98 protein-coding genes, 3 tRNA genes, 3 rRNA genes and 3 pseudogenes (1 of these 107 only partly in view) are annotated in these 115,343 nt (G+C 50.5%); 42 read left to right on the forward strand and 65 right to left on the reverse strand.

Annotated features, from left to right (window positions below; translation table 11 throughout):
• Positions 1-418 precede the first annotated feature (418 nt).
• Positions 419-1,156 carry a peptidoglycan meso-diaminopimelic acid protein amidase gene (gene dpaA / locus OH773_RS17320; protein WP_270140394.1) on the forward strand — a complete coding sequence of 246 codons (738 nt, stop codon included), beginning with the start codon at positions 419-421 and terminating at the stop codon, positions 1,154-1,156.
• Here the strand turns inward: dpaA and OH773_RS17325 are convergent.
• Positions 1,127-1,894 (reverse strand): class II glutamine amidotransferase, encoded by a 768-nt coding sequence (locus OH773_RS17325; RefSeq protein ID WP_270140396.1) that lies wholly within the window; start codon positions 1,892-1,894, stop codon positions 1,127-1,129. The genes dpaA and OH773_RS17325 overlap by 30 nt on opposite strands.
• A 125-nt stretch (positions 1,895-2,019) precedes the next feature.
• Positions 2,020-2,601 carry a D-sedoheptulose 7-phosphate isomerase gene (gene lpcA / locus OH773_RS17330; protein WP_064553165.1) on the reverse strand — a complete coding sequence of 194 codons (582 nt, stop codon included), beginning with the start codon at positions 2,599-2,601 and terminating at the stop codon, positions 2,020-2,022.
• Between the two features lie 213 nt (positions 2,602-2,814).
• Between lpcA and fadE the strand changes: the two genes are divergently transcribed.
• Positions 2,815-5,259, forward strand: a complete 2,445-nt coding sequence (gene fadE / locus OH773_RS17335) for an acyl-CoA dehydrogenase FadE (protein ID WP_270140400.1) — start codon at positions 2,815-2,817, stop codon at positions 5,257-5,259.
• 123 nt (positions 5,260-5,382) lie between these two features.
• Positions 5,383-6,150, forward strand: coding sequence for an amidohydrolase (locus OH773_RS17340; protein ID WP_183271409.1), 768 nt, complete (start codon positions 5,383-5,385; stop codon positions 6,148-6,150).
• A 5-nt stretch (positions 6,151-6,155) separates the two neighbouring features.
• On the opposite strand, the gene uraH is transcribed toward OH773_RS17340, so the two are convergent.
• From uraH to OH773_RS17365, 5 genes and pseudogenes are all read right to left on the reverse strand, one after another.
• Positions 6,156-6,491: a hydroxyisourate hydrolase gene (gene uraH, locus OH773_RS17345; protein WP_270140403.1), complete on the reverse strand. Its 336-nt coding sequence runs from the start codon at positions 6,489-6,491 to the stop codon at positions 6,156-6,158.
• Positions 6,488-7,006, reverse strand: a complete 519-nt coding sequence (uraD, locus tag OH773_RS17350; protein WP_270145935.1) for a 2-oxo-4-hydroxy-4-carboxy-5-ureidoimidazoline decarboxylase — start codon at positions 7,004-7,006, stop codon at positions 6,488-6,490. The genes uraH and uraD overlap by 4 nt, the downstream gene beginning before the upstream one ends.
• Positions 6,992-8,242 (reverse strand): annotated as a pseudogene (gene hpxK / locus OH773_RS17355) (allantoate amidohydrolase); the annotation flags it as partial. The pseudogene hpxK and the gene uraD, both read right to left, overlap by 15 nt.
• Positions 8,242-9,483 (reverse strand): pyridoxal-phosphate-dependent aminotransferase family protein, encoded by a 1,242-nt coding sequence (locus OH773_RS17360; protein WP_270140405.1) that lies wholly within the window; start codon positions 9,481-9,483, stop codon positions 8,242-8,244. The gene OH773_RS17360 and the pseudogene hpxK, both read right to left, overlap by 1 nt.
• A gap of 191 nt (positions 9,484-9,674) precedes the next feature.
• Complete coding sequence (locus OH773_RS17365) at positions 9,675-10,514, reverse strand: MurR/RpiR family transcriptional regulator (protein ID WP_270140407.1); 840 nt, start codon at positions 10,512-10,514, stop codon at positions 9,675-9,677.
• 116 nt (positions 10,515-10,630) lie between these two features.
• Between OH773_RS17365 and OH773_RS17370 the strand changes: the two genes are divergently transcribed.
• Genes OH773_RS17370 through hpxZ form a run of 4 tightly spaced genes read left to right on the forward strand, consistent with a single transcriptional unit; the run spans position 10,631 to position 14,193 of the window.
• Entirely contained in the window at positions 10,631-12,217 is a 1,587-nt protein-coding gene (locus tag OH773_RS17370; RefSeq protein ID WP_270140409.1) for a gamma-glutamyltransferase family protein, read from the forward strand.
• Between the two features lie 10 nt (positions 12,218-12,227).
• Positions 12,228-12,416, forward strand: coding sequence for an oxalurate catabolism protein HpxX (gene hpxX, locus OH773_RS17375; protein WP_183271415.1), 189 nt, complete (start codon positions 12,228-12,230; stop codon positions 12,414-12,416).
• Entirely contained in the window at positions 12,413-13,804 is a 1,392-nt protein-coding gene (locus OH773_RS17380) for an AtzE family amidohydrolase (protein WP_270140412.1), read from the forward strand. The genes hpxX and OH773_RS17380 overlap by 4 nt, the downstream gene beginning before the upstream one ends.
• A 5-nt stretch (positions 13,805-13,809) precedes the next feature.
• Entirely contained in the window at positions 13,810-14,193 is a 384-nt protein-coding gene (gene hpxZ / locus OH773_RS17385) for an oxalurate catabolism protein HpxZ (RefSeq protein ID WP_183271417.1), read from the forward strand.
• Between the two features lie 40 nt (positions 14,194-14,233).
• Here the strand turns inward: hpxZ and puuE are convergent, their stop codons facing one another.
• Positions 14,234-15,190: an allantoinase PuuE gene (gene puuE / locus OH773_RS17390; RefSeq protein WP_270140415.1), complete on the reverse strand. Its 957-nt coding sequence runs from the start codon at positions 15,188-15,190 to the stop codon at positions 14,234-14,236.
• A gap of 32 nt (positions 15,191-15,222) precedes the next feature.
• Positions 15,223-15,960 carry an aspartate/glutamate racemase family protein gene (locus tag OH773_RS17395; RefSeq protein WP_270140417.1) on the reverse strand — a complete coding sequence of 246 codons (738 nt, stop codon included), beginning with the start codon at positions 15,958-15,960 and terminating at the stop codon, positions 15,223-15,225.
• Positions 15,961-16,184: 224 nt separating this feature from the next.
• Between OH773_RS17395 and OH773_RS17400 the strand changes: the two genes are divergently transcribed.
• Complete coding sequence (locus OH773_RS17400; RefSeq protein WP_270140419.1) at positions 16,185-17,678, forward strand: NCS1 family nucleobase:cation symporter-1; 1,494 nt, start codon at positions 16,185-16,187, stop codon at positions 17,676-17,678.
• A gap of 59 nt (positions 17,679-17,737) precedes the next feature.
• On the opposite strand, the gene OH773_RS17405 is transcribed toward OH773_RS17400, so the two are convergent.
• Both OH773_RS17405 and dnaQ read right to left on the reverse strand, forming a co-directional pair.
• Positions 17,738-17,814: transfer RNA gene (locus tag OH773_RS17405), tRNA-Asp, on the reverse strand.
• A 133-nt stretch (positions 17,815-17,947) separates the two neighbouring features.
• Positions 17,948-18,679 carry a DNA polymerase III subunit epsilon gene (dnaQ, locus tag OH773_RS17410; RefSeq protein WP_270140421.1) on the reverse strand — a complete coding sequence of 244 codons (732 nt, stop codon included), beginning with the start codon at positions 18,677-18,679 and terminating at the stop codon, positions 17,948-17,950.
• Here dnaQ and rnhA point away from each other — a divergent pair.
• Entirely contained in the window at positions 18,633-19,208 is a 576-nt protein-coding gene (gene rnhA, locus OH773_RS17415) for a ribonuclease HI (protein ID WP_270140423.1), read from the forward strand. The genes dnaQ and rnhA overlap by 47 nt on opposite strands.
• Here the strand turns inward: rnhA and OH773_RS17420 are convergent.
• The gene (locus OH773_RS17420; RefSeq protein WP_270140425.1) at positions 19,156-19,923 is read right to left on the reverse strand and encodes a class I SAM-dependent methyltransferase; all 768 of its coding nucleotides are present in this window, start codon (positions 19,921-19,923) and stop codon (positions 19,156-19,158) included. The two genes, rnhA and OH773_RS17420, sit on opposite strands and share 53 nt — an antisense overlap.
• A 36-nt stretch (positions 19,924-19,959) precedes the next feature.
• On the opposite strand from OH773_RS17420, the gene gloB reads away from it, so the two are divergent.
• Both gloB and mltD read left to right on the forward strand, forming a co-directional pair.
• Positions 19,960-20,715: a hydroxyacylglutathione hydrolase gene (gene gloB / locus OH773_RS17425; protein ID WP_270140427.1), complete on the forward strand. Its 756-nt coding sequence runs from the start codon at positions 19,960-19,962 to the stop codon at positions 20,713-20,715.
• A 70-nt stretch (positions 20,716-20,785) separates the two neighbouring features.
• A complete protein-coding gene (gene mltD / locus OH773_RS17430; protein WP_270140429.1) occupies positions 20,786-22,144 on the forward strand; it encodes a murein transglycosylase D in 1,359 nt (452 codons plus the stop codon).
• A gap of 51 nt (positions 22,145-22,195) precedes the next feature.
• Here the strand turns inward: mltD and OH773_RS17435 are convergent, their stop codons facing one another.
• The 3 genes from OH773_RS17435 to OH773_RS17445 form a co-directional block, all read right to left on the reverse strand.
• A complete protein-coding gene (locus OH773_RS17435; protein ID WP_270140431.1) occupies positions 22,196-22,963 on the reverse strand; it encodes a class I SAM-dependent methyltransferase in 768 nt (255 codons plus the stop codon).
• Between the two features lie 71 nt (positions 22,964-23,034).
• Entirely contained in the window at positions 23,035-23,838 is an 804-nt protein-coding gene (locus tag OH773_RS17440; protein WP_183273297.1) for an endonuclease/exonuclease/phosphatase family protein, read from the reverse strand.
• A gap of 150 nt (positions 23,839-23,988) precedes the next feature.
• Positions 23,989-25,164, reverse strand: coding sequence for an MFS transporter (locus OH773_RS17445; RefSeq protein WP_270140435.1), 1,176 nt, complete (start codon positions 25,162-25,164; stop codon positions 23,989-23,991).
• A gap of 104 nt (positions 25,165-25,268) precedes the next feature.
• Between OH773_RS17445 and yafC the strand changes: the two are divergent.
• Positions 25,269-26,182 (forward strand): annotated as a pseudogene (gene yafC, locus OH773_RS17450) (DNA-binding transcriptional regulator YafC).
• On the opposite strand, the gene dkgB reads toward yafC, so the two are convergent.
• The 7 genes from dkgB to gmhB all read right to left on the reverse strand — a co-directional run bounded on the left by dkgB (position 26,179) and on the right by gmhB (position 33,317).
• Entirely contained in the window at positions 26,179-26,982 is an 804-nt protein-coding gene (dkgB, locus tag OH773_RS17455; protein ID WP_270140437.1) for a 2,5-didehydrogluconate reductase DkgB, read from the reverse strand. The pseudogene yafC and the gene dkgB sit on opposite strands and share 4 nt — an antisense overlap.
• Before the next feature lie 177 nt (positions 26,983-27,159).
• Positions 27,160-27,236, reverse strand: a tRNA-Asp gene (locus OH773_RS17460).
• 54 nt (positions 27,237-27,290) lie between these two features.
• Positions 27,291-27,406 (reverse strand): 5S ribosomal RNA (rrf, locus tag OH773_RS17465).
• Positions 27,407-27,522: 116 nt separating this feature from the next.
• A 23S ribosomal RNA gene (locus tag OH773_RS17470) occupies positions 27,523-30,432 on the reverse strand.
• Between the two features lie 219 nt (positions 30,433-30,651).
• Positions 30,652-30,727, reverse strand: a tRNA-Glu gene (locus tag OH773_RS17475).
• An 86-nt stretch (positions 30,728-30,813) separates the two neighbouring features.
• Positions 30,814-32,353: ribosomal RNA gene (locus tag OH773_RS17480) — 16S ribosomal RNA — on the reverse strand.
• The 16S, 23S and 5S rRNA genes sit together here with 2 tRNA genes alongside, the layout of an rRNA operon.
• 397 nt (positions 32,354-32,750) lie before the next feature.
• Positions 32,751-33,317, reverse strand: coding sequence for a D-glycero-beta-D-manno-heptose 1,7-bisphosphate 7-phosphatase (gmhB, locus tag OH773_RS17485; RefSeq protein WP_270140439.1), 567 nt, complete (start codon positions 33,315-33,317; stop codon positions 32,751-32,753).
• 188 nt (positions 33,318-33,505) lie between these two features.
• Between gmhB and metN the strand changes: the two genes are divergently transcribed.
• The 6 genes from metN (at position 33,506) to proS (ending at position 39,100) form a co-directional block, all read left to right on the forward strand.
• A complete protein-coding gene (gene metN, locus OH773_RS17490) occupies positions 33,506-34,537 on the forward strand; it encodes a methionine ABC transporter ATP-binding protein MetN (RefSeq protein WP_183272857.1) in 1,032 nt (343 codons plus the stop codon).
• The gene (locus tag OH773_RS17495; RefSeq protein WP_183272856.1) at positions 34,530-35,183 is read left to right on the forward strand and encodes a methionine ABC transporter permease MetI; all 654 of its coding nucleotides are present in this window, start codon (positions 34,530-34,532) and stop codon (positions 35,181-35,183) included. The genes metN and OH773_RS17495 overlap by 8 nt, the downstream gene beginning before the upstream one ends.
• Before the next feature lie 45 nt (positions 35,184-35,228).
• Entirely contained in the window at positions 35,229-36,044 is an 816-nt protein-coding gene (metQ, locus tag OH773_RS17500; protein ID WP_183272855.1) for a methionine ABC transporter substrate-binding lipoprotein MetQ, read from the forward strand.
• A 115-nt stretch (positions 36,045-36,159) separates the two neighbouring features.
• The gene (rcsF, locus tag OH773_RS17505; protein WP_270140445.1) at positions 36,160-36,564 is read left to right on the forward strand and encodes an Rcs stress response system protein RcsF; all 405 of its coding nucleotides are present in this window, start codon (positions 36,160-36,162) and stop codon (positions 36,562-36,564) included.
• On the forward strand, positions 36,561-37,268 hold the full coding sequence (gene tsaA, locus OH773_RS17510) for a tRNA (N6-threonylcarbamoyladenosine(37)-N6)-methyltransferase TrmO (protein ID WP_270140447.1): 708 nt from the start codon (positions 36,561-36,563) through the stop codon (positions 37,266-37,268). The genes rcsF and tsaA overlap by 4 nt, the downstream gene beginning before the upstream one ends.
• 113 nt (positions 37,269-37,381) lie before the next feature.
• The gene (gene proS, locus OH773_RS17515; protein WP_270140449.1) at positions 37,382-39,100 is read left to right on the forward strand and encodes a proline--tRNA ligase; all 1,719 of its coding nucleotides are present in this window, start codon (positions 37,382-37,384) and stop codon (positions 39,098-39,100) included.
• Between the two features lie 63 nt (positions 39,101-39,163).
• On the opposite strand, the gene nlpE is transcribed toward proS, so the two are convergent.
• Genes nlpE through OH773_RS17530 form a run of 3 tightly spaced genes read right to left on the reverse strand, consistent with a single transcriptional unit; the run spans position 39,164 to position 40,859 of the window.
• Entirely contained in the window at positions 39,164-39,859 is a 696-nt protein-coding gene (gene nlpE / locus OH773_RS17520) for an envelope stress response activation lipoprotein NlpE (protein WP_270140451.1), read from the reverse strand.
• Positions 39,860-39,897: 38 nt separating this feature from the next.
• The gene (gene arfB / locus OH773_RS17525) at positions 39,898-40,317 is read right to left on the reverse strand and encodes an alternative ribosome rescue aminoacyl-tRNA hydrolase ArfB (protein WP_270140453.1); all 420 of its coding nucleotides are present in this window, start codon (positions 40,315-40,317) and stop codon (positions 39,898-39,900) included.
• Positions 40,317-40,859 (reverse strand): YaeQ family protein, encoded by a 543-nt coding sequence (locus OH773_RS17530; protein ID WP_270140455.1) that lies wholly within the window; start codon positions 40,857-40,859, stop codon positions 40,317-40,319. The genes arfB and OH773_RS17530 overlap by 1 nt, the downstream gene beginning before the upstream one ends.
• A 204-nt stretch (positions 40,860-41,063) precedes the next feature.
• On the opposite strand from OH773_RS17530, the gene OH773_RS17535 reads away from it, so the two are divergent.
• Positions 41,064-41,264 (forward strand): YaeP family protein, encoded by a 201-nt coding sequence (locus tag OH773_RS17535; protein ID WP_183272849.1) that lies wholly within the window; start codon positions 41,064-41,066, stop codon positions 41,262-41,264.
• Positions 41,251-41,511: a Rho-binding antiterminator gene (rof, locus tag OH773_RS17540; RefSeq protein WP_183272848.1), complete on the forward strand. Its 261-nt coding sequence runs from the start codon at positions 41,251-41,253 to the stop codon at positions 41,509-41,511. Before OH773_RS17535 ends, rof begins: the two co-directional genes overlap by 14 nt.
• 51 nt (positions 41,512-41,562) lie before the next feature.
• Here the strand turns inward: rof and OH773_RS17545 are convergent, their stop codons facing one another.
• The 21 genes from OH773_RS17545 to rpsB form a co-directional block, all read right to left on the reverse strand.
• Positions 41,563-41,874, reverse strand: a complete 312-nt coding sequence (locus OH773_RS17545) for a c-type cytochrome (RefSeq protein ID WP_270140458.1) — start codon at positions 41,872-41,874, stop codon at positions 41,563-41,565.
• Positions 41,871-43,181 carry a tRNA lysidine(34) synthetase TilS gene (tilS, locus tag OH773_RS17550; RefSeq protein ID WP_270140460.1) on the reverse strand — a complete coding sequence of 437 codons (1,311 nt, stop codon included), beginning with the start codon at positions 43,179-43,181 and terminating at the stop codon, positions 41,871-41,873. The genes OH773_RS17545 and tilS overlap by 4 nt, the downstream gene beginning before the upstream one ends.
• Before the next feature lie 78 nt (positions 43,182-43,259).
• A complete protein-coding gene (locus OH773_RS17555; RefSeq protein WP_270140462.1) occupies positions 43,260-43,649 on the reverse strand; it encodes a VOC family protein in 390 nt (129 codons plus the stop codon).
• An 8-nt stretch (positions 43,650-43,657) separates the two neighbouring features.
• Positions 43,658-45,799 (reverse strand): lysine decarboxylase LdcC, encoded by a 2,142-nt coding sequence (locus OH773_RS17560; RefSeq protein ID WP_270145937.1) that lies wholly within the window; start codon positions 45,797-45,799, stop codon positions 43,658-43,660.
• 155 nt (positions 45,800-45,954) lie between these two features.
• On the reverse strand, positions 45,955-46,914 hold the full coding sequence (accA, locus tag OH773_RS17565) for an acetyl-CoA carboxylase carboxyl transferase subunit alpha (protein ID WP_183272844.1): 960 nt from the start codon (positions 46,912-46,914) through the stop codon (positions 45,955-45,957).
• 12 nt (positions 46,915-46,926) lie between these two features.
• Complete coding sequence (gene dnaE / locus OH773_RS17570; protein WP_270140465.1) at positions 46,927-50,409, reverse strand: DNA polymerase III subunit alpha; 3,483 nt, start codon at positions 50,407-50,409, stop codon at positions 46,927-46,929.
• A 38-nt stretch (positions 50,410-50,447) separates the two neighbouring features.
• Positions 50,448-51,044 carry a ribonuclease HII gene (gene rnhB, locus OH773_RS17575; protein ID WP_270140467.1) on the reverse strand — a complete coding sequence of 199 codons (597 nt, stop codon included), beginning with the start codon at positions 51,042-51,044 and terminating at the stop codon, positions 50,448-50,450.
• Positions 51,041-52,180, reverse strand: coding sequence for a lipid-A-disaccharide synthase (gene lpxB / locus OH773_RS17580; RefSeq protein WP_270140469.1), 1,140 nt, complete (start codon positions 52,178-52,180; stop codon positions 51,041-51,043). Before lpxB ends, rnhB begins: the two co-directional genes overlap by 4 nt.
• Positions 52,181-52,969 (reverse strand): acyl-ACP--UDP-N-acetylglucosamine O-acyltransferase, encoded by a 789-nt coding sequence (gene lpxA / locus OH773_RS17585; protein ID WP_183272840.1) that lies wholly within the window; start codon positions 52,967-52,969, stop codon positions 52,181-52,183. It abuts the gene before it with no gap.
• 3 nt (positions 52,970-52,972) lie between these two features.
• Positions 52,973-53,428 (reverse strand): 3-hydroxyacyl-ACP dehydratase FabZ, encoded by a 456-nt coding sequence (gene fabZ / locus OH773_RS17590; protein WP_121264562.1) that lies wholly within the window; start codon positions 53,426-53,428, stop codon positions 52,973-52,975.
• A 116-nt stretch (positions 53,429-53,544) separates the two neighbouring features.
• Positions 53,545-54,570 (reverse strand): UDP-3-O-(3-hydroxymyristoyl)glucosamine N-acyltransferase, encoded by a 1,026-nt coding sequence (lpxD, locus tag OH773_RS17595; RefSeq protein ID WP_270140474.1) that lies wholly within the window; start codon positions 54,568-54,570, stop codon positions 53,545-53,547.
• A 3-nt stretch (positions 54,571-54,573) separates the two neighbouring features.
• Positions 54,574-55,074, reverse strand: coding sequence for a molecular chaperone Skp (skp, locus tag OH773_RS17600; RefSeq protein WP_270140476.1), 501 nt, complete (start codon positions 55,072-55,074; stop codon positions 54,574-54,576).
• A gap of 120 nt (positions 55,075-55,194) precedes the next feature.
• Entirely contained in the window at positions 55,195-57,603 is a 2,409-nt protein-coding gene (gene bamA, locus OH773_RS17605; RefSeq protein WP_183272837.1) for an outer membrane protein assembly factor BamA, read from the reverse strand.
• Positions 57,604-57,633: 30 nt separating this feature from the next.
• A complete protein-coding gene (gene rseP, locus OH773_RS17610) occupies positions 57,634-58,986 on the reverse strand; it encodes a sigma E protease regulator RseP (protein ID WP_270140479.1) in 1,353 nt (450 codons plus the stop codon).
• A gap of 11 nt (positions 58,987-58,997) precedes the next feature.
• Positions 58,998-59,855, reverse strand: a complete 858-nt coding sequence (cdsA, locus tag OH773_RS17615) for a phosphatidate cytidylyltransferase (protein ID WP_270140481.1) — start codon at positions 59,853-59,855, stop codon at positions 58,998-59,000.
• Positions 59,856-59,873: 18 nt separating this feature from the next.
• Positions 59,874-60,626 carry a (2E,6E)-farnesyl-diphosphate-specific ditrans,polycis-undecaprenyl-diphosphate synthase gene (ispU, locus tag OH773_RS17620; protein ID WP_183272834.1) on the reverse strand — a complete coding sequence of 251 codons (753 nt, stop codon included), beginning with the start codon at positions 60,624-60,626 and terminating at the stop codon, positions 59,874-59,876.
• Between the two features lie 186 nt (positions 60,627-60,812).
• Positions 60,813-62,012: a 1-deoxy-D-xylulose-5-phosphate reductoisomerase gene (ispC, locus tag OH773_RS17625; RefSeq protein WP_270140485.1), complete on the reverse strand. Its 1,200-nt coding sequence runs from the start codon at positions 62,010-62,012 to the stop codon at positions 60,813-60,815.
• Positions 62,013-62,143: 131 nt separating this feature from the next.
• Positions 62,144-62,701: a ribosome recycling factor gene (gene frr / locus OH773_RS17630; protein WP_183272832.1), complete on the reverse strand. Its 558-nt coding sequence runs from the start codon at positions 62,699-62,701 to the stop codon at positions 62,144-62,146.
• A 172-nt stretch (positions 62,702-62,873) separates the two neighbouring features.
• The gene (gene pyrH / locus OH773_RS17635; RefSeq protein ID WP_183272831.1) at positions 62,874-63,599 is read right to left on the reverse strand and encodes a UMP kinase; all 726 of its coding nucleotides are present in this window, start codon (positions 63,597-63,599) and stop codon (positions 62,874-62,876) included.
• A gap of 143 nt (positions 63,600-63,742) precedes the next feature.
• Positions 63,743-64,594: a translation elongation factor Ts gene (tsf, locus tag OH773_RS17640; protein WP_183272830.1), complete on the reverse strand. Its 852-nt coding sequence runs from the start codon at positions 64,592-64,594 to the stop codon at positions 63,743-63,745.
• A gap of 143 nt (positions 64,595-64,737) precedes the next feature.
• Positions 64,738-65,463: a 30S ribosomal protein S2 gene (gene rpsB / locus OH773_RS17645; RefSeq protein ID WP_183272829.1), complete on the reverse strand. Its 726-nt coding sequence runs from the start codon at positions 65,461-65,463 to the stop codon at positions 64,738-64,740.
• Positions 65,464-65,774: 311 nt separating this feature from the next.
• Here rpsB and map point away from each other — a divergent pair, with 311 nt between their 5' ends.
• The 4 genes from map to OH773_RS17665 all read left to right on the forward strand — a co-directional run bounded on the left by map (position 65,775) and on the right by OH773_RS17665 (position 70,663).
• Positions 65,775-66,569 carry a type I methionyl aminopeptidase gene (map, locus tag OH773_RS17650; protein WP_270140490.1) on the forward strand — a complete coding sequence of 265 codons (795 nt, stop codon included), beginning with the start codon at positions 65,775-65,777 and terminating at the stop codon, positions 66,567-66,569.
• Between the two features lie 62 nt (positions 66,570-66,631).
• A complete protein-coding gene (gene glnD / locus OH773_RS17655; RefSeq protein ID WP_270140492.1) occupies positions 66,632-69,304 on the forward strand; it encodes a bifunctional uridylyltransferase/uridylyl-removing protein GlnD in 2,673 nt (890 codons plus the stop codon).
• A gap of 37 nt (positions 69,305-69,341) precedes the next feature.
• Complete coding sequence (gene dapD / locus OH773_RS17660) at positions 69,342-70,166, forward strand: 2,3,4,5-tetrahydropyridine-2,6-dicarboxylate N-succinyltransferase (protein ID WP_034461055.1); 825 nt, start codon at positions 69,342-69,344, stop codon at positions 70,164-70,166.
• Between the two features lie 107 nt (positions 70,167-70,273).
• Complete coding sequence (locus OH773_RS17665; protein WP_034493480.1) at positions 70,274-70,663, forward strand: DUF3461 family protein; 390 nt, start codon at positions 70,274-70,276, stop codon at positions 70,661-70,663.
• Positions 70,664-70,799: 136 nt separating this feature from the next.
• Here the strand turns inward: OH773_RS17665 and cdaR are convergent, their stop codons facing one another.
• The 3 genes from cdaR to dgt all read right to left on the reverse strand — a co-directional run bounded on the left by cdaR (position 70,800) and on the right by dgt (position 75,222).
• Complete coding sequence (gene cdaR / locus OH773_RS17670) at positions 70,800-71,957, reverse strand: DNA-binding transcriptional regulator CdaR (RefSeq protein ID WP_270140510.1); 1,158 nt, start codon at positions 71,955-71,957, stop codon at positions 70,800-70,802.
• A gap of 164 nt (positions 71,958-72,121) precedes the next feature.
• A complete protein-coding gene (gene degP, locus OH773_RS17675) occupies positions 72,122-73,564 on the reverse strand; it encodes a serine endoprotease DegP (protein WP_270140512.1) in 1,443 nt (480 codons plus the stop codon).
• 143 nt (positions 73,565-73,707) lie between these two features.
• Positions 73,708-75,222, reverse strand: coding sequence for a dGTPase (gene dgt, locus OH773_RS17680; protein WP_270140514.1), 1,515 nt, complete (start codon positions 75,220-75,222; stop codon positions 73,708-73,710).
• A gap of 94 nt (positions 75,223-75,316) precedes the next feature.
• Here dgt and mtnN point away from each other — a divergent pair, with 94 nt between their 5' ends.
• Genes mtnN through OH773_RS17695 form a run of 3 tightly spaced genes read left to right on the forward strand, consistent with a single transcriptional unit; the run spans position 75,317 to position 77,450 of the window.
• Entirely contained in the window at positions 75,317-76,015 is a 699-nt protein-coding gene (gene mtnN, locus OH773_RS17685) for a 5'-methylthioadenosine/S-adenosylhomocysteine nucleosidase (protein WP_270145939.1), read from the forward strand.
• On the forward strand, positions 76,008-76,808 hold the full coding sequence (gene btuF / locus OH773_RS17690) for a vitamin B12 ABC transporter substrate-binding protein BtuF (RefSeq protein ID WP_270140516.1): 801 nt from the start codon (positions 76,008-76,010) through the stop codon (positions 76,806-76,808). Before mtnN ends, btuF begins: the two co-directional genes overlap by 8 nt.
• 21 nt (positions 76,809-76,829) lie before the next feature.
• On the forward strand, positions 76,830-77,450 hold the full coding sequence (locus OH773_RS17695; protein WP_183272822.1) for a TRIC cation channel family protein: 621 nt from the start codon (positions 76,830-76,832) through the stop codon (positions 77,448-77,450).
• A gap of 52 nt (positions 77,451-77,502) precedes the next feature.
• Here the strand turns inward: OH773_RS17695 and erpA are convergent, their stop codons facing one another.
• Together erpA and clcA are read right to left on the reverse strand one after the other, a co-directional pair.
• On the reverse strand, positions 77,503-77,850 hold the full coding sequence (erpA, locus tag OH773_RS17700; RefSeq protein ID WP_270140519.1) for an iron-sulfur cluster insertion protein ErpA: 348 nt from the start codon (positions 77,848-77,850) through the stop codon (positions 77,503-77,505).
• 81 nt (positions 77,851-77,931) lie between these two features.
• Complete coding sequence (gene clcA / locus OH773_RS17705) at positions 77,932-79,353, reverse strand: H(+)/Cl(-) exchange transporter ClcA (protein ID WP_270140521.1); 1,422 nt, start codon at positions 79,351-79,353, stop codon at positions 77,932-77,934.
• Between the two features lie 147 nt (positions 79,354-79,500).
• Between clcA and hemL the strand changes: the two genes are divergently transcribed.
• On the forward strand, positions 79,501-80,781 hold the full coding sequence (gene hemL / locus OH773_RS17710; protein ID WP_270140523.1) for a glutamate-1-semialdehyde 2,1-aminomutase: 1,281 nt from the start codon (positions 79,501-79,503) through the stop codon (positions 80,779-80,781).
• Positions 80,782-80,881: 100 nt separating this feature from the next.
• Here hemL and fhuB read toward each other — a convergent pair whose 3' ends face one another.
• The 6 genes from fhuB to hrpB form a co-directional block, all read right to left on the reverse strand.
• A complete protein-coding gene (fhuB, locus tag OH773_RS17715) occupies positions 80,882-82,867 on the reverse strand; it encodes a Fe(3+)-hydroxamate ABC transporter permease FhuB (RefSeq protein WP_270140525.1) in 1,986 nt (661 codons plus the stop codon).
• Positions 82,864-83,763, reverse strand: a complete 900-nt coding sequence (fhuD, locus tag OH773_RS17720) for a Fe(3+)-hydroxamate ABC transporter substrate-binding protein FhuD (protein WP_270140527.1) — start codon at positions 83,761-83,763, stop codon at positions 82,864-82,866. Before fhuD ends, fhuB begins: the two co-directional genes overlap by 4 nt.
• Positions 83,763-84,560: a Fe3+-hydroxamate ABC transporter ATP-binding protein FhuC gene (gene fhuC / locus OH773_RS17725; RefSeq protein ID WP_270140529.1), complete on the reverse strand. Its 798-nt coding sequence runs from the start codon at positions 84,558-84,560 to the stop codon at positions 83,763-83,765. The genes fhuD and fhuC overlap by 1 nt, the downstream gene beginning before the upstream one ends.
• 62 nt (positions 84,561-84,622) lie before the next feature.
• Complete coding sequence (fhuA, locus tag OH773_RS17730) at positions 84,623-86,794, reverse strand: ferrichrome porin FhuA (protein WP_270140531.1); 2,172 nt, start codon at positions 86,792-86,794, stop codon at positions 84,623-84,625.
• A gap of 211 nt (positions 86,795-87,005) precedes the next feature.
• Positions 87,006-89,546 carry a bifunctional glycosyl transferase/transpeptidase gene (mrcB, locus tag OH773_RS17735; protein ID WP_270140533.1) on the reverse strand — a complete coding sequence of 847 codons (2,541 nt, stop codon included), beginning with the start codon at positions 89,544-89,546 and terminating at the stop codon, positions 87,006-87,008.
• A 79-nt stretch (positions 89,547-89,625) separates the two neighbouring features.
• Positions 89,626-92,058 (reverse strand): ATP-dependent helicase HrpB, encoded by a 2,433-nt coding sequence (hrpB, locus tag OH773_RS17740; RefSeq protein ID WP_270140535.1) that lies wholly within the window; start codon positions 92,056-92,058, stop codon positions 89,626-89,628.
• Between the two features lie 79 nt (positions 92,059-92,137).
• Here hrpB and thpR point away from each other — a divergent pair, with 79 nt between their 5' ends.
• The 9 genes and pseudogenes from thpR (at position 92,138) to panD (ending at position 99,107) form a co-directional block, all read left to right on the forward strand.
• The gene (thpR, locus tag OH773_RS17745) at positions 92,138-92,677 is read left to right on the forward strand and encodes an RNA 2',3'-cyclic phosphodiesterase (RefSeq protein WP_183272812.1); all 540 of its coding nucleotides are present in this window, start codon (positions 92,138-92,140) and stop codon (positions 92,675-92,677) included.
• Positions 92,678-93,382, forward strand: coding sequence for a DNA/RNA nuclease SfsA (sfsA, locus tag OH773_RS17750; protein ID WP_270140538.1), 705 nt, complete (start codon positions 92,678-92,680; stop codon positions 93,380-93,382).
• Between the two features lie 191 nt (positions 93,383-93,573).
• The gene (dksA, locus tag OH773_RS17755) at positions 93,574-94,029 is read left to right on the forward strand and encodes an RNA polymerase-binding protein DksA (RefSeq protein WP_183272810.1); all 456 of its coding nucleotides are present in this window, start codon (positions 93,574-93,576) and stop codon (positions 94,027-94,029) included.
• Positions 94,030-94,092: 63 nt separating this feature from the next.
• Positions 94,093-94,988, forward strand: a pseudogene (gene gluQRS, locus OH773_RS17760) (tRNA glutamyl-Q(34) synthetase GluQRS).
• A gap of 56 nt (positions 94,989-95,044) precedes the next feature.
• Entirely contained in the window at positions 95,045-96,442 is a 1,398-nt protein-coding gene (gene pcnB, locus OH773_RS17765) for a polynucleotide adenylyltransferase PcnB (protein ID WP_270145941.1), read from the forward strand.
• Positions 96,439-96,918, forward strand: a complete 480-nt coding sequence (gene folK / locus OH773_RS17770; protein WP_270140540.1) for a 2-amino-4-hydroxy-6-hydroxymethyldihydropteridine diphosphokinase — start codon at positions 96,439-96,441, stop codon at positions 96,916-96,918. The genes pcnB and folK overlap by 4 nt, the downstream gene beginning before the upstream one ends.
• A gap of 47 nt (positions 96,919-96,965) precedes the next feature.
• Positions 96,966-97,760: a 3-methyl-2-oxobutanoate hydroxymethyltransferase gene (gene panB, locus OH773_RS17775; RefSeq protein ID WP_270140542.1), complete on the forward strand. Its 795-nt coding sequence runs from the start codon at positions 96,966-96,968 to the stop codon at positions 97,758-97,760.
• A gap of 13 nt (positions 97,761-97,773) precedes the next feature.
• Positions 97,774-98,628, forward strand: coding sequence for a pantoate--beta-alanine ligase (gene panC / locus OH773_RS17780; RefSeq protein ID WP_270140545.1), 855 nt, complete (start codon positions 97,774-97,776; stop codon positions 98,626-98,628).
• 98 nt (positions 98,629-98,726) lie between these two features.
• Positions 98,727-99,107, forward strand: coding sequence for an aspartate 1-decarboxylase (gene panD / locus OH773_RS17785; protein WP_034493438.1), 381 nt, complete (start codon positions 98,727-98,729; stop codon positions 99,105-99,107).
• A gap of 54 nt (positions 99,108-99,161) precedes the next feature.
• On the opposite strand, the gene OH773_RS17790 is transcribed toward panD, so the two are convergent.
• From OH773_RS17790 to OH773_RS17805, 4 genes are all read right to left on the reverse strand, one after another.
• Positions 99,162-100,412: a polysaccharide deacetylase family protein gene (locus OH773_RS17790; RefSeq protein ID WP_270140548.1), complete on the reverse strand. Its 1,251-nt coding sequence runs from the start codon at positions 100,410-100,412 to the stop codon at positions 99,162-99,164.
• Positions 100,413-100,496: 84 nt separating this feature from the next.
• Positions 100,497-100,928 carry a PTS sugar transporter subunit IIA gene (locus OH773_RS17795; RefSeq protein WP_183272803.1) on the reverse strand — a complete coding sequence of 144 codons (432 nt, stop codon included), beginning with the start codon at positions 100,926-100,928 and terminating at the stop codon, positions 100,497-100,499.
• 792 nt (positions 100,929-101,720) lie between these two features.
• Complete coding sequence (locus OH773_RS17800; RefSeq protein WP_270140550.1) at positions 101,721-102,491, reverse strand: ABC transporter permease; 771 nt, start codon at positions 102,489-102,491, stop codon at positions 101,721-101,723.
• Entirely contained in the window at positions 102,488-103,414 is a 927-nt protein-coding gene (locus OH773_RS17805; RefSeq protein WP_270140552.1) for an ABC transporter ATP-binding protein, read from the reverse strand. The genes OH773_RS17800 and OH773_RS17805 overlap by 4 nt, the downstream gene beginning before the upstream one ends.
• Before the next feature lie 118 nt (positions 103,415-103,532).
• Between OH773_RS17805 and can the strand changes: the two genes are divergently transcribed.
• Positions 103,533-104,213, forward strand: coding sequence for a carbonate dehydratase (gene can, locus OH773_RS17810; RefSeq protein ID WP_034493430.1), 681 nt, complete (start codon positions 103,533-103,535; stop codon positions 104,211-104,213).
• Positions 104,214-104,278: 65 nt separating this feature from the next.
• On the opposite strand, the gene hpt is transcribed toward can, so the two are convergent.
• Positions 104,279-104,815, reverse strand: a complete 537-nt coding sequence (hpt, locus tag OH773_RS17815; RefSeq protein ID WP_183272800.1) for a hypoxanthine phosphoribosyltransferase — start codon at positions 104,813-104,815, stop codon at positions 104,279-104,281.
• Positions 104,816-104,975: 160 nt separating this feature from the next.
• Between hpt and OH773_RS17820 the strand changes: the two genes are divergently transcribed.
• Positions 104,976-107,390: a glucose/quinate/shikimate family membrane-bound PQQ-dependent dehydrogenase gene (locus OH773_RS17820; protein WP_442865618.1), complete on the forward strand. Its 2,415-nt coding sequence runs from the start codon at positions 104,976-104,978 to the stop codon at positions 107,388-107,390.
• A 119-nt stretch (positions 107,391-107,509) separates the two neighbouring features.
• Here OH773_RS17820 and cueO read toward each other — a convergent pair whose 3' ends face one another.
• The gene (gene cueO / locus OH773_RS17825) at positions 107,510-109,093 is read right to left on the reverse strand and encodes a multicopper oxidase CueO (protein ID WP_270140556.1); all 1,584 of its coding nucleotides are present in this window, start codon (positions 109,091-109,093) and stop codon (positions 107,510-107,512) included.
• Between the two features lie 156 nt (positions 109,094-109,249).
• Here cueO and OH773_RS17830 point away from each other — a divergent pair, with 156 nt between their 5' ends.
• Positions 109,250-109,597 carry a YacC family pilotin-like protein gene (locus OH773_RS17830; RefSeq protein ID WP_064539870.1) on the forward strand — a complete coding sequence of 116 codons (348 nt, stop codon included), beginning with the start codon at positions 109,250-109,252 and terminating at the stop codon, positions 109,595-109,597.
• A 62-nt stretch (positions 109,598-109,659) separates the two neighbouring features.
• Here OH773_RS17830 and yacL read toward each other — a convergent pair whose 3' ends face one another.
• Complete coding sequence (gene yacL / locus OH773_RS17835; RefSeq protein WP_270140561.1) at positions 109,660-110,025, reverse strand: protein YacL; 366 nt, start codon at positions 110,023-110,025, stop codon at positions 109,660-109,662.
• 231 nt (positions 110,026-110,256) lie between these two features.
• Positions 110,257-112,854 (reverse strand): bifunctional aconitate hydratase 2/2-methylisocitrate dehydratase, encoded by a 2,598-nt coding sequence (gene acnB, locus OH773_RS17840; protein ID WP_270140563.1) that lies wholly within the window; start codon positions 112,852-112,854, stop codon positions 110,257-110,259.
• 405 nt (positions 112,855-113,259) lie between these two features.
• Here acnB and OH773_RS17845 point away from each other — a divergent pair, with 405 nt between their 5' ends.
• Both OH773_RS17845 and OH773_RS17850 read left to right on the forward strand, forming a co-directional pair.
• Positions 113,260-114,873, forward strand: coding sequence for a DUF3300 domain-containing protein (locus tag OH773_RS17845; protein ID WP_270140565.1), 1,614 nt, complete (start codon positions 113,260-113,262; stop codon positions 114,871-114,873).
• Positions 114,874-114,884: 11 nt separating this feature from the next.
• Positions 114,885-115,343, forward strand: the 5' portion of a protein-coding gene (locus tag OH773_RS17850; RefSeq protein WP_270140567.1) for a DUF2950 domain-containing protein. 390 nt of this gene lie beyond the right edge of the window; 459 of the gene's 849 nt are visible here — the first part of the coding sequence; the start codon lies at positions 114,885-114,887; its stop codon lies beyond the right edge, outside the window.

Raw genomic sequence — 115,343 nt, forward strand, 5'->3', positions numbered from 1 at the left:
AACAGGGTTCAACCAATGCGACACATAAGGCAGATTAAAAATGGAAACGCATCCGTTCACTATTACGAGAGGGAGTGATAAGTCGCCCAAACAACCAGGACAACCGACTTATGGATAGTTTCCGTTCTTATCCGCAGGTCAACATTCGCGGGGAATTTTAGCATCAATAGGGTCTGGAATGGGGAGAAATCGACACTCTGATATGCAGCAATGCGAGCTATTACGCAAAAACCTAACTCTTATCCTTTGCATAGGTATATCTTAACGACCAGTTATGTGTGTAAACGTGTCTTTTCAGGCTTGCGAAAAATCATAACGATGCTAATGTGAGCGTTCCTAATCCAGAGCATTCTGATTTCGGGTTTCTTATTTTGCCGTCCTGGCATTTGGTATAAGTTCTATCAAGGAATAAAGCAGTATGCGTAAGATCGCACTCGTTATTGCGATGCTTCTGATGCCGTGCGTGTCATTTGCCAGCTTATTAAGCAGCAATTCGTCAGCCACACCTGTCAGCAAAGAATTCAAGCAACAACTTATGGGCTCTCCTGTTTATATTCAGATATTTAAGGAAGAGCGCACATTAGAGTTATATGTGAAGATGGGCGAACAGTTTCAGTTGCTCGACAGCTATAGCATCTGTAACTACTCCGGTGGGTTAGGTCCAAAACAACGTCAGGGGGATTTTAAGAGCCCTGAAGGTTTTTATAACGTGACCCGTAACCAGCTCAAACCTGATAGCCGCTTCTATAAAGCCATTAATATCGGCTTCCCGAATGAGTTTGATCGCTCACATGGTTATCAAGGTCAGTATCTGATGATTCACGGTGCTTGCGTGTCTGTTGGCTGCTATGCCATGACTGACACCAACATTGATGAGATTTTCCAGTTTGTCACTGGAGCATTGGTATTCGGCCAACCGAACGTGCAAGTAAGCATTTACCCGTTCCGCATGACTGACGCCAATATGGAACGCCACAAGTATTCGTACTACATCAACTTCTGGAAACAACTGAAGCCGGGTTATGACTACTTTATGGCAAATCACCAGCCGCCAGGCGTTTCTGTTATTAGCGGTAACTATGTGATCAGTAAGCCGGTTGTGCCTACGACACAACCGCAGTTGGCATCAAACTACGCGTTCTCCGAGACAAAATAATTCCGACTCACCTGGTGCAATCTTGTGCCAGGTTTCGTTTCCCGTCAGGGGTTGAGTCGCGATGACAGTGACCACATCGTTGAGTGTGGTCTCTTCCTGAAAATCAATTTCCACATCTTGATCCAACAGCTTTGCCACACCAAAGGGTGCTCGTCGGGTAATCCAGTACAAGTTTGTGGAGCAAAACGCCATCACATAACGACCATCCGACAACAACATATTAAACACGCCTTTCTCACGCAATTGCCCAGCAAGTTCGGTGATGTAGCGGAACACTGCCTGCATATTGCTGGGTGTTCGTGGGTAGCGTTGTGTCAATTTATGGAGTAACCAGCAAAATGCTTGCTCACTGTCAGTTTCACCAATCGGGCGGAACGGGCCAGTTTCAAGAGAGCGATGGCCTTTGAGTTGGCCATTGTGGGCATAGGTCCAGTTGCGACCCCATAGCTCACGCGTAAAAGGGTGGGTATTTTCGAGCGCGACTTTACCGCGATTTGCCTGACGGATATGTGCGACCACAGAACAGGACTTGATCGGATAATCCTGCACAAGTTTAGCAATGGGTGAATTAAAACTAGGTTGCGGATCTTTGAATGTACGGCAACCCTTACCTTCATAAAAGGTAATTCCCCAGCCATCTTTATGCGGCCCCGTTCCTCCGCCACGCTGCACCAACCCGGTAAAACTAAAGCAAATATCTGTTGGTACGTTGGCGCTCATCCCGAGCAGTTCGCACATATTAACCTCCAGGCTTAAACCACCCTCACCCTAACCCTCTCCCTGAGGGAGAGGGGATTGGATTTGTTTTCTCCCTCTCCTGGGGGAGAGGGCCGGGGTGAGGGCGTAAACCCTCTACCCTCAAACTAAGCTTTGACCATCTCTTTTTCGATAAGCTGGATCAGAATATGAATCACTTTGATGTGAATCTCCTGAATACGGTCAGCGTAACCGAAGTGTGGAACGCGAATTTCAACATCCGCAGTCCCATCCATTTTGCCACCGTCTTTCCCGGTCAGGGTGATGACTTTCATGCCTTTCGCACGCGCCGCTTCAATCGCTTTGATAACGTTACCAGAGTTTCCAGAAGTAGAGATCCCCAACAACACATCGCCTTCACGACCTACAGCTTCAACGTAACGAGAAAAGATATGGTCGTAGCCAAAATCGTTGCCAACACAGGAGATGTGGCTGACATCAGAAATGGCAATTGCCGGGTAACCCGGACGGTTTTCACGGTAGCGCCCTGTCAGTTCTTCAGCAAAGTGCATTGCATCGCAATGCGAGCCACCGTTACCGCAAGATAAAACTTTGCCACCCGCTTTGAAGCTATCAGCAAGCAAAACCGCCGCACGCTGGATGGCATGAATGTTAGCGTCATCTTTCAGGAAGTTAGCCAGCGTTTCTGCCGCTTCATTCAATTCGTTACGAATAAGATCCTGGTACATGAGGATGTCCTTCAGTATTTTTCGATTGATTAACCCATGCAGTTTACCGAATAGCGCGAGAAGCGCCATATCCACCTGCTTTTGCGGTTCTGTGCGATAACAATGTGAGCAAGGTTGTAATTATTTTGTGAAGATATTGCTAAAAAAAACCACATGAACTAAAACCAATACATCCAAGTGGTCAGACCTCCTACAAGCAAGGGAGTTTCCTTTATGTTAATTTTGAGTATTGTTGCAACGGTTGTTCTCCTCGGTGTGCTTTTCTATCACCAGGTCAATTTACTGCTCAGTAGCGCAATTTTGCTGGTGTGGACGGCAGCGCTTGGTTTCGCCGGTATCTGGTCAATCTGGTTACTCGTCCCGCTGGCGATAATTCTGGTGCCGTTTGTCTTCACCCCAATGCGTAAATCTTTAATTTCCGCTCCGGTGTTCCGCAGCTTCCGTAAAGTCATGCCGCCGATGTCTCGTACTGAAAAAGAGGCTATCGACGCAGGTACGACCTGGTGGGAAGGCGATCTTTTCCGCGGCAAGCCTGACTGGGAAAAACTGCATAACTACCCGCAACCTAAGCTGACTGAAGAAGAACAAGCCTTTATTGACGGACCGGTTGAAGAAGCCTGCCGCATGGCGAATGACTTCCAAATCACACACGAAATGGCAGATTTACCGCCAGAGTTGTGGGCTTATTTAAAGGAACATCGCTTCTTCGCGATGATCATCAAGAAAGAGTACGGTGGCCTGGAGTTTTCCGCTTACGCTCAGTCACGCGTACTGCAAAAACTGTCTGGTGTTTCAGGCATCCTGGCGATAACCGTGGGTGTACCTAACTCATTAGGCCCGGGTGAACTGCTGCAACATTACGGCACCGAAGAACAGAAAAATCATTACCTGCCACGCCTGGCTCGCGGGCAAGAGATCCCTTGCTTTGCATTGACTAGCCCAGAAGCAGGTTCCGATGCAGGCGCCATTCCTGACACCGGCGTGGTCTGTATGGGCGAGTGGCAAGGTCAACAAGTTCTGGGTATGCGTCTGACCTGGAACAAGCGCTACATTACGCTGGCTCCTATCGCCACCGTTCTGGGGCTGGCGTTCAAACTGTCGGATCCGGATAATTTACTCGGTGATGGCGAAGATTTAGGTATTACCTGTGCGTTAATTCCAACTCACACCCCTGGTGTGGAAATCGGTAAACGCCACTTCCCGCTCAACGTGCCATTCCAGAACGGTCCAACTCGCGGTAAAGACATTTTCGTCCCGATTGATTACATCATCGGTGGTCCAAAAATGGCCGGTCAGGGCTGGCGTATGCTGGTTGAATGCCTGTCCGTTGGCCGTGGTATTACACTGCCGTCCAACTCTACCGGTGGTTTGAAATCTGTGGCGATGGCAACGGGCGCTTATGCTCATATCCGCCGTCAGTTCAGAATCTCTATCGGTAAAATGGAAGGGATTGAAGAGCCTTTGGCACGTATTGCGGGTAACGCATATGTGATGGATGCAGCGGCCTCACTGGTGACTTACGGCATTATGCTTGGTGAAAAACCTGCGGTTCTGTCGGCTATCGTGAAATATCACTGCACCCACCGTGGCCAACGCGCGATTCTGGATGCTATGGATATTGTTGGCGGTAAAGGCATTATGCTCGGCAACTCCAACTTTGTGGCTCGAGCTTACCAGGGCGCACCTATCGCGATTACCGTGGAAGGCGCGAATATCCTGACGCGTAGCATGATTATCTTCGGCCAGGGAGCAATCCGTTGCCATCCTTATGTCCTCGAAGAGATGACGGCGGCGCAAAACAATGACGTCAATGCATTCGATAAGCTGCTGTTCAAGCATATCGGCCACGTTGGCAGCAACAAAATGCGCAGTCTGTGGCTTGGCCTGACTAACGGTTTGACCAGCGCCACGCCGACCAAAGACTCGACCAAACGTTACTACCAGTATATGAACCGCCTGAGTGCTAACCTGGCATTGCTGTCTGATGTTTCGATGGCCGTATTGGGCGGCAGCCTGAAGCGTCGTGAGCGTATCTCCGCTCGTCTGGGCGATATTCTCAGCCAGCTTTACCTCGCATCTTCAGTGCTCAAGCGCTATGACGATGAAGGCCGTAACGAAGCGGATCTGCCACTGGTTCACTGGGGCGTTCAGGATGCGCTTTATCAGGCAGAACAAGCGATTGACGATCTGCTGCGTAACTTCCCGAATGCATTTGTCGCTGGCATGTTACGTGTCGTTATCTTCCCACTTGGCCGCCGTTACGATGCACCATCGGACAAGCTGGATCATAAACTGGCGAAGATCATGCAGATCCCGTCCGCTACCCGTTCACGCATTGGTCGCGGTCAGTATCTGACGCCAAGCGAGTTCAACCCGGCAGGTTTACTGGAAGAAGCATTGATGGACGTCATGGCCGCCGAGCCAATCCATCTGCGCATCTGTAAAGAAACTGGGCATAATCTGCCGTTCACACGCCTGGACGAGCAAGCTAAACAATGGCTGGCTGAAGGGAAAATCAACGCGGACGAAGCGGCGATCCTCACCAAAGCAGAAGTCAGTCGCTTGCGCAGTATCAACGTCGATGAGTTCGAGCCGGAGGAACTGGCAACCATGCCAGTAAAGGTGCCGGAAAAGCATCGCAAAATTGAAGCAGCATAACGACGCTGACTCAAATTATGACGAGTAAAAAAACCCCGTTCGCGGGGTTTTTTATTACCCAACATAAGCCAGTTAAGTCATGCTAAAGTGAATGAATCACTGTTTATCATGAGGCTTCCGATTGTGTCTGGTTTGAAAATCACCGTTCTGCAACAACCGCTGGTCTGGATGGATGGCGCGGCAAACTTACGTCATTTCGATGTGCTGTTAGATGGTATTCATGGCCGTGACCTGATTATCCTGCCAGAAATGTTCACCACCGGTTTTGCGATGGAAGCAGCCAAACAGTCGCTCGCTGAAGAGGAAGTGATTGACTGGATGCAGTTTAAAGCCCAGCAAACTCAGGCGATGATCGGCGGGAGTGCTGCACTGCAAACCGAGCGCGGGCCTGTGAACCGTTTTCTATTGGTTCAGCCTGACGGCAAAGTCCATTTCTACGATAAACGTCACTTATTCCGCATGGCAGATGAGCATCATCATTATCAGGCGGGCGAAGAACGCGTGGTGGTGGAATGGCGCGGCTGGCGTATTTTGCCGCAGGTCTGTTATGACTTGCGCTTCCCGGTATGGTCCCGCAATCGAAACGACTATGACTTAGCTTTGTATGTTGCGAATTGGCCCGCACCTCGCTCACTGCACTGGCAAAGTTTGCTGGTTGCCCGCGCTATTGAAAACCAGGCGTACGTTGCAGGTTGCAACCGTGTCGGCACCGATGGCAATGGGCATCATTATCGTGGCGACAGCAAGATAATCAATCCACAGGGCGAAATTCTGGCGAATGGTGAACCGCATCAGGCGATGCGCCTCGATGCCGATTTGTCATTGATTGCGTTGCAGGAATATCGTGAGAAGTTCCCTGCCTGGCAGGATGCAGATCCGTTTACGCTCTAAATACTCTACGACCCCCGGTACGTTGACCACGACCAGGGGGATATAAGAAACGGCAGGTGATAATGCCCGCCGCTTTGCGCGATAACGAAATCAATTTGCGCCATGGGGTACAGCGTTTCCCGCTGCGTTGCAGCGAAATAGTGCCCGATTTCTGCCGTCAGGCGATAACGCCCCGCTGCTAAGGGTTCTTCACCGAAATATTTCAAACGCCCATCAATATCAGTGACACCCAGGGCTTTGATTTCCCAGATTTCAGCGACCAGTTGTTCCAGCCGAATCACAACACCACCTGCCGGTTTCCCCAGGGCGGTATCCAGAACATGAGTACTCAATTGGCTCATTGTGCAAATACTCCTTCCAGACGTAACAAGGTGATTTGGCGTAGTTGTTCCAGCGCTTCAACCTCTTCGTCAAGGGCCGAATAATTCAGACGACGGCGGAGCTCACCCAGAATTTCATCACCGCTACGCCCTTTAGCGCGAATCAAAAAGACGCGCCCAAACCGTGCTTCGTAATCGGCATTACCTTGCGCCAGTGCAACCGTTAATGCCGCGTTTTGCCCATCTACCGCAGATTGTTCATCTTTAGAAAGTGCCGCTTCTTTGCTGCTGCCTTGCGCCTTTTCGCCAATTCGCGGATGCGCACTCAGCGCCTGATTCAGCTCTGCACTTCCCCACTGGTGGGTGAGTTGTGAAGCATAATGCTGCAACACGTCAATATTAGAATAGGGACGCGCAATGACTAAACTTTCAGCCCAAGCAGGTAACGCAACGCATGGCGCGATAAGGTTCAGCGCGTCGTTCACCGACGCTTCGTTAAATTCTGCCAACGTATTTTTCGCAGCCAGCGCGATCACTGTTTGCGTATAAGCCTGCACGGCTTGCATCACATCAGCTTCAATAACCGACTCCGCCGGATGATGACTTATCCCGCGTTCGCAGCGAACAAACAGCATGCCGACCGGCCATTTTTCGGCAATAGCAATGGCATCATGCCCTGCCCCACTTGGCAGAGACATCGTTCTTCCCTGCACCGCGCGAATTGCACGGCTTAATTGTTGCTGCAAATGGGTATCACACGGCGTTGCGGGAATTGAATAGTAGGTTTCAGCGTGGAACGTGACATCACGCTGTGCAGCAATTTTTTGTGCTTCACTAAGCAGGTTTTCCAGCAACGATTCCAGGTCAGCGTCCCTTGGGCTTCGAATATCCAGCGTCAACTGAACTTCGCCAGGGATCACATTTGCAGCACCCGGCTGACATTGCAGTGTGCCAACGGTTGCAACAATGTCCGGGCTAAATGCGCGAGTCGCGCTTTCGATGTACGTCATCCAGCAAGCGGCTGCTGCGAGCGCATCTTTGCGAATCGCCATCGGCACCGTGCCCGCATGGCCCGCTTCACCGATAAAGCTGCATTTCAAACGACGTGCGCCGTTAATAGCTGTCACCACACCAAGGGCTAGATTTGCCTGTTCCAGAACCGGGCCTTGCTCAATGTGCAGCTCAAGATAGGCACTGAACTCCTCAAGATTACGCGCAGCACTGTGAATTCGAGATGGATCAAAACCGGCATTCACTAACGCCTGGGCGACGCTGGTTCCCGTGGAATCTTCACACGCCAGCCAGCTCTGCGGCCATGTCCCGGTGATCCCACGGCTACCCAGCAGGGTGATACCAAAACGCGTGCCTTCTTCATCACCAAAGCCCACGATTTCAATTGCTTGTTCCAATTGAATATCGTGTTGATATAAGAAAGCGACCACTTCCAGTGCGCTCAACACGCCTAACATACCGTCGTAACGACCGGCATTGCGTACCGTATCCAGATGTGACCCCAACAAAATCGCCTGCGCCCCTTCCCTGGCACCTTCATAACGCCCGCAAATATTCCCTACCGCATCCTGCCAGGTCGTCATCCCCACTTGCTCCATCCAGCCAGCCACCAGATGGTTGGCATGTAGATGTTCGTGGGAAAGATAAACGCGCGTCAGATGGTCAGCCGATTCGCTAATGCGCGCCAGCTCTTCTGTCCGCAACATGACACGCCTTGCGGCAATACGAGCCTCATCCGGGTTCATCACATGTTTTATCATCAGCGATTTTCCTGAGCATAGACATCCCACGCCGACTGCATTGCAGCTCCTTGCGTCGTTTTAAAACCGAGGCGATTAAGCACCGCTTCAAGCGCGGTGAGTGTTTGCAGCACGCAATCTTTACGGGCGTTGTAACCCATTGTGCCGATGCGCCAGATTTTGCCTTGCAGCGGGCCAAATGAGGTGCCGATTTCGATATGGAAATCCTCCAGCAGCATTTTGCGCACCTCTTCACCATGAACCACTGACGGGATGACGACGCCCAGCACGTTATTCATTTTATGTTGCAGATTGCCGAAGGTTTCCAGCCCCATCCCCTGAATCCCGGCCACCAATGCACGCCCATGCAATTCATGACGTGCAATCCCAGCATCCAGGCCTTCTTCGAGAATAATGCGTGCACATTCACGAGCGGCGAATAACATACTGGTCGCTTCGGTGTGATGATTCAGACGTTCTGGTCCCCAATAATCCATCACCATGCCGAGATCGAAATAATTCGAATAGATCATCTCGTCATCGCCATCCTGATGCGCAGCTGTTCGGATCCCTTCCTCCACACATTTACGGCGGCGTATAACTTCTTCCATTTCATCGCTTAGGGTAATGGGTGAACTGCCTGATGGACCTCCGAGGCATTTTTGTAAACCCGCAGAAACGGCATCAATTCCCCAACGATCGGTTTCCAGTGCGTTGCCACCAAACGAAGCAGTGGCATCGGTATAAAACAGCACACCGTGACGGCGGCAGATCTCACCGAGTTCATCCAGTGGCTGGAGCATCGTGGTGGAGGTGTCACCTTGAACGGTTAGCAACAAGCGTGGTTTAACGGCTTTGATGGCATCTTCAATTTGGTCTGGTGTAAATACTTCGCCCCAGGGAACCTCAATGGTGTGAACATCGGCCCGACAGCGGCGCGCAATTTCACACAGTAAATGGCCAAAGCGCCCAAACACCGGCACCAGCACTTTGTCTCCGGGGCGAATTGCCGAGAGCAAAATGGCCTCAATGCCCGAGCGGGAAGTCCCGTCCACCAACATCGTCCAGCGGTTTTGGGTGCGGAAAAGCTCGCGATACAGCACCATCACTTCATTCATATAGCCCGTCATTACCGGATCATATTGTCCGATCAACTGGCTTGCCATGGCCCGCAACACACGCGGATCGGCATTGATTGGCCCTGGCCCCATTAACAAACGATGCGGCGGGTTAATTTGCGTGAAGTGCTGAATATCGAACATGGCATTTCCTTTTATTCGTCATGAAACAAAAGATTCCTTATGAAAATATTCTGCAACTAATGTGCCACTCACTTTCATTGATGCCAAGGAAAGGAAGATGCCGCATTCCGATTTAATGCTGATACTTACCTGCCAAGGTGAATGAACCAGAATGGTTCCCATGGCATGTGCAAACGCACTAACAAAGTGCGTTAACGTTGTTCAAGCTCATCAAGCTCGGAATACAACTCTGCAATGTGATGAATGCGCTGGCGGCCCGTGGTTAACGCTTCATGCAATACTGCGTTGGAAAGTAAATTCACCAGACTCATCGCACTGCTGTAACTGTCAAACGCAGATACGCTATCGAGCGGCGCTGCAAAGTGCCAGCGACAATATGGCGTCAGCCCAGAGCCTTGCGCTTCACTCATTACCAGAAGCGGCACCTGGCGTTTATGCAGATTTGCCAGCAACGGCTTGATGATGCGCGGACGCCTGCGAAACGCGATAGCAACGACACAATCGTGTTCGTTAATATCCACGACCTCTTCCGCCAGCGTCTGCCCCGGTTGAGGTAATAAATAAACATCGCTACGAATTTGCAATAACTGCTGGCGTAAGTGCATGGCAACGGGCCATGAATTTCTTAACCCTATAATAAAAATGCGTTTTGCAGCATTCAGCGCGGTGACAACATCAGCAAACTGTTGCGTTTCAAGCAGGCTTACCCATTGCGTCAGGTTGGCCATTTCCTGTTTGTAATGCCGCGCCAGTAATGTATTTCCTTGCACCGCGTCGCGGTTTTCAGTCAATGGCATCCCGCTCTGGCGCAGGGTACGCAGCTCCTCGCGCATGTCTTTGTAACGTTCATAGCCAAGGCGTTTGAATAAGCGGCTGACGGTGGCTTTTGATACGCCAGAAAGACGTGCCAGTTCTGCACTGTTGTAACTGATCAGGTCATCAAAATGATCGACGATAAACGCTGCAACCCGCTGTTCTTGCGGAGAAAGCTGTTCGTACGTCGCTCTCAATCGTTCATCTAATTGTTTCATTATGGCCTCTGTAACTTTTGTTTCACCCGAGACTGGCACAGTGAAACTCATCGCGTCAACCTGGAACATCTTTTGCTTAACTATAACTTCAGCTTACGTTCATAGAGATAAAGACGATGATGCAAAGCAATATGGCACCTTCAGGTATGGCGGTCACACCGCACCATTTGGCGAGTGAAACCGCATTATCCGTACTGCGCCATGGCGGTGACGCCATCGAGGCGATGGTCGCAGCGGCAGCCACCATCGCTGTGGTTTATCCTCATATGAATGGAATTGGCGGTGATGGCTTTTGGCTAATTGTTCAGCCAGAAGGCGAACCTATTGCGATTGATGCCAGCGGTGCCGCGGGCTCCCTTGCTTCCATCGAGCTTTACAGCAGCGAAAAAAATATCCCCCATCGAGGCCCAAAAGCGGCGTTGACCGTTCCCGGCACGCTTAGCGGGTGGAATGAGGCGTTAAAAGTTGCGGTAGAACTGGGTGGCGGACAGTTGCCGCTCTCGCGTTTATTGGCCGATGCCATTCGCTATGCGGCAGATGGCATTCCGGTGACAACATCTCAAACCCTGGCGACGCACAGTAAATATGACGAACTGGTCAACATTGCAGGCTTCGCCGAGACTTTTTTGCACAGGAGTGAGATTCCTCGGGTCGGCAGCCGCTTTACCCAACCCAGGCTTGCCGAAACGCTGGCACGTCTGACCGTTGAAGGTCTTGATAGCTTTTATCGCGGGCCACTCTCGGTTCTCATCGCCGAAGAACTTGCTGATTTAGGGGTGCCGATAACACGGCAAGATCTCGCAGCCCAGCGAGCAAAACGCAGGATACCTCTGCGACTTAGCCACCAGCACGGTGAGATTTTTAATATGACTCCACCGACCCAGGGCCTGGTTTCACTGGCGATTTTGGGCATAACCGATCATTTAGACATGGCACAAGCCGACGAAACCCAAACCGTTCACCGCATCGTAGAAGCCACCAAAAAAGCGTTTGCGTTGCGCGATAAATACATCACCGACCCGCGCCATATCACCACCTCCATCCAAAGTTTGTTAGACCCTCAACCGCTCGCCCGCCTTGCCGCAGAAATTGACGACAACAACGCGGCTAGCTGGGGAACAGGAAAAGGCCCGGGTGACACGGTCTGGATGGGCGTCATTGACAGCAGTGGACTGGCCGTTTCATTTATTCAAAGTATTTATCATGAGTTCGGCAGCGGCGTTGTGCTGCCAAAGAGCGGGGTTCTGTGGCAAAACCGTGGCGCGGCGTTCAATCTCGATCCCGAAAGCCTGTTAAGCCTGGCTCCGGGAAAACAACCGTTCCATACCTTGAATCCGGCGGCTGCGCGTCTTGCCGATGGAAGAATCATGGTTTACGGCTCAATGGGTGGCGACGGGCAACCTCAAACTCAGGCAGCCATTTTTACTCGTCATGTCATTCAGGGTATGCCGCTCCAGGAAGCGGTTACCGCACCACGTTGGTTACTAGGCAGAACATGGGGGCAAGCCTCTGACAACCTGAAATTAGAAGCCAGATTTAGCCCTGAAACCTTCGAAACCCTGCGTGAGTTAGGGCATGAAGTTGAGGCACTACCCGATTTTAGCGAGGCAGTGGGCCACGCGGGTGCCATTGTGCGCCATACCAACGGCATGCTCGAAGGAGCTTACGACCCGCGAAGCAACGGCAGTGCCGCTGGATTTTAAGGAATCAAAAATGACATCTACATTTATCGACTGGCCCACTTATATCCAGTTAATGGAACAACTTCTTAACGTTCCTCTTGACGATGCACGTCGTAGAGAGCTGGAAGTTCAGCTGGTACGCATGGCTGCGCTGGCCGAACCGTTGATGGAATTTCCGTTGCCGCAACGCCAGGAAGTGGCTGGGATTTATAAACTATGAACGGGCTGTCCATTCGCGAAATTCAGCAAGGATTAGTCCAGGGTAAGTTTTCAGCTGGCGAGTTGGCTCAATGTACGCTTGCAAAAATAGAGCAATGTAATCCTGGGATTAATGCATTTACCGAAGTGACTGCGCAGCGTTTACGACAAGAAGCCGAAGCCGTTGACCGACAGCGCTCACATGGGGCCCCCCTACCTCCGCTGGCTGGCGTCCCCTATGCGGTAAAGAATCTCTTTGATATTCAAGGCACGACAACACTTGCTGGCGCTGAGCTGTTTAGTTCACAACCTCCTGCAAGTACGGATGCGTTCGCTATCAAACAGTTGAGTGCAGCCGGAGCCATGCTTTCCGGTGCACTCAATATGGATGCGTACGCCTACGGCTTTACCACAGAAAATAATTGTTACGGCGCGACCCGAAATCCTCATGATACCGACCGCATTGCGGGCGGTTCATCGGGTGGTTCTGCGGCTGCCGTCGCCGCCGGAATGGTGAATTTTTCCCTTGGCACCGACACCAACGGATCTATTCGCGTTCCGGCTTCGCTGTGTGGTGTCTTAGGGTTGAAACCTACCTTTGGCCGCCTCTCACGCAGCGGTAGCCAGCCGTTTGTTGCCAGTCTTGATCATATTGGCCCATTTGCTCGCAATGTTGATGACCTGGCGCGCGTTTATGATGCTCTTCAGGGTCCCGATACCGCCGACCATTTCCAGTCAATACGCAGCATTGAATCTGTTACCGATAAACTGGAATGGGCTGGAAGTTTGCGATGCGCTGTTTTGGGTGGTTTTTTCGAGAGCTGGTGTGACGCTGAAGCAAAAGCCGCTGTAGCCCAGGTCGCTCACGCCCTTGAAGCCCTTGAAGCCCTTGAATCTATTTCACTGCCTGAAGCCGAATTAGCACGCGCGGCGGCCTTTTTGCTTTCCGCAGCCGAAGGGGGAAATCATTACTTACCTGCATTACGTGAACAAGCTGAACGCTTTGAGTTGAACTCTCGTGATCGCCTTTTGGCCGGAGCCATGACACCTTCAGCCTGGTACACACAAGCGCAACGGTTTCGGGGGTGGTTCCGTGATAAAACGCTGCCACTTTTCGAGCATTACGACCTGCTTATTGCTCCCGCAACCCCGTGCAGCGCCACATTACTTGGCCAACAAACCATGCATATCAACGGAACTGATCTTCCCGTCAAAGCCAGTATGGGAATGCTGACACAACCGATTTCTTTTCTTGGCTTGCCTGTTGTCACGGTGCCATTGATGACCGCAAATAGCATGCCCATTGGCGTGCAACTTATCGGGGCACCATGGCGTGAAGATATCTGCCTGAGAGCCGCCCATCAGCTTGAAATACAGGGTATGCTGGTAGGAAACCACCAGGTAAGGTAAATCCTATGATGCGAGACAATATTGATCGCCCGGCAATCGTCAACGAAGTCAGTGACGCTTTTTACCGCTACGAACAGGCGTTGATTACCAACGATATTGCAGTGTTAGATGAATTATTTTGGTCTGACCCCCGCACCGTTCGTTACGGCGCCAGTGAAAATCTGTATGGGATCGACGAGATCAGGGCGTTCAGAAATACCCGTTCATCTCAAGGTTTAGACCGACTTTTGCAAAACACGACCATCACCACTTACGGTGACGATATGGCGGTTGCCAGCACTGAATTTACTCGTGAAGGCAGCGATAAAATCGGCCGCCAGATGCAAACATGGGTCAAGTTCCCTTATGGCTGGCGTATCGTTGCAGCCCACGTCAGCATAATGAGTTAAACGGCGCGGCGGGTAATTTCAGTTTCACCCGCCACGCACATCATCCTTTAAACGGATGCGTTTTGACCCAGTGCTCGGCAATATCCTGGCGACGGCAAATCCACACATCATCATGCTGTTGCACATAATCCAGAAAACGCTGTAACGCTCTGAATCGGCCTGGACGTCCCAATAAGCGGCAATGCATACCAATCGACATCATTTTAGGTTCCGTTTCCCCTTCTGCATACAGCACATCAAAACTGTCCTTCAGATACGCATAAAACTGCTCGGCGGTATTAAAACCTTGCGCAGTGGCAAAGCGCATATCATTAGCATCAAGCGTGTAAGGCACAACCAGATGCGGTTTGATGGAGCCGTCGCTGCAGGTGACTTCACTCCAGAATGGCAGGTCGTCGCCATAATAATCACTGTCGTACAGGAAACTGCCGTTCTCCACCACCAGCCGACGAGTGTTCGGGCTGTCGCGGCCTGTATACCAGCCAAGCGGTTTGCTGCCGAATAAATCTTCCAGAATCTCGATAGCCTGATGCATATGCTGACGTTCTGTGGCTTCATCCAGATTTTGATAGTGGATCCAGCGCCAGCCATGGCTTACGACGTCATAATCCGCCGCTTTTATTGCTGCAACGATTTCAGGGTTGCGCGCCAGTGCCATCGCGACCCCGAAAATACTCATGGTCAGGCCGCGCTTCTGAAACTCATTGTGAATGCGCCAGAATCCGGCGCGCGATCCATATTCATACAGTGAATCCATCGACATATGGCGGTCAGGGAAACTGGCGGCACCGATAATATCAGAGAGGAATTGTTCAGAACCGGCGTCGCCATGCAGCACGTGGTTCTCTCCACCCTCTTCGAAATTGAGGACGAACTGCACGGCAACCCGGGAGTTTTTCGGCCACTGAGGATGTGGTGGCTTACCGGCGTAACCTTTCATGTCACGCGGGTAATTGCCGGTAAAGTGATAGCTCTTACTTTTCGGTTCTTCAGTCATGGTTCGGTTCCTTATGAGCCGAGCCATGAACATCAACTCAGCATGTCAAAACAGCCTGATAGCGGCTTGTTATTCGGATACGCAAGGTCACCGTGTTTACTCGTCCCGACGCCAAGAGCAATGAGGGATTCCACCATTTTCACTGCGGCGGTAACGCCATCAATAACGGGAATACCCAGTTCACTCGTTAGCTCTCGTGCAAGATTGGCCATTCCTCCACAACCCAGCACAATCGCTCCGCTGTTATCTTCTTTCATGGCTTGTATACAACGCTCACGTACCTTCAACTGAGCAAGACCCGTGCCATCTTCTAAAGCCAGCACCGGTAAATCGATCGCATGAACGGCGGCGCAGTGATGTTCGAATCCATACTGGCGCAGCAAGTGACGCGCAATAATCACGGTACGTGGCAGCGTAGTGACAATAGAAAAGCGTGTAGCAACGAGCGTGGCGACATGCATCGCCGCTTCAGCGATGCCGATCACTGGCCCGATGGCGAGTTCGCGTGCCGCCAACAACCCCGGATCGCCAAAACAGGCAATGACATGGCCACTAACGCCCTGTTCTTTGCCAAGTTTGATCTGCTCAAGGACCCCGATGGCAGCAATCGCCTCATCAAAATGTCCTTCTATAGACTCCACGCCTTGTGATGAACAAACGGCGATGATTTCACTGGAAGGAGCGGCCACGCTGCGTGCTGCTTCAGCAATAGTGTGCGTCATCGCCACGTTGGTGTTGGGATTGATAACCTGAATCAAATGTTGCGTCATATGAGTTCCTTGATGTTTTTTACCCCTGTGGATTAGCACCACCGCTGGGCATTCTTGTTTAATTTTGCACTATGATAAGGCGTAACTGATATCCGCATGGCTCTTTTTACGCGCCTTTCGCTCCAAAATCCCCGTTTATTCCTCGAAGAATGAAACCTGGCCTGGTTCATGCAACGAAAGTTTCAGACAACCCGTTAACCCCTGTTTTACCAGGAGCAGATATCATGCCAAACATTGAACCCAACACGACTGCCATGACCGATAGCCCCAACGCTGGGTATAGCCCGCGTCTGTGTAACGATGACCTGGCACCAACGCGTAACCAGACATGGTCCTGGTACAATATTTTTTCTTTCTGGATGTCCGATGTACACAGCATGGGTGGCTATGTTGTCGCCGCGAGCTTTTTCACATTAGGGCTGGCGAGTTGGCAGGTATTACTTTGCCTGTTGGTGGGAATTTGTATTGTGCAGCTGTGTGCGAATCTGGTCGCAAAACCAAGCCAGATGGCGGGCGTGCCTTATGCCGTGATTTGTCGTCAGGCCTTTGGCGTTTTTGGTGCCAATATTCCAGCGGTGATCCGCGGGCTCATAGCCTTTGCCTGGTACGGTATACAAACATATTTAGCCGCGAACGCGTTAATGTTGGTGTTACTCAAATTCTGGCCATCACTTGCCCCAATGACCACCGGGCACTTCCTGGGTCTTTCGCACCTCGGATGGGTATGCTTTGGCATTATGTGGGCATTACAGGCGGCAGTGTTCTGGCATGGCATGAACGCCATTAAACGATTCATTGATATCGCAGGTCCTGCTGTTTATATCGTAATGATGGCTCTGGCGGGTTGGATTTTGTATCAGACAGGATTTGACGGAATTTCGTTTACGCTTGCCAGCAAACAGCTCACTTCCGGTGAACAAGCGTGGCAGATGCTTACCGCTATCGCGCTGGTCGTTTCTTACTTCTCCGGCCCACTATTGAACTTCGGTGATTTCTCGCGCTACGGCAAAAGTATGAAAGAGATCCGCCGTGGCAATCGCTGGGGGCTACCGTTCAACTTCTTGCTGTTCTCTATCGTGACCGTTGTGATTGTCTCCGGTACTCAATCTCTGTTTGGCAAAATGATTACCGATCCAATTGAAACCGTCAGTCACGTGGGCAATAGCCTGGCGATGGCGATTGGTTTGCTGACTATGATCACCGCCACCATCGGTATTAATATCGTGGCGAATTTTGTTTCCCCCGCTTTCGACTTTTCTAACTGTTCACCGCAAAAAATCAGTTTCCGTACCGGTGGGATGATCGCTGCTGTTGGTTCCGTGTTGCTGACACCGTGGAACTTGTTCCAGTCCCCTGAGCTGATTCACTACACGCTTGATGTGTTGGGATCGTTCATTGGGCCGCTGTTCGGCATCCTGCTGACCGATTTCTACATCATTAAGCGCAGTAAAATTTATATCGATGATTTGTTCGATGACACTTCCAAAGGCCGCTATTGGTACAAAAGTGGGTTCAATCCGAAAGCGATTATGGCACTCGTGCCGTCTGTCGCGGTTTGCCTGACAATCAGCTTTATCCCATCACTGCATGAAGTCGCAAACTTTAGCTGGTTTATCGGGGCGTTTCTAAGCGCTGGCTGTTACCGCTGGCTGGCTCGAGCTGAAAAAGTGAGTGATGTAGCGGGATACAATGGGCAGGTTGTCGTTTCGAAGGATTAAGTTTTTAAAAGCTAAAACGACGAAAGCCTGAATCATTTCTGATTCAGGCTTTCTAATTGTGGCGGAACGGACGGGACTCGAACCCGCGACCCCCTGCGTGACAGGCAGGTATTCTAACCGACTGAACTACCGCTCCGCGTTTGTTCCCCGTCGGGAACGAGGCAGATATTACGTATTGCGCTCATGGGCGTCAACGGTTTTTCTTATAAAAATAATCGTTTGCCGTAAATTTCACCCAAACGGTGATTTTTAAGCCATTGCGGCTGCTTTTATAGTCGCCAAAGACAACTTCCGCCTTTCTTTTCCACCAGATCAAGCCGTGACTCATGCGCTTCGAGCTCAGCATCAGTGGCTCGAATGATGCGTACACCCGAACTACTGCGTATAACACGCTGAATTCCGTTATCTCCATTGCGCTGTTGAACATCCCCTTCCATGGCAAACTTCAGCGAAGTTTGCCCGCCCGTCATCATCAAATAGACATCGGACAAGATTTGGGCATCGAGCAATGCGCCGTGCAGCGTTCGCTTACTGTTGTCTATTTCGTAACGTGAGCAAAGCGCATCGAGACTGTTTCGCTTGCCCGGAAACATCTTTCGCGCGAGCGCAAGGCTGTCGGTGATTTTGCAGAAAGTATTGGTTTTCGGGATATCACGCTTGAGCTTACTGAACTCATAGTCCATGAACCCGATATCAAACGACGCGTTATGGATGACAAGCTCGGCACCGCGAATGTAATCCAGGAATGAATCTGCAACCTGCTCAAAGGTAGGTTTGTCCGCCAGAAACTCGTCGGCAATTCCATGCACGCCAAATGCTTCCGGGTCCACCAGCCGGTCTGGCTTTAAGTAGACATGGAAGTTATTGCCCGTCAGACGGCGGTTAATCACTTCAACCGCACCGATTTCAATAATGCGGTGCCCTTCGTAGTGAGCACCGATTTGGTTCATACCGGTGGTTTCAGTATCGAGAACGATCTGTCGTGTAATTGGTGTGCTCATGGCGCTCGTTTATGTCAGACTTGGTTTTTTAATCACAGGAAGTCTACCAGAGATGCGTAAACAGGTAGAAATTTTCACCGATGGCTCTTGCCTCGGTAATCCGGGCCCTGGTGGTTACGGTGCCATTCTACGGTACAAACAACACGAAAAAATTTTTAGCGTCGGCTATCGATTAACAACGAATAATCGCATGGAAATGATGGCGGCAATTGTCGCTCTTGAGGCGCTAATCGAACCTTGTGACATTGTGCTCAGCACTGACAGTCAATATGTGCGCCAGGGAATTACACAATGGATTCATAACTGGAAAAAACGTGGTTGGAAAACAGCCGATAAAAAGCCGGTGAAGAATGTCGACCTATGGCAACGTCTGGACGCCGCGCTGAGCGAACATAAAATCAGTTGGGAATGGGTGAAAGGCCACGCCGGTCACCCTGAAAACGAACGCTGCGATGAGCTTGCACGCGAAGCCGCGTCTAATCCAACTCTTGAAGATGTTGGTTATCAGCAAGAGGCGGTGAAACCTTAGTCGTTTCCTTAAACTGCCTGGTCGCGCCAACTGCTGAGCGGATTTGTGTTTTCGCTGAACGGCTTTTCATTGGATTCAGCGTAAGTGGCAGTGTCCTCTTACGCGCCACAATGACATGCATACAACCCAGCGCAGGCAGGTGAGTACTCAGCATTTTCCCACCTTGTTTACTCCAGGGTAAAACCTGGAAACTGCGCTGATGCATGACTTCAAAATTCAGCAATGCCAACCAGTCGAACATCCTCATCGGTGTAAACATCCTGCAATGGTAGGGTGTGCGCTTGCGCATAAAGGGCACGGCTTTGCCTAAACCTAACAAACTCATCGGGTTGAAGCTGCTCAGAATCAACCACCCGTCATCAATCAAAATCCGGTCGGCTTCGCGCAGCAATCCATGAGGATCCTGGCACCAGGGTAATGTATGAGCCAACATACATGCATCAACAGATTTTGCAGCAAAGGGTAAATGAAGTGGATCGGCATTTACCTGAAGTCTTTCGCCTTGTAGGCCGACATTAACCTGATGTGAAATAGCACACGCTTCAGTGTTAATTTCAGTACTTAGGTTGCCTATTTTCAACAGATGAAAACCAAACATTTTGGCAAGCCATGGTTGGAGCTGGATTTCCAACGCCTCACGGTAGTACTCGCCCCAGGGCAGTTCTCCCCAATGATGCGGTGAAATGAAATTTTCAGGTATCCTTGCCGGTTTCATCGCTACCTTCTTAACGCAATTCAATGAGGTTGAATTATGAATCTTAACAGTATTTCTGCGTTCCAGGATAACTACATCTGGGTCCTGAATGATGAACAGGGCAAATGCATCATTGTCGACCCGGGTGAGGCTCAACCGGTGCTTGAAGCAATTGAAGATAATCACTGGCAGCCAGAAGCTATTTTGTTGACTCACCATCACAACGACCATGTTGGTGGCGTGAAAGAACTTCTCAAAAAGTACCCAGGTCTTGTGGTATATGGACCTGAAGAGACACAAGATAAGGGAACGAACCGGGTAGTCAGAGAGGGTGATAAGGTCAATATTTTGAAGTATGAATTTAGCGTTATTGCCACACCCGGTCACACTTTAGGACATCTGTGTTTCTATAGTAAACCTTATCTTTTTTGCGGCGACACAATGTTTTCTGGAGGGTGCGGCAGGCTTTTTGAAGGCACAGCAGAGAATATGTATGATTCTTTTCAAAAGCTTAACAAACTACCTTCAGATACGTTAATTTGTTGCGCTCATGAGTACACTCTTTCAAATATGAAATTCTCCTTATCAATCTTACCTGACGATGAAGAGTTAAACCGATACTGTCGAAAAGTTAAGGAGTTACGCGCAAAAAACCACTCAACATTACCCAGTTCTCTGGCAATAGAGCGCAAAATAAATTTATTTTTAAGAACAAATGATGTTGATTTAAAAGATAAAATTAATAAAGAAACAAACTTGCAACAACCACAGCAGATATTCGCCTGGTTACGGACAAAGAAAGACGCATTCTGAATTTTCTGGTTGTGTTGTTGGAAAGTGGAAGGTATCCTTGCTCGTCTTTTAAGCAACTATTGACACACACATGAAGGCAAAAGCGATATTACTCGCCTCTGTCCTGCTTGTGGGGTGCCAGGCGTCAAGGCATGACGGCAACATCCAACAGCACGCACAGAGTCTGTCTGCAGCTGGTCAAGGTGAAGCAGGAAAGTACACGAGTACGCGATGGATGGACGATGGAACATACCTCGCAGATAACCAAAACTTGTGGAACTTCATTGGCGACGAGCTAAAGATGGGGATACCGGAAAATACCCGGATCCGCGAACAGAAACAGAAGTACCTTAAGAATAAGAGCTATCTCCACGATGTAACATTACGGGCAGAGCCGTATATGTACTGGATTGCCGGGCAAGTTAAGAAACGCAACATGCCAATGGAACTAGTACTGCTACCCATAGTGGAGAGCGCTTTTGACCCCCACGCTACATCATCTGCGAATGCCGCTGGCATCTGGCAGATTGTACCGAGTACGGGTCGGAATTATGGTTTAAAACAGACCAAAGCATACGATGCACGTCGTGATGTAGTGGCTTCCACCACTGCCGCTCTCGATATGATGCAGCGTCTGAACAAGATGTTCGACGGCGACTGGTTATTAACCGTGGCGGCGTACAACAGCGGCGAAGGTCGTGTACTGAAGGCAATGAAAGCGAATAAAGCTCGTGGCTTACCTACGGATTTTTGGTCGCTTTCACTGCCACGGGAAACCAAGATTTACGTACCAAAAATGCTGGCTTTGAGTGATATTCTCAAAAACAGCCAAAAGTACGGTGTACGCCTACCGACGACTGACGAAAGCCGTGCCTTAGCACGTGTGGAAGTTAGTGATCCGGTCGAGCTTACGCAGGTCGCCGAAATGGCCGGGATACCGTTAAAAACGCTGAAAACGTTCAATGCCGGAGTGAAAACTTCAACTATTGGCAAGACTCAGCGATATGTAATGGTTCCTAAGAAGCATGCTGAGCAGCTAAAAGCCTCTTTGGCTTCTGGTGAAATTGCAGCTGTGCAGCCTACGTTAGTTGCTGATAACAGGGCTAACGCGGGTGGCAATAAATCTTATCGTGTTCGTTCAGGTGATACCTTATCGAGCATTGCTACACGCTTAGGTGTTAGCACAAAAGATTTGCAGAGCTGGAATGGCATACGTGGCGCGAACATTAAAGTAGGCCAAACGCTTAGCGTCAAAAAAGGCGATGAGCGTTTAGCTAAAAACGATAGCATCACCTATAAGGTGCGTAAGGGTGACTCCTTGTCGAGTATCGCAAAACGTCACGGTGTGAACATCAAAGATGTTCTGCGCTGGAACGACGATACAGACAATCTGAAACCCGGTGATCAGTTAACGCTGTTTGTTAGCAATAACTCTACACCTGATACGTGATTGTGAATCAAAGAAAAAGGCACCTAAAAAGGTGCCTTTTTTATTTATGGCTTACGCTCGCCTGGCTTCCAGCATGATAATGTCGCTGGTGAACGAGCCATCAGGCTGCAATTCAAAGTAACGCTGCACTTCATCTGATGCACTTTGCTGATACATACGAATTGCATCAGCCAGAGTGGCAGGTGTTCTCATCCGTGCAATCCAACTTGAGAACCCCAAATTCAAACGGTCACACAATACGTTTTGCGAACTCAGCCCTGCATCATTAAACATACTCAGCCATTCACCAATGGAATAGTTACGCACGTGTGAGGTATCGCGTAATGCTTCAACCGTTTGCAACCAGATGTCCAACACTGGGTGTCCTGGTGACATCACATCCATAAAGATAACGACTCCAGCGGGTTTCAATACGCGCTTTACTTCTCGCAACGCTTTACCGACATCATGCCAGTGATGGGCTGAATAACGGCTTATCACAACATCAAACGAGCAATCATCGAAAGGCAAGACTTCGGCATAACCCTGCTCGGTTGTGAGATTATTGATTTCACGACTTTTAGCCGCTTCATTTACCACAACCAACATTTGCTCGGAGAGATCGTAGGCAACAACTTCCTTCACCTTCGCAGCAGCAATGAAACTCGCGTGCCCTGCCCCACACCCCATATCAAGTAACCGAGCATGAGGAAAAGCCTCCAGGCGTGTGCTGAGGCGCTCCAGATCGCGACCAGAAGCATGTACGGCGCTGGTCAGATAGGCACTTGCCTGTGAACCAAATTGTTGGCTGACTTTGTCATGGTGAGATTGTGTTGTCATTGAAATGTCCTTGCTGTTGATTATAAGTAAGGGCAGCACCGAGGTCTGCCCATTGGCAGACCTGACTAACCCTACTTAAGCTCAGGTATGCCGGGACGGAATTCGACGAGTAGAGGGTTGTGATCGGATGCACGAGTGACCAGAACAGAGGCTTCTGTGACGTTTAAACCACGGTAAAACACAAAATCGAGTGGACGGCCAAAAGCACGACGACGATGGTCATCGGTGAAGCGAACTTCGCGTAACGTCATATCGCGAGCAAAGCGGTAAAGCGCATTCATGCGTGGGCGACTCCAGGCATTAAAATCCCCCGCCATGATAACCGGCCCATTATGGTGACCAATTTGATCGCCAATGGGCCCAAGTTGTTTGCTGTAAACATCCACACCCAGACTGAAATTCACAGCATGAATATTAACTACCATCAGCAGACGGCCATCAGGCAAAGGATAAACGGTCACTAACGCAGATTTTGACAGCCGTAAAATCGGCTCACGCTCACGTAATGGACAGCAATAAACAGGATGAGCAGCAGACAACGTCATGACACCTGAAGGGTGCTGAGGCAAGACAAATGCCGGCACCTGATCTGCAGCCAGATAATTACTGGTGGCAAACTTAACGAGCTCAGGAGTCGTTTGCGCCTCTTGCAATAAAACCAGATGGGCATCTTTACCGAAGTTTTGCAGCACCGAAAGCCATTCAGCTCGCTGCTGCTTGAAGATATTCCATACTAATACTTTTAAGGATCCTTCACTTGGCAATGGTTCTCCGGGCGGCAATGCCTGACCGATAGTTGCAAAGGAGCCAGGAGGCAGAATGCGTTCTGCTGGCTGACCGGCAACATATCTCATGGCATAAGTATTTTTGCGCACGTTTTTACTAATGACCTCTGTAACCAAAGAAGCCTCCAAATCGAAGGCTGTCATTCAGTTATAGGGACTTTAGGTCTGAGTTTCAACGACCAATTCAAACCATTGGTGAACAAGACCGTAAGTATTTGCTAACAGCCTTGTTCGTGCAGGTTAACCGATAGCAACTTCACGACGCGTGTCGAGACGCCCACTTAAGTTAATGAGAAGCAATGCACCAGCAACAATCACCGCACCGATCCATGGCGTTTGCGCCAAACCAAAGCTTTGCACTGTTTGACCGCCAATAACCGATCCTAACGCTATCCCTATATTAAATGCGGCGATATTCAATCCAGAGGCAACATCGACTGCATTTGGAGTGTATTCCTCTGCCTTTTGCACTACGTACACCTGCAATCCAGGCACATTCCCGAAAGCGAAAATCCCCATCACCAACACAGTGACTAAAGCACCAATATGCGAGCTCGCGGTGAATTGGAAGAGCAGCAGTAATGCAGCAAGTGCTGTAAAAATGAACTTTAACGCAGACACTGCACCATGACGGTCGGCAAGTTTCCCACCCCAAATATTACCAATCGCAACAGATACTCCGTAACCCAATAAAATCCAACTAACGGCTGCTGGAGAATAACCTGCAAGGTTTTGCATCATTGGGGCCAGGAAAGTAAATGCGGTAAACACGCCACCATAACCCAGTGCTGTTATCGCATAAATGATCAGCAAGCGCGGATGGGTCATCACTTTCAATTGATCTTTCAAACTGGCAACGGCTCGAGTTGGGATGTTTTTAGGGATCAGAATAGTGCTGCTAATTAAAGCGATGACACCAATGGCAGAAACCGCGAGGAAGGTTTCGCGCCATCCAAAATGCTGACCGATAAATGTCCCCAATGGAACACCTGTCACAAGTGCAACGGTTAAACCACCAAACATAATCGCGATTGCGGAGGCTGCTTTCTCCTTAGGTACAAGGCTGGTTGCAATGGTAGAACCCACAGAGAAGAAGACGCCGTGCGCCAGGCCGGTCAGCAGACGAGCAATAACTAATGTTTCATAGTTTGGAGAAAGCCAGGCTAACAAATTGCCTGCGGTGAAAAGTACCATCAGACCAATCAGCAGCTGCTTACGAGGCAGTTTTCCGGTTAATGCAGTCAATACAGGTGCCCCGACCGCAACACCTAATGCATAAATTGAAACCAACAGCCCCGCAGAGGGCAATGAAATTGAAAGTTGATCAGCAATAGTGGGTACGAGCCCAACAATAACGAATTCGGTAGTACCGATTGCGAATGCACTGATAGTCAGCGCCAGTAGTGCCAGAGGCATGATTTACTCCATAGCAGGTGTCTTTTGATGACACGCAGTATGGCAAGATGGTTAAATAACAAAAATATGCAAAATCTCAATACAATTTTGCTTCAGGAGCAATAATGAAAGCAACCTCTGATGAACTGGCGATTTTTGTCGCTGTAGTGGAAAGCGGAAGTTTTAGCCGCGCAGCGACTCAGCTCGAGCTGGCTAATTCAGCAGTAAGCCGCTCGGTAAAGAAATTAGAAATGAAATTAGGTGTGAGTCTGCTAAATCGCACAACGCGCCAGTTGAGCCTGACTGAGGAAGGTGAACGCTATTTCCGCCGCGTGCAGCAGGTTTTACAGGAAATGGCAGCGGCAGAGAATGAACTGATGGAGACACGACAAAGTCCTCGTGGCCTACTCCGCATTGATGCTGCAACGCCAGTAATGCTGCATCTCTTAATGCCGCTTATTAAGCCCTTCCGCGAACGTTATCCGGAAGTAACACTCTCGCTCATCTCATCAGAGACATTCATCAACCTGATTGAGAGAAAAGTCGATGTGGCCATTCGCGTGGGCACGTTGACGGACTCCTCGCTTCGAGCCAGACCACTTTTTACCAGCCGCCGTAAAATTATCGCCTCTCCGGAATATTTAGCGCAGTACGGTATGCCACGCAGCGCTGAAGATCTTCAGGATCATATTTGTCTTGGTTTCTCAGAGACAGAGAGTCTGAATAAATGGCCCGTCGCGCAAGCAGATGGCTTGCCTTACGACATTACTGCGGGGATAACATCGAATAGTGGTGAAACACTCAAGCAACTTTGCCTGATGGGAAATGGTATCGCGTGTCTTTCTGATTATATGATTAATAAAGAAATTGCTGAGGGCAGGTTCATTGAGTTACTGACTGACAGGCTTTTACCTGTTGAAATGCCATTTAGTGCGGTGTATTACAGCGACCGAGCAGTGAGTAGCCGCATTCGGGCATTCATTGATTTTCTAAGTGAGCAGGTTCAACAGCCCCCAAAGGGGCTGTAATGGAAAATTAATCCCAGTCTGGAGCCAACCCTTCCGGGCTAACCAGACGATCATTGCAATCCAGTGCCGCAATAGCGGCGAGATCATCAACGTCCAGAGTTATAGTCTGCGCTTGTAGGTTGCTTTGCAGATTCTCTCGTTTTGTAGATGAAGGAATAACTGAGTAACCCAGCGCCATTGCCCATGCCAAAATTACCTGCGCTGGGGTTGCAGCATGTTTCTTAGCAATTCGGCCTATGACTTCATCTGCCAATGCTTTCCCATACGCAAGCGTCATATAAGAGGTGATGTGGATATCATGTGCGTGTGCCCAATCAACCACTTTGCTATTCTGCAGGTAAGGTGAAATCTCAATTTGGTTGGTAGCAATATTCTCTGCACCGACCGCATCAATGGCTTGTTGCATCAGATCGATGGTGAAGTTAGAGACGCCAATCTGACGCGTAAGCCCTTCGTTTTTAGCTTCCAAAAGTGCCTGCATAAACTCAGCTACCGGAACAGCATCTTTTGGTGATGGCCAGTGAATGAGCGTCAAATCAACATAATCGGTACGCAATTTACGTAGGCTTTCTTTCAGGCTGTGAATGAGTTTGTCTTTGCTAAGATTCTCAATCCAGATTTTGGTAGTAATAAATAACTCTTCACGAACCACGCCACTTTCTTCAATCGCCAGCCCTACAGCCGCTTCGTTGTCATAGATTTGTGCGGTATCAACACTACGATAGCCCAACTCTAAAGCTGTTTTTACTGATGCGATAACTACGTCGTCTTTTAAGCGAAAAGTACCTAAACCAAATGCAGGAATTGTCATTTTTTACCTCGTTAGGGGGTATTTGTTGTTAATACGAGGATTATGGCGTCAGTAACCTTGCTGAAAAAGACAGATAAATGCACAAGATATTTGCGTTAAACGCAATAATAGAGGAGTTTTTTCTAAATTTTAGACAAGAAAAAAGCCCTGAGTCTAAAAGACTCAGGGCTTAATAAGTGGCGGAACGGACGGGACTCGAACCCGCGACCCCCTGCGTGACAGGCAGGTATTCTAACCGACTGAACTACCGCTCCACCGAATTTCTTGTCACTACCGAATTTTACTTCGGTTTACTTCCTGAATTTGGAGCCTGGCAGTTCCCTACTCTCGCATGGGGAGACCCCACACTACCATCGGCGCTACGGCGTTTCACTTCTGAGTTCGGCATGGGGTCAGGTGGGACCACCGCGCTACTGCCGCCAGGCATATTCTGTTTTCATCAACCGTCACAGTGTTACCTGCAACCATCGACTTAAAATCTTGGAATTAAGCTGAAAATCAAATGTCTTCGTCTCTCAACCAAAACACCTTCGGTGTTGTAAGGTTAAGCCTCACGGATCATTAGTACTGGTTAGCTCAACGTATCGCTACGCTTACACACCCAGCCTATCAACGTCGTAGTCTTCAACGTTCCTTCAGGAGACTCAGGGTCTCAGGGAGAATTCATCTCGGGGCAAGTTTCGCGCTTAGATGCTTTCAGCGCTTATCTTTTCCGCATTTAGCTACCGGGCAATGCCATTGGCATGACAACCCGAACACCAGTGATGCGTCCACTCCGGTCCTCTCGTACTAGGAGCAGCCCCCCTCAATTCTCCAGCGCCCACGGCAGATAGGGACCGAACTGTCTCACGACGTTCTAAACCCAGCTCGCGTACCACTTTAAATGGCGAACAGCCATACCCTTGGGACCTACTTCAGCCCCAGGATGTGATGAGCCGACATCGAGGTGCCAAACACCGCCGTCGATATGAACTCTTGGGCGGTATCAGCCTGTTATCCCCGGAGTACCTTTTATCCGTTGAGCGATGGCCCTTCCATTCAGAACCACCGGATCACTAAGACCTGCTTTCGCACCTGCTCGAGCCGTCACTCTCGCAGTCAAGCTAGCTTATGCCTTTGCACTAACCTCACGATGTCCGACCGTGATTAGCTAACCTTCGTGCTCCTCCGTTACGCTTTAGGAGGAGACCGCCCCAGTCAAACTACCCACCAGACACTGTCCGCAACCCGGATCACGGGTCTACGTTAGAACATCAAACATTAAAGGGTGGTATTTCAAGGTTGGCTCCACGCAGACTGGCGTCCACGCTTCAAAGCCTCCCACCTATCCTACACATCAAGGCTCAATGTTCAGTGTCAAGCTATAGTAAAGGTTCACGGGGTCTTTCCGTCTTGCCGCGGGTACACTGCATCTTCACAGCGATTTCAATTTCACTGAGTCTCGGGTGGAGACAGCCTGGCCATCATTACGCCATTCGTGCAGGTCGGAACTTACCCGACAAGGAATTTCGCTACCTTAGGACCGTTATAGTTACGGCCGCCGTTTACCGGGGCTTCGATCAAGAGCTTCTCCTTACGGATAACCCCATCAATTAACCTTCCGGCACCGGGCAGGCGTCACACCGTATACGTCCACTTTCGTGTTTGCACAGTGCTGTGTTTTTAATAAACAGTTGCAGCCAGCTGGTATCTTCGACTGCCTTCAGCTCCATCCGCAAGGGACTTCACCTACCGACAGCGTGCCTTCTCCCGAAGTTACGGCACCATTTTGCCTAGTTTCCTTCACCCGAGTTCTCTCAAGCGCCTTGGTATTCTCTACCTGACCACCTGTGTCGGTTTGGGGTACGATTTGATGTTACCTGATGCTTAGAGGCTTTTCCTGGAAGCAGGGCATTTGTTACTTCAGCACCGTAGTGCCTCGTCATCACACCTCAGCGTTAACAGAAGTCCGGATTTACCTAAACTTCCCGCCTACATGCTTAAACCGGGACAACCGTCGCCCGGCTAACATAGCCTTCTCCGTCCCCCCTTCGCAGTAACACCGAGTACAGGAATATTAACCTGTTTCCCATCGACTACGCCTTTCGGCCTCGCCTTAGGGGTCGACTCACCCTGCCCCGATTAACGTTGGACAGGAACCCTTGGTCTTCCGGCGAGCGGGCTTTTCACCCGCTTTATCGTTACTTATGTCAGCATTCGCACTTCTGATACCTCCACCAGACCTCACAGTCCAGCTTCAACGGCTTACAGAAACGCTCCCCTACCCAACAACGCATAAGCGTCGCTGCCGCAGCTTCGGTGCATGGTTTAGCCCCGTTACATCTTCCGCGCAGGCCGACTCGACCAGTGAGCTATTACGCTTTCTTTAAATGATGGCTGCTTCTAAGCCAACATCCTGGCTGTCTGTGCCTTCCCACATCGTTTCCCACTTAACCATGACTTTGGGACCTTAGCTGGCGGTCTGGGTTGTTTCCCTCTTCACGACGGACGTTAGCACCCGCCGTGTGTCTCCCGTGATAACATTCTTCGGTATTCGTAGTTTGCATCGGGTTGGTAAGCCGGGATGGCCCCCTAGCCGAAACAGTGCTCTACCCCCGAAGATGAGTTCACGAGGCGCTACCTAAATAGCTTTCGGGGAGAACCAGCTATCTCCCGGTTTGATTGGCCTTTCACCCCCAGCCACAAGTCATCCGCTAATTTTTCAACATTAGTCGGTTCGGTCCTCCAGTTAGTGTTACCCAACCTTCAACCTGCCCATGGCTAGATCACCGGGTTTCGGGTCTATACCCTGCAACTTAACGCCCAGTTAAGACTCGGTTTCCCTGCGGCTCCCCTATACGGTTAACCTTGCTACAGAATATAAGTCGCTGACCCATTATACAAAAGGTACGCAGTCACCCCATAAAAGAGGCTCCCACTGCTTGTACGTACACGGTTTCAGGTTCTGTTTCACTCCCCTCGCCGGGGTTCTTTTCGCCTTTCCCTCACGGTACTGGTTCACTATCGGTCAGTCAGGAGTATTTAGCCTTGGAGGATGGTCCCCCCATATTCAGACAGGATACCACGTGTCCCGCCCTACTCTTCGAGTTCACAGCAAGTGCATTTTTGTGTACGGGAGTATCACCCTGTACCCTGCGACTTTCCAGACGCTTCCACTAATGCACAAACTGATTCAGACTCTGGGCTGCTCCCCGTTCGCTCGCCGCTACTGGGGGAATCTCGGTTGATTTCTTTTCCTCGGGGTACTTAGATGTTTCAGTTCCCCCGGTTCGCTTCGTTAAGCTATGTATTCACTTAACGATAGTGTGACGAATCACACTGGGTTTCCCCATTCGGAAATCGTCGGTTATAACGGTTCATATCACCTTACCGACGCTTATCGCAGATTAGCACGTCCTTCATCGCCTCTGACTGCCAGGGCATCCACCGTGTACGCTTAGTCGCTTAACCTCACAACCCGAAGATGTCTCGTGAGACACAATCGAAGTTGCGAAAATTTGAGAGACTCGAACACACCGATACTTCCTTTCTTATTACGGAGAAAGGAAACAGTGTGTCGTTTCAATTTTCAGCTTGTTCCAGATTTTTAAAGAGCAAATATCTCAAACGTGACTGTTAAGTCAGTTTTGAGATATTGAGGTCGGTGACTTTCACTCACAAACCAGCAAGTGGCGTCCCCTAGGGGATTCGAACCCCTGTTACCGCCGTGAAAGGGCGGTGTCCTGGGCCTCTAGACGAAGGGGACACTGAAGTCTCACTCGCAAGACGCCTTGCTGCTTTACTTTCATCAGACAATCTGTGTGAGCACTACGCAAGTTCGTATCTATTAGGTAAGGAGGTGATCCAACCGCAGGTTCCCCTACGGTTACCTTGTTACGACTTCACCCCAGTCATGAATCACAAAGTGGTAAGCGCCCTCCCGAAGGTTAAGCTACCTACTTCTTTTGCAACCCACTCCCATGGTGTGACGGGCGGTGTGTACAAGGCCCGGGAACGTATTCACCGTAGCATTCTGATCTACGATTACTAGCGATTCCGACTTCACGGAGTCGAGTTGCAGACTCCGATCCGGACTACGACACACTTTATGAGGTCCGCTTGCTCTCGCGAGGTCGCTTCTCTTTGTATGCGCCATTGTAGCACGTGTGTAGCCCTACTCGTAAGGGCCATGATGACTTGACGTCATCCCCACCTTCCTCCAGTTTATCACTGGCAGTCTCCTTTGAGTTCCCGGCCGAACCGCTGGCAACAAAGGATAAGGGTTGCGCTCGTTGCGGGACTTAACCCAACATTTCACAACACGAGCTGACGACAGCCATGCAGCACCTGTCTCACAGTTCCCGAAGGCACTAAGGCATCTCTGCCGAATTCTGTGGATGTCAAGAGTAGGTAAGGTTCTTCGCGTTGCATCGAATTAAACCACATGCTCCACCGCTTGTGCGGGCCCCCGTCAATTCATTTGAGTTTTAACCTTGCGGCCGTACTCCCCAGGCGGTCGACTTAACGCGTTAGCTCCGGAAGCCACTCCTCAAGGGAACAACCTCCAAGTCGACATCGTTTACGGCGTGGACTACCAGGGTATCTAATCCTGTTTGCTCCCCACGCTTTCGCACCTGAGCGTCAGTCTTTGTCCAGGGGGCCGCCTTCGCCACCGGTATTCCTCCAGATCTCTACGCATTTCACCGCTACACCTGGAATTCTACCCCCCTCTACAAGACTCTAGCTTGCCAGTTTCGAATGCAGTTCCCAGGTTGAGCCCGGGGATTTCACATCCGACTTGACAAACCGCCTGCGTGCGCTTTACGCCCAGTAATTCCGATTAACGCTTGCACCCTCCGTATTACCGCGGCTGCTGGCACGGAGTTAGCCGGTGCTTCTTCTGCGAGTAACGTCAATCGCTAAGGTTATTAACCTTAACGCCTTCCTCCTCGCTGAAAGTACTTTACAACCCGAAGGCCTTCTTCATACACGCGGCATGGCTGCATCAGGCTTGCGCCCATTGTGCAATATTCCCCACTGCTGCCTCCCGTAGGAGTCTGGACCGTGTCTCAGTTCCAGTGTGGCTGGTCATCCTCTCAGACCAGCTAGGGATCGTCGCCTAGGTGAGCCATTACCTCACCTACTAGCTAATCCCATCTGGGCACATCTGATGGCATGAGGCCCGAAGGTCCCCCACTTTGGTCCGAAGACGTTATGCGGTATTAGCTACCGTTTCCAGTAGTTATCCCCCTCCATCAGGCAGTTTCCCAGACATTACTCACCCGTCCGCCGCTCGTCACCCAGGAGCAAGCTCCCTGTGCTACCGCTCGACTTGCATGTGTTAGGCCTGCCGCCAGCGTTCAATCTGAGCCATGATCAAACTCTTCAATTAAAAGCTTGATTTGCTTCAACTCGTGAAGCGATGCTCAAAAATTAACTTTCGTAATAATTCAACTAAATGAATTACTGCTTGGTCACTCTTCAAGACTTGATATTTTTTTGATACCCGAAGGTATCTGAGATATCAATCCTGCGAGTGCCCACACAGATTGTCTGATAAATTGTTAAAGAGCAGTGAGTTACGCGCTTTCGCTTGCTAACTCGAGGTGGCGTATATTACGCTTTCCTCTTTCAGAGTCAAGCGTTTATTTTCGCTTTTCGTCTGACTGACGGGCCGGTTTGTAAGCCGTTGTGCCGTGTCAGTGGAGGCGCAGTATAGGGATTTTCTGGAAGCTGACAACCCCTATTTTCAAAATAATTACCGAACGTTCGATTTTTGAGCGTTACGTCTATTTTTGACGCGCTTTTATCGCTTTTGGCAGCTCTGCGAGACTATTGATGACTAAATCTGCCGCTGCTTCGCTTTGATCTGTGACTGGTTTGCCGCTGCGTACCAGTACTTTTGTTCCTACCTGTGCCGCTGAAGCTGCCTGCATGTCTTCTAATTTGTCACCCACCATATAAGAAGTAGCCATATCTATATGAAGAAACTCTTGTGCTGAGAGCAGCATGCCCGGTTGCGGTTTACGACAATCACAGGTTTGGCGAAACTCTTCTACTATTGCTTCAGGGTGATGCGGGCAATAGTAGATACCATCAAGGTCAACGCCACGGTCAGCCAAAGACCAATCCATCCACTCAGTCAGATTTTCAAAATCAGCTTCAGTAAACATTCCACGGGCGATACCCGATTGGTTGGTGACGAGAACTAACGCATAGCCCATTGCTTTTAACTCGCGCATTGCGTCAATCACACCATCAATGAACTCGAACTGGTCAACTTCATGAACATAACCATGATCAACATTAATGGTGCCATCACGATCGAGAAAAATAGCGGGAATAGACTGTGCCACTTGGAAACTCCTGATACTGGGGATTTGGTGTAGTATCGCATGAATTACTATTTGGGCGAGAACAGACAATCAATCCTCGATTGATTTAGACGTCTGGATGCCTTAACATCCATACCGATGGCGGTCATCGCCCGTTATCGGCAGCAGAATATGCCACGGCTTACACTCATACGATAATAAATAACCTAATGATTAAACTTTCAAATATCACCAAAGTGTTCCAGCAAGGTAACCGCAGCATACAGGCGTTGAATAACGTCAGCTTGCATGTTCCTGCTGGGCAAATTTATGGCGTGATTGGCGCATCAGGTGCAGGGAAAAGCACGTTGATTCGCTGCGTGAATCTGCTTGAGCGCCCAACACAAGGTTCCGTTCTGGTCGATGGCCAGGAATTGACGACTCTGTCTGAAAGCCAACTCACTAAAGCACGTCGTCAGATTGGTATGATTTTCCAGCACTTTAACCTGCTCTCTTCGCGTACCGTTTACGGCAACGTCGCATTACCGTTAGAGCTGGACAATACGCCACGCGAAGAAATTAAGCGTCGCGTTTCCGAATTACTCGATTTAGTCGGTCTGAGCGAAAAGCACGATGCTTACCCCGCCAATCTGTCCGGCGGACAAAAGCAACGCGTTGCGATTGCTCGTGCGCTGGCAAGCAACCCTAAAGTTCTGTTGTGCGATGAGGCCACCAGCGCTCTTGATCCGGCAACAACGCGTTCGATTCTCGAGTTGTTGAAAGATATTAACCGTCGGCTTGGTCTGACTATTCTGTTAATTACCCACGAAATGGATGTCGTAAAACGTATCTGTGATTGCGTCGCAGTCATCAGTGATGGTGAATTGATAGAACAAGATACTGTAAGCGAAGTGTTCTCCCATCCTAAGACGCCACTTGCACAACAGTTTATTCAATCCACCTTGCATCTGGATATTCCTGAAGACTACGCACAACGCTTAAGCACACAAAAGAGCGGCGAAACCTTCCCACTGCTGCGTCTGGAATTTACCGGGCAATCGGTTGATGCGCCGTTACTTTCCGAAACCGCCCGCCGTTTTAATGTGAACAGCAATATTATCAGTGCGCAGATGGATTACGCCGGTGGAGTAAAATTCGGGATTATGCTGTGCGAATTGCATGGAGAACATCAGGATATGGACGCTGCTATCGCTTACCTGCAGCAGCAACATGTAAAAGTAGAGGTGCTGGGTTATGTCTGAGCCAATGATGTGGTTACTCCTTAAAGGAGTGTATGAAACGCTGGCAATGACTTTTGTGTCTGGCTTCTTTGGCTTCGTTCTCGGCCTGCCTGTTGGCGTTCTCCTCTATATTACGCGTCCAGGGCAAATCAGTGCGAACAGCAAGCTTTATAACAGCCTGTCAGCATTAGTGAATATCTTCCGCTCGATTCCCTTCATTATATTGCTGGTATGGATGATTCCATTTACCCGTACCATTGTCGGAACCTCAATTGGCTTGCAAGCCGCTATCGTTCCGTTAACGGTCGGTGCTGCGCCATTCATCGCGCGTATGGTAGAAAATGCCCTGCTGGAAATTCCATCAGGTCTGATTGAAGCATCACGCGCAATGGGCGCGACTCCGATGCAGATCATCCGCAAGGTTCTGCTGCCTGAAGCGCTACCAGGTCTGGTAAACGCTGCAACCATTACGCTGATTACTCTCGTTGGCTATTCCGCGATGGGCGGTGCTGTTGGTGCCGGTGGCTTAGGTCAGATTGGTTATCAGTATGGTTATATCGGTTATAACGCTACCGTGATGAATACGGTATTAGTGTTATTGGTAGTATTAGTGTATTTAATTCAATTCTCTGGCGATCGTATCGTCCGGGCTGTGACTCACAAATAATACGTTCAACACAACATCGTTTTTTACACATAGTAAGGAAAGGATATGTCTTTTAAATTTAAAACCTTTGCGGCAGTTGGTGCTTTGATTGGTTCCCTGGCACTCGTGGGTTGTGGTCAGGACGAAAAAGATCCAAACCATATTAAAGTTGGCGTCATCGTTGGTGCTGAACAGCAGGTTGCCGAAGTTGCACAGAAAGTTGCAAAAGAGAAATATGGCCTGGATGTTGAGCTGGTTACCTTTAACGACTACGTTCTGCCTAACGAAGCGCTGAGCAAAGGCGATATCGATGCTAACGCCTTCCAGCACAAACCATACCTGGATCAGCAGATCAAAGATCGTGGCTACAAACTGGTTTCTGTCGGTAATACCTTCGTTTACCCAATTGCTGGCTACTCCAAAAAAATCAAATCAGTAGATGAACTGCAAGCTGGCGCGCAGATCGCTTTGCCAAACGATCCAACTAACCTTGGCCGTTCATTACTGCTGCTGCAAAAACAAGGTTTGATTAAATTGAAAGATGGCGTTGGTCTGCTGCCAACCGTCCTGGACGTCACTGAAAACCCTAAAAATCTGAAACTGGTTGAACTGGAAGCGCCTCAGTTACCACGTTCTCTGGACGATGCTCAGATTGCTCTGGCTATTATCAACACCACTTACGCAAGCCAGATTGGCCTGACTCCTGCGAAAGACGGTATCTTCGTTGAAGATAAAGACTCTCCATACGTGAACCTGATCGTTTCCCGTGAAGATAACAAAGACGCAGAAAACGTGAAAAAATTCGTTCAGGCTTACCAGTCTGACGAAGTTTACGAAGCAGCAAACAAAGTCTTTAACGGCGGCGCAGTAAAAGGCTGGTAAGTTTCCATTCTTTATATTTTTGCGTAAATAATCTAAGACGGGCTAATGCCCGTCTTGTTATTTGTGCAATAGCTTGATTCAATAATCGCGTTTTATCATTCATTGAGGAAAAATTATGCGTGCTTTACCGATCTGTTTATTAGCCGTCATGCTGAGCGGTTGTACCATGCTAGACAGATCCCCTGTTGAACCTGTTCAAAGCACCGTAACACCGCCAAAAACCGAGCCTGCTAAACCAAAAGCAGTGCGCCCTGCGCCAGTCAAAATCTATAGCAATGCTGAAGAGTTAGTGGGTAAACCTTTCCGTGATCTCGGTGAAGTCAGCGGCGAATCATGCCAGGTGAGCAATCAGGATTCTCCACCAAATATCCCAACAGCCCGTAAACGCCTGCAAATCAACGCGTCAAAGATGAAAGCGAATGCGGTGTTATTACATAGCTGTGATGTTACGAGCGGCACACCAGGTTGCTACCGTCAGGCCGTTTGTGTTGGTTCGGCATTGAATGTTTCTGCAAAATGACAGCTTTTCGTTTCGAGCAGATCGGCGTAATTCACTCCCCTTATAAAGAGAAGTTTGCCGTTCCTCGCCAACCTGGTTTGGTGGCTGATGGCGGTGGGGAATTGCATTTTCTGCCGCCGTTTAACGTGGCTGATGCGGTTCGCGGCCTCGAAGGTTTTAGTCATTTATGGCTGCTATTTGTTTTTCATCAAACGATGGAAGGCGGCTGGCGGCCCACGGTGCGCCCTCCTCGTCTGGGTGGCAATGCACGAGTGGGGGTTTTCGCTACGCGCTCAACATTCCGACCCAATCCCATCGGTATGTCACTAGTTGAGCTGAAAGGGATTCGCTGCCAAAAAGATCAGGTCATTTTGCAGCTTGGTAGTCTGGATTTGGTCGACGGTACACCAATCGTTGATATCAAACCCTATTTGCCGTTTGCCGAAGCCGTGCCACAGGCTCTTGCTGGGTACGCGCAAAATGCCCCTGTAGCCGATATGCCTGTTTACTTCACGGCTGAAGTGCAGCAACAACTATTACAGCTTGATAAGCGTTATCCCCACATTGAACGTTTTATCAGTCAGGTACTGGCTCAGGACCCTCGCCCTGCATACCGTAAAGGTGAGGAAATCGGTAAAACCTACGCTGTTTTATTGTTGGATTTTAACGTTCGCTGGCGTGTAACCGATCAAGGTTCAGAAGTGTTTGCTCTCGAAGCTCGTTAATTTATCACCCTTCTCTTTTGACATCTCTGCCACACTGGTAAACTAATTCACTTATTTTGCATCAGGCTACTTAGGTAGCCAGTTATCTGCCGTTCAAATGGAACCGTAACAACATGCGTACTAGCCAATATCTGCTCTCCACATTAAAGGAGACACCAGCCGACGCCGAAGTCATCAGTCATCAACTGATGCTGCGTGCCGGGATGATCCGCAAACTCGCTTCCGGTTTATATGCCTGGTTGCCGACCGGTTTGCGTGTTCTGAAAAAAGTCGAAAACATCGTGCGTGAAGAAATGAACAACGCCGGTGCCATCGAGGTGAGCATGCCGGTTGTACAGCCCGCAGAGCTGTGGCAGGAAAGTGGTCGTTGGGAGCAATATGGCCCAGAGCTGCTGCGTTTTGTTGATCGCGGCGATCGCCCATTTGTACTCGGCCCAACTCATGAAGAAGTCATCACTGACCTGATTCGTAACGAGCTGAGCTCTTACAAACAATTGCCACTGAACTTCTTCCAGATCCAGACTAAGTTCCGTGACGAAGTGCGCCCACGTTTCGGCGTGATGCGTTCCCGTGAATTCCTGATGAAAGATGCTTACTCTTTCCATACTTCTCAGGAATCTTTGCAGGAAACTTACGATGCGATGTATCAGGCCTACAGCAAAATCTTCACCCGTATGGGTCTGGATTTCCGCGCGGTAGAAGCAGATACCGGCTCCATCGGCGGCAGCGCATCTCATGAATTCCAGGTTCTGGCGCAAAGCGGTGAAGATGATGTCATCTTCTCAACTGAGTCTGATTACGCCGCTAACATTGAATTTGCTGAAGCGGTTGCTCCAGCAGGTGGTCGTGCAGCACCGACTGTTGAAATGACGCAGATTGATACTCCGAATGCAAAAACCATCGCTGAGTTGGTTGAGCAGTTCAACCTGCCAGTTGAAAAAACCGTTAAGACATTGATGGTTAAGGCAACCGAAGGGAGTGCTTACCCTCTTGTTGCTCTTCTGGTTCGTGGCGACCACGAACTGAATGAAGTTAAGGCAGAAAAACTGCCGCAAGTTGCCAGCCCGCTGACTTTTGCTACTGAAGAAGAGATTCGTGCAATCGTTAAAGCAGGTCCTGGTTCACTTGGCCCAATTAACCTACCAATCCCAGTGGTAATTGACCGTACTGTGGCGGCGATGAGCGATTTCGCAGCCGGAGCTAATATCGACGGTAAACATTTCGTGGGTATTAACTGGGAGCGTGATGTGGCGCTGCCAGAAGTTGCCGACATCCGTAATGTCGTTGAAGGCGATCCAAGCCCTGATGGCAAAGGTACTTTGCTGATTAAACGTGGCATCGAAGTGGGTCACATCTTCCAGCTCGGCACGAAATACTCTGAAGCGATGAAAGCATCTGTTCAAGGTGAAGATGGCCGCAATCAGACTCTGACTATGGGTTGCTACGGTATCGGCGTCACTCGTGTGGTGGCGGCAGCCATTGAGCAGAACTATGACGACCGTGGCATTCTGTGGCCTGATGCGATTGCACCGTTCCAGGTTGCTATCCTGCCAATGAACATGCATAAATCTTTCCGCGTGAAAGAATTAGCTGAAGAGTTGTATTCAACGCTGCGTGCCAAAGGCATCGACGTATTGATGGATGACCGTAAAGAGCGTCCAGGCGTGATGTTTGCTGATATGGAACTTATTGGTATTCCGCACACTGTCGTTATCGGCGATCGTAATCTTGATAGCGAAGAAGTCGAATACAAAAACCGTCGTGAAGGCGAGAAGCAAATGATCAAAACCAGCGAAATCATTGATTTCTTGCTGGCGCAGATTAAACGCTAAGAACCCTGGTACTCAGTAAAAAGCCCCGCTAACTTCTTAGCGGGGCTTTTTTTATGCATCTGATTAGTCGCGGCAGGTTTTCTTCGGCTCGAACTTAGCAGCCCGATCTGCAACAACTGTTTTTCTCAACTCACCGCTATCGGGAGACGCTTGTAAGGTAAAGTGAGCTTCAACCACCAGCAACACTGGCTGGAAATCCTCACCACGCGCGGCAGCATACCCTCGCTCAAGTTCTGCATTGCTGGCAACGTCAAAGGTTTTCCCTGTCGCACAGTCCTGGAAAATCGCCGCATCAGCCATGTATTTGTACATGCCTTTCATCGTCATGGGTGTCGCGGGCAACGCATCTTTCATCGGCTGCAATGTATAATTGAGCTTTGACTCAATGGGATTGCCTGCCCGATCCAACATTTCCAGGTTATGACCTTTAGGACGGAAATAGATTTTTTCACCGTCTGACTCAGTTAATACTAACTTATCAGCCGTGCGTGCCCAGCTCCCATAAGAAGCGAACACTGCCGGTTCTTTCGCACCCTGATAGCGTTGATTCATTACCCAAGTGCCATCTTTTTCCAAAAACAGCGAGGTTTCAATTCCTGAGCAATCTGCGCAAGGTAAAACGCCACGGTAGCTTTGTTGCATGGGTTGCAGTTCTGCAACTTGTGTCGATTGTAACGCTTGAACTTCGGCTCGATTATTACAGCCAAAAAGCGCGAACAAACTGCACACAGCAACAGCTGACAATAGAATCTTTTTCACCATATCTTCCTTCTGCTGGTCAATTTCTTTGCCATTCGTCATTCAGGACGACGGACTTTTCCTCGTAGAGACTTGGTCGTAGATTTTTGTGATTTCGAGGCCAGACGACGCTCTTTTGACGCACGCGTTGGACGAGTTGCCCGGCGACTTTTTTGCTCAACGGTTAATTCCTGAATCAAGGAAACGAGTCTTGCCACCGCCGCTTCACGATTCATTTCCTGGCTACGATACTCTTGCGCCTTTATCACCACGACACCATCAGGTGTAATCAGGTGGTGGCTAGCCGCCAACAAGCGTTCTTTATAGTACTCTGGCAGGCTCGATGCACGAATGTCAAAACGCAAGTGGATTGCCGTTGAGGTTTTATTCACATGTTGACCACCCGCCCCTTGCGCGCGAATAGCCGTAATGGTGACTTCACTGTCCGGTATTGCTACCGCCCTGGAGACAACAATCATTAATGATGCTGCCAGGCCGTGAAGTGAATTTCGAGATTATTCTCAGCGTCTGACAGCCAAATCGCGCCATCCTGAATAGTGGCCTGCAAATTCATAGAACGCGTACCGAACTCACACAGTTTCGCCAACTGCTCATCATCGAGATACCAGATAGACAAATTCTGATACTGCTTGAGTTTGTTTTGATGTTGCTGCCACCAGATTTCAGCGGCACGGCTGTTATAGGTAAACAACGCCACTTCACCTGATTGGCTGCACGCTTTTTTCAGGCGTTTTTCCTCTGGCAGACCGAGTTCAATCCACAAGTCGATGCCCATATGATCGTTGCGCAGCCAGATTTCCGGCTCATCTTCAGCACTTAATCCACGGGTAAATTGCAGCCGCTCATTGGCATATTTAATCCACGCCAGCAAACGCAACATCATGCGTTCTTGAGTTTCCGAGGGATGGCGCGCAAGCGTCAGGTTGCTATCCAGGAACTGATTTCTGTCGAGATCGGCAACATTCACCATCGCTTTATAGATTGTCGCTTTTAACGCCATCACACTTCTCCACACTAATTAGGCCGTCATTGTAACGAAAACCTCGCTAAAACGCTGTTATGTATTCACGATAGTAGAGAGTTACGCTGCTGATATCGGTTTCATGCCTGTGGTATAGTCACCTTGCTAAACAGAGTTTATCTTCGTAGGCTTAACTGGCATCCCACGATTAAGTCTGAGGTCGGGACTCTGAAAGGAGGGCGTGTGGAAAAGTATTGTGAATTAGTACGAAAGCGCTATGCGGAAATAGCCAGCGGAGATTTGGGTTACATTCCGGATGCACTGGGTTGCGTCTTGAAGGTGCTGAACGAAGTGGCTTCCGATGAAGCACAACCAGAATCTATTAGGGAACAGGCGGCGTATGCTGCCGCGAACTTACTGGTGAGCGATTATGTCAATGAATGATGCCTATCAACCCATCAATTGTGATGATTATGACAATCTCGAGCTCGCCTGCCAGCATCACTTATTATTGACGCTGGAGTTAAAGAGCGGAGAAGTTTTCAAGGCGAAAGCCAGTGACCTGGTGTCTCGTAAAAACGTCGAATATTTGATTGTCGATGATGCCGGTGCCACTCGCGAAGTTCGCCTCGATAAAATTACCAGTTTCAGCCATCCTGAAATTGGGACTGTCGTCGTCAGCGAGTCCTGATACGCAAAGTATCCGCATGCGCGGGCAGCCTGAGGCTGCCCGTTTTTTTAACTACGGTTTCATCGAAGCGTAGTAGGCTGCCAGATTGCTAATATCCTCATCAGACAAACCGCTAACATACGCCTTCATCACTTCAGCTTGCCCGCCGCTACGTTCACCCTTTTTATACGCTTGCAATGAGTGCTCAAGATACGCCTGGTTTTGCCCCGCAAGATTTGGGTACATCGGTACAGAAACTTTCCCTGTTGCTCCATGGCACGCCACGCACATCATTGCTTTCTGCTCACCGGCTGCTGCATCACCTTTTGCCTGAACAGGCTGAGCACACAACAGTGCGCCAGCAAGAAAAATCATTCTCTTCATTGTTTATCTCCCTTTTGCCAGTCGATACGCCAGCATGATTGTTCAGTCGCTTTTCCATCCCGGGTAACAAAAACGCCCAGAGCGGCAATCAATTGTTCGCCATAATATAACAGCGGCGTTCTTTCCCGCTGCCAGGGCGGAAACCCCAATTCTTGCCATATTTTTTTCAGACTTCGCCCACGCTCGCGCCCAACAATGTGGAACTGGCCTGAAGCTTTAAAACGCACCGTCACCGGTTCGTTCTCCAGAGGGGCGCGGATTTCTTGCCCTATTGCCGCACGTTGGATAGTTCCCAAACCGTCAGGCAAAGCTAATGGATCGAAAGGTGCTGCCCAGCAAACCACTTCATCTGCCAGACCGTTGCTGATCGGCAGCCAATACAATGCCTTCTGAAAACGACGGACTTCATGGCCGCCAAACTTCAAGCGCGGATTAGCATCTTCACGGCTGGTTGCCACTTCATCCCATACGCGTACGAGAGCGGCCCTGGAGGGCATTACCGCTTTCTGCCGGGAAAACCAACGACGCAGTAGCGCTGCGCGACGAATATCGCTTAACGCCTGCATAGGCTCAATTAATAACGACCCGTCAGGCTGAATCAGATTATTCAGTTGTTCAGACAGCAACTCATCAAGGAGTTGCTCTTGCTCGCCACATAACTCAGCACTGCGCGCGACACTTTGCGGGAAATGGGGCCAGCGTTGTTGTATTTCGGGAAGTACTCGCAACCGTAGGAAATTACGATCATAGCTGTCGTCTTGATTACTTTCGTCTTCTATCCACGTTAACTGGTGCTCAACCGCCCATGCTTCCAGTTGTTTACGTGTTTGCCCAAGTAACGGACGGATTAATTCAGTATCACCAAAAGACAAGCGCTCAGGCATTGCGGCTAATCCTGCTGGGCCACTCCCACGCTTCAAAGCGAGCAAAAACGTTTCACATTGGTCGTCAAGATGCTGTGCTGTAAGCAGTACTTCTTGAGGCTTTAATGCATTTGCCAGTGCCTGATAACGTGCGGCTCGAGCGTGAGCTTCAATTCCCAGTCCATCTTCGGCAAGTTGCACTCGTTTTACCTCAAACGGCACGTTCCATTGCGTGCATACTTTCCGGCAATGCTCCACCCATTCTTCGGCAAAAGGGCTTAAGCCATGATGAATATGCATTGCGCGAATTTGATAATGAGAAGCCTGGGTGTCACGCAGCGTGACTAACTGATGAAGCAAAACCGTGGAGTCCAGCCCGCCACTAAACGCCACCAGCAATTTTTGGTGCGGCTGCAGTAATGTGATTAGAGGACGAAGTTGCATAGTCAGTAATTTAAATAAGGATTTGCCCAGCACGTTACTGGGCTATGTCAGAGGAGGCAAGCGTTACTGTCAGATGACTTATTGCTGATACAACTCCAGCGGCAACCCATCCGGGTCATTAAAGAAAGTAAAACGCTTATCCGTGAAAGGATCGATACGTACCGGTTCACATTTCACGCCATGATTCTCAAGATGAGCAATTGCGCTATCGATGTTATCAACGCTAAATGCCAGATGGCGCAGTCCGCAGGCTTCAGGGCGGCTTGGGCGCGCTGGCGGAAAAGGAAATGAGAACAGCTCGATGACATATTGGCCATTCAGCGCCAAATCACCTTTCCAGGAATCCCGCTCCTCGCGATAAGCTTCAGCTTGCAACGTGAAGCCCAGAATATCGCAATAAAAATGCTTACTGATTGCGTAGTCCGAGGCAATGATAGCGATGTGGTGAACTTGCTTTAAATCCAGCATAAATGCTCCTAAACCGTTTTTAAGACCCGAACTCTATAAATTCCATCGTCACCCAGTTTGGCACCATGGATATCCGTTTCGAACCCTGGATAATGCTCCCCTACCGAACAAAGCATCAACAAGAAATCGAGCACCGCACGGCTTTCATGGGTAATCATCTCTCCCGGCATCACCACCGGCACCCCCGGCGGATAAGGCAGAATCATATTGGCGGAAACACGATTCAACAGTTGTTCAATTTCGACCGTTTCAACGTTCCCTTTGACTTGCTGCTGATAAGCCTTATACGGCGTCATCTTCATTTCTGGCAGCACATCGAATGCACGCAGCATAAGGTCCGAAAGATTATGCTGTTTAATCAGTTTATGGATACCTTGCGCCAAATCTTGAATCCGCATGTTGCGGTAGAAATCAGGGTCTTCCGCGTACAAATCTGGCAGCATGTTTTTCACACGCAAATTGAGATCGTAGGCTCGTTTAAACTCCGTCAAACCCCGCAGCAAACTGAGTGCTTTGGTTTTGTCTATGCCAATACTGAACAGAAATAGCAGGTTGTACGGTCCGGTTTTTTCGACAACAACGCCGCGCTCATCGAGGAATTTCGCGAGCAATGCCGCCGGAATCCCCTCCTCGGCCATTGTGCCCTGCTCATCCATTCCCGGGGTCAGAATCGTGACTTTGATTGGGTCGAGGTACATGTGGTCAGCATCAGCATCCTTGAATCCATGCCAGTCTTCTTCACCTGGTGAAATTGGCCAGCAAGCCGCTTCATCGATGAACTCCGGCTGCCAAATATCGAAGAACCAATCCTCAGACTCCTCGCGTAAACGTTGAACCTCGCGGCGAAAATGTAATGCGCGCTCGACCGAACGGTTGATCAACCGCTTGCCCGGATTTCCGCGCAGCATCGCTGCTGCAGTTTCAATCGATGCCACCAGCGGATAACTTGGCGAAGTGGTCGTATGCATCATGTAAGACTCATTGAACGTCTGTTCGTCGTAATCGCCTTTGATATGGATAAGCGAGGCCTGGGACAAAGCGGCCAATAATTTATGTGTCGACTGCGTTTCGTAAATCACTTTCCCCGGCACACGATCGCCACTCATACCGCTTTTCCCCTGATAAATAGGATGGAAGTTGGTATACGGCACCCAGGCAGAATCAAAGTGTATTGAAGGAACATCGAGCGCTTGCTTAATGAATTCAGTGTTATATAGCAAACCGTCGTAAGTTGAGTTAGTGATTACCGCATGTACTGGCCACTGCGCATTTTCCGTGGCAGCGACTTTTTCTTCGATGCTCTCACGCATAAATTCACGCTTTGGAATGCCGCCTAAAATACCCAATGCATTACGCGTCGGTTTTAACCAGATGGGCACCAGGTCGCTCATCATTAGCAAATGAGCCAACGATTTGTGGCAATTACGGTCAATAAGCACCGTACTGCCAGAGGGGGCCGCGTACATGCCGACAATTTTATTCGATGTCGAAGTACCGTTAGTCACCATGTAGCTCTGTTCTGCGCCAAAAGTCCGCGCAATATACTCCTCAGCTTCAAGATGTGGCCCGGTGTGATCAAGCAAAGAACCCAGCTCGGTGACAGAGATTGAGACATCCGCTTTGAGCGTATTCGCCCCAAAGAAATCATAAAACAGGCAGCCAACCGGGCTTTTCTGGTAGGCCGTACCCGCCATGTGGCCTGGCGTGCAGAAGGTGTATTTCCCTTCGTTAACATAGTTGAATAACGCTTTAGTCAACGGCGGAGTGATGTTATCCAGATATTCATTGGTGTACTGGCGGATACGCAACGCGATATCGTCGGCGACACTGAGCGCATATTCGAAAAACCACAGTGCCATGCGCATCTCGTTGATGCTGACATCAAGTGATGAGTGCGTATTGATAAACGCGTACAGTGGTAAATATTCATTCAGCGAATTAATTTCACTGCATAAATCCAGGCTGTACTCGTCCCAGTCAAAGATGACGCCGCAAATGCGGGGATTGTGTTCGATAAGTTTCAACAAGTCGGTGCTGTTGGTGGGGTAGATGAGCCGGAAACCTTGTATTTCCAGTGCTTGATGCAGCTCTTTGATTGGCTCGTCTTTATAGTAAACGCCGTGCGTCCCCATGATTGCAATAATATTCAACACTCACCTCCTGGCAAAAATACTTCAGGTAAGCATAGTTTATTGAAATTGCATTCAGGACAAGTGTCGAGGTGTAAAGCTTCTTAAAGTATCGATTTCAGGCAATAAAAAAGGCCAGAATTGCTTCCAGCCTTCTTTTTCACGTATTCACGCTATCACGCGTAGCCGTAGCTCATCAGACGATGATAACGACGAGCCAGCAGCTCTTCGGTATTCAGCACGTCCAAATCAGCCAAATCAGCCAGCAGTTGCGCTTTCAGTGATGCAGCCATCGCTTCCACATTACGGTGCGCACCGCCCAGTGGCTCAGGGATCACAGAATCGATAAGCTTCAGTTCTTTCAGGCGTGGAGCAATGATGCCCATCGCTTCTGCGGCAATAGGTGCTTTATCAGCACTTTTCCACAGAATTGACGCACAACCTTCCGGAGAGATAACGGAATAGGTACTGTACTGCAGCATATTCACTTTATCGCCCACACCAATCGCCAACGCACCACCAGAACCACCTTCACCAATTACGGTACAAATGACCGGCACTTTCAGGCCAGACATTTCGCGTAAGTTGCGAGCGATAGCCTCTGATTGGCCACGTTCTTCAGCACCCACGCCAGGATATGCTCCTGGGGTGTCGATGAAAGTAATGATTGGCATATTGAAACGCTCAGCCATTTCCATCAAACGCAGCGCTTTACGATAGCCTTCTGGTGCTGGCATACCGAAGTTACGGCGAATCTTCTCTTTGGTTTCACGGCCTTTCTGATGGCCAATGACCATCACAGGACGCCCCTCTAAACGCGCAATCCCGCCAACAATAGCTTTATCGTCAGCATACGCACGGTCACCCGCCAGCTCATCAAACTCATCGAAAGCCAGACGCAGATAATCAAGCGTATACGGGCGCTGCGGATGACGCGCCAGTTGAGCAATCTGCCATGCTCCTAAATCGGCGAAAATTTTACGTGTGAGTTCTACGCTTTTTTCACGTAGACGCTGCACTTCTTCGTCGAGATTAATATCTAACTTTTCGTCCTGACGGCTAACTGCAGTCAGGGAATCAATTTTCGCTTCCAGCTCTGCAATCGGCTGTTCAAAATCGAGGAAATTCAGACTCATAATATTCCTGTATTAGTCAAACTCCAGTTCCACCTGCTCCGGGCCTATCAGCGTGCGAAGCTCATTGAGCAAACGATCGCTTGGGGATACACGCCATGCTGCGCCAAAACGCAAACGCGCTCGTGCATCCGCTCTCTGATAGTAGAGATGTACTGGAATGGTCCCCGAACGATGGGGTTCCAGAGACTGACGGAGACGGTTCAAAAGCTGGTCATCAATTTGCCTGTCCGTCAGCGAGATAGCAAGCCCACGCGCATACTTTTCGCGGGCCTCGTCAATGTCCATTACTTCGCGAGCGGTCATTTTAAGGCCACCGCTGAAGTCATCAAAGCTGACCTGTCCGCTGACGATCAGGATACGGTCTTTTTCCAACAGATGTTGGTACTTTTCTAACGCATCTGTGAATAGCATCACTTCCAGACGACCAGAACGGTCATCCAGAGTACAGATGCCAATGCGATTGCCGCGCTTGGTCACCATCACCCGCGAAGCAATCACCAGACCCGCAGCCGTGGTCATTTTACCACGTTCTGTCGGGTGCATCTCTTTTAGGCGCATGCCACCGACATAACGCTCAATTTCTTTCAGGTACTGAGTAATCGGGTGGCCGGTAAGATACAAGCCCAACGTTTCACGTTCACCGTCCAGTACCACTTGCTCAGGCCACGGAATTACGCTGGCATAAGACTGTTCGACCTGCTCCGGCTCATCTGCCAGCACACCGAACATATCCACCTGGCCGATAGCCTCGGCTTTCGCGTGCTGATCTGCAGCTTTCAGCGCATCGGGCAGCGCATTCATCAGTGCTGCTCGGTGTGGCCCAAGGCGGTCAAACGCCCCGGACATCACTAATTTTTCCAGGATGCGTTTATTGAGTTTTTTAACGTCAGCACGCGCACAGAGGTCGAACAATTCGCGGAAATATCCGCCTTCGTTACGCGCCTCAATTATCGCTTCGATTGGACCTTCGCCAACACCTTTAATTGCGCCAATGCCATATACAATTTCCCCGTCGTCATTCACGTGGAAATGGTACAGCCCAGAGTTAATATCCGGTGGCAGTATTTTCAGGCCCATGCGCCAGCATTCATCCACCAGGCCAACAATTTTCTCGGTGTTGTCCATATCCGCAGTCATTACTGCGGCCATAAATTCTGCAGGATAGTGCGCTTTTAACCACAGAGTCTGGTATGAAACCAGCGCATAAGCTGCGGAGTGAGATTTGTTAAATCCATAACCGGCAAATTTCTCTACCAGGTCAAAGATTTTAATGGCCAGTTCACCATCAACGCCACGAGACTTCGCGCCATCTTCAAAACCACCACGTTGCTTCGCCATTTCGACCGGGTTCTTTTTACCCATCGCACGACGCAACATATCCGCGCCGCCTAGCGAATAACCCGCCAGCACCTGCGCAATCTGCATAACCTGTTCCTGGTACAGGATGATGCCGTAGGTCGGCTCCAGCACAGGTTTCAGGCTTTCATGCTGCCATTGAATATCCGGATAAGAGATCGCTTCTCGCCCATGCTTACGGTCGATAAAGTTATCTACCATGCCTGATTGCAACGGGCCGGGACGGAACAGTGCCACCAGAGCGATCATATCTTCGAAGCAGTCCGGCTGCAGACGCTTAATCAGATCTTTCATGCCGCGGGATTCAAGCTGGAAGACCGCGGTGGTTTCCGAGCGTTGCAACATGTCGAAGCTTTTCTTGTCGTCGAGCGGGATAGCGGCGATATCAATCGGCTCTAAACCCTGTTTTGCCCGACGTGGGTTAATCATCTTCAACGCCCAGTCGATGATCGTCAGCGTACGCAAACCGAGGAAGTCGAACTTCACCAGGCCGGCATATTCCACATCGTTTTTATCAAACTGGGTGACCGGGTTTTGCCCCTGATCGTCACAATAAAGTGGCGCAAAATCGGTAATTTTTGTGGGTGCAATGACCACACCACCGGCGTGTTTGCCGGCGTTACGCGTCACACCTTCAAGTTTGCGCGCCATGTCGATCAGCGCTTTAACTTCTTCGTCAGCCTCATAAATTTCAGGAAGCTGCGGCTCGGCCTCGAAGGCTTTAGCAAGCGTCATCCCTGGATCTGGCGGGATGAGCTTGGAAATACGATCGACAAAACCGTAAGGATGCCCCAGTACACGACCCACATCGCGGATAACCGCTTTTGCCGCCATTGTACCGAAGGTGATGATCTGTGATACCGCTTCACGCCCGTACATTTCTGCCACGTGATCGATAACCCAGTCACGTTTTTCCATACAGAAGTCGATATCGAAGTCAGGCATCGAAACACGTTCCGGGTTAAGGAAGCGTTCGAAAAGCAGATCAAACTCCAGAGGATCGAGATCGGTAATTTTCAGTGCGTAAGCGACCAGTGAACCCGCACCAGAACCACGACCCGGCCCAACCGGCACGCCGTTATCTTTCGACCACTGGATAAATTCCATTACGATAAGGAAGTAGCCAGGGAACCCCATCTGGTTGATAACTTTAAGTTCGATTTCCAGACGTTCGTCATAAGGCGGTCTTTTTGCGGCGCGTTCTTCAGGATCCTTGAATAAGAATTCCAGACGATCTTCTAACCCTTCCCTGGATTTCATCACCAGGAAATCTTCTGTCGACATTTCACCAGTTGGGAATTGTGGCAGGAAGTACTCGCCGAGGCGTACCGTGACATTACAACGCTTGGCGATTTCTACACTGTTTTCCAGCGCTTCCGGGATATCTGAAAACAGCTCACACATCTCTTCTTCAGTGCGCAAATATTGCTGCGAAGAGTAATTGCGTGGGCGTTTTGGGTCATCAAGTGTAAAGCCATCATGAATCGCGACGCGGATTTCGTGGGCATCAAAGTCTGTGGCTTCGATAAATCTGACATCGTTGGTCGCCACCACCGGCAAACCCCGTTCATCAGCAAGAGCCACAGCAGCATGCAAATAGCTTTCTTCATCGGGGCGACCGGTACGAATCAGCTCCAGATAGAAGCGATCGGCAAAATACTGCTGGTAAAATTCCAGGCACTGATCAAGCTGTGCCGTATTTCCACGCAACAAGTTTTTGCCAATATCCCCCATACGCCCACCAGAGAGCAGGATCAGCCCTTCGTTGAGTTCGGCAAGCCAGCTTCGGTCAACAATCGGGCCCGCAGCGCCATACCCACGCTGGTAGGCTTTTGAAATTAGCAGGGTAAGATTTTGATAACCGACATTATCGCTGGCGAGAACGGTTAGATGGCTGAACTCATCACCTAACAATTCATTGGCTACGTTAAAATCAGCCCCGATGATCGGCTTGAGCCCTGCACCATGGGCAGCACCATAGAATTTCACCAACCCGCAAAGGTTCGTAAAATCGGTGATAGCAATGGCTGGCATCCCCATCGCCGCGGCTTTCTTCACCAGCGGAGCGGTTTTTGCCAGGCCATCAACCATAGAGTAGTCGCTGTGCACCCGGAGGTGTACGAAACGTGGTTCAGCCATTTCTCATTCCGTTTAGATGTGTAACGTACGTCCGCAAATCAGGACGCCAGTCCGAGAGCGCGTTTGACCGGAGCAAAACTACGACGATGATGTTCAGTAGCACCATGCTCTGCCAACTTTTCCAGATGAAAAGCGGTAGGGTAACCCTTGTGTTGGGCAAATCCGTATTGCGGATAACAGAGATCGAGCTCTGTCATTTCACGATCGCGCGTCACTTTGGCAATTATTGACGCCGCGCTAATTTCTGCAACCCGGCTGTCGCCTTTAACTACCGCCAGTGAAGGCATCGGTAGCGCCGGGCAGCGGTTGCCATCAATCAGCACATATTCAGGCACAACCGCAAGGCCCGCAACGGCACGCTGCATCGCTAACATGGTGGCATGCAGTATGTTTAATTGATCAATCTCTTCCGGCTCAGCACGGCCAAGACTCCAGGCCAGCGCTTTTTCTGTAATTTCGTCATACAGAGCCAGACGGCGTTTTTCTGATAATTTTTTAGAATCAGCCAGGCCGACAATGGGATTGAGAGGATCAAGAATCACCGCAGCAGTGACAACCGCGCCAACTAAAGGGCCACGGCCCACTTCATCAACACCCGCAACCAGATGCGTATGAGGGTAAATAAATTCAATCATTGTGCGAGCTCCAGCACTGCATCTGCTGCCTGTTCATCGGCATTACAACGAATCTGCAGATGCAGTTCACGGAAGGTATCGTGCATTTGGTGGCCGTCTTCAAGTAACGGAGCCAGTGCCTGCGCAAGCGCGTCGGGTTCACACTCTTCCTGCAATAGCTCTTTCACCAGTTCGCGACCGGCGAGCAAATTAGGCAGTGAAACGTAATCGGTTTTGACCAGACGCTTCGCCAACCAGAAGGTGAATGGCTTCATGCGATATCCGACGACCATCGGACATTTTGCCAGCATGCACTCAAGTGCCGCGGTGCCTGATGCTAGCAATGCGGCATCACTTGCGATCATGGCTTCGCGCCCTTGCCCATTCAGCAAGTGCATAGTCAGATCGGGAGCCACTTCTGCTTTGATACGTTCAAACTGTTCGCGGCGCTTAGCGTTCACCAGCGGCACAACAATTTCCAGACCAGGAAAACGTTCGCGCAGCATAAGTGCGGTTTTGAGGAAATCAGCACTGAGCATTTCAACTTCTGCACTGCGACTACCCGGAAGTAACGCCAGGCATTTAGCATCAGGGGAAATACCTAACGTCGCGCGTGCGGCATTTTTATCGGGATCGAGTGCCATGGCATCAGCCATGGTATGACCGATAAAGCGGCACGGGACGTTAAACTTATCGTAAAACGCTTTTTCGAAAGGCAGAAATGCGAGCACTAAATCCGTTGCTCTGCCGATTTTGAAAACACGTTTTTGGCGCCACGCCCAAACGGAGGGACTGACGTAATGAATGGTGCGAATACCTTGTTTTTTGAGATTGCCTTCCAGAGTGATGTTAAAGTCCGGCGCATCAATACCGACAAAAACATCAGGCCGCAATTCAGTAAAACGGCGCGTCAGATCGGCACGAATATGGAGTAATCGACGCAGGCGCCCGAGTACTTCAACAATACCCATCACAGCCAGTTCTTCCATCTCATACCAGGCTTCGCAGCCTTCGGCTTGCATCAATGGACCCGCGACACCCACAAAGCGGGCATCAGGAACCCGAGCCTTTAAAGCTCGAATCAGACCTGCACCAAGAATATCGCCGGAAGTTTCTCCGGCGACCAGGGCAATCGTAAGCGGACGACCAGGTTTCATTTAGCGAATCAGACCACGCGTTGAACGAGCAAAGAATTCAACAAATGCGTTCACTTCTGGATGTTGCTCGGCAATTTGAGCAATTTCAGGCTTAGCTTCTTCGAAGGTTTTCCCGCTGCGGTAGAGAATTTTATACGCGTTACGAACCGCGTGGATTGCTTCTCTACTGAAACCACGGCGTTTGAGCCCTTCGATATTCACGCCAAACGGCGTCGCGTGGTTGCCCTGCGCAATAACATATGGTGGAACATCTTGTGCCACACCGGAACAGCCACCTACCATCACGTGCGCACCAATAATACAGAACTGGTGAACCGCGGTCATGCCGCCGATTATTGCGAAATCATCAACGGAAACATGGCCAGCAAGTGTTGCGTTATTTGCGAGGATACAGCGATTACCAACTGTGCAATCATGCGCCACATGGGCGTTAATCATCAGTAAGTTATCACTGCCCACCTTCGTCAAACCACCGCCCTGTTCTGTTCCACGATGGATGGTGACGCTTTCGCGAATGCGGTTGCGGTCGCCAATCTCCACACGAGTCGGTTCACCAGCATATTTAAGATCCTGGTTAACTTCACCAATGGATGCGAACTGATAAATCTCGTTATCACGGCCAATAGTCGTATGACCATTTACCACAACATGAGATTTCAGAACGGTACCGTCACCTATCTCAACATGCGGACCAACAATACAAAACGGACCAATATGGACGTTAGCACCAATGACGGCACCGTCTTCCACAATGGCGGATGGATGAATAAAGGCGGATTTATCAATCACGTATTAACTCTCCCGGCTGCGGGCACACATCATCGTTGCTTCGCAGACAATTTTACCGTCAACAGTTGCCACGCCTTTGAAGCGCGTCAGACCACGGCGGGTTTTCTCGAAAGTAACTTCCATGACCATCTGGTCACCAGGCACAACTGGGCGTTTGAAGCGTGCTTCATCGATACCAGCAAAGTAATAAAGCTCACCAGGTTCCAGTTTGCCTACGCTTTTAAACGCAAGAATACCGGTGGCTTGCGCCATCGCTTCAAGAATCAAAACACCTGGGAAAATCGGTTTACCAGGGAAGTGGCCCTGGAAAAACGGCTCGTTTACTGAGACATTTTTTACTGCACGTAAAAAACGGCCTTCTTCAAAATCCAGCACGCGGTCTACCAGTAAGAACGGGTAACGGTGCGGCAGAAGTTCTAAAATCTCTTCGATGTGCAGAGTATGAGTGTCGGTAGTCAAGATACTCTTCCTGTCTAAATGTACCAAATGACAATAATAACACGGCCTGCGACTATCACAGGATAGCTAGCAGGCCGCAAATCAGTAAGCACTAACGCGTCTTGGGCGGGTGACTTTTAGTCTTGTTGATTGATTTTTTTCTCAACGGATTTCAAGCGTTTGCTGATCTCGTCAATATTCATCACCAACGCGGCTGTTTTGCGCCACACTTTGTTCGGCTGTAATGGAATACCCGAGGAATATACCCCTGGTTCTGTGATAGGGCGCATAACCATGCCCATTCCAGTCACGGTGACTTTATCGCAGATTTCCATATGACCATTGATAACACTGGCACCGCCAATCATGCAGTAACGGCCAATTTTCAGGCTGCCTGCCATGATCACACCGCCAGCAACAGCAGTATTGTCGCCAATCACAACGTTATGTGCAATCTGGCATTGATTATCAATGATAACACCATTGCCAATAATCGTGTCGTCCAATGCACCACGGTCAATTGTTGTACATGCACCAATTTCAACACGATCGCCAATGATCACTCGGCCAAGCTGAGGGATCTTCACCCAGTTTCCGCGATCGTTAGCGTAGCCAAAACCATCAGAACCAATGACGGTACCGGACTGAACCAGGCACTGTTCACCCATCTGAATTTCGTGGTAAATCGACACATTTGCCCACAAGCGAGTGCCCGCACCAATGCTGGTGTTTTTACCCACGAAGCAGCCAGGGCCAATCACGACGTTATCACCCAGCACTACGCCAGATTCGATAACCGCGTTAGCGCCTATCGCGACGTTATTACCCAACGTCGCAGTCGCATCAACAACCGCGCTTGGCGCGATGTTTTGTGCAGGTTGCGGCGTTGAATCAAGAATTTGCGCCATGCGAGCATAAGTCAGGTAGGGATTCTTCACTACCAAGGCTGCGCTATGTGCGAAAGGAAGATCGGCTTCAGTCATAACGACGGCAGAAGCCTGGCAAACAGCCAATTGCTCACGATAACGAGGGTTAACCATGAACGTAATTTGGCCAGCCTGGGCCGTTTGCATAGATGCAACGCCGGTGATGACGAGTTCGCCATCACCGTGCAATTCTGCATCCAACTGCTGGGCTAAATCAGCCAGTCGAATTGAAGACATTACTTATTTAACCTGTTTCAGTACGTCTGCAGTGATGTCTTTAACGCTGCTGCCTGCATATGCAACAGTGTTAGTGTCCAACACTACGTCGTAACCTTTGTCGTCAGCAACTTTCTTCACTGCGCTTTGAATGCGAGTAACCAGTTTGCCACGTTCTTCGTTAGAACGACGTTGACGATCCTGCTCGAAAGCTTGTGCTTTGGTCTGGAACTGTTGGCGTTGAGCCATCAGGTCTTTTTCCGCTTTGCTACGATCAGCAGCTTTCATGGTAGAACCATCACGTTGCAACTTCTGCATTTTGGACTGCAAATCGCCTTCCATATTTTGCAATTCGCTTGCGCGGCCTTTGAACTCATTTTCCAGAGTTTTGGACACACCGGTAGTTTGTGCAACCTGTTGGAACAGATTACCCATGTTTACAACAGCGATGCTGTCAGCTGCCTGAACACTAGCTGATGCAGCCATAGCGATGCCAAGACCTGCAGCAAATAACCACTTTTTCACAATAAACTCCTTACCATCCCGTATGTGTCCTGAGACACTCTTTTTGCGTGCGCCAGTTCTGCATTTTGCGAACTGGCATCAACGCGACACTGCTTATCCGCATTCCTTTGCGCAAAACAATTACCAGGTTTTACCAATGTTAAACTGGAACTGTTCCGCTTTATCACCTTCATATTTCTTGAACGGTTGGGCATAAGAGAAGACCAACGGCCCTAACGGTGACATCCATTGCAATGCAATACCTGCTGACATACGAATGTTGCTTGGGTCACTATAATCAGGGATCCCATCCGCACCATATTTCTCATTGTCCCAATTTGTATCCCAAACGGTACCCATGTCCATGAACAGCGATGTACGAACTGAGTTCGCGTACTTCTCGCTCAGGAATGGCGTTGGCGTGATAAGTTCTAAACTTGCCACCGCCATTGCGTTACCACCGACTGCATCGTCGGATGAGCAAACCCCACCAGCCTGGTCACAGTTATCATTTCCTGGGCCACCAATATAGACCGCTTTCGGACCAATGTTGTTGGACTGGAAGCCACGCACCGTACTGGAACCACCGGCATAGAAGTTTTCATAGAACGGCATTTCTTTGCCGCTCAAACCATCTCCGTAACCAATACGAGTACGACCTAACATAACCCAGGTATGATCATCATCAATTGGGAAGTAGCTTGCCGTATCCAGCGTCACTTTGTAGAACTCGTTGTCAGAGCCTGGTACGGTTACTTTACCGTTAAGGTTTACACGCGAGCCTTCGGTTGGGAAGTAACCACGGTCAAGTTTGTTATATGTCCAACCGTAGTTTACCGTGAAGTCATCTGCCGCGAAGCCATTGTCAGTCGACGTTGTACCCGTTGTTTGACCCATGGAGTCCAGATAACGCCACATCGCAACCTGCGGTTGCATGTTGGACAGGTCGTTATGCACATAACCCATACCCAAACGCAACGTGTTGTTTTCATTAACCGGGAAGCCAAGGGTTCCGTCTACACCGTAACTTTTGTTGGTGTAGTCGGAAAGATCCGCGTCATCTGCTTTAAAGTCGTTATAGAAGACACGACCGCCAAGGCTCACACCGTCAACTGTAAAGTATGGATCGGTTAACGACAATTCAGCATATGTCTGATAATCGTTTTTGGTACCGTTGATACCAACAGAGTAACCCGTCCCTAACCAGTTATCCTGCTGGACACCAACCTGGAAGCTGATACCACTTTCAGTACCGTAACCAATACCGAAGTTGAAGCTACCGGTATTACGCTCTTTAACTTTGTACACCACATCAACCTGATCAGGGCTACCTGAAACACGCTGCGTGTCGACATCGACGGTTTCGAAGTATCCAAGACGATTCAGACGATCTTTGCCTGAGTCGACCAAGTCACTTCCCAGCCAGGTTCCTTCCATTTGGCGCATTTCGCGACGCAGGACAGAATCTTTACTGGTGTCGTTGCCTTCAAAGCGAATTTTACGTACGTAGTAACGGTTTCCGGAATCAACGTTTACATGCAGTTTAACTGTCTTATCTGCATCATTGATTTCTGGCTGCGTTTGCACACGCGGATAAGCGTAACCATAGCGACCCAACAATTTCTTGATGTCGTCTTCCATTTTGGTCACTTTAGTGCCGTTATACAGCTCGCCCGGCTTGAGTTTAGTCAGCGTCTCAATTTCCGCTGAGTGTCCAGCCAGGTTACCACTTACCGTCACACCAGCAATCTTGTACTGCTCGCCTTCGGTCACGTTGATGGTAACGTAAATGCTTTTCTTATCAGGCGTCAGGCTGACCTGTGTAGAATCGATATTAAAGCGCGCGTAACCACGATCAAGGTAGTAACTGCGCAAAGTTTCGAGGTCACCGGCAAGCTTCTGCTTCTGATATTTACGATCGCCCACCACGTTCCACCACGGCACTTCATCACGCAGTTGGAAATGCGAAATCAGTTCGTCAGTCGTAAACGCATGGTTGCCTACGATGTTGATTTGCTGAATTTTGGCCGAAACGCCTTCCTGAAATACCAGTTTCAGGTCAACACGGTTACGCGGAAGTGGCGTAACAACGGCTTTCACGCTGGCACTGTACTTACCAACGCTGTAATAGAAATCTTCCAGCCCTTTTTCGATATCAGCCAGAGTTGTTCTGTCCAGTGATTCGCCAACACGCACGCCAGAAGCCTCGAGGTTCTGTTTAAGCATGTCGTCCTTCACGGACTTGTTACCAGAGAAAGTAATACTTGCGATTGTCGGGCGTTCTTTCACCTGAACAACCAACGTTTCACCATCACGCAGTACCCGAACATCTTCGAAGTTCCCGGTAGCGAAAAGTGAACGGATAGTATTACTGATATCCTCGTCAGAGACGGTGTCGCCTACACGAACCGGCATGCTGAGGAGGGCCGCACCGACGGCGACTCGCTGCAGGCCTTCGAAATGAATGTCCTTCACCACGAACCCGTCTGCACCGTATACGGTGGCGCTGCTAAACAGCAGCGACGCTATGAGCAACTTTTTCATCGCCATCGTTGTTATGCGTTCTTCCTAACCTACTCTCTAAAACCGAGAGAAATCATTGAAAAGTGCAAGCCCCATCAACAGCACCAGCAATATAGAGCCAATGCGGTAACTAAAGTCTTGAACTCGCTCGGAAACCGGCCCACCCTTCAGCTTTTCAATCGCCAAAAAGAGCAGATGCCCCCCGTCCAGGACGGGTAACGGAAACAGGTTGATAATCCCCAGATTGACGCTAATTAACGCCAGGAACATCAGATAGTAAATCAACCCAGATTCCGCTGACATACCTGCACCTTGAGCTATGGAAATTGGCCCACTGAGGTTATTCAGCTTGATGTCACCGGTTATTAATTTCCCCAGCATGTTGACCGTAAGCTTCATCAGTTGCCAGGTTTTATCCGTGGCTTCCGCAACAGCAGCAAACGGCCCATACTGGCGTACTGTCTTATACTCATCCGGTAGCGGGATAACCTTTGGTACTACACCCGCAAACCCTTCAGCCTTTGCTTTACCCGGTTTTGTATCCGGTATCAGCGTTAAAGACAAGAGCGCCCCATGTCTTTCTATTTCTAGCTCCAGTGGGTGACCTGGATTGTCACGCACCTGACTAACAAATTCTGTCCACTGAGTGAGAGCCGCACCGCTGACTTTAACGATCCTGTCTCCAGCTTGCAAACCCGCTTTGCTCGCTGCGGAATCTGGCTGCACTTCTTGTAATACCGTTTCAATTTGTGGACGACGAGGCCCGATGCCCAAGGACGAAATCGGATCCTGCTTTTCTGGTTCAAACTGCCAGTGGCGCAAATTCAGCGTTTTCTCAGTACGTAGATTTGACCCCAGAGGAGCCAATGTCACCTTCGCGCTGTCATTACCAATTTTCGCCATCAGCTCGAGTTGAACTGATTCCCAATCAGGCGTTTCGATGCCGTCAATCGCTTTAAGTTCCATTCCTGGTGCAATTTGTGCTTCTGCCGCTATCGAGTTGGGCATTACTTCACCAACAACCGGCCGAACACCAGGGACACCGATAATAAATACCAGCCAGTAGGCAAACACAGCGAAGATAAAGTTGGCAATCGGACCGGCCGCAATAATTGCGGCTCGTTGAGAAACGGTTTTGTTATTAAAAGCATGATGGCGTAGTTCCGGACTCACCGGCTCAACACGTTCATCCAGCATTTTAACGTAGCCGCCCAGAGGAATCAGGGCAATGACGAATTCGGTGCCGTGACGATCGGTACGACGCCAGAGCGCTTTACCAAAACCAATGGAAAAGCGCTCAACTTTGACACCACAGCGGCGAGCAACCCAAAAATGGCCGAACTCATGCACGGTAATTAATACACCCAGTGCAACGATAAATGCAGCCAAATTCCAGAGTAAGCTCAGCATATAACCTTCCGTTAAATCGTCCTGAATACCAGCAATAACAGACAGGCAAAGACCGGTACTGCTGCTGTGAGGCTATCAATGCGGTCAAGGATACCACCATGACCGGGGATCAAGTGACCGCTATCTTTAATCCCTGCTTCACGCTTGAACATGCTTTCAGTTAAATCGCCCAGCACTGAAGCCAGCGCAGCGACGACCGAACAGGTCAACAGGATAGCCGGAGCCACTTCCAGATTCGCCCACATGCCAAACAGCAAGGAGATAATCGCAGAAGTGAACAATCCACCAAAGAAACCCTGCCATGTTTTGCCCGGTGAGACTTTCGGAGCCAGTTTATGTTTACCAAACATTTTGCCAAACATATACGCACCGGAATCCGCACCCCAGACCAGAACCATCACATACAACAACCAAATTGAGCCGGTGTAATGGTTGATATCGTAATGCCAGTTACGCAGTACAATCATGCCCCAGAAAAACGGCACGATCGTCAACACACCAAATACCAGACGCAGTATTTTTGAATTACGCCAGAGTGATGCAGAGCCTGGATAGAACAACACCAGTAGCAATGCAGCAAACCACCAGGCAAGTGATGCCCAAAGTGAGGCCTCAATCAGCGGTATGTGAACCGTACGCTGGTATTCAGGCAATGCAAACAACATCAGAGCCAATAGCAGACCGCACAGCACAGCAAGCCATACACGTTGTGAACGCGCTTTAAAGCCTGCCAGTTGTCCCCATTCCCAAGCGGCGAGCATACAGACCACCAGGGTGGTAATAGCAAATCCTACAGGTGGGAGCCAAAATAACGCGGCGATAACCACCGGGATTAAAATAAACGCAGAAAGCAGACGATACTTCAGCAAAGGTGACCCCCAACAGGCTTACTCACCACCAGGTGCCGTGCCGCCAAAACGACGCTCTCGATTTGCAAAAGCATGTAGTGCACCTTCAAAGTCTTGTTCATCGAAATCAGGCCAAAGAACATCTGTGAAATAAAGTTCTGCATAGGCAATCTGCCAAATCAGAAAGTTACTGATACGATGCTCTCCCCCTGTCCTAATTACTAAATCTACGGGAGCCAGTTCATTCATGCAGATTTGCTGACTTAGCATCTCTTCATCAATCTGGTCTGGACGCAATAAGCCTTCTTGTACCTGCTCAGCAAGATGCCGAACTCCCTGAATAATATCCCAACGTCCACCATAATTCGCGGCGATATTGAGAGTCAAACCGGTATTGGTACTGGTGAGAGCTTCGGCTTTGTTAATACGTTCTTGCAGGCGAGCATTGAATCGACTGGTATCACCAATAATTCGTAGACGGACATTGTGACGATGTAAACTTTTGACTTCACTGTCTAAAGCCCACACAAATAATTCCATCAACGCGCTGACTTCTTGAGCCGGGCGATTCCAGTTTTCACTACTGAAGGCATAAAGTGTAAGCGCATCAATACCGTTATTTGCTGCAAAACTTACAGCTCGGCGTACAGATTTCGCACCCGCTTTATGACCAGAAATCCTCATCTTCCCCTGTCGTTTAGCCCAGCGTCCGTTACCGTCCATAATGATGGCAACATGACGAGCGCCATGGTCAGATTGTGATTCGCTTAATTGTTGGTTTGCAGACAACATAAGACGTAATTATTCCCAGATAAGGACTAAGCGGTACTCAGAATGATTTCAGCTTCTACATAAAAAAGCCGTGCTATAACACGGCTTACCTATCGTTCAGTCAGAAATTTTCGACCAAAAGATGGCGCAGACTATATCACTGAAGCACAAAGCTAACAAATGGAGGTACATCGGCTGAATAAATAATCATCGGGACGCGATACGTGTCACCAGATTTCGAGCAACATCGCGCGCTTTCGCATCCACAGCAATCACATCGTCAACACTCTTTGGCTCCGTCAAATCAACACTTTCCAATACGGCTCTGTTCAGGGAGGCAATCTCTGTGAATCGCAGTTGTTCGCGTAAGAAGGCTTCAACAACCACTTCATTTGCCGCATTCAGCACGGTGGTTGCGGCCTGCCCCTGCTCAAATGCATCCATCGCTAATTTCAGACACGGATAGCGATCATAGTCTGGTTCCATAAACGTGAAAGTGCCAATTTTACAAAAATCGAGCGGCTCAACACCTGATACGACTCGCTGTGGAAACGCCATTGCATGTGCGATTGGCGTCCGCATGTCTGGGGCGCCTAACTGTGCCAGTACGCTCCCATCACGATAGCGAACCATCGAATGGATAACCGATTGCGGATGTATCAGGACTTCCATTTGCTTCGCTGAAGCATTGAATAGCCAGCGAGCTTCAATATATTCGAGACCTTTATTCATCATAGTGGCTGAATCGACAGAGATTTTACGCCCCATCGACCAATTCGGATGGCTGCATGCCTGGTCTGGCGTCATCGCTGCCAAATCACCTAATGCGGTCTCACGAAAAGGGCCACCTGACCCAGTAAGGATAATGGACGAAACGCCATTACTCTCAAGTTCAGCGTACCCAAGATTCTGTTGGATGGGTTCTGGTAAACTCTGAAAAATCGCGTTGTGTTCACTGTCGATAGGCAGCAACTGAGCGTGACTTCGCTGGACGGCATCCATAAAAAGACGCCCACAGGTGACTAATGACTCTTTGTTTGCCAGTAGTACCTGCTTACCCGCAGCAATTGCAGCAAGTGTAGGCAACAGCCCTGCAGCCCCCACAATCGCAGCCATAACCTGATTAACTTCATCCAACGCCGCCATTTCACAAGCTGCTTGCTGTCCTGCCAGGACTTCGGTGCGACTCCCCTGCTCTTTCAGCAGACGACGCAATTCCCCGGCAGACACTTCGTCATCCATCACTGCCCAACGAGGCTTGAACTCCAGGCACTGCTCAGCCATTCGTGCGACATTTTTCCCGGCAACCAATGCCGTGACGGAAAACTTATCAGGATTATGACGAACAACGCTAAGGGTACTGGTACCGATAGATCCGGTAGAGCCAAGAATGGTCAGTTGCTTCATAAGACGCTCTGGAATTTTAGTATGAATAATCAGATAAAAAGTTTAACGAGTATAAAAGCAAAACGCCGTAGACAATAACCGCGACGATAGCCACAGCCTGTTTACGGCGTTTGATCCGTCATCTCAACGGATTAGAACTGCATCAACTCAGCTTCTTTCTCAGCCAGGGCAGCATCTACTTTCTTGATAGCAGCATCAGTCATTTTCTGAACGTCATCCTGGGAGCGACGATCGTCATCTTCACTGATTTCTTTATCTTTCAGCAGGTTTTTAACTTTGTCGTTAGCGTCACGACGAACGTTACGAACCGCAACACGTGCGCCTTCAGCTTCGCCGCGTACAATTTTGATCAAGTCTTTACGACGTTCTTCGGTCAGCGCAGGCAGCGGAACACGAATATCAGTGCCTGCAGAGCTTGGGTTCAGACCCAGGTCAGAAGTCATAATCGCTTTCTCAACGGCCTGGCTCAAAGAACGGTCAAACACGTTGATTTTCAGAGTGCGTGAATCTTCAACCGTGACACTTGCCAGCTGGCGCAGTGGGGTTGGCGTTCCGTAATATTCCACAATGATCCCGTCCAGCAGGGACGGAGAGGCGCGGCCAGTACGGATTTTACTGATTTGGGTTTTGAATGCTTCTACGCATTTTTCCATACGCACTTCGGCATCTTTTCTGATATCGCTAATCACGTTACGAATCCTTGAAAACTGGTTTAGGGCAGACCACACTTCACGCCGCGATGCAGACGCTGCGAGCTAAGTATAGCCCTGTTTATTCATGGCGCCCGTTGGGGTTGCCTGTTACTCAAACTGTTCAGAGTATTTGAAACTGAATATTACCCTGATTAAGCATCGACTGAAATTAATCAGTGATTAATGTGCCTTCTTTTTCACCCATAACCACACGACGTAATGCGCCAGGCTTGTTCATGTTGAAAACACGAATTGGCAATTTGTGGTCGCGAGCCAGGGTAAACGCTGCCAGATCCATTACTTTCAGCTCTTTATCCAGCACTTCAGTGTAAGTCAGTTGCTCATAAAGCGTTGCAGTAGGATCTTTCACCGGATCGGCAGTAAATACGCCATCAACTTTAGTGGCTTTTAATACGACGTCGGCTTCGATTTCAATCCCGCGCAGGCACGCTGCGGAATCTGTGGTGAAGAACGGGTTACCCGTACCAGCAGCCAGGATAACTACGCGGTTATTTCGCAGCAAGCTGATTGCTTCTGCCCAGCTGTAATTATCACACACGCCATTCAATGGAATAGCGGACATCAGGCGAGCGTTCACATAGGCGCGATGGAGAGCATCACGCATTGCCAGGCCGTTCATGACGGTAGCCAGCATGCCCATGTGGTCGCCCACAACACGGTTCATGCCTGCTTTCGCAAGACCTGCACCGCGGAATAAGTTGCCACCACCAATCACCACCCCGACCTGAATGCCCAATTCAACCAGCTCTTTAATTTCCTGAGCCATACGATCAAGGATGCTAGCATCAATACCGAAGCCTTCGGTACCTTGCAGAGCTTCGCCGCTTAGCTTGAGCAGAATGCGTTTGTAGACAGGTTTTGCATTGGTAGCCATGATTCTTTCCTGGGAACAGTCAACGAATGGGGATGGTTAATTCAGGCGACATTGTGTCGCATATCAGCAAGTTCTGTATCAGAGCAGACTGATTTTTAAAGCCAGATAAAAAGGAACCGCCAATTGGCGGCTCCCTTTAAAAATTAAGACTGCTTGGACATTGCAGCAACTTCTGCTGCGAAGTCAGTCTCAACTTTCTGGATGCCTTCGCCCACTTCAAAGCGGATGAAGCCAGTCACGTCAGCATTGTGCTCTTTCAGCAGCTGCGCAACAGTTTTGCTTGGGTCGATTACGAAAGGCTGACCAGTCAGAGAAACTTCACCGGTGAATTTCTTCATGCGGCCTTCAACCATTTTCTCTGCGATTTCTTTCGGCTTACCAGACTGCATAGCGATGTCCAGCTGAACCTGGTACTCTTTCTCAACAACTTCAGCAGACACGTCTTCTGGCTTAACGAATTCTGGCTTGCTTGCAGCAACATGCATAGCGATTTGCTTAACCAGCTCTTCGTCAGCACCTTTAGCAGCAACAACAACACCGATGCGAGCACCGTGCAGGTAGCTACCCAGAACGTCACCTTCCAGAACAGCAACACGACGAATGTTGATGTTCTCACCGATTTTAGCAACCAGTGCAACACGCTCTTCTTCGAACTGTGCTTTCAGCACTTCGATGTCAGTCACTTTGCCTGCAGCAGCTGCATCCAGCACTTTGTCAGCAAATGCCTGGAAACCACCATCTTTAGCAACGAAGTCAGTCTGGCAGTTAACTTCCAGAATCACAGCATAGCCGTCTGCAATTTTAGTTTTGATCACGCCGTCAGCAGCTACGTTGCCTGCTTTTTTAGCTGCTTTGATCGCACCAGACTTACGCATGTTTTCGATTGCCAGCTCGATGTCGCCATTAGCTTCAGTCAGTGCTTTTTTGCAATCCATCATGCCTGCGCCAGTACGCTCACGCAGTTCTTTTACCAGAGCAGCAGTAATATCAGCCATTCTAAAATCCTCGGTTATCTCGTAGAGAGAGATAAGCCCTGGTCCACGGAACAGACGAACCCTGGCTCAAAATAAAAAGGGGGCCTGAGACAGGCCCCCTAACCAAACTATTCAATACCTGGTTAATAAGGGCTTAAACCTTATTATTCAGCTTCTACGAAGCTTTCTTCTGCCTGAGAAGCCAGATCCTGAGAACGGCCTTCACGAACGGTAGCAGCTACAGCACCCAGGTACAGGGTTACAGCACGGATTGCATCGTCGTTACCAGGGATAACGAAATCAACGCCATCTGGATCAGAGTTAGTATCAACGATAGAGAATACTGGGATACCCAGGTTGTTCGCTTCTTTGATTGCAATGTGTTCGTGATCAGCGTCGATTACAAACAGAGCATCCGGCAGACCGCCCATATCTTTGATACCGCCCAGGCTGTTTTCTAACTTCTCCAGCTCACGGGTACGCATCAGTGCTTCTTTTTTGGTCAGCTTGTCGAAGGTACCGTCTTGGGACTGGATTTCCAGGTCTTTCAGACGTTTGATGGACTGACGAACGGTTTTCCAGTTAGTCAGCATACCGCCCAACCAGCGATGGTTCACGAAGAACTGATCGCAGCTCAGAGCAGCGTCTTTTACTGGTTCGCTTGCTGCGCGCTTAGTACCAACGAAAAGGATTTTGCCTTTACGAGAAGAGATCTTGCTCAGTTCAGCCAAAGCTTCGTTGAACATAGGTACAGTTTTTTCAAGGTTGATGATGTGAACTTTGTTACGAGCGCCGAAGATGAAAGGCTTCATTTTCGGGTTCCAGTAACGGGTTTGGTGACCGAAGTGAACACCAGCCTTGAGCATGTCGCGCATGGAAACAGTTGCCATGTTTAAAACCTCTATATAAAAGTATGGGGTTAAGCCTCCACGTATCCCATATTACCGACCCCAAAGGGCACCCCGGAATATGTGTCGATACGTGTGTGTTATTTACACAAAGTGAGAGTGTTGGCTGTATCCGAAAAATCGGAATACAAGTCCGGCGCGCTTTATACCATAAAACAGACCCAGACACCAATAGTTGTTAGCAGAAAGCGTGTTCACCTATTCTCGATTTGGCACCGATCGCACGCCCTGATAACATTGCCATACACTTGCTTAATTATTGTCGATATTGACGACACCTGCGGATCGAATGAATGGCTATCTCAATTAAAACCCCAGAAGAAATTGAAAAAATGCGCGTTGCGGGCAGACTTGCCGCTGAAGTGCTGGAAATGATTGAACCTCACGTACAATCCGGTGTCAGCACTGGCGAGTTGGATCGTATTTGCAACGATTACATCGTTAACAATCAACAGGCGATTTCAGCCTGCCTGGGCTACCACGGTTTCCCAAAATCAGTGTGCATTTCTATCAATGAAGTCGTCTGCCACGGCATACCTGACGACACTAAAATCTTGAAAGATGGCGATATCGTCAACATCGACGTTACCGTCATCAAAGACGAATACCACGGTGACACCTCAAAAATGTTCATTGTTGGCAAGCCAACAATTTTGGGCGAGCGCCTGTGCCGTGTCACACAAGAAAGCCTGTATTTATCGCTGCGCATGGTAAAACCAGGCATTCGTCTGCGTACCCTCGGTGCAGCAATCCAGAAGTTTGTTGAAGCGGAAGGTTTTTCTGTGGTGCGTGAGTACTGCGGACATGGTATTGGCCGCGTATTCCACGAAGAACCGCAAGTACTACATTATGACGCTGATGACGGCGGTGTGGTGCTGCAACCGGGCATGACTTTCACCATTGAACCGATGGTGAACTCCGGTGATTACCGCATTCGCACCATGAAAGACGGTTGGACGGTGAAAACCAAAGATCGCAGCTTGTCTGCACAATACGAGCATACTATTGTGGTGACAGATAACGGCTGCGAAATTCTCACTTTGCGTAAAGATGACACTATCCCAAGTGTAATTTCGCATAACGAGTGATTCGCCTGACAAAAGTCAGCAATTGAAGCCGGCTTATGCCGGCTTTTTTTATGGATGGCGATATGACCCAGAGCTTACCCGAGCAGTACGCGACCACTGTGCTTCCTGAGATTTCCGGGCAACCTGAATACCCCGTCAACTGGCCAGATTCAGAGTTCCATTGCAGCCAGATAAAAGCCCGTATCGACCTCTTCCAACAATGGCTGGGGAGCGCTTTTGACGACGGTATTTCTGCCGAAAAGTTGATGGATGCCCGCACCGAATTTATCGACCAACTACTACAACGATTGTGGCTGAAATACGGCTTTGGCGATGTGACTGAAACGGCCCTGGTTGCAGTAGGCGGCTACGGACGCGGAGAACTGCACCCTCTTTCCGACATTGATTTGCTGATTCTCAGCCGTAAACGTCTGACCGAATCACAAGCTCAGAAAATCGGCGAGCTGCTGACGCTACTTTGGGATGTGAAACTGGAAGTCGGCCACAGCGTTCGTACGCTTGAAGAGTGTTTACTCGAAGGTCTGTCAGATTTAACCGTCGCCACTAACCTAATTGAATCACGATTGCTGATTGGCGATGTTGCCCTCTTTCTCGAACTGCACAAACACATTTTTAGTGATGGCTTTTGGCCTTCGGCGAAATTCTTCGCCGCCAAAATTGATGAGCAAAATGAACGTCATCAACGTTATCACGGCACGAGTTACAACCTCGAACCCGATATCAAAAGTAGCCCAGGCGGCCTGCGCGATATCCATACCCTGCAATGGGTCGCACGTCGCCACTTTGGCGCAACGTCATTAAGCGAAATGGTCGGCTTTGGCTTTTTAACCGAAGCGGAAAGAAATGAACTCGATGAGTGCCAGCATCTGTTGTGGCGCATCCGTTTTGCCCTGCATCTTGAAGTGAATCGCTACGATAATCGGTTATTGTTCGACCGACAGCTCAGCGTCGCCCAACGCCTGAATTACCAAGGTGAAGGGAATCAGCCGATCGAGCATATGATGAAAGACTTTTATCGTGTGACGCGACGTGTGGGTGAACTTAACCAGATGCTCTTGCAGCTTTTTGATGAAGCGATTCTCGCACTCGATGCCAGCGAAAAGCCGCGGCCTCTGGATGATGACTTCCAGTTGCGTGGATCACTCATTGATCTACGCGACGAAACGTTGTTTATACGCGAGCCGCAGGCCATTTTGCGCATGTTTTACTTGATGGTGCGCAACCGGGACATCACCGGTATATATTCGACCACACTGCGCCATTTGCGCCATGCGCGTCGCCATCTCAAGCAACCTCTTTGCTACATTCCCGAAGCACGTGAACTGTTCCTCGTCATCCTGCGCCACCCGGGTGCCGTGAGCCGCGCATTATTGCCTATGCACCGTCACAGCGTGCTCTGGGCGTATATGCCGCAATGGTCACATATCGTCGGCCAGATGCAGTTTGACCTATTCCACGCGTATACGGTTGATGAACACACCATACGTGTGCTGCTAAAACTGGAAAGTTTCGCCAAAGAAGAAACTCGTCCTAAGCATCCTTTATGCGTAGATTTGTGGCCGCGCCTGGCGCATCCGGAACTGATTTTGATCGCCGCGCTTTTTCACGACATCGCCAAAGGCCGTGGTGGGGATCACTCGGTACTCGGCGCGCAGGACATCGTAAAATTTGCGGAGCTTCATGGGCTGAATTCTCGTGAAACACAGCTCGTCTCCTGGCTGGTACGCCAGCATTTGTTAATGTCCGTTACGGCACAACGCCGCGATATTCAGGATCCAGAAGTCATCAAGCAGTTTGCTGAAGAAGTCCAGACTGAAAACCGTCTGCGCTACTTGGTTTGCCTGACTGTTGCGGATATCTGCGCGACGAACGAAACCTTGTGGAACAGCTGGAAGCAGAGTTTGTTACGCGAGCTGTACTTCGCTACTGAAAAACAACTCCGCCGTGGGATGCAAAACAGTCCGGATATGCGCGAGCGTGTCCGCCACCATCAATTGCAGGCGCTGGCACTGCTGCGTATGGATAACATCGACGAAGAAGCGCTGCATCATATCTGGCGTCGTTGTCGGGCGAACTATTTCGTCCGCCATACGCCTAATCAAATTGCCTGGCACGCCCGCCATTTGCTGAAACACGATCTAAGCAAGCCAATGATTTTGCTCAGCCCACAGGCCACTCGCGGTGGCACAGAGATTTTCATCTGGAGCCCAGACCGCCCTCACCTGTTTGCTGCGGTTTGTGCAGAGTTGGACAGGCGCAATCTCAGCGTTCACGACGCGCAAATCTTTACCACGCGTGACGGCATGGCAATGGACACCTTTATCGTTCTGGAGCCAGACGGCAGTCCACTTTCCGCCGATCGTCACGCGCTTATTTGCCACAGCCTGGAACAGGCCATCACCCAGGCCAGTTGGCAGCCACCTCAGCCACGCCGCCCGTCAGCAAAACTGCGTCACTTTACTGTCGATACCGAGGTGAATTTCCTACCGACACATACCGACAGGCGCACCTTCCTGGAACTGATTGCTTTAGATCAGCCAGGTTTGCTAGCGCGTGTGGGAGAAGTGTTTGCCGATCTCGGGATCTCGCTTTATGGTGCAAGAATCACGACAATTGGTGAGCGAGTAGAAGATTTATTTATAATCGCCACTGCCGACCGGCGTGCTCTTAATGATGAGTTACAACAGGAAGTACAGCAACGGTTGACAGCGGCCCTTAATCCAAACGATAAATAACAGTCTTTTTAATTTTGTCACAATCAGGAACAAGTCAATGCAGCAGCTACAAAACGTAATTGAAACCGCTTTCGAGCGCCGCGCCGAAATCACTCCGGCAAATGCTGATACCGTTACTCGTGAAGCGGTAAACCAGGTCATCTCCCTGCTCGACAGCGGTGCGCTGCGCGTTGCCGAAAAAATTGATGGCCAGTGGGTAACCCACCAATGGCTGAAAAAAGCCGTTCTGCTCTCTTTCCGTATCAATGACAACCAGGTTATTGATGGCGCAGAAAGCCGCTACTTCGATAAAGTGCCGATGAAATTCGCCAATTATGACGAAGCTCGCTTCCAGAAAGAAGGTTTCCGCGTTGTGCCACCAGCAGCAGTACGTCAGGGCGCATACATTGCACGCAATACCGTACTGATGCCTTCTTACGTCAATATCGGTGCATACGTTGATGAAGGTTCGATGGTTGATACCTGGGCAACCGTGGGTTCTTGCGCGCAGATTGGTAAAAACGTTCACCTATCTGGTGGTGTGGGCATCGGTGGTGTTCTGGAGCCGCTGCAGGCTAACCCTACCATCATCGAAGATAACTGCTTTATCGGTGCGCGTTCAGAAGTTGTGGAAGGCGTTATCGTTGAAGAAGGTTCTGTCATTTCCATGGGCGTTTACATCGGTCAAAGCACCCGTATTTATGACCGTGAAACCGGTGAAGTCCATTATGGCCGCGTGCCTGCAGGCTCCGTTGTCGTTTCCGGCAACCTGCCATCTAAAGATGGTAAGTACAGCCTGTACTGCGCTGTTATCGTGAAAAAAGTAGATGCCAAAACCCGTGGTAAAGTGGGTATCAACGAGCTACTTCGCACCATCGACTAAATACAAATAAAAGGTGGGGTAACCCACCTTTTTGGCATCTGGGACTGGCGGAAAAAGAGTTTCCCGCTGATTATCTGTCGATTAATAGTATGGAAAAAGGTAACGCTATGTACGATAACTTGAAAAGTTTGGGTATTACCAATCCTGATGAAATCGATCGTTACAGCCTCCGGCAGGAAGCCAACAACGATATCCTGAAAATTTATTTCCAGAAGGATAAAGGCGAATTTTTTGCTAAAAGCGTGAAGTTTAAATACCCACGCCAGCGTAAAACTGTCGTTGCCGATGGCGTAGGCCAGGGCTACAAAGAAGTACAGGAAATCAGCCCGAACCTGCGTTATGTGATTGATGAATTGGATCAACTTTGCCAACGCGATCGCACTGAAGTCGATCTGAAACGCAAAATTCTCGATGATCTTCGCCATCTGGAATCTGTGGTTGCTCATAAGATCAGTGAAATTGAATCCGATCTGGATAAGCTGACCCGCGGTAAATAAACAATCTGGTGCAGCCTGATGCCCTCACCCCAGCCCTCTCCCACGGGGAGAGGGGGAAAACCATAGACCCTTTCCTCCTCAGTGAGAGAGTGCAAACACTAAAAACGGTAACCTTTGGGCTACCGTTTTGTATTTATTACCTTTGCTCGTCCAACTGCAACGCCACATAGAGCAACAATCGGTCGTCAAAATTCCCTAAATCCAAACCGGTTAATTCAGAGATACGGTTCAGCCGATATTCAAGCGTATTACGATGAATAAACAATGCCTTGGACGTAGCCAGCGGCTGCACGTTATGACGGAACCATGCACTCAGCGTGCGACGTAGTAGCCCGTTGTTATCCATTGATTTCAGTCGAGCTAAAGGACGTGCCAGTTCGTTCGCCTGCCAGCCACCGCGTAAACTATCCAACAGCACTGGCAGCATTAAATCCTGATAAAAATAGGCGCGATTTTCCGGCATACGCTGCTTACCGACCATCATGGTCGTGCGAGCAGTACGGTACGATCGTGCGATGCTGCCAGGGCCAGTAAAATAATTTCCCAGCGAAACGCGAAAACGCAGCTGGCCGTTTTCTTTCATGCGACTAATCAACTGTTCGACGCGTTTACGGTGATCTTCTGCATCCCAACGGCCAAACTGATTTAGCGCCGGTTTCAACACCACCATTTCCGTTAGCGATACAATCGCAATCAGGTTGTTCCTCTCAGGTGTCGTCAGTGCAGTTTGCAACTGTTGCAGCTCTTCCATCGCGCTGTCCACACCAAGCTGGCCGCTGTCGACTTCCACCACCGCAACCACTCGAGGCTGATTCAGGTCGATCCCCAAACGCTGCGCCCATTCACTCAACGCAGGCGTATGTTCTTCAGCCTGGATTAAATTCATCACCAGCTCTTCGCGTAAGCGACTGTCTTGTGCCAGCAGGTGCATCAAGCGAGATTGCTCAAGCATCATCTCAGCGGTCATACACACCAGCTCACCGTACTTGCGAAGCGACTTTGGCTCACCCGTCAAACCAATCACACCAACAATTTCACCGTCGATGCGCAATGGCAGGTTGATACCCTGACGCACGCCATGCAGATGCCGGGCAACCGCATCGTCAATATCGACAACTCGTCCCTGAGAGAGCACAAGCAGCGCACCTTCGTGCAATTCACCAATACGTTCTTTATCGCCGCTACCAATAATCCGCCCACGCGCATCCATCACATTAATATTGGTATCAATGATGGTCATGGTGCGCGCCACGATGTCCTGCGCCATTTTGGTATCAAGATGCCAGCCAGCCATGCTTCCTCCTGAGTCGTGCTAATGGACTAGCATAGGCGAGTTGAATTGCCTCGGCATTGTGCAAATGCACAAAGCGCGAATGAAGAATATGGAGTTGTGGCAAGGCTCACAAAAAAGGGCCGCATAGCGCGGCCCTGATAGTTTTGAGTGTGACTCAGTGACGATTACTGCATCAGCAAGTAGATAGTGGTATCACCACGCTGAATGTTCAGAGCCATAACTGACGGCTTGGTGTCGAGAATTTTACGCAGCTCAGCAATGTTATTGACTACCTGCTGGTTCACACCAATGATGACGTCACCTTTTTTCAGGCCAATACGCGCAGCCGGAGTATTCGCTTTTACGTTATTAACGATAACCCCTTTCTCACCTTTACCGCTGCGGTTGCTCATTTCAGCACCTTCAATACCGGTAAAGATGGTTGCGGAGTCAACCTGAGTCTGGCTGCTTTGTTGCAGTTCCAGATTGACTGAGATAGGTTTGCCATCGCGCAGCAAGCCAAGCGTCAGTTTGCTACCAACTGGCATAGAACCGACTTCCGCACGCAGTGCAGCAAAGCTGCTAATCGGCTTACCGTTCAATGAAACCACCACATCACCGGCTTTAATACCTGCTTTTGCAGCCGAAGAGTTTGGCATAACCTGGCTTACAAATGCGCCGCGTTGTGCGTCAACCTTCATGGCCTTCGCCAGTTCAGAGTTCAGTTCGGTCCCCAAAATACCCAGCTCGCCACGACGAACCTGGCCGAACTCAACCATTTGCGCGGTGAGGTTTTTCACCATATTGCTTGGGATAGCAAAGCCGATCCCGATGTTGCCGCCATCTGGCGCCAGAATCGCGGTGTTAATCCCGATCAGTTCACCGTTCAAATTAACCAATGCACCACCGGAGTTACCGCGGTTGATTGCCGCATCGGTCTGGATAAAGTTTTCATAGTTTTCAATGTTAAGGCCGCTACGACCCAACGCTGAAACAATACCGGAAGTCACCGTTTCACCCAGGCCATATGGGTTACCAATTGCGACGGTGTAATCACCCACGCGCAGTGCATCGGAATCGGCCATCTTAATCGCAGTCAGGTTTTTCGGATCTTGCAACTGCAGCAGTGCAATATCAGAGCGTGGATCTTTACCCACGACTTTTGCCTCAAACTTACGGCCATCGCTCAGTGAAACCTGAATTTTTGTTGCATTATCAACAACGTGGTTGTTAGTTACGACATAGCCTTTCGCAGCATCAATAATGACACCAGAACCAAGGGCTGCAAATTTCTGTTGTTGTGCACCGCCTTGTGGACCCCCTTCAGCCGCACCCTCCTGGCAGAAAGGTGAGCTCTGGAACGGTGAACCTTCCTGGCAGAACGGTGAATTATCACCGAAGAATTGCTGGAAGTTACGCCCCATGCGTGGCGTGTTAACGGTGGTGCTTCCTTCAACATTGATGCTTACCACGGACGGCATCACTTTTTCTAACATTGGCGCAAGGCTTGGCAGCGGTTGCGCAGCGGTTGAAGAAGAAGCCGTTTCAGCGGCGATAGCGGATACAGGCCCCAGCGCCAAACCCAGACTAAGAGCCAGCGCGCTCATTGCTAAAGTTGTTTTTTTCATCTGTATAAGTCTCAAGTTAATAAGTCACGCAAAATTGCTGTGTAGGCCAATATAGAGTGACAATTGAGGCGCTAAGTTCCGCCGATAAGTCACTGGAAAAAGTAAAAATTTATTGTCCGTCTTTACAAAACTCAATAACTCACTTATTCCACGGCCATTAAACGGCGATATTCATCCCAGGCGAATAAGTCCGTCATTCCACTGATATAATCCTGAATCAGGCGACAGCGGTAATAATATTCCCATACCGGGAAATCACTGGCTGACGGTGCTAAGTCATTGACGGCTTCGATATAAGCAAGCCGGTGTTTTGTCGATAATTTGTGGAATAACCGTGTCTCAATCGGTAGACGACGTAAACTTTCTTTTTCCACCAGTTCAGCAAAATCCTCGCAGGATATATTGAGTAGCGGACTGTAAATTTCAAGTAAGCCACTAATGACACGATAACCCTGTAATTCGAGCTGCTCCACCTCCGGATGGCTAAACACATGTTTAAACGCCACTTGTTTATAGAGTTCCAACAAGCGAGCAAATGAGCTGTCATCTTCAAGAAGCGCGTGATTAAACTCCCCACTAAATATCTCGTCCAGATTATCGATAAAACGTTGCGCGGCGTAAGGCACCAGTTGATTTAGTGTATTGACGCGCAGGTACATAAAGAACTGGTCTTCGGTGCTGCGACGCATCTGATTTGAACGGGATTTATCCCAGGCTTCATTCACCACTCGCTCAAACAGATCGCCCTCACAGCGCTCGCCCCAGGCATCGCATAAATGCTGATAAAGCTGCTCAACGGTAAAGATGCGCTTCTCAACGGCATCTTCGAGATCCGCCACGCAATAAGAGATATCGTCAGCCGCTTCCATTATCCACGTCAGTGGAAACCGGCTGTACTCACCGAGCCCAAGCTCTGCACGCAGACGCACAATGTACGACTCTTCAGACAGATAAAAGCCTGGTTTCTTCATCAAATACGCGTGACTTTTTGGTGGTTCCCCGACAAACCAGGCGGGACGGGTATATTTGAGAATGCAGCCAACCTGCGCCCAGGTCAGATTCATGCGTAACAGACTATGCACCAGGCGAATGCCCTGCGCATTCCCCTCAAACTGGCAAAGATCCTGGCGGACTTTACGGCGCAAACTATTCAACTGATCTTCGCCTTCATGCAGACGTAATGTTGCAACCCGGCAACGATCGTCGCTCCGCGGTTGGCTTCCCGTATCCCCCGGAAACAGGCGCTGGCGGAACCAGTCATTGATTGCCGACTCGCCAAAATGACCAAACGGCGGATTGCCGATGTCGTGCATCAGACACGCCATTTCCACGATGCTCTCAAATGGACCAGTCAGTTCATGCAATCCATAGCGTTCTAAATCTTGCTGCTCTTTCAGGCGACTTAAGATCTCTTTGGCGATATAGCGCCCGACTTGCTGAACTTCCATCGAATGGGTCAAACGGGTGCGAACAGAAGCATTACGCTCCAGCGGAAAGACCTGGGTTTTTTGCTGCAAACGGCGGATTGCCGGAGAGTTAACGATTCGCCCGCGATCGCTTTCAAAAATACGCAGGATTTCATGCTCGTTCTTTTGTCCTTCGGGCGAACGGAAACGACGGTGCCAGTTAATTTTCTTGCGGAAATCTATTTCGCTCATGCCCACCCCTGTTCCATTTAAAGCCTCGCTGCCAGCCATGATAGACTATGCGCTGAAATTTGGTTCAAATTCCACCACATTAGCGAGTATCACTATGAAAGCAGGCATTATTGGTGCAATGGAAGAAGAAGTTACGCTCCTGCGTGACAAAATTGAAAACCGTCAAACTCTGACACTGGCAGGGTGTGAAATCTACACCGGTCAGCTTAACGGCGTTGAAGTGGCATTGTTGAAATCAGGCATCGGTAAAGTTGCCGCTGCAATGGGTGCAACTCTGCTACTTGAGCATTGCAAACCGGATGTTGTCATTAACACTGGTTCTGCGGGTGGTCTTGCCCCTACGCTTAACGTCGGTGATATCGTTGTTTCTGATGAAGTGCGTTACCACGACGCAGACGTAACTGCTTTTGGCTATGAATACGGCCAACTGCCAGGTTGTCCGGCAGGCTTCGCCGCCGACGCCAAATTGATTGCAGCGGCTGAAGAGTGTATTGCCGAGTTAAACCTCAACGCAGTGCGCGGCCTGGTTGTCAGCGGTGATGCCTTTATTAATGGTTCTGTGGCATTGGCAAAAATCCGCCATAACTTCCCTGAGGCTATCGCGGTTGAAATGGAAGCGACTGCCGTTGCGCATGTTTGCCACAATTTTGGTACGCCGTTTGTCGTGGTTCGCGCTATTTCTGATGTTGCCGATCAGCAATCTCACCTGAGCTTTGACGAGTTCCTCGCCGTAGCAGCGAAGCAGTCCACGCTGATGGTTGAAAACCTGATACAGAAACTGACGCGTGCGTAATAAGAATCTCTGGCGCGGGCTAATCGCGCTGCTATGTTGTCTCCCGGCGTTGCTGATTGCAGCGCCGCGGGTTATCTCATTGTCGCCGAGTAATACTGAACTGGCATTCGCTGCGGGGATCACGCCTGTTGCGGTTAGTGCCTGGTCAAATTATCCGGAGGCGGCCAAAAAGCTTGAGCAAGTCTCAAACTGGCAGGGGATGAACCTCGAGCGCATCGTGGCGCTAAAACCCGATGTGGTGCTGGCGTGGCGTGGTGGAAATGCAGAACGACAAGTCAATCAGATGCAGGCGCTGGGGATTAACGTTATTTGGCTTGATCCAACGACCGTCGAAGGCGTTGTTGCCGCACTGCGCCAACTGGGTCAATACAGCCCAACGCCACAAACCGCTCACGACGCCGCCGATCAACTGGCAAAAGAGTTTGCCGATTTGAAAGCGCAATACTCCCAGCATCCGAAGAAAAAAGTGTTTTTACAGTTTGGCCAGCAGCCGCTGTTTACTTCTGGGCGCGGTTCGATTCAAAACGAAATTCTGGAAGTCTGTGGCGGGCAAAATATCTTTGCTGATAGTCGGGTCCCCTGGCCGCAAGTGAGCCGCGAACAAGTGATTAGTCGGCGTCCGCAGGCTATTATTATTACCGGCGATGAGACCCAGATTCCACCCGTTGAACACTTTTGGAATACCCAGTTAAAAATTCCGGTTATTGCAGTGAATGATGACTGGTTTAGTCGCTCGAGCCCACGTATTATCCTCGCCGCAAAACAGCTCTGTAAGGAGCTGGCAGAAAAATAAACTTACTGAGGGTAATCTCCCATGCTCGTCTATTGGCTGGACATCATTGGCACAGCCGTCTTTGCCATCTCCGGCGTACTACTGGCTGGAAAACTTCGTATGGACCCTTTCGGCGTGCTGGTGCTGGGCGTAGTAACAGCCGTAGGCGGCGGAACCATTCGCGATATGGCGCTGGATAACGGCCCGGTATTTTGGGTTAAAGATCCCACCGACTTAGTGGTCGCGATGGTCACCTGTTTGCTGACTATCTTGCTCGTGCGCCAGCCGCGTCGCCTGCCAAAATGGATTTTGCCGGTGCTGGATGCTGTCGGCCTTGCGGTGTTCGTTGGGATTGGGGTTAACAAAGCATTTTTGGCTGGCACCAGCCCGCTGATTGCCATCTGTATGGGCGTGCTGACCGGCGTAGGCGGCGGGATTATTCGCGACGTATTAGCGCGTGAAATCCCGATGATCTTGCGTACCGAGATCTACGCCACGGCCTGTATCGCAGGCGGTATCGTACACGCGACAGCGTATGACACTTTCCACGTTCCGTTAGAACAAGCCAGTATGATTGGCATGGTCGTCACCCTGGCTATTCGACTGGCCGCCATTCGCTGGCACCTCAAACTGCCCACTTTTGCGCTGGATGACCGAGCGTAAGAAATAAAAAAAGCCGTGTTTAGAAACACGGCTTTTTCTTTTGAATCAGCAATTAAACGCTGAAGGAAGAACCACACCCACAGGTGCTTTTCGCGTTCGGGTTAGTCACCACAAAACGGGAACCTTCCAGGCCTTCGGTGTAATCCACCGCGCCACCGACCAGATATTGCAGGCTCATCGGGTCAACGACCAGTGAAACGCCCTGCTTCTCGATAGTCATATCACCATCGTTAATCTGATCATCAAAGGTAAAACCATACTGGAAGCCGCTGCAACCACCACCGGTGATGTAAACGCGCAGTTTCAGATTCGGGTTCTCTTCATCTGCGATCAGGTTTTTTACTTTATTGGCTGCTGCTTCTGTAAATTGCAACGGCAGCACTGCTACGTCATCACTCATTGTTTGCTCCCAACGAAATAGGTAGTCGGGTATATTTCAACCCGAATTCTGGGGTCATTATCTAATACCCGAGTAAATCGTTCAAGTATTCTCCCCGCTCGGGGTTTGCTGTTCTTTAGCCTGCTTCTCGGCTTCTTGTTTGGCAAGCGTTCGCGCAAGGATCGAGGAGTATAGCGGCTTTCCGCCAAGAAATTGTGCCAATAGTGTCGCGCCAAGGCAGGTAATAATCATTGGCAGAATGAGCTGATAATTGTCAGTCATTTCCAGAACCAGCACGATCCCCGTCAATGGCGCACGCACTGATGCGGCAAACAACGCGCCCATTCCGGCAATCGCAAATGTCCCAACATCAAGGTGGTAGACAGGGAACCAGGCTGCACTCGCCATGCCAAACGCGGTCCCAAGCAACGTACCCAAAGCCAACATGGGTGCAAAAATCCCGCCTGGTGCACCGGAAGAAAAACACAGTAGCGTAGTAATCACACGCGCAATAAAGATAAACAGCAGCATCCCTAACGTGTAATTTCCGGCCGCTGCGATGGGAATCAGGTTAAAACCACCGCCAGACGCTGCGGGCTGGATAAGCCCTAACACGCCACAAATGCCGCCCAACAAGCCGCCGATAATCACCCATTTTTTGATGTTTCCACCGTGCATACGCTGGAACATATCTTGAGTGCGGAACACCATTGCGTTGAAGAACACGCCAACGATACCGAAGACCATGCCTAACACCAGATACAACCACAGTGTATTAACAGGTGCATTCGAAAGTTTCCCGACTTCAATCACCGCGTTTTCGCCGTTAAAAATACGGAAAACCACGCTCGACATAATCACGCCAATAAAGACGGCTTTTATCGAAATCAGGTTATAGCGAAACTGCGGGCGCATCTCTTCAATGATGAACAGTATCCCCGCCAGCGGCGCGTTAAACGCCGCGGACAAACCCGCAGCCGCACCGGTTGCCAGCAGAGAATGGCGGGCTTCTGCACCACGCAGGCGGAAAATATCCAGCACCATGCGCCCGATATTGCCACCCATCTGCACTGTCGGGCCTTCGCGCCCGAGAACCATCCCCGCACCGAGCGTTCCCATACCACCGATAAATTTAACCGGGATGACGCGCCACCAGCGCACAGGGCGTAATTCTTCGAGTGCCCCTTCAATTTCAGGGATACCCGATCCCCCCGCTTCCGGAGCAAAACGACGCACCAGATAGTAACCGACCATCGCCAAAAGCATTGAGCTGATGAATGCCAACGGCCAGACAATGACACTGTAATCAGCCACATGCGCCAGCATCGCCAGGCGGTTTTGCTGCATCCAGGTCACCGATTTCTCAAAGGCGACACCCATCAAACCGGCTAACGTCCCTACTATCGCGGCCATAAATAGAATTGCGACTGGAGTTTTATCCTGTCTAATAAGGCGACGCACCATGTCGCCCCTACGTAAGCGCACAACCTGCTGTGCTTCAAAAGAGGGGTGGGAGTGATTCATTTGGCTAATCATTTATTGGTAATACAAATCGAAGGGGCATTCTACTCCCTCGATGCGTTTGGGCAATACCTTCATAACGTCCACCGTTTCCCTTAGAATAGAGTGTTGCCACTATTTCCACGAATTCCACGAATCAGGAGCCGATTCATGAGTAAGTCTGAAAACCTGTACGCTGCCGCCCGTAAAGTCATTCCTGGTGGGGTTAACTCACCTGTTCGTGCTTTTACCGGTGTCGGCGGTGTGCCGCTGTTTATCGAACGTGCTGACGGGGCTTACCTGTATGACGCTGACGGCAAAGCCTATATCGATTACGTCGGTTCATGGGGGCCAATGGTGCTCGGCCACAACCATCCGGCGATCCGCAATGCCGTTATTGAAGCGGTTGAACGCGGCCTGAGCTTTGGTGCGCCAACCGAGATGGAAGTGAAAATGGCGGAACTGGTGACTGAGCTGGTTCCAACGATGGATATGGTTCGCATGGTGAACTCCGGTACTGAAGCCACCATGAGCGCCATTCGCCTGGCACGTGGTTTCACCGGCCGCGATAAAATCATCAAATTCGAAGGCTGCTACCATGGCCACGCAGACTGCCTGCTGGTAAAAGCCGGTTCTGGCGCACTGACCCTCGGCCAGCCCAACTCTCCGGGCGTTCCGGCTGATTTTGCCAAACACACCCTCACCTGCACTTACAACGATCTCGCCTCCGTGCGTGAAGCGTTTGAGCAATATCCGCAAGAGATCGCCTGCATTATTGTTGAGCCGGTTGCGGGCAACATGAACTGCATTCCACCAAACGATGATTTCCTGCCAGGTCTGCGTGCACTGTGTGACGAGTTTGGCGCACTGTTTATTATCGACGAAGTGATGACCGGTTTCCGTGTCGCACTGGCTGGCGCACAGTCTTACTACGGTGTTGAGCCAGACTTAACCTGTTTAGGCAAGATTATTGGTGGCGGTATGCCGGTCGGCGCATTTGGTGGCCGTCGCGAAATCATGGACGCTCTGGCACCAACCGGGCCGGTTTATCAGGCGGGTACGCTTTCCGGTAACCCCATTGCGATGGCAGCCGGTTACGCTTGCCTGACCGAAGTCGCACAACCGGGTATTCACCAGACGTTGACTGAGCTGACGGAAATGCTGGCAGATGGTCTGTTGAACGCGGCTAAAGCCGAAAATATTCCACTGGTGGTCAATAATGTCGGCGGGATGTTCGGTCTGTTCTTTACCGATGCAGAATCTGTGACCTGCTATCAGGATGTGATGGCATGTGACGTTGAGCGCTTTAAGAAGTTCTTCCACTTAATGCTGGAAGAAGGCGTTTACCTGGCACCGTCTGCGTTTGAAGCAGGCTTTATGTCAGTTGCGCATTCGAAAGAAGATATTCAGAAAACCATCGACGCCGCGCGTCGGGTATTCGCGAAGCTGTAATCTGTCGTTCCCTCTCCCTCCGGGAGAGGGCCAGGGTGAGGGTGGGTTTAACCCACAACGCCCTCATCCCAACCTTCCCCCCCAGAAGAAGGAGCAAGACTTATCGGGTCTGCTTACGCAGCAAATAGATAAAGTACGGCGCACCAATAAACGTTGCTAATAACCCCGCCGGAACTTGATCCGGGAACAGAATCATCCTGCCACACCAATCCGCCGCTACCATCAACATCCCACCCAACAACGCCGAGATCATCAACTGTGGCATTGCGCGTCTAAAACCGAGCATGCGCGCGATATGTGGTGCCATTAAGCCAACAAAACTCAGCGGGCCGACGGTCATCGTGGCTGCAGCCGTTAACGTCGCGGCTAACAACAACAGCGCGAAACGTGATGGTGTCAGCGCCATACCAATCGCCCGCGCGGTGGCGCCACCCAGTGGCAGAATCATCAACCAACGGCGACAAAACGGCGTCAGAGCAAATAAAATCACCATCAGGATAAGCGTTCTGACTGCCTGATCGCCGGTGACGTTATAAGTCGAGCCGGAAATCCAGGTCAGTATTCCCGCCATGCGCGGATCGCCACTGGCCATCAGTAACATCAGCAGCATGGTAAACGCCGTACTCAGCGCCATCCCCGCCAGCAGCATGCGTTGTGGTGAAAAACCACCACGACTTGCTGTGACCATGATGACTAGAAGTGTTACCGCCGCGCCCAGACTGCCCGCAGGGAACAACCAGGCAAAGGCATTTCCAGGTACGATAAACAGCATCACGACTACGCCAAATGCCGCGCCGGAACTGATACCCAGAACTTCAGGGCTCGCCATCGCATTGCCGGTCAGACGCTGTATCACGCTGCCCGCAACCGCCAACATCATACCCGCGGTCAATGCGGCTAATACCCGCGGCCAGCGCCACTGCAACAAATCGTGGAATAACGAACCACTCGCCCAATTCCAGCCGTACGCGTCGCGCCCAAGCGTCAGCGCAGTCACGATAATCATCGCCAACACGCCGCTACCGATTAACACCCACCATGCTAAATGCTGGCGCTCATCAGGAACATTATCGCCCTGATTCATCGCAGGCGTACCCACGGTGCGCAGGCGTGGCAGCAGCCAAAGCAGTAAAGGAGCACCAATCAGCGCCGTTACCGTACCGGTAGAAATTTCACGCCATACGCTGGTCAGCCAGACAACCGATTGATCCGACAGCCACAGAATCAACGCACCAATAACCGGTGCCAGCAACAAACGAGCCACAAGACGGCGAGCGCCGAGCATTTTCGCCAACAACGGGGCGAACAGGCCGATAAAACCGATAATCCCGACCGCATTAACCAGCAACGCACTGATGGCAATCGCCAGCACCAGAGTGGCCAGGCGCACCATCGAAAGTGCCAGGCCCAGATTACGTGCAACACCATCGTCAAGCCCCATCAGCGTTAACGGGCGCAGCAGCAAAAGCGTTAGCAGTAAACCGCCCACCAGGCGTGGCCACAAGCCGTTAACGATATCCCAATCTTGCTGGTTCAGCGAGCCGGTGCTCCACAGGAACATGTTCTGTAATTGGTCGTGATGGAAAATAGCGAGCAACTGGTTTACCGCACCGCAATACAGGCTAAGCACCAGACCGGCCAGGATCAGGGTGACAGGGGATAAACGCTTGCCCCAGGCAACACCAAACACCAATAAGCCGACAACGCCTGCTCCGGCTAATGCCGCAAACTGTTGTGTCGCAAATCCTCCGGGCAGCGCCCACAACGTGGCAACCGTGACGCCCAACTGCGCGCCACTCGCCACGCCAAGCGTGGTCGGCTCGGCAAGCGGGTTACGCAGCACTTGCTGGAATAGCACCCCCACCAGCCCAAGTCCGGCCCCCACTAATAGCGAGATAGCCAGACGCGGGAGCAAGCTGTAATGGAACAACATCTGATTGATGTCATCAATACTCGGTTGCCGTAAGGCCGCAGACCACTGCGCAAAAGGCAATTGTGCATTCAGGTTATGCAGAGTCAGCGTACAGGCAAGAATAAACAGCAGCGATAAAAGTAACGCAGGGAACAGCACATAACGATGTTTCACGCCTGGCTCCCTATGGCTTTAGCCAGCGTAGTCGTGAAGCTCATCGCGGAAAGCGTCGCGCCATAAAGCCAAACCGGAGGTACACGCTGGAAACGATTCTGACGAACAAAAGGCATTGCATTCCACAGAGGCGTCGCGGTTACGCGAGCCATTTCAGCATCGTTATTGTGATCAAAGCAGATAACATCGGCGTCCTTGACCTCGGCCAGGCGCTCAAGACCCACAACCGCACTCCCCCAGAAGTTGGTTTCACCCGACCATGCGTTTTTCACGCCCAGCAAATCCATGACCTGTTGGAACAAACTGTTTTTCCCAATAATCAGCGCATGACGGGAATCTAACAGCGTCATCAGCAATACCGGTTTGTCACCGCGCGAGGCGAAGCGGGGTTTCATTTGCTCGATAAATTGGTCGAACTTCAGCAGGTGATCGCTTGCCGCTTGCTGCATACCGAGTTTCTCACCCAGTTGTGTCAGTGACTGGCGGGCAACGGTCAGCGGCTTGCCGGTACCATCGTTAAAGCTAAAACCTAAACCCGGCGCAATACGCGACATCTTTTCCGGTGACGGGCCATAGCCTGCGGAATAGAGAATCAGCGACGGTTTTAATTGTGTGAGAAGTTCGAGATTAGGTTCAGTACGTAAGCCAACTTCGATAATGCCTTCCGGCAATTTTGGCTCGCCGACCCAGGCTTGATAATTCTTGATATCCGCCATCGCATAAGGCGTGATGCCCAGCGCCAGCATCAGTTCGACGGGCAACCATTCCAGCGCCACAATGCGGCGAGGATCTATCGTTGCAGCTTTTGCATTGCCCATTTTGAGCAATAATGGCGAGAGCGCCAGCGCGGTTAGCAACTGCCGACGACTCAAAAAAGGATTAATCAGCTCACTCATCAGTAAACAAAGCTTACCGGGGCTGCACCCGCAGGATGGGGCAGAATGCCCATTGGAATACCGTAAATCTGCTCAAGCGTAGCGCTTTGCATCAGGTCAGCCGGGCTACCCTGGGCAATCATTTCACCACCGCGCAACGCCACGAGGTTATCGCAGTAGCGCGCAGCCATATTAATGTCATGCAGCACTGCAATCACGGTCAGGCCACGCTCCTGACTAAGGCGATGGATCAGCGCCAGCACATCAACCTGATGGGCAATATCCAGCGCCGATGTCGGCTCATCCAACAGCAGACAGCGACTATCTTGTGCCACCAGCATGGCAATCCACGCACGTTGGCGCTCACCGCCGGAAAGACTGTCCACCAGGCGATGCGCAAAAGGCTTTAGCCCGACCAGCGTAATCGCTTCTTCAACCAGTTCTCTGTCTGCCGCACCGAAACGACCCAGCGCGCCGTGCCACGGATAACGCCCAATCGCCACCAGTTCACGCACCGTCATCCCTTCTGCTGCAGGAAGTTGCTGCGGTAAATACGCGACTTTGCGCGCAAATTCCTTGCTGCTCCAGCTATCCAGAGGATGATCGTTGAGGTGAATCTCCCCTTCAGAGGGCTTCTGATGACGGCCAAGCATTTTCAGCAATGTCGATTTGCCCGACCCATTGTGACCAATCAGGCCGGTGACTTTTCCCACAGGAAAGGTAAGCGACAGGGGGTGGAGGAGCGTGCGACCGGGTACGCGGAAGGTAACGTCAGTGAGGCTAAACGTGGTATCGGGATGAAGGTGTTTGTCCTGCATGGTAGCCAACTTTGTTGATGGGCACGGCGAACCGTGCCCTAAATTGCTGATTCTAAACCAACTTAGAAGCGGAATGTTGCCGTCGCAACAACCTGACGCTCTGCGCCCCAGAAGCAACCGTAAGTGGCGAAGCAGCTGGCAACGTATTCACGATCAAGCAAGTTGTTTACGTTTACCGCAACACTTGAACCATTCATACCGAAGCGGCCAAGGTCATATTTAACCACTGCATCCAGCACCGCAGCACTACCCACTTTGAAGCTGTTCGCAGGGTCGCCGTAGCTGGAACCAATGAAGCGACCGCCAGTACCGATAGTCAGACCGGTGAGCGCACCTTCATTGAAGGTGTAATCACCCCACAGTGAAGCCATATGCTCTGGCACCTGCTCAGGCGTATTGCCTTTGAAAGTGGTGTCGGTGGTGTATTCCGCATCGGTGTAGGTGTAAGACGCAGTGACGTTAATGTTGGCATTAACCGCCGCTTTGGCTTCAAGTTCTACGCCACGGGACCGAATTTCGCCGCCCTGAATGGAAGAGAAACCGTGGGAAGTGTCGGGATCGGACATCAGGTTATCAGACTTGGTCAACTGATAAACCGCACCGGTAATGACCACTGCCATATCCTTCGGCACATACTTCACACCCGCTTCGTACTGACGGCCTTTTGAAGGTTTGAAGGTGTTGCCGTAAAAATCCGCACCGGAGTTGGGTTCGAAAGATTCGCTGTAGCTAATGTATGGCGATACACCGTTATCGAATAGATAGTTCAGACCGGCACGGCCAGTGAATTCGCTGTCGTCACGCTCGGTGAAGTTATTCGCCTGGTATGCGAGAGTAGACTGTTTCAGCCAATCGTAACGGCCTCCGACAGTCAGAACAAACTTGTTCCACTCCGCCTGATCCTGAATGTAGATACCGGTTTGTTTCTGTTTGTTTTGCTGATACGGATCCGCATCGCCAAAATCGTAGTTTTCATAGACTGGGTTATACAAATCCAGCGGAGGCGCGCTGCCAAAGGTCGCGTTCACATCGTTACGCATCTGCTGGAAATCCACACCTGTCAGCAAGGTATGTGCAATTTCGCCTGTCGCAAAGTTGCTCTGCAACTGGGTATCAACCGCAAAGTTGTGCAGTTTTTCGTTATCCACAACCGTACCGCGAGTCAACATATGGCCCGTTGAATCTACGCCTGTACCGTAAACGCTTTTCTGATTGGTTTTGGAGTCAACATAACGCAGGTTCTGGCGCACGGTGAAAGTGTCGTTGAACTCATGGTCAAAACTGTAACCGACCATTTTATGGGACAACGAGTAGGTGTTATTTGGCGCACCTTCGTTGAAGTTAGTCGGCAAGCGCGAACCATCTGGCAACGGCTCAACGGTGCCTTCTTTAGGCAACCAACCGTAATAACCGGTTTCTGGGGTATCTTGCAGATTAGCTAAGAAAGTGAAATTGGTTTTATCGTCAGGACGCCAGGTGAACGACGGTGCAATCGCATAACGTTTCTGTTTGGAGAACTGCTGCTGGTCGTCGTTAGAACGTGCCACACCGGTCAGACGATAAGAATACTCGCCTGCATCATCCAGCGAATCACTGAAATCAAAACCAGTTTGCCACAGGTTATTGGTACCCATTTTGAACTGCACTTCTTTCAGCGGTTCAGTGGTTGGGCGCTTGCTCACCATCGTGATGATGCCGCCTGGGCTGCTTTTTCCGTACAGTACGGACGTTGGGCCGCGCATTAATTCCACGCGCTCAAGCATATACGGGTCGATGATGACTTCGTTGTAGAAATCACCCTGAAGTTTCAGGCCATCTAAATAGTTGTTCTGGTTAACAGAACCGAAACCACGAATTTTCACCGCGTCATACGTGTCTGAAGAGCCACGAGTTGAAACAGTAATGCCCGGCGTATAACCCAGCGCTTCTTTAACGGAAGCGGGTTGGTGAGTATCCATCTCTTCACGCGTCACAACAGAAATAGACTGCGGAGTCTTTTCAATTGGCGTATCGGTCTTGGTGGCGGTTGCCGTGCGTTTAGCCGCAATCGTCGGAGACGGGCCCCATGCACTTTCATCAGCCGCGCTTGCAGAAACGGTGATGGTATCTTCTTTGGTTGCTGTGCTATCAGCGGCAAAACTCGGTGCGCTGACACCGCTTACAGCGGCAGCAACAAAAAAAGCGAGCTTGCGAATTGAGGTATTGACTGGTTGTCCAGTTCTTAAACGTGCCATTGTGCTTTATCTCTGATGAAGTGACGAATGATAACGAAAACGAGAATTATTATTATGCCGCAGAATAATAGACGAAACGGAAAGCGCATGGCAAGCGGATCACACCCCTTGTAAGTGCGAGGGAATAATAATTAACCAGAGTAATTACAAGGAGTATGTAAAAAGAAAAGCCCCCGGTATAAACGGAGGCTTTTTTGGAAAGCAGTAACGATTACTTACTGCCGAACATGTCTTTTATCCAACCGGCAACACCATCACCTGACTCTTGTTGCTGCTGCGGTTGCTGCTGCTGTTGTTGTTGCGGCTGCTGTTGAGGCTGCTGCGACTGGCTAAACGGATTATTGTTCTGCTCAACCTGCTGGCTTTGCTGGCACAACGCATCTGGATTCGTCGTCCACACTGGCAGCACACGATCACCACCACCACCGCACTGGAAGTAACCTGCGCTATCAACGCCCATATCGACGATATCTTCCGGTGGATTCAGCACCAACGGAATTGGCGTTTGGTTCGCCAGGTAGCGTTGATAAAGCGACATCGCCCCGCTCGCACCGTACAGTTTGGTCGGCTGGTTGTTATCACGCCCAACCCAGGTGATGGCGACTTCTTTACCATCAATCCCGGCAAACCAGGTATCAACGTTATCGTTGGTAGTCCCCGTTTTCCCTGCCAGATGCAAGTTCGGATATTTGCCACCCAACGCACGCCCAGTACCACGAGCCATAACCTGCTGCATCGTGTACAGCGTCATGTAAGCCGCCTGTGGAGGAACAGCCTGTTCTGCCTGCGGGAAGCTTTGATACAGCACGGTACCATCTTCAGCAATCACCGAACGCAATGCAGACAGCGTTGCGCGGTTACCGCCGCTGGCAATGGTCTGGAATGCCTGAGCCACTTCGATTGGCGTCAGGTTCAACGCGCCCAGCAACATTGCCGGAACCGGATGCAACTGGTCTTTCGGCACACCCAGTTTAATCCAGGTGTCGGTGACGGCTGGCAGGCCAAGCGCCATACCCAGATTCACCGTTGGTACGTTCATCGAACGTGTCAACGCATCAACCAGCATCACCTGACCGCTATAGCGACGATCGTCGTTTTGCGGCGACCAAACCTGACCATTCGGCTGCTTCAGCGCAATCGGTGCATCGGCAATCCAGGTATTCAGGCGATAGGCATCGGGCTGGCTTAACGCTGTCAGATACGTTGCAGGTTTAGCCAGAGAACCGATAGAACGGCGTGCCTGCATCGCGCGGTTAAAGCCTGCATATTGTGTTTCCGCCCCCCCAACCATGGCACGAACTTCGCCGGTTGAACGGTCAACAATCACCATTGCTGCTTCAAGATCTTTCAGCTTACGAGAAGCGCGGAGAACCGGTACGCCTTCGCTCACCGCTTTTTCTGCCGCATCCTGGGAAACGGAGTCAAAAGTGGTGAAGATCTTCACGCCCGACAGGTCTTTAACTTTATCGCCAAGCTTGGCCTGGAGTTCGTTACGCACCATCTGCATAAATGCAGGCTGCGGCGAAATCACCCCGCCACGCGGCTGCACACCCAGAGGGCGAGCGCTCAGCATGTCGTAAAGTTCCTGGTCGATCACTTTCTGCTCTTGTAACAAGCGCAGCACAAGGTTTCGACGTTCCAGTGCCAGTTTCGGGTTACGCCATGGGTTGTAAATCGACGCCCCTTTCACCATGCCGACCAGCAACGCTTGTTGGTCAAGACTCAGCTCTTCAACCGGACGACCAAAGTAGTACAAGCTCGCCAGCGGGAAGCCGCGAATTTCGTTATCGCCGCTCTGGCCGAGGTACACCTCGTTCAGATACAGCTCAAGAATGCGATCTTTGCCGTAACGGGCGTCCATGATCAGCGCCATGTACGCTTCGTTCGCTTTACGCACGTAAGAACGTTCGCTCGACAGGAACAGGTTTTTAACCAGCTGTTGCGTCAGCGTACTCGCACCTTGCACCGTACGACCGGCTGTCAGGTTCGCCAGCACCGCACGACCGATGGAGTAGAAGCTGATCCCATCATGTTCGTAGAAGTGTTTATCTTCCGTAGCGATCAGCGTATCAACCAGCAGTTCCGGGAATCCGGTGCGTGGCACGAATAGACGCTGTTCACCATTGGGTGAAGACAACATGGTGATTAAACGCGGATCCAGACGGAAGAAACCGAAGCTGCGGTTGTTATCCATGTTCTGGATCGATTCAAGATGGTCGCCATCAAAAACCAGACGTGCGCGGATCTGCCCTTCTTTACTATCAGGGAAATCAAACGGGCGACGGATCATCTCAATACTGTTGCCCTGCACCGTAAATTCACCAGGGCGAGTCATCTTCGTCACCTGGCGATACTGCGTGGCTTCCAGCAGGTTAATCATCTCTTTTTTGCTGTACGGCATGTCGGGTTCAAGATTCACCATGCGGCCATATACCGCCGCCGGGAGTTGCCAGACTTTGCCATCAATACGCGCGCGGATCTTCTGGTCAAGATAGACGCCGTAAATCACGAACAGCACAACAAAAACGACAAACAGTTTTAGTAAGAACCACAACCAGCGGCGCTTTTTACGTGGCGGACGGCCATTGCCGCTGCCTTTTCCTTTACGCGGTGGCATCGGTTCCTCGTCGTCATAGTCATCGTCGTAATCCGCATCGTATTCCTCTTCGCGGACACGGCGGCTTACTTTCTCTTTTACAGGGCGTGAAGGTTTACCTTTACGTCCAATCGGTTCGCGGTCATTCCCCGCCATTGCTTTCTCCACCAAAAATAAGGCGCACGGCCTGATTCTCCTTTCTTCCACCAAAGGTGAAAGAGGAAATCTCTCAAAGTTATTGGTACTTTTTCGTACGCCGCGTAGGCAGCGCGTCTGCTGGCGAATCCGGCCAGACATGTTTTGGATAACGTCCTTTCATCTCTTTTTGCACTTCCCGATAGGCTCCGTTCCAGAAAGCGGTTAAATCACGCGTTATCTGCAAAGGGCGCTGAGCTGGGGAGAGCAGTTCCAGAACCAGTGGCACACGGCCTTCAGCAATCACTGGCGTTCGCGCTTCACCAAACATTTCTTGCATACGAACAGCAAGAACTGGCGGATTTTCATCATCATAGCGAATGGCTATCTGGCTTCCCGTCGGCACAGTGTAATGAGTTGGCAACGCACTATCCAGACGAACGCGAGTGTTCCAGTCGAGCAGATTCTGTAACGCGCGTGTGACATCAATGTTTTTAAGCGCGCGCCACGAGTGTACACCATGCAGTTCAGGTAATAACCAGCTGTCTAAATTTCGTAGCAAAGCATCATCCGAAACATCAGGCCACGCAACTTCCGGCAACCATTTGGCTGCGCAAGCCAGACGCAAACGAAACTGTTGCGCATGGGGTGACCAGTTCAGTATCGCCAGACCTTTTTCACGAATGCCGTTGAGCATTGCTTGATGCAACTCCTCTTCGGAAGGTTTCGCCAGCGGCTGGACTTTCACCACGAGTTTGCCAATCTGCGTGCGGCGATAAGCTTTCAACGTCCCCTGGGTTTCATCCCATTCAATGGAGTCGCTTTGGTTTAATAACGACGGACACCTCGCCGTCAGCGCATCGATATCCAGAGGTATCGCCTGCAAGATACGTGCGTCCGGTGTTTGGCTTCCCTGCAATAATAAAGGTGCTAACAACCATTCATAACGCGTGAGCGGATCATCCTGATTGAGCATCGCCCCCATACCGTTAGCTAATTGATAACGACCATCCAGTCCACGACGCCGGGCGATACGATCGGGAAAAGCGTGAGCCAGTAACGGGGCGATAAGAGAGGCATCTGCAGCACCGCCACGATGATTCAACCGCTTTAACAACTGAGAACTCCGCTGCTGCCAGTTTTCCTGCCGACGGCTAAATGCGTTTCGCAAATCACTGTCCTGACCGCGGGGAGGTTCTTCCAGAATCGCGACCAGCCGAGCGGCTGTGACTTGTTCATCGGCGGTTTTGGCATTAACCAGGACGGCGGCGAGGCGAGGTTCGTTACCTAAATTAGCCATCTGCTGGCCGACAGACGTGAGCCGGTTTTGCTCATCCAGCGCATTGAGCTGGCGTAATAATGTCTGAGCGGCGGCAAGATTGGCGCCGGGAGGCGTATCAAGCCAGGTGAGTTGATGCGGATCCTGGCAACCCCATTGCAGCAAATCGAGCAGCAGACCGGACAGATCGCTTTGCAGAATCTCCGGCTCGCTTTGCGATGAAGCACGTTCTGCTTGCTCGGCACTGGTTAAGTGCAGGCAAATACCCGATTCCAGTCGCCCTGCTCGCCCCGCACGTTGAACCATCGACGCCTGGCTAATACGCTGCGTGACCAGTCGCGTCAAACCGGTGCGAACATCGAAACGCGCCACGCGTTCAAGCGCGGTATCCACCACCAGGCGGATGCCTTCGATGGTGAGACTGGTTTCAGCAATATTGGTCGCCAGCACCACTTTGCGCATGCCATTTGCCGCAGGCAAAATCGCTTTACGTTGTTCGTTTAAAGACAGTGCTCCATATAACGGGCAAAGCTGCACGTCACTTGCTACTCGCTCTTGTAACTGCTGCTGAACGCGCTGGATTTCAGCAACACCGGGTAAAAACAGCAACACCGAGCCCGACTCTTCCCGCAGCAAATTTGCCACGACGATAGCCACCGCTTCATCAAAACGTGGTTGAGTGGGGAGCGGGCTATAGCGGCGCTCAACAGGAAATGCCCGTCCTTCAGAGGCGATCACTGGCGCATTGGGCAAACACTGTTGCAGACGCGAGTTATCAAGCGTTGCCGACATAATCAAAAGCTTGAGATCGTCGCGTAATCCCTGCTGCACATCGAGCAACAGCGCTAACGCAAGGTCTGCTTGCAGGCTACGTTCATGAAATTCATCCAGAATCACCAGCGCCACACCGTCGAGTTCCGGATCGTGCTGGATCATGCGCGTCAGAATACCTTCGGTGACAACTTCGAGCTGCGTATTTGGCCCCACGCAGGTTTCAGCACGCATGCGATATCCCACCGTTTCACCCGGCTTTTCACCCAGAAGTTCAGCCAGACGCTGTGCAACATTACGTGCCGCCAGCCGACGCGGCTCAAGTAGCAGAATGCGCCCGCCTAAGTTTGCCTGTTGCAAAATCTGCAATGGCAGCCAGGTCGATTTACCGGCACCTGTTGGCGCGCTCAGTAAAACTTGCGGTGCATTTTGCAAAGCGTGAAGAATATCGGGTAGCACTGCGGCGACCGGTAATGACGGCACAAACGGCTCCAAAAAGGTATTATTGAAAGTTCGCTATTGTAGCATCACGCCAAATCATACATAACCGAGAGACCCAACAATGGCTGAAACTCGCCGTCTGTTCTTTGCACTCGAACTCCCAGCAGAGGTGCAAAAACAGATTATCCAGTGGCGCGCCGCACAGTTTCCTGAAGATACCGGGCGGCCGATTGCCGCCGCTAACCTGCATCTGACGCTCGCCTTTTTAGGTGACATCAGCGTGGAAAAGCAAAAGGCGCTCAGCCAGTTAGCGGGGCGGATTCGCCAGCGCGGTTTTACCCTGACCATTGATGATGCCGGGCAATGGCTGCGTTCGAATGTCGTATGGATTGGCCCGCGCCATGCGCCTTTAGGACTCATTCAACTGGCAAACATGTTACGCTCGCAGGCGGCTCGCAGCGGTTGTTATCAAAGCCCGCAGCCGTTTCATCCGCATATCACGATTTATCGCAATACGCCGCGCGCAGTCGCTATTCCGCCCCCCAATTTCCGCTGGCAATATCAGGTAGATGAATTTGTGTTGTATGAGTCTGTTTTCAAACAAGGGCGAACGCGTTACCAGCCATTGCAGCGCTGGTCGCTCAGTAATAAGGAAGAATAAATGGAATTTAGCCCGCCATTACAGCAAGCCACTCTGATTAAACGTTATAAACGCTTTTTGGCCGATGTCGTCACGCTTTCCGGCGAAGAATTAACGCTTCATTGCCCGAATACCGGAGCAATGACCGGTTGCGCAACACCTGGGGATACTGTCTGGTATTCCACCTCAGACAATCCGACGCGTAAATATCCTCACACATGGGAAATAACCCAGACGCAACGTGGCGAATTTATCTGTGTAAATACATTGCGCGCGAATGGAGTAGTTAAAGAAGCATTAGCGGCAGAAACCATTTCAGAACTATCGGGTTACAACATAATTAAAAGCGAAGTAAAGTACGGCGAGGAGCGCAGCCGTATTGATTTTATGTTGCAAGCAGATTGTAAGGTTAACTGCTATATTGAAGTGAAATCAGTCACGTTATCACAACAAGGTTGTGGCTATTTCCCAGATGCCGTAAGCCTCCGAGGGCAAAAGCATTTGCGGGAATTGATGAACGTGGTTTTGCAGGGCGAACGCGCGGTGCTGCTGTTTACAGTGTTGCATTCGGCTATTACCCAGGTCTCCCCGGCACGCCACATCGATGCAAAATATGCGCAATTGTTATCAGAGGCGCAACAGTGTGGAGTCGAACTTCTTGCTTATAAAGCTGAACTTTCTGCAAGTGGGTTAACTCTAATTTCGCCGTTGCCTGTCCATTTATAATTTTTACTTAATAAAGAGCAGTTAACGTTTGTCTGTTTTGTGTGCTGGCGGCTCGCGTAAATACGCTTTTCTTCACAGGCTTGTCAAGAGAGGAATTTATATAATTGCCATCCTGAAAAGCATCTGCTATTTATAGCGGCCTGATTTTCCCCCGACCAGGGGACCGATAGTGCGTGTTAAGGAGAAACAACATGCAAGAAGGGCAAAAGCGTAAAACATCGTCCCTGAGTATCCTCGCCATCGCTGGGGTGGAGCCATATCAGGAGAAAACGGGCGAAGAATATATGAACGAAGCCCAGCTGTCGCACTTCAAGCGTATTCTTGAAGCCTGGCGTAGCCAACTTATGGATGAAGTTGATCGCACGGTAACGCATATGCAGGATGAAGCAGCAAACTTCCCGGACCCAGTTGACCGTGCAGCCCAGGAAGAAGAGTTCAGCCTCGAACTGCGTAACCGTGACAGGGAGCGTAAACTGATCAAGAAAATCGAGAAGACCCTCAAGAAAGTAGAAGACGAAGATTTCGGTTTCTGCGAATCCTGTGGTGTTGAAATCGGCATCCGCCGTCTCGAAGCTCGCCCGACAGCTGATTTATGCATTGACTGTAAAACGTTGGCAGAAATTCGCGAAAAACAAATGGCTGGCTAACGGCCCGCAATTTCACCACTTTCAAAGGCGGGAGACTCTCCCGCCTTATTCATTTGTAGGCTCATGACAGCTCCTCACTACATTGGACGTTTTGCTCCCTCGCCTTCCGGTGAACTCCATTTTGGTTCACTGATTGCCGCGCTTGGTAGTTATCTGCAAGCTCGCGCGCAGCAGGGCCAATGGCTGGTTCGCATTGAAGATATCGACCCACCTCGTGAAATCCCGGGCGCCGCTACCACGATTTTGCAGCAGTTAGAGCATTATGGTTTGCACTGGGATGGTGAAGTTTTGTGGCAATCCCAACGACACGAAGCCTATCGCGAAGCCCTTTCCTTCTTGCAGCAGCAAGGTTTGAGTTATTACTGCACCTGTACCCGCAGCCGCATTCAGCAAATCGGCGGTTACTACGACGGTCATTGCCGCACGCTAAATCATGGGCCAGAGAATGCCGCATTACGGTTTGTGCAGCATCATCCGGAATTAAGTTTTGCCGATAAACTGCACGGAAAATTAATTGCCGATGAAAAACTGGCCCGTGAAGATTTCATCATTCATCGCCGTGATGGGTTATTTGCCTATAATCTTGCTGTGGTTGTGGACGATAATTTTCAGGGTGTGAGTGAAATTGTACGCGGCGCAGATTTAATTGAACCGACGGTACGACAAATTTCGCTGTATCAACAGTTTGGCTGGACGGTACCTGATTACGTACATTTGCCGCTGGTGCTCAACGAGAATGGCGCCAAGTTATCGAAGCAAAATCACGCGCCAGCCCTACCACAAGGCGATCCACGTCCGGTTATTCATGCCGCGCTGGCATTTTTGAACCAACCAGAAATTGCTGGCTGGCAAGATTTAACGCTGAGTGAGTTACTCAGTCTGGCGGTGCAAAATTGGTCGCTGCAGGCTGTAGGAGCAGGCTCTTCGTGAATACGTCATTCTCAAATGCCACGCACTGAGCTATGATTAGCCGCTGTTTTTTTTGTCCCTATGATTGACACTGCCGAGGTGTACTATTTTTACCCGAGTCGCTAATTTTTGCCGCAAGGTGCTTAACCGCGATGACGTCGTGGTCGAGGAGAATGAAGATCTCCCGCAAATCACGGTAATTCCGCGTGACCAGCACGCTCTGTCCCGCAAAGATATCAGTGAAAATGCCCTCAAGGTGCTCTATCGTCTGAACAAAGCAGGCTACGAGGCTTACCTCGTGGGCGGCGGTGTCCGTGACCTGTTGCTCGGTAAACAACCGAAAGACTTTGATGTCACCACCAGCGCCACGCCGGATCAAGTGCGTAAACTGTTCCGTAACTGCCGTCTGGTTGGCCGTCGCTTCCGCCTTGCGCATGTCATGTTTGGGCCGGAAATCATCGAAGTTGCCACTTTCCGTGGTCACCACGAAGAGCAAAAGTCTGATAAACAGACTTCGCAGACCGGTCAGAATGGCATGCTGCTTCGCGATAACATCTTTGGTTCTATCGAAGAAGATGCTCAGCGCCGCGATTTCACTATCAACAGCCTGTATTACAGCGTGGCTGATTTCTCAGTTCGCGATTATGTCGGTGGCCTGCGTGATTTACGCAATGGTGTCATCCGTCTGATTGGCGATCCTGAAACGCGCTATCGTGAAGATCCGGTTCGCATGCTGCGTGCCGTGCGCTTTGCCGCGAAGCTGAATATGACGATCAGCCCGGAAACAGGCGAGCCCATTCCGCGTTTAGCCACCTTGATCAATGACGTCCCTCCAGCCCGTTTGTTTGAAGAGTCACTGAAACTACTTCAAGCCGGCCACGGTTACGAGACGTATGAATTACTGCGTGAATATCAGCTCTTCCAGCCGTTATTCCCGACCATCACCCGCTACTTTACTGAGCAGGGTGACAGCCCAATGGAGCGCATGATCGTTCAGGTGCTGAAGAATACCGATAACCGCATTCAGAACGATATGCGCGTTAACCCAGCCTTCTTGTTCTCTGCCATTTTCTGGTATCCGCAACTGGAGATGGCTCAAAAGCTGACCCAGGAAAGTGGGCTTGCCTATATGGACGCCTTCGCGTTAGCGATGAACGAAGTGCTGGACGAAGCCTGCCGTGCGCTGGCTATTCCAAAACGTATCACCACTCTGGTTCGTGACATCTGGGGCTTGCAGCTTCGTCTGTCACGTCGTCAGGGCAAACGCGCATGGAAGTTAATGGAGCATCCTAAATTCCGCGCTGCGTATGATTTGCTGGCGCTGCGTGCTGAAGTGGAAAATAACCAGGAATTACTGCGCCTGACCAAATGGTGGGGTGAGTTCCAGGTGGCGGCTCCACCAGCACAAAAAGATATGCTCGATGTTTTAGGTGATGAACCTGCGGTACGCCGCCGTCATCGCCGTCCGCGTAAACGTGCACCGCGTAGCGGAGGAAGTGCATGACACTGGCGTATATCGCCCTTGGCAGCAACCTTGCGTCGCCGCTTGAGCAAGTGACTCATGCACTGAACGCCATTGCAACCATCCCGCAAAGTCGGGTGGTTGCAACATCTTCGTACTACCGCACCCCGCCGCTCGGCCCGCAAGACCAACCTGATTACCTGAATGCCGCGGTCGCCCTGGAAACGGAGCTGTCTCCCGAGGCATTACTGGCTCATACTCAACGTATTGAGCTGGAGCACGGACGAGTACGAAAAGCCGAGCGCTGGGGGCCACGGACGCTGGATCTCGACATTATGCTGTTCGGTAATCTGACGATCGCCACCGATGCCCTTACCGTGCCGCATTACGACATGAAAAACCGCGCGTTCATGTTAGTTCCACTACTGGAGATCGCGCCTGATTGCGCCTTCCCTGACGGCCAGCCGGTCGCTAAAGTTTTAGAAAGCCTTCCCCAGGACGGGATTGTGCTTTGGTAATCAAGGACATAGTTTAACTCCCCAATAGTTTATCCTCAGGGACTGCCATGAAACCAATCACCATGTCTCAGTTGCGCCAATGGAAACAGGCTCAACGCAAGTTCGCCACCATCACTGCTTATGATTTCAGCTTCGCAAAACTGTTTGCCGAGGAAGGCATTGGCGTCATGCTGGTTGGCGATTCATTAGGGATGACCGTTCAAGGCCACGACTCCACGCTGCCGGTAACCGTAGCAGATATTGCCTACCACACTCGCGCGGTACGCCGTGGCGCGCCGAATTGCCTGTTATTGGCTGACCTGCCATTTATGGCATACGCCACCCCGGAGCAAGCTTTTGCCAACGCCGCTGAAGTGATGCGCGCCGGTGCGAACATGGTCAAAGTCGAAGGGGGACGCTGGTTGGTTGATACCGTCAAAATGCTTACCGAACGTGCCGTTCCAGTGTGTGGGCATTTGGGCTTAACGCCGCAGTCCGTCAATATTTTCGGTGGTTATAAAATCCAGGGCCGTGATGAAACCGCAGCGCAAACGCTGCTTGATGATGCCCTGGCACTCGAAGCCGCAGGTGCACAACTGTTAGTACTGGAATGTGTGCCCGTGGCGCTGGCAAAACGCGTCACTGATGCGCTCACCATTCCGGTTATCGGCATTGGTGCAGGTAATGTGACTGATGGACAGATTTTGGTGATGCATGATGCGTTCGGCATCACCGGGGGTCATATTCCAAAATTTGCGAAGAACTTCCTTACAGGAACTGGCGACATGCGTGCTGCGGTTCGCCAGTACATCAACGAAGTTGAGTCCGGCACCTATCCAGGTGAAGAACACAGTTTCCACTGACAGGAGAAGGGTTGTGTTGATTATCGAAACGATACCGCTGCTGCGTCAGCAAATCCGCCGTTGGCGCCAGGAAGGTAAGCGCATTGCGGTGGTCCCAACGATGGGGAACCTGCACGACGGGCATATGAAGCTGGTCGATGAGGCAAAAAGCCGCGCCGATGTGGTAGTAACCACCATTTTTGTTAATCCGATGCAGTTTGACCGCCCGGATGACTTAACGCGCTATCCACGCACCTTGCAGGAAGATTGCGAGAAGCTCAATCGCCGCAAAGTAGATTTGGTGTTTGCACCTGCTCCTGGTGACATTTTCCCGAAAGGTCTGGATTCGCAGACCTTCGTCGAGGTTCCAGGGCTTTCGACCATGCTCGAAGGTGCAAGCCGTCCGGGGCATTTCCGTGGCGTTTCTACTATCGTCAGCAAGCTGTTTAACATGGTGCAGCCTGACATCGCGTGTTTCGGTGAGAAAGATTTCCAGCAGCTCGCGTTAATTCGCAAGATGGTTGCGGACATGGGCTACGACATCGAAATCATAGGCGTACCAATAGTGCGCGCAAAAGATGGCCTGGCATTAAGCTCACGCAATGGCTATCTGAACGCTGAACAACGCAAAATCGCGCCGGGCCTGCATGTAGTGATGCAGTCTCTGGCGGACAAGCTGCTTGCCGGTGAGCGCGATACCGAAGAGATGTTAGCGATCGCGGCAACCGAGCTAAATGAAAAAGGTTTCCGTTCCGACGACTTGCAAATACGCGATGCGGATACGTTGCTGGAGCTGGATGCCCAGAGCAAGCGAGCGGTGGTGCTGATGGCGGCATGGCTCGGACAAGCGCGTTTAATTGATAATGTTCAGGTCGAGCTCGCGCAGTAGACAGTCTGGCAAAATCGGGCAATACTGCCCAACTAAATTCCGGCGGCAAGCGCTGAGCTTGCCGCTTATGTAACCCAATAGTGACGAAGGTTTAAGCTATGATACGCACCATGCTGCAAGGCAAACTTCACCGTGTCAAAGTGACGCAGGCGGATTTGCACTATGAAGGTTCCTGCGCCATCGATCAGGATTTCCTTGAAGCGGCTGGCATTCTGGAATATGAAGCCATTGATATTTATAACGTCACCAACGGTAAGCGTTTCTCTACTTACGCGATCGCTGGTGAACGCGGTTCTAAAATTATTTCGGTTAACGGCGCTGCGGCACATTGTGCCGATGTGGGCGACATTCTGATTATCGCAACTTACGTGACGATGCCGGATGAGCAAGCGCGTAGCTGGCAGCCGAAAGTGGCTTATTTCGATGGCGACAACGAAATGAAACGCCTGGCGAAGGCTGTACCAGTTCAGGTTGCCTAGCCCACCATCGTTGAATTAAAAAGGCCTGCTTTATTAAGCAGGCCTTTTTTTGTCTCACGATTTCGGTTGGTTGGAAATCAGTCGCGACATCGTTTCTAACGAGTCGGTGCGTAATACATAAAGCCGTTTCAGTAAAAACGGGTTATCTCCTGGCTTCACTTTCCCACGCACAGTCGTCACCGCCATATGGAATCCCGCATCGTTGGCTGCTTTCACGGCTTTATCGTTATAGCCACCAAAGGGGTACGAAAGGTATAAAACATGCGGATTAAACTGTGCCAGCGCGCGTCTGGAATGTTCAAAATCGAGCAGGATATTGCGGTAGGTACGGCGTAAAAGTGTCGGCTGGCGGTTTGCATCAACGCGATGCAAAAAGTGCGTGTGCGACTGGATATCAAACACATCCTGGCTGGCCTGTAGTTCCGATATGCTCATAAATTGCAGCGTTTTCGGGTTCCAGGTTTGCGGGTGCGCTTTAATACGTGACGAAATAATAAATGACGTTGCCTTAAAACCGTATTCTTTGAGGATCGGGTATGCGTAGCGATAAACCGACTTTAACCCATCATCAAAAGTAATCACCACCGCGCGCGCAGGCATGTTCATTCGATTGCGCACGTAACCTTCGAGCTGATACAAAGTCAGCGTGGTGTAACCCATATCCCGCAGCCAGGTCATTTGGTTGCTGAATGCCACAACCGACGTCGTGGTTGATGTATGACGAAAACGCGTGTTCTCTTCGTCACGCAGAATATGGTGATAAGTGAGCACCGGAATGCCGTTATCCGGCTGGGCATCAAGGCTGCTGATATACCCAAGGCGGTTGCCAATTCGAATCTGATACCAGGATTGGTTAAGCCGATCTTTCAGACTGGCGATTATGGGATAACGTAAGTTATTCGCCAGCGTACCAAACGGGGCGCTGCCACTGTCTGGTGCGTTATACACGGCCACGTCACGGAAGGTCACCAGGTTTTGATTGCTCAATGGCTTATGCAAATCGCCAAGCCTGTCTTCAACGCGTTGTTTTCCCTGCACTGGCTCCAGATGCGTTTTATCAATAAAGCCCGTACCAAAGCCAAAACTGAACTCGTAATAATCTGCCGCCGTCGGGACAACTGCCAGTATTTGCCCTTCCTGAATGGTGCCTACAGAGATGACTTTATCCCCCACTTGCGCCCAAATATCGGCATCTTCAGTGGTTTGCATATATTGCGCGGGAGTATGGTGGCTGCTGAGCAGGCTAGCATTAGCGCTACTACCACAAATCAGCATCAGGGCTGCAAAGATAAGACGAGTTAGCATAACGGGTTTGATTGCACTGAGTGTCTCAATGACGAGAAGAAGCGGTCATTCTAACAAAAGCCCGTCCAATACCAACCGATCAAATCAATAATGGTGTAGTAACACGAAAGGTGGATTTTTTTGTTGCTGATGCCAAAGGCTGGTGATATCGCCCCCGCCATGCTCAACAATATGGTCGCGGAACGCTTCACTGGTCAACGTGGTTCGATACGCACGCATCGCAAACAAAACGGGTAACGTAACACCGGAGATCACTTCACAATGGGTATGTTGGTGGCTGATTAATGCCGCAGTACGATAAGGGGCCGCCCCAGCCTGGTCGGTCAAAAAGACCACCCCGTCACCCGAATCACAATTATACAGCGCATCACACATCATACGACTCAGCATGTTGGTGCTCAGTCCCTTCCAGTAATTCACCGAACAACATTGAGCCTGAGGCCCAAAACGACGCTCAATTGCATCCAGCATATCCTGAGCGTAGTAATCATGACCCGCAATCACCCAACCTAACATGGCATTCTCCTTTTTGCAGGGCGACAGTGTGCCAATGTGAGATTTTTGCGCCGTGATACGAATCAATAGCAGGTAAGAAAAGTCTTAATTTACCTCCCTTTTCGGCTATCTCTGATACAGATCTCACTCAGCCTATTCGAGTGAGTGAGATCTGCAAGTCTTGCAGATTTTCCGTTCACCCGTACGGCTGATTATCTCTGTAACCGTTGTTAACGGTGAACGTGCCAGGTGGCTCACGCCAGCCCCCTGGCAACCCCGGCGCCCGGTTTTTAAATTGCCGCTTCGCGGTAAACCCCAGTTTATCCCCAACGTTCAGGGTCGTTAGCGACTCGCTCCCGGCGATCGCTCACTGGCGTGGTTCCCAACCACGCCCCCCTGACTAATGGGGAACACTGGGGCAATTTATACCGGGGACAAAGTCAAAACCGGTTCGGCTTTTGACCTTAGGTTTTGACGTTGACTTTGGTTCCGGCTTAAATCGCGCCGTTTTTTGCCCTTCAGTCGTGGTTGAGCCGCCGGGAGCGGCGAAAGAGAGCGATCGTCTGGAACGAATCGCGAACGACCGCGAATGTTGGGTAAAAGACGGTGTTTACCGCGCAGCGGCGATTTATTTGCCGGGAGTCCGGGTTCTTAGGGTGGCGACGGTGGACACCCTAAGTCGTTCATCGGTTCGGTGGCTGCATATAGCGGAAGACTTCGAGTGAACGGAACTTTCACCACTTCCGGCATAAACAGCCAATCCTAATCTCAAAGATGTGACTAAGAGACAGCCTCTCAGGGAGACTGTGAGAATTAGCTACGCAGACCACGCCCACGTTGGATCAAATACCAGCACAGAACATAGAATGCGGCGATAAAGCCCACTAGCACCGTGATGGTAAATAGCAGCGGTACGTCATTGATGCCCAGGAATCCGTAACGGAAACCGCTGATCATATACACCACTGGGTTCAAGTGGGACAGCGCCTGCCAGAACGGCGGCAGCAGCGTCAGAGAGTAGAACACGCCGCCCAAATAGGTCAGTGGAGTCAGCACGAAAGTGGGGATCAGACTGATATCGTCAAAGGTTTTGGCAAACACCGCGTTCAGCAAACCTGCCAACGAAAACAGAATAGCCGTCAGCAACAGCGTTAACGCGACAAAGAGCCATGAATGAACCTGGAATGGCACGAAGAACAACGAAACGGCAGTCACCAGAATCCCAACGCACAAGCCACGTGCAACACCGCCACCAACGTAACCCGCAATAATGATATGGGTCGGCACCGGTGCCACCAGCAACTCCTCAATGTTGCGCTGGAATTTTGCGCTAAAGAAGGAAGACGCTACGTTGGCATAAGAGTTAGTGATCACCGCCATCATGATCAAACCCGGCACGATGAACTGCATATAAGTAAAGCCATGCATTGAACCGATTTGCGAGCCGATCAAGTTACCGAAAATAATAAAATACAGGGTCATAGTGATGACCGGTGGGACTAGCGTTTGAATCCAGATACGCGTGAAACGGTGGATTTCTTTGGTCCAGATACTTTTTAACGCCACCCAGTAAAGATGCATCATGCCTGGTCTCCTTTTGACCCGTTTACCAGCGTGACGAACAACTCTTCAAGACGGTTTGCTTTGTTACGCATACTTAATACCTGAACACCTTGCGAACTTAACTGGCTGAAAACACTGTTAATCCCCTGCTCGCGCAGCACTTCAACTTCCAGAGTCGAGGTATCCACCAGACGATACTGGTAGCCATCAAGCTGTGGCAGCGGGCTTTTCGGCGCTAAATCGAGGATAAAAGTCTCTGACTTCAGTTTGGAGAGTAATGATTTCATTGACGTATTTTCGACTAACTCACCATTCTGAATAATGCCGATATTGCGGCACAGCATCTCGGCTTCTTCAAGATAGTGGGTGGTCAAAATAATGGTGGTGCCTTTGTCGTTCAGATCCTTCAGGAAGCCCCACATTGAACGGCGCAGTTCGATGTCGACGCCCGCTGTGGGTTCATCAAGAATTAACAATTTAGGCTCATGCATTAAGGCACGGGCAATCATCAAACGGCGCTTCATGCCACCGGATAACATGCGCGCACGTTCGTTGCGTTTTTCCCACAAATCGAGCTGTTTCAGGTATTTTTCGCTACGTGCGATGGCTTCGCTACGTTCAACGCCGTAATAACCCGCCTGATGCACAACAATCTGTTGCACCGTCTCAAATGGGTTGAAGTTAAATTCCTGCGGCACCAGTCCAAGCTGGCGTTTGGCGTTAACAATGTCTTTTTGCAGATCGTAACCAAACACGCGAACCCGACCTGAGGTTTTATTTACCAGCGAGCTGATAATACCGATGGTGGTGGATTTTCCTGCGCCGTTTGGCCCCAGCAGGGCGTAAAAGTCCCCTGCTTCAACACGAAGATCTATGCCGCGCAGCGCCTGTACACCGCCGGGATAGGTTTTCGTTAACTGTTCCAGTTCTAATGCAATTGTCATTATTTACGGTTGCCTTGTCCGGTACAAAAAAAGTTAAGCAGTTTTAAAATTGATCTCGCTAATCTAGTTGCCCTATATTACCTCAACGCACTTCTCCTGTTACAGGTTGTTAACTTCCATGAAAGACATTGATACCCTCATCAGCAATAACCAGGTCTGGTCAAAACTGATGGAGGACGAAGATCCGGGTTTTTTTGAACGTTTGTCTCAAGCCCAAAAACCTCGCTTCTTATGGATCGGCTGTTCCGATAGCCGCGTACCTGCCGAGCGTCTGACGGGCCTTGAGCCTGGCGAGTTGTTTGTTCACCGTAATGTGGCAAACCTGGTCATTCATACGGATTTGAATTGCCTTTCTGTTGTTCAGTACGCAGTAGATGTTCTTGAAGTTGAACACATTATCATCTGCGGCCACTACGGATGTGGTGGTGTACAAGCGGCAGTTGAGAACCCAGATTTAGGGCTGATTAACAACTGGCTGTTGCACATCCGCGATATCTGGTTCAAGCATAGCTCCCTGCTGGGAGAACTCCCACCGGAGCAGCGTCTTGATACGCTTTGCGAACTGAACGTGATGGAGCAGGTTTATAACCTTGGCCATTCCACCATCATGCAGTCAGCGTGGAAACGCGGGCAAAAAGTCACCGTACACGGTTGGGCTTACGGTATTCACGATGGTCGCCTGCGCGATTTGGAAGTGACGGCCACCAGCCGCGAATCGCTGGAACAGGGCTACCGTAGCGGGATTTCAAATCTTCAGAATTCTCACATCAGCCACAAGAATAGAACACCTTCTCAGTAACACAGATAGCAAAAAGGGCCTTAAAGGCCCTTTTTTAACATCAAAACTTCGCGCTTTTCGACACGTTACTCGTCCAGCAGAACCACTTTACCGACGTAAGGCAGATGGCGATAACGCTGAGCGTAATCAATGCCGTAACCCACCACAAATTCGTCAGGAATGGCGAAACCCACCCACTCAACGTTCACGTCCACTTCACGACGCTCCGGTTTATCCAGCAGCGTACAAATTGCCAGTGACTTTGGCTCACGCAGGCTCAGAATTTCGCGCACTTTGCTCAGCGTATTACCGGAATCGATAATATCTTCGACGATCAGCACGTCTTTACCGCGAATATCTTCATCGAGATCTTTCAGGATTTTCACATCGCGGGTGGTGGACATGCCGCTGCCATAACTCGATGCCGTCATAAAATCGACTTCGTGTGGCACGTGGACTTCACGGCACAGGTCCGCCATGAACATAAATGAGCCACGCAGCAGACCAACCAGCACCATATCACTACCGCTATCACGATAATGTTCAGTGATCTCACGACCCAACTCAGCGATACGGGCTTTGATCTCCGCTTCGGGGATCATCACTTCAACAGTATGTTTCATAGTTATAACCATATGATTTAAAAATAAATCATTCGATATCGGTTAATTTTAAACCAATACAAAATATTCAGGCCAGCAGTATAACAGCAAAACACATTCTCATCCGCTATCAGTAAAAAAGCCATTTATGTGATGAATATCACACTTGTTAATAACTATAATGAATTGCTATCAAATTTTTAAGAGCGTGATAATTGTGAAAACAAATAACTCTGGTTCGCGAGTCATCGCAACCTTAACAGCCCTGTTTGCAGTACTGACCGGGCTGTATTTACTTATTGGCGGGATATGGTTAGTGGCAATTGGAGGTTCCTGGTACTACCCCATTGCAGGCGTGGTGATGCTGGTCACCGCAGGTTTACTTTGGCAACGTAAAGCATTGGCGCTGTGGCTGTATGCCGCATTACTGCTTTGCACCGCAGTGTGGTCAGTCTGGGAAGTCGGTTTCGATTTCTGGGCACTCACACCGCGTTTAGACGTACTTTTCTTCTTCGGCGTTTGGTTACTGCTCCCGTTTGTTTATCGTCATCTGATTCAACCGGCTACAGGTGCCGCTCCCGCGCTTGGGGCAGTGCTGGTGATTACCGTGATTGGGCTGGCCTGGGCGGTCTTTAACGATCCGCAAGAAATTAACGGCACGCTGAAAAGCGATGAACTGACAACGACAGCAAGCTCCACCATTCCTGATGCCGACTGGCCTGCATATGGTCGCAATCAGGAAGGACAGCGCTACTCTCCTTTAAAACAGATCAACGATAAAAACGTCGGTAAGCTTGAAGAGGCGTGGACCTTCCAGACGGGTGACGTGAAGCGCCCAACCGATCCGGGTGAAATCACCAACGAAGTCACTCCGATTAAAATCCGCGACACGCTTTACCTGTGTACCGCTCACCAGCAACTGTTTGCGCTGGATGCAGCAACCGGTAAGCAGAAGTGGAAATTCGATCCGCGACTGGATACCAACCCTTCGTTCCAACACGTGACTTGCCGTGGGGTTTCTTACCACGAAGCGACTGCGGATAACGCAAGCCCGGATGTCGTTTCAGACTGCCCTCGTCGTATCATCCTTCCGGTGAATGACGGGCGTCTGTTTGCAATCAATGCCGATAACGGCCAGCTGTGCGAAAGCTTTGCTAACAAAGGTATTCTGAATCTGCAAACCAATATGCCGGTGACCACACCAGGCATGTATGAGCCAACATCACCGCCCATTATCACCGATAAAGTGATTGTGATTGCGGGTGCAGTGACAGATAACTTCTCTACTCGCGAGCCGTCTGGTGTTATCCGTGGCTTTGATGTGAACAGCGGCAAACTGCTGTGGGCATTCGACCCGGGTGCAAAAGATCCGAATACCATTCCAGGCGACGAACATCATTTCACCCTTAACTCGCCGAATTCCTGGGCACCAGCCGCCTATGATGCAAAGCTTGATTTGGTTTATCTGCCAATGGGGGTGACCACGCCGGATATTTGGGGTGGTAATCGCACACCAGAACAGGAGCGCTATGCGAGCAGCATTGTCGCCTTGAACGCAACGACCGGGAAACTGGCATGGTCTTATCAAACGGTTCACCACGACCTGTGGGATATGGACATGCCATCGCAGCCCACACTTGCCGATATTAGCGACAAGAACGGCAACCTGATCCCGGTTATCTACGCACCAGCGAAAACCGGCAACATCTTTGTGCTGGACCGTCGTGACGGCAAACTGGTCGTTCCGGCTCCGGAAAAACCGGTTCCGCAGGGTGCAGCGAAAGGTGATTACGTTACGCCAACCCAACCGTTCTCCGATCTCAGCTTCCGTCCGAAGAAAGATCTCAGCGGTGCGGATATGTGGGGGGCGACGCTCTACGACCAGATGGTCTGCCGTATTATCTTCCACAACTTGCGTTATGAAGGCATTTTCACACCGCCGTCTGAGCAAGGCACGCTGGTGTTCCCGGGCAACCTGGGGATGTTCGAGTGGGGTGGAATTTCAGTTGACCCGAACCGTCAGGTGGCGATCGCCAACCCTATGGCCCTGCCGTTTGTTTCTAAGCTGATGCCACGCGGCCCAGGCAACCCAATGGAGCCACCGAAAGATGCTAAAGGTAGCGGTTCTGAATCTGGCATTCAGCCACAGTACGGCGTGCCATATGGCGTGACGCTGAACCCGTTCCTCTCTCCGTTCGGCTTACCGTGTAAGCAACCGGCGTGGGGTTATATTTCTGCGGTCGATTTGAAAACCAATGAAGTGGTGTGGAAAAAACGTATCGGTACCGTGCATGACAGCTCACCGCTTCCACTGCCGTTTAAAATGGGGATGCCAATGCTGGGCGGCCCAATTTCGACCGCAGGGAACGTGCTGTTTATTGGCGCAACCGCAGATAACTATTTGCGCGCTTATAACATGAGCAACGGTGACAAACTGTGGGAAGCGCGTCTGCCAGCCGGTGGACAGGCAACGCCGATGACCTATGAAGTGAATGGTAAGCAGTACGTCGTGATTTCTGCGGGTGGCCACGGCTCCTTCGGAACCAAGATGGGCGACTATATTGTTGCTTATGCTTTGCCGGACGACGCTAAGTAATTTTCCCCTCACCCTAACCCTCTCCCAACGGGAGAGGGAACTGTTCAGTTTTCTCCCTCCCCAGCCAGAGCACGGTTTTCCCCCTCTCCCCGTGGGAGAGGGCCGGGGTGAGGGCAATTTTACGCCACCGTAAATCCGAGCATCATGCCGGTATCTTCATGTTCGAGCAGATGGCAGTGCGCCATATACGCATGCTCCTTTGAAGCGACATGATCAAAACGCACTAACACTTCGCTTCGCCCGCCTTCCACACGCACGGTATCTTTCCAGCCCTGACGATGGGCCGCTACCGGTTGACCATTCTCACTGAGGATGCGGAATTGCGTTCCATGAATATGGAAGGGATGTAGCATCATGTCGCCTTCGCCGGAAATCGTCCATTTTTCGTATTTGCCCTTTTCAGCGGCGAAAGCGGGCGTATTCATATCAAACGCTTTTCCGTTGATCTTATTGGCATTATGGAAGTCGAAACCTGCGCCTTGTTTGCCATGATTCATGCCGCCGTGATTCATCTTGCCATGGTCCATATTCCCCATGTCGCCCATATTCCCATGCCCGGACATGTTCATGCCGCCCATCGCCTGAGGGCCGTATTTATCCATCAGCGCCTGCATTCCCATCATATCCAGCATCGGATCCATCATCAGTTGCAACCAGCGTTCGGTAACCCCTTCATGATTGGGTATCGCCGGGACGGTAGCCAGTTTATCGGGGAGTTCGGCAGAAGCGGCGATAATCAGCGGTTGGATGCGCACGACAGGCACTGGCTGGTCAAAAGGCGCGACCGTCATCCCCATTTGTTTAACCGGCAGCGTGACGATATCAAACGCTTTACCGTCACGAGTATCCACCAGCACTTCGAAGCGCTCCCCCATTAACATCGGGAGTTCGGTGACTTTGACCGGTTCCGCGAGCAGTCCACCATCGCTGGCAATCACGTACAACGGTCGGTTATCGCTGGCGGCAATATTTAATGAACGAGCGTTACAGCCATTGAGCAAGCGTAAACGCAACCAGCCACGCGGATTAGCATGTTGCGGGTACACCGCTCCGTTACACAACAGCGTATCGCCAAACCAGCCAACAGCCGCACTCATAAGATCCAGTTGATAATCAATTTGCCCATCGGCACTGAAACGCTTGTCCTGGATAATCAGCGGCACATCATCGATGCCCCACTGCTTCGGTAAGCGCAGCGCACGGCTTTCGTTATCCTCAATCAATACCAGTCCCGCAAGACCCATCGCGACCTGATGACCCGTTTTTCCATGCTGATGCGGGTGGAACCAGCACGTTGCCGCGCGTTGCTGCGGTGTAAATTTCACAGTGCGTTTGCCACCTGCGGCAATGACACCTTGTGGACCGCCGTCGACATCGCCGGGGATTTCTAAACCATGCCAGTGAAGCGTCGTCTCTTCCGCGAGGGTGTTATTTATCTCAACGGTAACTTCTTCACCCTGACTAAGCTGTAACGCAGGCCCAAGCAAATTGCCGTTATAACCCCAGGTGGTGGCCGTTTTTCCGTTGAATGTGCTTTTGCCGCCTTGTACGGTTAAACGGATGCTATTCTTTGCATCAGGGGAAAGAATTCCGGGGATCGGCAATGCGGGTCTGTCGGCCGCCAGTGCCGCTTTACTCCAGAGCGGCAGAGCGCTAAACGCACCAATAGCAGCAGAATATTTTAGAAAATCACGGCGATGCATATTCAATTCCTTTCTTTAGCAGGCGTGCTGTTGAGCATAAACCTTTACCCAAGGGGAAGGTCAAGTTTTACCCAGAGAATAGCGCTGTGAATAATTCTCGTCGCGTCTTGCTCAACTGTGCTAACGTTTCGTATCTGAGAAAAAGTGGTAGATGTGATGAAGATGGGTGTTAGGGCATTAATGCTGGGATTGTTGCTGGCTTTTTCTACCAGCAGTCAGGCACTTAGCGAGTCTGAAGCAGAAGATATGGCCGATCTTACTGCGGTTTTTGTGTTCCTGAAAAATGATTGCGGCTACCAAAATCTGCCTAACGGACAAATTCGTCGCGCACTGGTGTTTTTTGCACAACAAAACCAGTGGGATTTGAGCAATTACGATACTTTCAACATGAAAGCATTGGGTGAAGACAGCTATCGTGATCTCAGCGGAATTGCCATCCCAACAGCGAACAAATGTAAATCCCTGGCCCGGGACTCATTGAGTCTGCTCGCCTACGTGAAATAGCCAAAAACTATGTCGTCCCAAAAGTCACTCAATAAACTTTTGGGACACTGCAACAAACGGGTTTAACGATTTTGTGCAATAAATTCCCGGTAGGCGTTAACCACTTGCATAAAGTCCTCAACGCCGCAGAATGACAGGCTCTCTTCGTCGTAGTAATTCATCCCGTCTTCCATTTCATCACCGGTTATTTCCAGCTGATTGGCACGGATAATCACCTCTTCTTCATCGAGCCACAACGTGTATTCGTGCCCAGTACGTTGCCACTGGCGTTCACTACCTTTTACTGAGTTTGCTGCCTCTTCAACTTCATCGAGCAGGGCGAGATTATCTTTTACTTCTTCATTAAACCAATGACCCACCACTTCGTGACCCATCGACATACGCACTTTCACCAACCCGGTGACATCGCGCAAAAATTCATATTCCATGGTGTTTTCCTCTACCCGGCCTGGGGAAATACAGTACCCCTTAGCGTATAAGGTAATTATCGCAGCAAAACCGGCGAAAAACAGGATGTAAGTACAGGATAGGGAAATAAAATTGATGGGGGGAATTGAGTTGTCTGATGCCCTCACCCCGGCCCTCTCCCTCGGGGAGAGGGAGAAAACCTGACAATCCCCTCTCCCGTTGGGAGAGGGTTAGGGTGAGGGGAAAATCATTTACACCGCGGTCTGGAAAATCACGCCGTCAGCTTTCTCGGTGTACTGAGAAAGTTTGTCGAAGTTCAGATAACGGTAGGTATCAACCGCCGTCTTATCAACCTGCGCCATGAAGGTCTGGTATTCGTCAGGCGTTGGCAGTTTGCCCAGCAGTGAAGCCACTGCGGCCAGTTCTGCGGAAGCCAGGAACACGTTAGCACCAGTACCCAAACGGTTAGGGAAGTTACGCGTTGACGTTGAAACCACGGTCGAACCATCTGCCACACGCGCCTGGTTACCCATACACAGTGAACAGCCTGGGATTTCGATACGTGCACCGCTCTTACCAAACACGCTGTAGTAGCCTTCCTCAGTCAACTGAGCGGCATCCATACGCGTTGGCGGAGCAACCCACAGTCGAGTCGGCAACTGACCTTTGTGGCTATCGAGCAGTTTACCTGCCGCACGGAAGTGGCCGATGTTGGTCATGCAAGAACCGATGAACACTTCATCAATTTTCTCGCCCTGAACATCAGACAGCAGACGTGCATCGTCCGGATCGTTTGGCGCACACAGAATAGGCTCTTTGATATCGTTCAGATCGATTTCAATGATCTCTGCGTATTCTGCATCGGCATCCGCTTCCATCAGCTGAGGATCGGCCAACCATTTTTCCATGCCCTGGATGCGGCGCTCAAGCGTACGACGATCGCCGTAACCTTCTGCGATCATCCACTTCAGCAGCACGATGTTAGAGCTCAGATACTCTTCGATCGGTTCGCGATCAAGCTTGATGGTACAGCCAGCAGCTGAACGCTCAGCGGAAGCATCGGTCAGTTCAAATGCCTGCTCAACTTTAAGCGTTGGCAGACCTTCGATTTCCAGGATGCGACCAGAGAAGATGTTTTTCTTACCTTTCTTCTCAACGGTCAACAGACCTTGCTTGATGGCATACAGCGGGATGGCATGAACCAAATCACGCAGGGTGATCCCCGGCTGCATTTTACCTTTGAAGCGCACCAGCACAGACTCTGGCATATCCAGAGGCATTACGCCGGTTGCCGCAGCAAACGCCACCAGACCAGAACCCGCCGGGAAGGAAATCCCGATAGGGAAACGGGTGTGGGAGTCACCGCCCGTACCGACGGTATCAGGCAGCAGCATACGGTTCAGCCACGAGTGGATAACGCCATCGCCCGGACGCAGCGACACACCGCCACGGTTCATGATGAAGTCAGGCAACGTGTGGTGAGTATTCACATCCACAGGCTTTGGATAAGCGGCGGTGTGGCAGAAGGACTGCATCACCAAATCAGCAGAGAAGCCCAGGCACGCCAGGTCTTTCAGTTCATCACGGGTCATTGGACCGGTGGTGTCTTGAGAACCGACTGAAGTCATTTTTGGTTCGCAATACTGATTCGGGCGAATACCTTCAACGCCACACGCACGGCCAACCATTTTCTGTGCCAGTGAGAAACCACGGGTACTTTGCGCAACATCTTTCGCCTGCACAAACACTTCGCTACGTGGCAAGTCCAGCGCTTCGCGCGCTTTGGTAGTCAGGCCGCGACCGATGATCAACGGGATACGACCGCCAGCACGCACTTCGTCCAGCAGCACATCGGTTTTCAGCTCGAAATTCGCGATGACTTCGTTAGTTTCGTGGTTACGTACTTCACCTTTGTATGGGTAGATGTCGATAACATCGCCCATGTTCAGATTGTTTACGTCAACTTCGATTGGCAATGCACCGGCATCTTCCATGGTGTTAAAGAAGATTGGCGCGATTTTACCGCCGAGCACCACACCACCGCCGCGCTTGTTCGGCACGTTCGGGATATCGTCGCCCATAAACCACAGCACAGAGTTGGTCGCAGATTTACGCGAAGAACCGGTACCCACAACGTCGCCCACATAGGCCAGTGGGAAACCTTTCTTATTTAATGCTTCGATCTGTTTGATCGGGCCAACGCTACCAGGTTGATCCGGCACAATACCTTCACGGGCGTTTTTCAGCATTGCCAGCGCGTGCAGAGGGATATCCGGGCGTGACCAGGCATCAGGTGCAGGAGACAGGTCATCGGTGTTCGTTTCACCCGTCACTTTAAATACGGTAACGGTGATTTTCTCAGCCAGTTTAGGGCGAGACAGGAACCACTCGGCATCGGCCCAGGCTTTCAGCACTTGTTGCGCGTGGGGATTACCGGCTTTTGCTTTCTCTTCTACGTCGTAGAAGTTATCAAACATCAGCAACGTGTGGGACAACGCTTTGGCTGCAATCGGTGCCAATTTTTCGTTATCCAGCGCGTCAATCAACGGGTGAATGTTGTAGCCACCTTGCATGGTGCCAAGCAGTTCTACAGCTTTCTCAGGGGAGATTAACGGGGAAGTGGCTTCACCTTTGGAGATGGCAGCCAGGAAACCGGCTTTAACGTAGGCGGCTTCATCAACGCCTGGCGGAACACGATTGGTAATAAGATCTAAAAGGAATTCTTCTTCACCCGCTGGCGGGGTTTTCAGCAGCTCGACCAGTGCGGCCATTTGGGATGCTTCTAAAGGTTTTGGAACAATCCCATCTGCAGCACGTTCGGCTACGTGCTTACGGTATTCTTCTAGCACGACGGTTCTCCTCGCTCTCATTGTCATTTCGGTTCCGGCTATTTTCTTCACGCTCCTGTGAGACAGCAGTTTGTAGGGTAAAAGCCCGGTTCCGCGACGGGCAGCATAGCAGGATTTTCAGGGGGTGTTAATCCGTTTACAAAAAAGCAACATTAAATACTTGCTGAATCGTTAAGGACAAAATATTACTTTTTATTATGGGCTCCGGGCACAAAAAACCGCATTTGGATGCCAGGTTTTGTACAGGGTTTGTATAGGCAGAAATAATATTTCACGGTTTTGTCTGATTTTCACGGCAAGAATCCCTGTTTAAGACAAAAATTAAACTATCAGCTCCCTATACTCGCCACGAATTGCCGCTTCACACGGCACAGCTCCCTACTTCTGAATACCAGGAGACGTTAAATGAAGTTGCCATTCAAGCCTCATATTCTTGCCCTCGTTGGGAGTGCTGTCATTTTAGCGGCGTCAGGCGTGCTATTAGTGAAAAGCCAAACAGAGGCAGCATCGTCTGTACCTGAACCTGTCGCACAACCTGCAGCGCCTGCTCCAGCTGCTGCACCCGCGACGCCCGTAGCAGGAACGACTGCACCACTCACAAATGCTCCTACATTTACTTCTGCCCAAATAGACCAATGGGTTGCGCCTGTTGCGTTATTCCCTGACCCACTGTTATCGCAAGTGCTCATGGCGGCGACCTACCCGGCGAACGTGGTTCAGGCGGTGCAATGGTCTCATGACAACCCTAAGCTCGAGGGTGATGCCGCCGTTCAGGCTGTCTCTACTCAGCCCTGGGATCCGAGTGTTAAATCTCTGGTCGCTTTCCCACAATTAACGGCGTTAATGGGGGAAAACCCGCAATGGGTGCAGAATTTGGGTGATGCCTTCCTCGCACAACCTAAAGATGTAATGGATTCCGTGCAGAAATTGCGTTTGCTGGCGGAACAAACCGGTGCACTGAAAACGACACCGCAGCAAACGGTGACCACCGCCCCGGTAACAGTAAACCAGAATACAACGGTTAAAGAGTCATCGGGCACCAGCGCAGCCCCGGCTCCGACGGTCATAAAAATCGAACCCACTGACCCGCAGGTCGTTTATGTTCCGACTTACAATCCATCGACGGTGTACGGCACCTGGCCAAACACGGCTTATCCACCCGTTTATCTTCCCCCTCCCGAAGATCAGTTCGGTGACAACTTTGTCGATGGGCTGGGATTTGGCCTCGGCATAGTGACCACCGCGGCTTTATTTGGCAGCATCGACTGGGATGATGACGATTACCACCACCATGATAATTACAATGGCGGCGGCGGATATAACCGTAACGGAGACAACAACATCAATATTGACGTTGACCGTTACAACCGCGTTTCCGGGCAACATCTGGCCAATAGCAACAATATGCGTTTCCAGCATAATCCAGCCTACAGGGATGGGGTTGGCTATCAGTCCAATGCTGTTTCTGAACGCTATAACCGGACGAATGCTGCCGCTGGGCTTAGCACAACGCCAAACGCCGCATCAGCCAACCGTGATGCTCAGCGACAAGCAGCCAGGACCCAGGTGCAGCAAACTCAACGGAAAACGGGGGGCTCAGCACAACAAGCCACTTCCCGCGATGCTCAACGCAAGGCTTCAGCCCAACAAGTGAACAAAGTTGCTCAGCGCAATAATTATCGCGGTTACGACACACCTAACACGGATGCTCGCCGCAACGCCGCGAAGACGCAGGCCAACCGTTCAACGAATCAGCAAAACCAACGTCGTCAGGAAGCGGCCAGAACACAGACGCGTGAACAACAGAATCGGGCCAGCACCAATGTGGCGCAGCGTCAGCAACGCGCTCCACAACAATCAAGATCAGCATTAAGCGGTAACGACAGCCGTTCCCCTTCCTGGCAGGCACAAAACCAGCGTGGGCAACAAAGTCTTAATCGCTCATCGGCAAACCGTGAACATCGCGGTGGTGGTGGCAGGGAACGTGGCTCTCAGGGTCGTGAATTTAATCGTCGTTAAAAGGAGGCATCATGAAAAATCGTATGAAGTTAAGTGCATTAGTCATGCTTATGCTGCCTGCCTTTGTGCAGGCACAGCAACTGTTCACCACACCTGAACTGGCAGCCACTACATTTGCAAAAGCCGTTATTAACCAGGATGAAGCCGCACTGACCAAAGTACTTGGCGATAACTGGCGGCAGTATCTTCCTGATGACAAAGCCGATCCTGAAGCGGTCGCGCGTTTTATTCGTGACTGGAAAGTGAGTCATAAAATCGAGCAGAAAGGGGAAACTGCGCATCTGAATGTTGGGCAAGAAAACTGGCAATTACCTATCCCGATAGTGAAAACGGATGCGGGCTGGCACTTCGATATGCAGCAGGCTGCGGATGAAATTCTCACGCGCACCATTGGCCTAAACGAGCTTTCTGCGATTCAGGCAATAGATGCCTATGTGGCGGCGCAGCAAGATTACTATGAACTCGATCAG

The organism is Buttiauxella sp. WJP83 (assembly GCF_027594725.1).
GTDB classification, from domain to species: Bacteria; Pseudomonadota; Gammaproteobacteria; order Enterobacterales; family Enterobacteriaceae; genus Buttiauxella; species Buttiauxella selenatireducens.

What these genes read in the sequence shown, in the direction of transcription:
- dpaA (WP_270140394.1), top strand. Translation starts at nt 419, where the DNA reads ATGCGTAAGATCGCACTCGTTATTGCGATGCTTCTGATGCCGTGCGTG.
- OH773_RS17325 (WP_270140396.1), bottom strand. Translation starts at nt 1,894, where the DNA reads ATGTGCGAACTGCTCGGGATGAGCGCCAACGTACCAACAGATATTTGC.
- lpcA (WP_064553165.1), bottom strand. Translation starts at nt 2,601, where the DNA reads ATGTACCAGGATCTTATTCGTAACGAATTGAATGAAGCGGCAGAAACG.
- fadE (WP_270140400.1), top strand. Translation starts at nt 2,815, where the DNA reads ATGTTAATTTTGAGTATTGTTGCAACGGTTGTTCTCCTCGGTGTGCTT.
- uraH (WP_270140403.1), bottom strand. Translation starts at nt 6,491, where the DNA reads ATGAGCCAATTGAGTACTCATGTTCTGGATACCGCCCTGGGGAAACCG.
- OH773_RS17360 (WP_270140405.1), bottom strand. Translation starts at nt 9,483, where the DNA reads ATGTTCGATATTCAGCACTTCACGCAAATTAACCCGCCGCATCGTTTG.
- OH773_RS17365 (WP_270140407.1), bottom strand. Translation starts at nt 10,514, where the DNA reads ATGAAACAATTAGATGAACGATTGAGAGCGACGTACGAACAGCTTTCT.
- OH773_RS17370 (WP_270140409.1), top strand. Translation starts at nt 10,631, where the DNA reads ATGATGCAAAGCAATATGGCACCTTCAGGTATGGCGGTCACACCGCAC.
- hpxX (WP_183271415.1), top strand. Translation starts at nt 12,228, where the DNA reads ATGACATCTACATTTATCGACTGGCCCACTTATATCCAGTTAATGGAA.
- OH773_RS17380 (WP_270140412.1), top strand. Translation starts at nt 12,413, where the DNA reads ATGAACGGGCTGTCCATTCGCGAAATTCAGCAAGGATTAGTCCAGGGT.
- hpxZ (WP_183271417.1), top strand. Translation starts at nt 13,810, where the DNA reads ATGATGCGAGACAATATTGATCGCCCGGCAATCGTCAACGAAGTCAGT.
- puuE (WP_270140415.1), bottom strand. Translation starts at nt 15,190, where the DNA reads ATGACTGAAGAACCGAAAAGTAAGAGCTATCACTTTACCGGCAATTAC.
- OH773_RS17395 (WP_270140417.1), bottom strand. Translation starts at nt 15,960, where the DNA reads ATGACGCAACATTTGATTCAGGTTATCAATCCCAACACCAACGTGGCG.
- OH773_RS17400 (WP_270140419.1), top strand. Translation starts at nt 16,185, where the DNA reads ATGCCAAACATTGAACCCAACACGACTGCCATGACCGATAGCCCCAAC.
- dnaQ (WP_270140421.1), bottom strand. Translation starts at nt 18,679, where the DNA reads ATGAGCACACCAATTACACGACAGATCGTTCTCGATACTGAAACCACC.
- OH773_RS17420 (WP_270140425.1), bottom strand. Translation starts at nt 19,923, where the DNA reads ATGAAACCGGCAAGGATACCTGAAAATTTCATTTCACCGCATCATTGG.
- gloB (WP_270140427.1), top strand. Translation starts at nt 19,960, where the DNA reads ATGAATCTTAACAGTATTTCTGCGTTCCAGGATAACTACATCTGGGTC.
- mltD (WP_270140429.1), top strand. Translation starts at nt 20,786, where the DNA reads ATGAAGGCAAAAGCGATATTACTCGCCTCTGTCCTGCTTGTGGGGTGC.
- OH773_RS17435 (WP_270140431.1), bottom strand. Translation starts at nt 22,963, where the DNA reads ATGACAACACAATCTCACCATGACAAAGTCAGCCAACAATTTGGTTCA.
- OH773_RS17445 (WP_270140435.1), bottom strand. Translation starts at nt 25,164, where the DNA reads ATGCCTCTGGCACTACTGGCGCTGACTATCAGTGCATTCGCAATCGGT.
- dkgB (WP_270140437.1), bottom strand. Translation starts at nt 26,982, where the DNA reads ATGACAATTCCTGCATTTGGTTTAGGTACTTTTCGCTTAAAAGACGAC.
- metN (WP_183272857.1), top strand. Translation starts at nt 33,506, where the DNA reads ATGATTAAACTTTCAAATATCACCAAAGTGTTCCAGCAAGGTAACCGC.
- OH773_RS17495 (WP_183272856.1), top strand. Translation starts at nt 34,530, where the DNA reads ATGTCTGAGCCAATGATGTGGTTACTCCTTAAAGGAGTGTATGAAACG.
- metQ (WP_183272855.1), top strand. Translation starts at nt 35,229, where the DNA reads ATGTCTTTTAAATTTAAAACCTTTGCGGCAGTTGGTGCTTTGATTGGT.
- rcsF (WP_270140445.1), top strand. Translation starts at nt 36,160, where the DNA reads ATGCGTGCTTTACCGATCTGTTTATTAGCCGTCATGCTGAGCGGTTGT.
- tsaA (WP_270140447.1), top strand. Translation starts at nt 36,561, where the DNA reads ATGACAGCTTTTCGTTTCGAGCAGATCGGCGTAATTCACTCCCCTTAT.
- proS (WP_270140449.1), top strand. Translation starts at nt 37,382, where the DNA reads ATGCGTACTAGCCAATATCTGCTCTCCACATTAAAGGAGACACCAGCC.
- arfB (WP_270140453.1), bottom strand. Translation starts at nt 40,317, where the DNA reads ATGATTGTTGTCTCCAGGGCGGTAGCAATACCGGACAGTGAAGTCACC.
- OH773_RS17530 (WP_270140455.1), bottom strand. Translation starts at nt 40,859, where the DNA reads ATGGCGTTAAAAGCGACAATCTATAAAGCGATGGTGAATGTTGCCGAT.
- rof (WP_183272848.1), top strand. Translation starts at nt 41,251, where the DNA reads ATGTCAATGAATGATGCCTATCAACCCATCAATTGTGATGATTATGAC.
- OH773_RS17545 (WP_270140458.1), bottom strand. Translation starts at nt 41,874, where the DNA reads ATGAAGAGAATGATTTTTCTTGCTGGCGCACTGTTGTGTGCTCAGCCT.
- tilS (WP_270140460.1), bottom strand. Translation starts at nt 43,181, where the DNA reads ATGCAACTTCGTCCTCTAATCACATTACTGCAGCCGCACCAAAAATTG.
- OH773_RS17555 (WP_270140462.1), bottom strand. Translation starts at nt 43,649, where the DNA reads ATGCTGGATTTAAAGCAAGTTCACCACATCGCTATCATTGCCTCGGAC.
- accA (WP_183272844.1), bottom strand. Translation starts at nt 46,914, where the DNA reads ATGAGTCTGAATTTCCTCGATTTTGAACAGCCGATTGCAGAGCTGGAA.
- dnaE (WP_270140465.1), bottom strand. Translation starts at nt 50,409, where the DNA reads ATGGCTGAACCACGTTTCGTACACCTCCGGGTGCACAGCGACTACTCT.
- rnhB (WP_270140467.1), bottom strand. Translation starts at nt 51,044, where the DNA reads ATGATTGAATTTATTTACCCTCATACGCATCTGGTTGCGGGTGTTGAT.
- lpxB (WP_270140469.1), bottom strand. Translation starts at nt 52,180, where the DNA reads ATGAAACCTGGTCGTCCGCTTACGATTGCCCTGGTCGCCGGAGAAACT.
- lpxD (WP_270140474.1), bottom strand. Translation starts at nt 54,570, where the DNA reads ATGTCTTCAATTCGACTGGCTGATTTAGCCCAGCAGTTGGATGCAGAA.
- bamA (WP_183272837.1), bottom strand. Translation starts at nt 57,603, where the DNA reads ATGGCGATGAAAAAGTTGCTCATAGCGTCGCTGCTGTTTAGCAGCGCC.
- rseP (WP_270140479.1), bottom strand. Translation starts at nt 58,986, where the DNA reads ATGCTGAGCTTACTCTGGAATTTGGCTGCATTTATCGTTGCACTGGGT.
- ispU (WP_183272834.1), bottom strand. Translation starts at nt 60,626, where the DNA reads ATGTTGTCTGCAAACCAACAATTAAGCGAATCACAATCTGACCATGGC.
- ispC (WP_270140485.1), bottom strand. Translation starts at nt 62,012, where the DNA reads ATGAAGCAACTGACCATTCTTGGCTCTACCGGATCTATCGGTACCAGT.
- pyrH (WP_183272831.1), bottom strand. Translation starts at nt 63,599, where the DNA reads ATGGCTACCAATGCAAAACCTGTCTACAAACGCATTCTGCTCAAGCTA.
- tsf (WP_183272830.1), bottom strand. Translation starts at nt 64,594, where the DNA reads ATGGCTGATATTACTGCTGCTCTGGTAAAAGAACTGCGTGAGCGTACT.
- rpsB (WP_183272829.1), bottom strand. Translation starts at nt 65,463, where the DNA reads ATGGCAACTGTTTCCATGCGCGACATGCTCAAGGCTGGTGTTCACTTC.
- map (WP_270140490.1), top strand. Translation starts at nt 65,775, where the DNA reads ATGGCTATCTCAATTAAAACCCCAGAAGAAATTGAAAAAATGCGCGTT.
- glnD (WP_270140492.1), top strand. Translation starts at nt 66,632, where the DNA reads ATGACCCAGAGCTTACCCGAGCAGTACGCGACCACTGTGCTTCCTGAG.
- dapD (WP_034461055.1), top strand. Translation starts at nt 69,342, where the DNA reads ATGCAGCAGCTACAAAACGTAATTGAAACCGCTTTCGAGCGCCGCGCC.
- OH773_RS17665 (WP_034493480.1), top strand. Translation starts at nt 70,274, where the DNA reads ATGTACGATAACTTGAAAAGTTTGGGTATTACCAATCCTGATGAAATC.
- cdaR (WP_270140510.1), bottom strand. Translation starts at nt 71,957, where the DNA reads ATGGCTGGCTGGCATCTTGATACCAAAATGGCGCAGGACATCGTGGCG.
- degP (WP_270140512.1), bottom strand. Translation starts at nt 73,564, where the DNA reads ATGAAAAAAACAACTTTAGCAATGAGCGCGCTGGCTCTTAGTCTGGGT.
- dgt (WP_270140514.1), bottom strand. Translation starts at nt 75,222, where the DNA reads ATGAGCGAAATAGATTTCCGCAAGAAAATTAACTGGCACCGTCGTTTC.
- mtnN (WP_270145939.1), top strand. Translation starts at nt 75,317, where the DNA reads ATGAAAGCAGGCATTATTGGTGCAATGGAAGAAGAAGTTACGCTCCTG.
- OH773_RS17695 (WP_183272822.1), top strand. Translation starts at nt 76,830, where the DNA reads ATGCTCGTCTATTGGCTGGACATCATTGGCACAGCCGTCTTTGCCATC.
- erpA (WP_270140519.1), bottom strand. Translation starts at nt 77,850, where the DNA reads ATGAGTGATGACGTAGCAGTGCTGCCGTTGCAATTTACAGAAGCAGCA.
- clcA (WP_270140521.1), bottom strand. Translation starts at nt 79,353, where the DNA reads ATGAATCACTCCCACCCCTCTTTTGAAGCACAGCAGGTTGTGCGCTTA.
- hemL (WP_270140523.1), top strand. Translation starts at nt 79,501, where the DNA reads ATGAGTAAGTCTGAAAACCTGTACGCTGCCGCCCGTAAAGTCATTCCT.
- fhuD (WP_270140527.1), bottom strand. Translation starts at nt 83,763, where the DNA reads ATGAGTGAGCTGATTAATCCTTTTTTGAGTCGTCGGCAGTTGCTAACC.
- fhuC (WP_270140529.1), bottom strand. Translation starts at nt 84,560, where the DNA reads ATGCAGGACAAACACCTTCATCCCGATACCACGTTTAGCCTCACTGAC.
- fhuA (WP_270140531.1), bottom strand. Translation starts at nt 86,794, where the DNA reads ATGGCACGTTTAAGAACTGGACAACCAGTCAATACCTCAATTCGCAAG.
- mrcB (WP_270140533.1), bottom strand. Translation starts at nt 89,546, where the DNA reads ATGGCGGGGAATGACCGCGAACCGATTGGACGTAAAGGTAAACCTTCA.
- thpR (WP_183272812.1), top strand. Translation starts at nt 92,138, where the DNA reads ATGGCTGAAACTCGCCGTCTGTTCTTTGCACTCGAACTCCCAGCAGAG.
- sfsA (WP_270140538.1), top strand. Translation starts at nt 92,678, where the DNA reads ATGGAATTTAGCCCGCCATTACAGCAAGCCACTCTGATTAAACGTTAT.
- dksA (WP_183272810.1), top strand. Translation starts at nt 93,574, where the DNA reads ATGCAAGAAGGGCAAAAGCGTAAAACATCGTCCCTGAGTATCCTCGCC.
- folK (WP_270140540.1), top strand. Translation starts at nt 96,439, where the DNA reads ATGACACTGGCGTATATCGCCCTTGGCAGCAACCTTGCGTCGCCGCTT.
- panB (WP_270140542.1), top strand. Translation starts at nt 96,966, where the DNA reads ATGAAACCAATCACCATGTCTCAGTTGCGCCAATGGAAACAGGCTCAA.
- panD (WP_034493438.1), top strand. Translation starts at nt 98,727, where the DNA reads ATGATACGCACCATGCTGCAAGGCAAACTTCACCGTGTCAAAGTGACG.
- OH773_RS17790 (WP_270140548.1), bottom strand. Translation starts at nt 100,412, where the DNA reads ATGCTAACTCGTCTTATCTTTGCAGCCCTGATGCTGATTTGTGGTAGT.
- OH773_RS17795 (WP_183272803.1), bottom strand. Translation starts at nt 100,928, where the DNA reads ATGTTAGGTTGGGTGATTGCGGGTCATGATTACTACGCTCAGGATATG.
- OH773_RS17800 (WP_270140550.1), bottom strand. Translation starts at nt 102,491, where the DNA reads ATGATGCATCTTTACTGGGTGGCGTTAAAAAGTATCTGGACCAAAGAA.
- OH773_RS17805 (WP_270140552.1), bottom strand. Translation starts at nt 103,414, where the DNA reads ATGACAATTGCATTAGAACTGGAACAGTTAACGAAAACCTATCCCGGC.
- can (WP_034493430.1), top strand. Translation starts at nt 103,533, where the DNA reads ATGAAAGACATTGATACCCTCATCAGCAATAACCAGGTCTGGTCAAAA.
- hpt (WP_183272800.1), bottom strand. Translation starts at nt 104,815, where the DNA reads ATGAAACATACTGTTGAAGTGATGATCCCCGAAGCGGAGATCAAAGCC.
- OH773_RS17820 (WP_442865618.1), top strand. Translation starts at nt 104,976, where the DNA reads ATGAATTGCTATCAAATTTTTAAGAGCGTGATAATTGTGAAAACAAAT.
- cueO (WP_270140556.1), bottom strand. Translation starts at nt 109,093, where the DNA reads ATGCATCGCCGTGATTTTCTAAAATATTCTGCTGCTATTGGTGCGTTT.
- OH773_RS17830 (WP_064539870.1), top strand. Translation starts at nt 109,250, where the DNA reads ATGAAGATGGGTGTTAGGGCATTAATGCTGGGATTGTTGCTGGCTTTT.
- yacL (WP_270140561.1), bottom strand. Translation starts at nt 110,025, where the DNA reads ATGGAATATGAATTTTTGCGCGATGTCACCGGGTTGGTGAAAGTGCGT.
- OH773_RS17845 (WP_270140565.1), top strand. Translation starts at nt 113,260, where the DNA reads ATGAAGTTGCCATTCAAGCCTCATATTCTTGCCCTCGTTGGGAGTGCT.